Annotated in this window: 77 protein-coding genes and 1 rRNA gene; 68 read left to right on the forward strand and 10 right to left on the reverse strand. The window is 66.6% G+C overall.

What is annotated here, in order from left to right:
- Positions 1–8 precede the first annotated feature (8 nt).
- The 3 genes from rrf to ACQR0Z_RS31560 all read left to right on the forward strand — a co-directional run bounded on the left by rrf (position 9) and on the right by ACQR0Z_RS31560 (position 2075).
- Positions 9–123: ribosomal RNA gene (gene rrf, locus ACQR0Z_RS31550) — 5S ribosomal RNA — on the forward strand.
- 429 nt (positions 124–552) lie between these two features.
- On the forward strand, positions 553–1497 hold the full coding sequence (locus tag ACQR0Z_RS31555) for a right-handed parallel beta-helix repeat-containing protein (RefSeq protein WP_434921244.1): 945 nt from the start codon (positions 553–555) through the stop codon (positions 1495–1497).
- A gap of 353 nt (positions 1498–1850) precedes the next feature.
- Positions 1851–2075 (forward strand): hypothetical protein, encoded by a 225-nt coding sequence (locus ACQR0Z_RS31560; protein WP_434857794.1) that lies wholly within the window; start codon positions 1851–1853, stop codon positions 2073–2075.
- Between the two features lie 188 nt (positions 2076–2263).
- Here ACQR0Z_RS31560 and ACQR0Z_RS31565 read toward each other — a convergent pair whose 3' ends face one another.
- A complete protein-coding gene (locus ACQR0Z_RS31565) occupies positions 2264–2566 on the reverse strand; it encodes a hypothetical protein (RefSeq protein ID WP_434876680.1) in 303 nt (100 codons plus the stop codon).
- Between the two features lie 260 nt (positions 2567–2826).
- Here ACQR0Z_RS31565 and ACQR0Z_RS31570 point away from each other — a divergent pair, with 260 nt between their 5' ends.
- From ACQR0Z_RS31570 to ACQR0Z_RS31795, 46 genes are all read left to right on the forward strand, one after another.
- On the forward strand, positions 2827–3549 hold the full coding sequence (locus tag ACQR0Z_RS31570) for a response regulator (protein ID WP_434921245.1): 723 nt from the start codon (positions 2827–2829) through the stop codon (positions 3547–3549).
- A complete protein-coding gene (locus tag ACQR0Z_RS31575; RefSeq protein WP_434857765.1) occupies positions 3549–4925 on the forward strand; it encodes an ATP-binding protein in 1377 nt (458 codons plus the stop codon). Before ACQR0Z_RS31570 ends, ACQR0Z_RS31575 begins: the two co-directional genes overlap by 1 nt.
- 456 nt (positions 4926–5381) lie before the next feature.
- Positions 5382–5663: a hypothetical protein gene (locus tag ACQR0Z_RS31580; protein ID WP_434857764.1), complete on the forward strand. Its 282-nt coding sequence runs from the start codon at positions 5382–5384 to the stop codon at positions 5661–5663.
- An 88-nt stretch (positions 5664–5751) separates the two neighbouring features.
- The gene (locus tag ACQR0Z_RS31585) at positions 5752–6882 is read left to right on the forward strand and encodes a PepSY-associated TM helix domain-containing protein (RefSeq protein WP_434857763.1); all 1131 of its coding nucleotides are present in this window, start codon (positions 5752–5754) and stop codon (positions 6880–6882) included.
- A complete protein-coding gene (locus tag ACQR0Z_RS31590; RefSeq protein WP_434857762.1) occupies positions 6879–7148 on the forward strand; it encodes a hypothetical protein in 270 nt (89 codons plus the stop codon). Before ACQR0Z_RS31585 ends, ACQR0Z_RS31590 begins: the two co-directional genes overlap by 4 nt.
- A 234-nt stretch (positions 7149–7382) precedes the next feature.
- The gene (locus ACQR0Z_RS31595) at positions 7383–7547 is read left to right on the forward strand and encodes a hypothetical protein (RefSeq protein WP_434876684.1); all 165 of its coding nucleotides are present in this window, start codon (positions 7383–7385) and stop codon (positions 7545–7547) included.
- A gap of 310 nt (positions 7548–7857) precedes the next feature.
- Positions 7858–10197: a TonB-dependent siderophore receptor gene (locus ACQR0Z_RS31600; RefSeq protein ID WP_434857761.1), complete on the forward strand. Its 2340-nt coding sequence runs from the start codon at positions 7858–7860 to the stop codon at positions 10195–10197.
- A 305-nt stretch (positions 10198–10502) separates the two neighbouring features.
- Positions 10503–10733 (forward strand): MbtH family protein, encoded by a 231-nt coding sequence (locus tag ACQR0Z_RS31605; protein ID WP_434921246.1) that lies wholly within the window; start codon positions 10503–10505, stop codon positions 10731–10733.
- 18 nt (positions 10734–10751) lie between these two features.
- Entirely contained in the window at positions 10752–11468 is a 717-nt protein-coding gene (locus ACQR0Z_RS31610; protein ID WP_434857759.1) for a thioesterase II family protein, read from the forward strand.
- Between the two features lie 83 nt (positions 11469–11551).
- Positions 11552–12514: a TauD/TfdA family dioxygenase gene (locus tag ACQR0Z_RS31615; protein ID WP_434921247.1), complete on the forward strand. Its 963-nt coding sequence runs from the start codon at positions 11552–11554 to the stop codon at positions 12512–12514.
- Positions 12515–12553: 39 nt separating this feature from the next.
- Entirely contained in the window at positions 12554–22252 is a 9699-nt protein-coding gene (locus ACQR0Z_RS31620; protein WP_434921334.1) for an amino acid adenylation domain-containing protein, read from the forward strand.
- Complete coding sequence (locus ACQR0Z_RS31625; RefSeq protein WP_434921248.1) at positions 22252–28830, forward strand: amino acid adenylation domain-containing protein; 6579 nt, start codon at positions 22252–22254, stop codon at positions 28828–28830. Before ACQR0Z_RS31620 ends, ACQR0Z_RS31625 begins: the two co-directional genes overlap by 1 nt.
- Positions 28823–45223, forward strand: a complete 16401-nt coding sequence (locus tag ACQR0Z_RS31630; RefSeq protein WP_434921249.1) for a non-ribosomal peptide synthase/polyketide synthase — start codon at positions 28823–28825, stop codon at positions 45221–45223. The genes ACQR0Z_RS31625 and ACQR0Z_RS31630 overlap by 8 nt, the downstream gene beginning before the upstream one ends.
- A gap of 7 nt (positions 45224–45230) precedes the next feature.
- A complete protein-coding gene (locus tag ACQR0Z_RS31635; protein ID WP_434921250.1) occupies positions 45231–46214 on the forward strand; it encodes an alpha/beta hydrolase in 984 nt (327 codons plus the stop codon).
- Complete coding sequence (locus tag ACQR0Z_RS31640) at positions 46211–47956, forward strand: cyclic peptide export ABC transporter (protein WP_434876690.1); 1746 nt, start codon at positions 46211–46213, stop codon at positions 47954–47956. The genes ACQR0Z_RS31635 and ACQR0Z_RS31640 overlap by 4 nt, the downstream gene beginning before the upstream one ends.
- Positions 47957–48073: 117 nt before the next feature.
- Positions 48074–49117 carry a GNAT family N-acetyltransferase gene (locus tag ACQR0Z_RS31645; RefSeq protein ID WP_434921251.1) on the forward strand — a complete coding sequence of 348 codons (1044 nt, stop codon included), beginning with the start codon at positions 48074–48076 and terminating at the stop codon, positions 49115–49117.
- A gap of 27 nt (positions 49118–49144) precedes the next feature.
- A complete protein-coding gene (locus ACQR0Z_RS31650; RefSeq protein WP_434921252.1) occupies positions 49145–50476 on the forward strand; it encodes a lysine N(6)-hydroxylase/L-ornithine N(5)-oxygenase family protein in 1332 nt (443 codons plus the stop codon).
- 173 nt (positions 50477–50649) lie between these two features.
- A complete protein-coding gene (locus tag ACQR0Z_RS31655; protein WP_434857751.1) occupies positions 50650–50988 on the forward strand; it encodes a hypothetical protein in 339 nt (112 codons plus the stop codon).
- Between the two features lie 309 nt (positions 50989–51297).
- Positions 51298–52548, forward strand: coding sequence for an ABC transporter substrate-binding protein (locus ACQR0Z_RS31660; protein WP_434857750.1), 1251 nt, complete (start codon positions 51298–51300; stop codon positions 52546–52548).
- Between the two features lie 125 nt (positions 52549–52673).
- Positions 52674–53498: an AraC family transcriptional regulator gene (locus tag ACQR0Z_RS31665; protein ID WP_434921253.1), complete on the forward strand. Its 825-nt coding sequence runs from the start codon at positions 52674–52676 to the stop codon at positions 53496–53498.
- Positions 53499–53697: 199 nt separating this feature from the next.
- Positions 53698–54708, forward strand: coding sequence for a branched-chain amino acid ABC transporter permease (locus ACQR0Z_RS31670; protein WP_434857748.1), 1011 nt, complete (start codon positions 53698–53700; stop codon positions 54706–54708).
- 1 nt (position 54709) lies between these two features.
- Positions 54710–55792, forward strand: coding sequence for a branched-chain amino acid ABC transporter permease (locus tag ACQR0Z_RS31675; RefSeq protein ID WP_434921254.1), 1083 nt, complete (start codon positions 54710–54712; stop codon positions 55790–55792).
- A complete protein-coding gene (locus ACQR0Z_RS31680; RefSeq protein ID WP_434857746.1) occupies positions 55785–56567 on the forward strand; it encodes an ABC transporter ATP-binding protein in 783 nt (260 codons plus the stop codon). The genes ACQR0Z_RS31675 and ACQR0Z_RS31680 overlap by 8 nt, the downstream gene beginning before the upstream one ends.
- Positions 56560–58779 (forward strand): ABC transporter permease, encoded by a 2220-nt coding sequence (locus tag ACQR0Z_RS31685; RefSeq protein WP_434921255.1) that lies wholly within the window; start codon positions 56560–56562, stop codon positions 58777–58779. Before ACQR0Z_RS31680 ends, ACQR0Z_RS31685 begins: the two co-directional genes overlap by 8 nt.
- 5 nt (positions 58780–58784) lie before the next feature.
- Positions 58785–59630: a phosphoenolpyruvate hydrolase family protein gene (locus tag ACQR0Z_RS31690; RefSeq protein WP_434857744.1), complete on the forward strand. Its 846-nt coding sequence runs from the start codon at positions 58785–58787 to the stop codon at positions 59628–59630.
- A gap of 75 nt (positions 59631–59705) precedes the next feature.
- Positions 59706–62597 carry a flotillin domain-containing protein gene (locus ACQR0Z_RS31695; RefSeq protein WP_434921256.1) on the forward strand — a complete coding sequence of 964 codons (2892 nt, stop codon included), beginning with the start codon at positions 59706–59708 and terminating at the stop codon, positions 62595–62597.
- Positions 62598–62603: 6 nt separating this feature from the next.
- Positions 62604–63041: an SRPBCC family protein gene (locus ACQR0Z_RS31700; protein ID WP_006609919.1), complete on the forward strand. Its 438-nt coding sequence runs from the start codon at positions 62604–62606 to the stop codon at positions 63039–63041.
- A gap of 3 nt (positions 63042–63044) precedes the next feature.
- Positions 63045–63488 (forward strand): SRPBCC family protein, encoded by a 444-nt coding sequence (locus ACQR0Z_RS31705; protein ID WP_434921257.1) that lies wholly within the window; start codon positions 63045–63047, stop codon positions 63486–63488.
- Between the two features lie 15 nt (positions 63489–63503).
- Entirely contained in the window at positions 63504–64325 is an 822-nt protein-coding gene (locus ACQR0Z_RS31710) for an FAD binding domain-containing protein (protein ID WP_434921258.1), read from the forward strand.
- A 3-nt stretch (positions 64326–64328) separates the two neighbouring features.
- Positions 64329–64805: a (2Fe-2S)-binding protein gene (locus ACQR0Z_RS31715; RefSeq protein ID WP_434921259.1), complete on the forward strand. Its 477-nt coding sequence runs from the start codon at positions 64329–64331 to the stop codon at positions 64803–64805.
- Positions 64806–64817: 12 nt separating this feature from the next.
- A complete protein-coding gene (locus ACQR0Z_RS31720; protein ID WP_434921260.1) occupies positions 64818–66392 on the forward strand; it encodes a xanthine dehydrogenase family protein molybdopterin-binding subunit in 1575 nt (524 codons plus the stop codon).
- Between the two features lies 1 nt (position 66393).
- A complete protein-coding gene (locus ACQR0Z_RS31725; RefSeq protein WP_434921261.1) occupies positions 66394–67416 on the forward strand; it encodes a xanthine dehydrogenase family protein molybdopterin-binding subunit in 1023 nt (340 codons plus the stop codon).
- Between the two features lie 6 nt (positions 67417–67422).
- Positions 67423–68304 (forward strand): AAA family ATPase, encoded by an 882-nt coding sequence (locus ACQR0Z_RS31730; RefSeq protein ID WP_434921262.1) that lies wholly within the window; start codon positions 67423–67425, stop codon positions 68302–68304.
- Positions 68301–69419 (forward strand): VWA domain-containing protein, encoded by a 1119-nt coding sequence (locus tag ACQR0Z_RS31735; RefSeq protein WP_434876704.1) that lies wholly within the window; start codon positions 68301–68303, stop codon positions 69417–69419. Before ACQR0Z_RS31730 ends, ACQR0Z_RS31735 begins: the two co-directional genes overlap by 4 nt.
- On the forward strand, positions 69416–70303 hold the full coding sequence (locus ACQR0Z_RS31740; protein ID WP_434921263.1) for an amidohydrolase family protein: 888 nt from the start codon (positions 69416–69418) through the stop codon (positions 70301–70303). Before ACQR0Z_RS31735 ends, ACQR0Z_RS31740 begins: the two co-directional genes overlap by 4 nt.
- 39 nt (positions 70304–70342) lie before the next feature.
- Positions 70343–71191: an MBL fold metallo-hydrolase gene (locus ACQR0Z_RS31745; RefSeq protein ID WP_434921264.1), complete on the forward strand. Its 849-nt coding sequence runs from the start codon at positions 70343–70345 to the stop codon at positions 71189–71191.
- 9 nt (positions 71192–71200) lie between these two features.
- Positions 71201–72787, forward strand: a complete 1587-nt coding sequence (locus ACQR0Z_RS31750; RefSeq protein ID WP_434921265.1) for an isochorismatase family protein — start codon at positions 71201–71203, stop codon at positions 72785–72787.
- A 3-nt stretch (positions 72788–72790) separates the two neighbouring features.
- Positions 72791–73417, forward strand: a complete 627-nt coding sequence (locus ACQR0Z_RS31755) for an FMN-dependent NADH-azoreductase (RefSeq protein WP_434921266.1) — start codon at positions 72791–72793, stop codon at positions 73415–73417.
- Between the two features lie 358 nt (positions 73418–73775).
- The gene (locus ACQR0Z_RS31760) at positions 73776–75122 is read left to right on the forward strand and encodes an ABC transporter substrate-binding protein (protein WP_434876709.1); all 1347 of its coding nucleotides are present in this window, start codon (positions 73776–73778) and stop codon (positions 75120–75122) included.
- 71 nt (positions 75123–75193) lie between these two features.
- Positions 75194–76105 (forward strand): ABC transporter permease, encoded by a 912-nt coding sequence (locus ACQR0Z_RS31765; RefSeq protein WP_434921267.1) that lies wholly within the window; start codon positions 75194–75196, stop codon positions 76103–76105.
- Positions 76102–76992, forward strand: a complete 891-nt coding sequence (locus ACQR0Z_RS31770) for an ABC transporter permease (RefSeq protein WP_434921268.1) — start codon at positions 76102–76104, stop codon at positions 76990–76992. The genes ACQR0Z_RS31765 and ACQR0Z_RS31770 overlap by 4 nt, the downstream gene beginning before the upstream one ends.
- A gap of 9 nt (positions 76993–77001) precedes the next feature.
- Complete coding sequence (locus tag ACQR0Z_RS31775; RefSeq protein WP_434921269.1) at positions 77002–78111, forward strand: ABC transporter ATP-binding protein; 1110 nt, start codon at positions 77002–77004, stop codon at positions 78109–78111.
- A 27-nt stretch (positions 78112–78138) separates the two neighbouring features.
- Positions 78139–78627, forward strand: coding sequence for a (2Fe-2S)-binding protein (locus ACQR0Z_RS31780; protein ID WP_257168756.1), 489 nt, complete (start codon positions 78139–78141; stop codon positions 78625–78627).
- A gap of 2 nt (positions 78628–78629) precedes the next feature.
- Entirely contained in the window at positions 78630–81017 is a 2388-nt protein-coding gene (locus ACQR0Z_RS31785) for a xanthine dehydrogenase family protein molybdopterin-binding subunit (protein ID WP_434921270.1), read from the forward strand.
- A 9-nt stretch (positions 81018–81026) separates the two neighbouring features.
- Positions 81027–81824, forward strand: a complete 798-nt coding sequence (locus ACQR0Z_RS31790) for an FAD binding domain-containing protein (protein ID WP_434921271.1) — start codon at positions 81027–81029, stop codon at positions 81822–81824.
- An 86-nt stretch (positions 81825–81910) separates the two neighbouring features.
- On the forward strand, positions 81911–83368 hold the full coding sequence (locus tag ACQR0Z_RS31795; RefSeq protein WP_434921272.1) for an amidase: 1458 nt from the start codon (positions 81911–81913) through the stop codon (positions 83366–83368).
- 325 nt (positions 83369–83693) lie between these two features.
- Here the strand turns inward: ACQR0Z_RS31795 and ACQR0Z_RS31800 are convergent, their stop codons facing one another.
- Entirely contained in the window at positions 83694–84593 is a 900-nt protein-coding gene (locus ACQR0Z_RS31800; RefSeq protein WP_434921273.1) for a LysR substrate-binding domain-containing protein, read from the reverse strand.
- Positions 84594–84717: 124 nt separating this feature from the next.
- Between ACQR0Z_RS31800 and ACQR0Z_RS31805 the strand changes: the two genes are divergently transcribed.
- Positions 84718–85473 (forward strand): SDR family oxidoreductase, encoded by a 756-nt coding sequence (locus tag ACQR0Z_RS31805; protein WP_434921274.1) that lies wholly within the window; start codon positions 84718–84720, stop codon positions 85471–85473.
- A 27-nt stretch (positions 85474–85500) separates the two neighbouring features.
- Here ACQR0Z_RS31805 and ACQR0Z_RS31810 read toward each other — a convergent pair whose 3' ends face one another.
- The 4 genes from ACQR0Z_RS31810 to ACQR0Z_RS31825 all read right to left on the reverse strand — a co-directional run bounded on the left by ACQR0Z_RS31810 (position 85501) and on the right by ACQR0Z_RS31825 (position 90225).
- Positions 85501–86481, reverse strand: a complete 981-nt coding sequence (locus ACQR0Z_RS31810; protein ID WP_434921275.1) for an ABC transporter permease — start codon at positions 86479–86481, stop codon at positions 85501–85503.
- Positions 86478–87458, reverse strand: coding sequence for an ABC transporter permease (locus ACQR0Z_RS31815; RefSeq protein WP_434857720.1), 981 nt, complete (start codon positions 87456–87458; stop codon positions 86478–86480). The genes ACQR0Z_RS31810 and ACQR0Z_RS31815 overlap by 4 nt, the downstream gene beginning before the upstream one ends.
- Entirely contained in the window at positions 87455–88996 is a 1542-nt protein-coding gene (locus tag ACQR0Z_RS31820; RefSeq protein WP_434857719.1) for a sugar ABC transporter ATP-binding protein, read from the reverse strand. Before ACQR0Z_RS31820 ends, ACQR0Z_RS31815 begins: the two co-directional genes overlap by 4 nt.
- An 89-nt stretch (positions 88997–89085) precedes the next feature.
- Complete coding sequence (locus ACQR0Z_RS31825) at positions 89086–90225, reverse strand: sugar ABC transporter substrate-binding protein (protein ID WP_434857718.1); 1140 nt, start codon at positions 90223–90225, stop codon at positions 89086–89088.
- 210 nt (positions 90226–90435) lie between these two features.
- Here ACQR0Z_RS31825 and ACQR0Z_RS31830 point away from each other — a divergent pair, with 210 nt between their 5' ends.
- Positions 90436–91464, forward strand: coding sequence for a LacI family DNA-binding transcriptional regulator (locus ACQR0Z_RS31830; RefSeq protein ID WP_434921276.1), 1029 nt, complete (start codon positions 90436–90438; stop codon positions 91462–91464).
- Positions 91465–91502: 38 nt separating this feature from the next.
- Here ACQR0Z_RS31830 and ACQR0Z_RS31835 read toward each other — a convergent pair whose 3' ends face one another.
- Positions 91503–92246: a response regulator transcription factor gene (locus ACQR0Z_RS31835; protein ID WP_434921277.1), complete on the reverse strand. Its 744-nt coding sequence runs from the start codon at positions 92244–92246 to the stop codon at positions 91503–91505.
- A 221-nt stretch (positions 92247–92467) separates the two neighbouring features.
- On the reverse strand, positions 92468–93355 hold the full coding sequence (locus ACQR0Z_RS31840) for a helix-turn-helix domain-containing protein (protein WP_434921278.1): 888 nt from the start codon (positions 93353–93355) through the stop codon (positions 92468–92470).
- Between the two features lie 194 nt (positions 93356–93549).
- Here ACQR0Z_RS31840 and ACQR0Z_RS31845 point away from each other — a divergent pair, with 194 nt between their 5' ends.
- Positions 93550–94515, forward strand: a complete 966-nt coding sequence (locus tag ACQR0Z_RS31845; RefSeq protein ID WP_434921279.1) for an MBL fold metallo-hydrolase — start codon at positions 93550–93552, stop codon at positions 94513–94515.
- Between the two features lie 25 nt (positions 94516–94540).
- Here ACQR0Z_RS31845 and ACQR0Z_RS31850 read toward each other — a convergent pair whose 3' ends face one another.
- Positions 94541–95746 (reverse strand): helix-turn-helix domain-containing protein, encoded by a 1206-nt coding sequence (locus ACQR0Z_RS31850; RefSeq protein ID WP_434921280.1) that lies wholly within the window; start codon positions 95744–95746, stop codon positions 94541–94543.
- Here ACQR0Z_RS31850 and ACQR0Z_RS31855 point away from each other — a divergent pair.
- The 15 genes from ACQR0Z_RS31855 to ACQR0Z_RS31925 all read left to right on the forward strand — a co-directional run bounded on the left by ACQR0Z_RS31855 (position 95672) and on the right by ACQR0Z_RS31925 (position 113016).
- Positions 95672–97000, forward strand: coding sequence for a PLP-dependent aminotransferase family protein (locus ACQR0Z_RS31855; RefSeq protein ID WP_434921281.1), 1329 nt, complete (start codon positions 95672–95674; stop codon positions 96998–97000). The genes ACQR0Z_RS31850 and ACQR0Z_RS31855 overlap by 75 nt on opposite strands.
- Positions 97001–97317: 317 nt before the next feature.
- Entirely contained in the window at positions 97318–98541 is a 1224-nt protein-coding gene (gene soxC, locus ACQR0Z_RS31860) for a sulfite dehydrogenase (protein WP_434921282.1), read from the forward strand.
- Positions 98528–99067, forward strand: coding sequence for a c-type cytochrome (locus ACQR0Z_RS31865; RefSeq protein WP_434921283.1), 540 nt, complete (start codon positions 98528–98530; stop codon positions 99065–99067). Before soxC ends, ACQR0Z_RS31865 begins: the two co-directional genes overlap by 14 nt.
- A gap of 44 nt (positions 99068–99111) precedes the next feature.
- Positions 99112–99576 carry a DUF302 domain-containing protein gene (locus ACQR0Z_RS31870; protein ID WP_434921284.1) on the forward strand — a complete coding sequence of 155 codons (465 nt, stop codon included), beginning with the start codon at positions 99112–99114 and terminating at the stop codon, positions 99574–99576.
- Positions 99577–99585: 9 nt separating this feature from the next.
- Positions 99586–99936 carry a hypothetical protein gene (locus ACQR0Z_RS31875; RefSeq protein ID WP_434921285.1) on the forward strand — a complete coding sequence of 117 codons (351 nt, stop codon included), beginning with the start codon at positions 99586–99588 and terminating at the stop codon, positions 99934–99936.
- Between the two features lie 3 nt (positions 99937–99939).
- Positions 99940–100923, forward strand: coding sequence for a dicarboxylate transporter/tellurite-resistance protein TehA (gene tehA, locus ACQR0Z_RS31880; protein ID WP_434921286.1), 984 nt, complete (start codon positions 99940–99942; stop codon positions 100921–100923).
- A 246-nt stretch (positions 100924–101169) separates the two neighbouring features.
- Complete coding sequence (locus ACQR0Z_RS31885; protein WP_434876730.1) at positions 101170–102150, forward strand: ABC transporter permease; 981 nt, start codon at positions 101170–101172, stop codon at positions 102148–102150.
- A 46-nt stretch (positions 102151–102196) separates the two neighbouring features.
- Positions 102197–103222 (forward strand): sugar ABC transporter substrate-binding protein, encoded by a 1026-nt coding sequence (locus ACQR0Z_RS31890; protein WP_434857705.1) that lies wholly within the window; start codon positions 102197–102199, stop codon positions 103220–103222.
- An 86-nt stretch (positions 103223–103308) separates the two neighbouring features.
- Positions 103309–105429, forward strand: coding sequence for an ABC transporter permease (locus ACQR0Z_RS31895; RefSeq protein ID WP_434921287.1), 2121 nt, complete (start codon positions 103309–103311; stop codon positions 105427–105429).
- Complete coding sequence (locus tag ACQR0Z_RS31900; RefSeq protein ID WP_434921288.1) at positions 105426–106523, forward strand: strictosidine synthase; 1098 nt, start codon at positions 105426–105428, stop codon at positions 106521–106523. Before ACQR0Z_RS31895 ends, ACQR0Z_RS31900 begins: the two co-directional genes overlap by 4 nt.
- The gene (locus tag ACQR0Z_RS31905; RefSeq protein ID WP_434921289.1) at positions 106523–108022 is read left to right on the forward strand and encodes a sugar ABC transporter ATP-binding protein; all 1500 of its coding nucleotides are present in this window, start codon (positions 106523–106525) and stop codon (positions 108020–108022) included. The genes ACQR0Z_RS31900 and ACQR0Z_RS31905 overlap by 1 nt, the downstream gene beginning before the upstream one ends.
- 33 nt (positions 108023–108055) lie before the next feature.
- Complete coding sequence (locus ACQR0Z_RS31910) at positions 108056–109183, forward strand: zinc-dependent alcohol dehydrogenase family protein (RefSeq protein ID WP_434921290.1); 1128 nt, start codon at positions 108056–108058, stop codon at positions 109181–109183.
- A gap of 29 nt (positions 109184–109212) precedes the next feature.
- The gene (locus ACQR0Z_RS31915) at positions 109213–110691 is read left to right on the forward strand and encodes an aldehyde dehydrogenase (RefSeq protein WP_434921291.1); all 1479 of its coding nucleotides are present in this window, start codon (positions 109213–109215) and stop codon (positions 110689–110691) included.
- A gap of 29 nt (positions 110692–110720) precedes the next feature.
- Positions 110721–111857, forward strand: a complete 1137-nt coding sequence (locus tag ACQR0Z_RS31920; protein WP_434921292.1) for a CaiB/BaiF CoA transferase family protein — start codon at positions 110721–110723, stop codon at positions 111855–111857.
- A 166-nt stretch (positions 111858–112023) separates the two neighbouring features.
- A complete protein-coding gene (locus ACQR0Z_RS31925; RefSeq protein ID WP_434921293.1) occupies positions 112024–113016 on the forward strand; it encodes a LysR substrate-binding domain-containing protein in 993 nt (330 codons plus the stop codon).
- A gap of 40 nt (positions 113017–113056) precedes the next feature.
- On the opposite strand, the gene dinB is transcribed toward ACQR0Z_RS31925, so the two are convergent.
- Positions 113057–114163: a DNA polymerase IV gene (gene dinB / locus ACQR0Z_RS31930; RefSeq protein WP_434921294.1), complete on the reverse strand. Its 1107-nt coding sequence runs from the start codon at positions 114161–114163 to the stop codon at positions 113057–113059.
- A 177-nt stretch (positions 114164–114340) separates the two neighbouring features.
- On the opposite strand from dinB, the gene ACQR0Z_RS31935 reads away from it, so the two are divergent.
- On the forward strand, positions 114341–115246 hold the full coding sequence (locus ACQR0Z_RS31935) for a ribonuclease Z (RefSeq protein ID WP_434921295.1): 906 nt from the start codon (positions 114341–114343) through the stop codon (positions 115244–115246).
- Positions 115247–115343: the final 97 nt, after the last annotated feature.

Raw genomic sequence — 115343 nt, forward strand, 5'->3', positions numbered from 1 at the left:
TTCGCCGGCCTGGTGGTCTTAGCGAGGAGCCTGAACCCGATCCCATCCCGAACTCGGCCGTTAAACTCCTCAGCGCCGATGGTACTATGGCTCAAGCCCTGGGAGAGTAGGTCGCTGCCAGGCCTGCAAAGGACATCTTTCCTCTTCACATCCCAAAACGACAACGCCGCGCTGATATCCTCAGCGCGGCGTTGGCGTTTGGGCATGTGGTGACCGCGCCTGTTCGCCTCGACATTGCGCATGGCAGCGCGATTCAGCTCTCACCGAAACCTGATCCTCACGCTGCGCGTCCGCGATGAGGTCGAGGCGCGTCATCGAACGGGCCCGGAGATCTCCGGCTGGGGTCTCGCTGCCGAATGAACGCGGATGCGTAGCGCCCAGACCGTCGATGGCTGGCGTGGACGAGGTCACCGGCGAGCTCGCCTCAAGTCGCCGAATTCAGCAACAAAACCTTGAACCGTCCGACGCCCCCTGTGACTAACTCTGTGCGTTTGAGATTTCGTCATTGATATTTATGGTTGTGAGCCCTCGGGCCGATAGGGAGCCGTACACATGAGGAAGCTTGCTCTTCTGGTTTCGCTTGCCGCTGTCTTCGCGGCCTATCTGGGGTCCGCCGTTCCGGTTTGGGCGCAGGCCTCGAGAACCTGGGTCTCCGGCGTCGGAGATGATGCCAATCCGTGCAGCCGAACGGCACCCTGCAAGACCTTCGCGGGGGCGATCTCCAAGACCGCGGCGCTCGGAGAAATCAACTGCATCGATCCCGGTGGTTTCGGCGCCGTGACCATTACGAAATCCATCACGATCGACTGTCATGAGATCTTCGCGTCCGTCCTGAATGCCGGAACGAACGGCATCATCATCAATTTCGATGCGATCACGGATGCGAGGAAGACGGTTCGTCTGCGCAACCTGAATCTGAACGGATTCGACACCGGCCTCAACGGCATCCGCATCATCGGCGCGGCGTCGGCGGGCAGCGCCGTCTTCATTGAGGATTGCTTGATCGACGGCAATTTCGGCGGCACCGGGCGCGGCGTTTCCGACGAACGGTCCGGCGGCGGAAAGCTGTTCGTCTCGCGCTCGACGATTCGTGACAACGGGCAGAAGGGCATTTTCGTCACACCGAGCAGCGGCCAGACGCGGATCGACGTGGTCATCGACGATGTCCGCGTGGAGAACTCCAGTGTCGGGTTTGAGTTCGGCGCAGGGGTGAAGGCCATCATCAACCGCTCGGTCTCCTCCGGCAACAGCCAGGTGGGCGTGAACATCGTCTCGGGCTCCGAAGTCGACGTCGACAACAGCGTGGTCAGCGGAAACGGGACGGCGATCAACAACGTCGGAACGGCGCGCTTCGCCAATACCGACATCAAGTTCAACAGCAACGTCAATAACGGCGGAACGCTCTCCTATGGGAACAACCGAATCGCCGGCAATGCCGCGATCGGAACGCCATTGACCGCGATCGGAGCGGCTTCGACGGAATTCGGACAGCAGTAGCCGAGCATATCTGGGCTCGCGTCTGCGAGGTTTCGGGCCGTCGCGAATGCTTCGGCTCCACCTGATGTCACCGAGGAGGAATCATGCGACAGATCAGCAATCATAGCCCCCGCACCACTTCGAGTTTCAGCCGAACGTTCAATGGCCTTGTTGTCTTCGGAACACTGACGGTTCTCTGCGTGTCTCGTCTCCCGGCCCTGGCCGAGGTGCCATCGATCCCGGTCGACCCCAATCTGAGGACCGTGTCGCTCGTCGCTCAGGATTCATCGGATTGCGCGAACAGCACGGTCCAGGATGATCCCAATCGGATCAGGGGAGGAGAGATCTGGGTCACGAAGGGACCGAATGGCGCGATGAGCGCGAAGATCGCGATGACCGCCAAGCCCAATACGTCCTATCACTTCTTCCTCAAATGCGTCCGCCTGCTGGGTGACATCAAGACCGACGACGACGGAACGGGAATGGCGTCCTTCGACTTCAAGGCGTCCGAAGTCGGCGCGCGATTCGCGTTCGACATGTATCCGGAAGGCGCACCTCCGGGCGAGAAATTCCAGAGCCTGCCGGTCTCGTTTCAGTAGCAACGGGCGACTCGCCCTCGCGCAGCTCCCTGTTCGACAATCCTGACCATGCTGCTGCCGGCGAGCCGGGCAGGGCATCTCCACCGCCATCGATGCGTGGCACGCCTCCGGGAAGACGATTCGGTCCGCTCGCGTCGCAAGCGGACCGGGTCAATTCAGGGGCTTGATGATGCGCTGGAGCCTTCGCTTCAGCGCGTCACCGTGCGGCTATAGCTGTAGGCGTTGCCGCGCGGACCGCTGCCTTGGCCCTGTACGGTGCAACTGCCGCCACTGCAGCTCGCCGAGCCCGACCGCGACCAACTGCGTCCGGCGGGACCCGTGCCGCCGCCTTGCCAGCCGCAGGCGCCGCCGGCACAGCTGCCGGAGCTCCCGAAATTGGTGGTCCCCCGCGGCCCTGTGATCGAGCCGCTGCGAGTCCAGGCATTCGCGTCAGCCGCGGCGGCCGCCGACAGGGCGGCCACCAGCAAGAGAGTGCCAAGGGTTGTCTTCACGTCAGTCTCCCAATGTGTCCCGCCGGCGATCGCGTCGCCTGCGGAGGGAGATTGACCTTGCGATGTCGCGCGCAGATGTACCATCAGTCTTATTTCGTGCTGGTGATTGGCAAAATGTAACGGTAGGTCACCGGACAGCCTGGGCGTGCATGACACCTCGAACTTCATGTGCTTCGGCTGGCCTGCGCCGGGTAACAGTGTGTAACAGCGGCCGCCGGGGCATTGCCAAGGGGCGGGGTTTTTGGGCATCAGTCCTGGTCATGAGCATGCCCGCAGCCACGCTTCTGATGGTGGAGGACGACCCGGAGATCAGCCGGCTCGTCGGTGAATTCATGCGCCGCGAAGGCTTCGAGATCGAGGTCGCGGATACCGCGGCCGCGATGGACGCGGTGTTGCGGCGGAAACGGCCCGATCTGATCATCCTCGACCTGATGCTGCCGGGAGAGGACGGGCTGTCGGTCTGCCGCCGGCTGCGGCAGAGCGACGACATCCCGATCCTGATCCTGTCGGCGAAGAGCGACGAGATCGATCGCGTCGTCGGGCTGGAGCTCGGTGCCGATGACTACATGGTCAAGCCTTTCGGTCCCCGGGAGCTGTTGGCGCGCGTCCGCGCGCTGCTGCGGCGGTCGCAGGCGAGCCCGCCGCGCGAGGCGAGCCGCCGCTTCGGCTTCGATCGCTTCGTCATCGACGTCGACGCCCGGAGCATCGAGATCGCGGACGCCGAGGCTGCGCCGATCCAGCTGACCTCGGCGGAGTTCGACCTGCTCGCCTGTTTCGTGCAGCGGCCCCGCCGGGTGCTGAGCCGCGACCAGATCCTGGACTGGACGCGGGGGCGCTCCGCCGAACCGTTCGATCGCACCGTGGACATGCTGATCTCGCGCCTGCGCCGCAAGCTCGAGGCGGCGAGTCCCGGATCGAACCTGATCACCACGGTGCGCAACGGCGGATATCTGTTCACGGCGATGGTGCGGACGGTGTCGTGATGATGCGGCTGACGCTCGCGATGCGCATCGGCCTCATCGTCCTCATCAGCCTCGTGGCGATCTGGATCGTCACCTTGGCGCGATTCTACCGCGCCCGCACCGCCGAGATCGAAGGCGCGACGCCGCCACCCGCGCGGCTCGCCGCGGTCGCCGAGCTCATGGAGCGGACACCCCGGGCGGCGCGGGGGCAGGTCGTGGACGCAATATCCTCGGACCGTTTCGATGTTCGGCTGGTCGATGCCGGAGCGGCGGCCACGCTGCCGCGAACCGAGCAGGCGTCGCTCAGGCAGGGGCTGCGTGAGGCCTATGCCGATGCGCTGGGGGCTCGCCATCTGGCGATTGCCTCGGTGACCGAGTCCGACGGGCCGTGGTTTCCGCGGTTGTCGCGCGCGCCGCAGAATGCGCTGCAATTCCGCATCGGCCTGAACAATGGCGACGTGCTCGTGGTGGAGTCGCGCGCGCCGCTGATGCTGACGCAGCGGGGACTGCCGGTCGGTCTCGGTGCCGGCCTGTTCGGGACGCTGGTCGCGCTGTTTGCGCTTGTGATCATGCAGCGTGAAACGCGCCCGCTGGCACGCCTCGCCGCAGCGGTGGACCGCGTCGATCTGGCCGGGGCCCCGGTGCCGCTGCCCGATGTCCGTCGCAATGCGCCCGAGGTCCGCGCGGTGGTCACCGCGTTCGGCCGTCTGCAGGACCGGTTGGCGTCGCTGATGCAGGCGCGGATGGTGCTGGTCGGCGGCATCGCCCATGATGTCCGCACCTTTGCCACGCGGCTGCGGCTGCGCGTCGACCAGATTCCCGACGAGGCCGAGCGGCAGCGCGCCGAGGCCGACATTTCCGACATGATCCGTCTGCTCGACGACGCGCTGCTGGCCACGCGCGCCGGCGCCGGCGAGCTGCCGCAGGAGCTGATCGCCTTCGACGAGCTGGTGCGGGCCGAAGTCGACGATCGCCGCGCGCATCGATCGAACGTGCGCTTCGCGCCGGCCGATGATCGCCGTGAGCTGCTGATGCTCGGCGACCGCATCGCGTTGCGCCGGATCATCGCCAACATCATCGACAACGCGATCAAATACGGCCATGCGGCGGATGTCTCGCTGCGCAGCGATGCCGAGCATCTCGTGCTCACGGTCGACGACGACGGGCCAGGCATTCCGGTCGCGCAGCGCAAGGCGATGCTGGAGCCGTTCACACGGCTGGACAGCTCGCGCAATCGCGCGACCGGAGGAGCAGGGCTGGGGCTGGCGGTGGTCCGTACGCTGGTCGAGGCGCATCGCGGCAGCATCGAGATCACCGACGCACCGCGCGGCGCCCGCATCGTCGTGCGGCTGCCGCTGTTCGTGGATGGAACGAGCCGGCATTCGAATCTTGCATGATCGTTCGTCCGTCAAAAGGCGCATGGCCGCGTGATCCCGCGGCGGACGCTCCGTCCGGGGTGATGCAGCGTGAAGCCCTCGGAGATCGTGAGGGCGCAGGGAAGGCCGGACCTCGACTGAGGCCCGTGGCCCGCCTGCGAACAAGAATGCAGGCGGCAGGTACCACAGGTCAGCCGGAAACCCGGCCCTCCCTGCGCGATGGCTTAACGGCTGCTTCGCGTTCTCCCTGGTGCGCCGGGCTTTCTGGCCACCATCCCCATGCGAAGCCAGGCTTCGTCATGAGTTGATATCAGCATCGGGATATCAGGACCGCGCGACTTGACCGTGCATGGAAGATCGTTCGTCGGCGCGAGTACGACCCGCGCTGCAATCCACCATGCCCATCGCTCCCCGCCTCACATATCGTGACGACCGCGCGTACGTCCCTCAGCTCGAGACGGGATGCCATAATCAAACATGTTTTCCGGAAAAGCGAAAGAGGAATCTTTTCGCCGCAGGGACTGGACAGGCCAAATCAGCTTGATCGCGCAGAAAGATTTCGTCTCCGCGCGCATGACTCCGCGGCTCGCACCGTGTCCGCATCGGATGATTCGTCGGGTGTCGAGATTCGATGCGGCGGACTGCGGCAGGCGCGCGGACCGCCGCGCTGGCCGATCGCGGATGATCGAAATTCTCGTTGCCGTTCCGATGCTTGCGGTGGATCTGCGCGCCACTTTAAAGAAATTCCAGCACACTTAGAGCAATTCAGTTTGCTGCAGCCCTTCTCTTGCCGGACGGTCGGTTCATGTGACGGCAACGTCCAATGAAGCAGGGTGGTGCGAGCGCAATGCGTCTGTGGGTTCAGGTTCATACGTGGACGTCGCTGGTCAGCATGGTCTTTCTGCTGATGTTGTGCCTCACCGGACTGCCGCTGATCTTCCATGACGAAATCGAGCATCTGTTCGAGGACGAGATCGCCGCGCCGGCGATGCCGGCGGACACGCCGCGTCTGCCGCTCGATCGTCTGATCGCGGCGGCCAAGCAGCAGCTTCCGGAGCAGCATGCGCTGTTCGTGAGCGTGAAGCAGAACGAGCCGCTGATCGTGGTGGCGATGTCGCCGACCGCCATCCCCGTGCCCGGCCAGTTTCATCGCCTCACGGTGGATGCGCGCACGGCCGCAGTCCTCGGCGAGGAGGTGCCGCATCAGGACGTGATGGACGTGATCCTGCGCATTCACCGGGACATGTTCACCGGCCTGCCCGGAGAATTGTTTCTCGGTCTGATGGGGCTCGTCTTCGCCGCCTCCATCGTGTCCGGCGTCGTCGTCTACTGGCCGTTCATGCGGCGACTGCAGTTCGGCACCGTGCGCGACCGCTCGGCGCGGCTGAAATGGCTCGACCTGCACAATCTCCTGGGCATCGTCACGGTGAGCTGGGCGCTTGCGGTCGGCTTGACCGGCACCATCAATACGCTCGCGGTGCCGCTGTTCGATCTCTGGCGCGCCCAGACCATGCCGGCGCTGCTCGCGCCCTATCAGGGCAAGCCGCTGGCCGAGGCCAAGTCGATCGAGGCCGCTGTCAACGCCGTCCGCACCGCCTTTCCGGACCGGCTGGTGACATCCATCACCATGCCGACCACGACGCGTTTCGGCAGCCCGCAACACCTGATGGTCTGGACCAAGGGGCGGACGCCGTTCACGGCGCGCATGTTCAAGCCCGTGCTGGTGGACGCGGAGGACAGCAGCAAGATGGTGGCGCCGGAACTGGCCTGGTATCTCACCGCCCTGCAGGTGTCGCGGCCGCTGCATTTCGGTGACTATGGCGGGCTGCCGTTGAAGATCATCTGGGCCGTGCTGGACGTCATCACCATCATCGTGCTGTGCAGCGGTCTGTATCTGTGGGTGGCGAAGCGGCGGAGCAGCCGGCGCAAGGTGGCAGGCGTGGTTGCGGCGGCCTCGCCGGTGACGGTGTCGCCATGAGTTCATCCGCAGCATCGTCGCCGCCCTCGGCCCGCGTCGCGCAGCTCTCCGCCTGGCAGGTGTTTCGTGCGCCGCTGATGATCGGCCTCGTCGCCACCGCCGGGCTGGCCTTCGGCCTGTTCGGCGACGGCCTCTGGGATGGCCTGTGCTGGCTCGGGCTGTCGGTGCCGATCCTGCTGTCGCTGATCTATGGCACGCCTTGGAGCCGCGCGGCGAAGACCGCGCCGGATGACGTGCAGGGCGACAGGCGCGATCAGTCGCGCTGAGCGCGATCGCGTTTCCCTTGCGTGGGATTCCTTCGCAAGGTTGATCTCAGCAGCTGTGCCCTGTGACGGGACTGCTGCCGCGCTGTTGCGCGGCTGACCGTGACGCACGGTCGCCTTTCGATCAATCACCCATCTATCATTCGCACATCGCGGCATGCCGTACGACGTGGATGGCCGGGACGAGCCCGGCCATGACGGCGCGGATACAGACGAGCGCAACATCTCCAGCGTCGAATGCGCTGGAGCTGCCTGGAACAGGCCGCGTCGTCGATCCCCGCGCGCGTGTCCCTGCGCGCGAACTCATCCGTTGAAGCCCGTCACTTCACGCCGCTCTGCGGCATCGATGGCCAAGATGCGGCGCAATTGAAAGCAAACGTTGATTTAAAGGTGACGTTGTGATTAGTTGTCAATGAAGGGTTGATCGACGCCCGCGCGATGACGTCGAGACCATCGCCCCCTACCGTCATGCTATTTGTCGCGATCGCCGCAGAAATCTCCACGCGATCCACACGACATGCGCTTCTTTGGAAGGCTTCAAAGAACGCGCGCGAAGAAAATCCAGCCGCAAACACAATTAGTTAGAATCGCGCGCGCGGCAAATCTGTCGCTCGTTAGACGAGTTCTACGTCACGCGACGCCATCCTCGAATACCTGTGTGTTAGGAGCACCGACGGACCAAGCAGGAACTTGGAATGATCGGGGTGTCAGGATGGTTTGTCGTATTCGGGTGAGAGACGTTAGGTTGACGAAATCTTTGGGACTCGTGAGCTCGCTGGCGCTCACCTTGAATATTGGTGGCATTTCGCAAGCCCTGGCTCAGACGCAGCTTCCCGATGTCACCGTCGATGCACCGAAGCCGAGGGCGCGGCAGGTCGCGCCGAGGCCGCAGGCAACCCCGACGCGCACCGCCCAGCAGCGCCGCGTCGCCCCGCGCAACCTTCCGCCGACGGCGCCGGTCGCCTATGTGACGCCTTCCACGGGCACGATCGGTGCGCCGCCGTCGCCCTATGCCGGCGGCCAGGTCGCCAGTGGGGGCGGGCTCGGCCTGCTCGGCAATCGCGGTGTGATGAACACGCCGTTCAACCAGACCAGCTTCACGGCGAAAACGATCCAGGATCAGCAGGCCCGGACGATCCGCGACGTGCTGATCAACGATCCGTCGGTGCGCACGATCCAGGCGGCCGGCGGCGGCGCGGACAGTCTCTACATCCGCGGTTTCTATTACGACAGCGGCGACTATGCGCTGAACGGCCTTGCCGGTATCGCGCCGTACTATTCGACCGGGGCCAATTTCATCGAGCGCGTGGAGCTATTGAAAGGCCCGGCTGCACTGCTCAACGGCATGACCGTCGGCGGCACCGGCGCGTCGAGTGGCGGCGCGGTCGGCGGCAGCGTCAACCTGATCACCAAGCACGCGCTCGACACCGACATCACGCAGTTGACGGCGACTTATGCTTCGAAGACGCAATTCGGCGAGCAGGTCGACATCAGCCGCCGCTACGGCGAGCACAAGGAATGGGGCGTGCGGCTGAGCAGCAAATACTCCAATGGCAACACACCGTGGGACCGGCAGACTGACGAGTTCGGCAACGCCCATCTCGCCGTGGACTATCATGGCGAGAACGTGCGGCTCGACGCTGATATCGGCTATCAGGCGGACAATCTGAACCCGCCGCTGCGGTTCTTCACGATCGGGGCCACCACGACCAGCATTCCCAATCCGCCGGCATCGGGCACCAATTTCCAGATGCCGTGGGCCTATTATGCGCCGACGGACTTCTTCTCGACCGTGAAGGGCGAGGTCGATCTCGGCGAGCACGTGACGGCGTATGCGGGATTCGGCTATCACGACAGCAACATCAACTACCGTTACATTTCGCCGACGATCGCGAACAATGGAAGTCTGAGCGGAACGGCATTGACGGGAAGCGAAACCTACAAGACCTACGCCGGAGAGGCCGGACTGCGGATCACTGCGGACACTGGTCCAGTCAACCATGCCATCAATGTCGGCTACTCCGTCACCGATCGGACATATACCCAGCGCGTGGTGACCGGCACTCCGGATTTCAAGAAGACGCCGTGGAGCCTCTATTCCGATCCGACCAACATCCCGCTGCCCGCATTCTCTTCCACTCTGGCCGCCAATCAGGTCGTCGGCGCCAATCTGTGGAGCATCGGTGTCTCGGACACCATGTCCATCCTCGACAAGAGGATCCAATTGACGGTCGGTGCGCGTCGGCAGACCGCCGGGACCGAGATTGCCAATTTCCTCCCGACCGGGGTCAGTCGCCCGTTCCAGGATACGTCCGTCTGGACGCCGGCCTATGCGCTGGTAATCAAACCAGTCGAGCAGGTCGCGCTCTATGCGAATTATATCGAGGGCCTGCAGACGCCGGCGGTCGTAACCGGCGCCACTTTCAACAATATCGGCACGGTGTTTCCTCCGGGGCAGACCAAGCAGGTCGAGACCGGCATCAAGGTCGACTTCGGCCGAATCACCACGACGCTCAGCGCGTTCGATATTTCGAGGCCCAGCATCATCAGCGTCGCAGTCCCTGGCCAGGCGAAGCCTGACCAGGTCCTCAACGGCCTGCAGCGAAACACTGGCGCGGAGTTCAACGTGTTCGGCGAGGTCACGCCGGCATTCCGGCTGCTCGGCGGCGTAGCCTATACGCACGGTGTGCAGGAAAAAACTCAGGGCGGCGCCACTGATGGCCTGCGCGCTGTTGGTGTTCCTGAGCTGACTGCGAATATTGGAGCCGAATGGGACACGCCGTTCGTGCGGGATCTGACCCTGACGGGACGTGTGGTCTACACGGCGACACAATATGTCGACGCGAAGAACACGATGTCCTTGCCGGATTGGACGCGCGTCGACATCGGCGCCCGCTACACCTTCACTTCGCCCTGGAACGGCAAGCCGATCGTGCTGCGGGCGGCCGTGGAGAACGTCTTCGACAAGGCCTATTGGGCGTCCGCCTATAGCGGCGTGATCACGCTCGGTGCGCCGCGCACCTATCTGGTGTCGACGACGTTCAATTTCTGACGCCAAGGCGTGACGCAAAGAGTGAGGCCGTCGCTCAGATGATGCGCGACGGCCTCGTTAGTTAGTTCATTCATTCGTTGAATTTGCACCAACTGTGGCGATCATCTGGTTTGTTTGTAGCTCGTCTGCCGTCGCGATCGAGGATTGTGATCGTTTTCCGGAGATACATCCTGATGTTGAATCGTCACGCGAGCGTCACCTTGGAGAGATTAAAAACTTGGATCGGCGGTATCACTTTGACTGTCATTCGCAACTACATTACTCGTAGTTCATCGCCGTCGCTGAATAAGTAGGAGTAGTCGGACATGATGGTCTTCGACCGGGATGACGTCACTTTCGCCGTCGTCGTGAATCACGAAGAGCAATACTCGATCTGGCCAACCTTCAAGGAGATCCCGAACGGTTGGACCGCAGTCGGAGTGACCGGCAGCAAGAAGGAATGTCTCGATCACATCGAACAGGTCTGGACCGACATGCGGCCGCTGTCGCTGCGCAAATTCATGCAGGAGAACGCCTCCGTCGCCGCCGAATCCTGATTCCACGGAGTTGTTGCGATGCGACTCTTCTGTTTGCCTCACGCCGGCGGCAGCGCCACGGTCTATGCACGGTGGAAGCGGTCGCTTCCGTCCTGGATCGACGTCGTCCCGCTGGAGCTGCCCGGGCGCGGCGCGCGGATGGACGAGCCATTGCACACTGATCTTTCGGCTCTGGCCGACCAGCTTGCGGCCGAACTGATCGGCGCGAAGCTCGCATCGCCTTACGTGCTGTTCGGGCACAGTCTCGGCGGCCTGATCGGCTTCGAACTCGCACACCGGCTGCTCGCGCTCGGCGCGCCGAGACCGCGGCTGCTGATCGTGTCGGGGACCGAGGCTCCGGCGATGCGCGACGACAGCCGCTGGCGCGAGCCGCTCGGTGACGATGAATTGCGCAGCGAGCTGCTGCGCCTGGACGGCACGCCGCGCGAGGTGTTCGCGAGCAGGGAGATCATGCAGGGCGCCTTGCCGGTGCTGCGCGCCGATTTCCTGATGTGCGGGACCTACGTCTACCAGCGGCGGCATCAGCTGCCATGTCCGATCCACGTGTTCGGTGGCGATCGCGACGAGACGCGCCCGGATGCTCTCGCCGGCTGGCGCGCCGAGACGGAAGCGTCCTTCGCGATGGACATGCTGCCGGGAGGTCATTTCTTCCTGCACGACGAGCCGGCCGATGTCCTGAAGCGCCTCGCCGCGCTGCTGGCGCGCCAGGCCCAGCCGCAGCTCGCGGGCGCCTGAGCCGTCCGCTTCGACCACCTCGACCGGCCAACCGGCCGGTCGACCAGACTTCGATGCCGAGATGACGAAGACGGGGAGAGATCATGTTCGCAAGACAACTTAAGATAGATGAGAATGAGCTTCCCTTCGTTCTGCGCGCGAGCCGCAAGCAGGAGCCGCTGATCGAGGCCATCGCGGATGTCCGCGACATGATCGAACGCCAGCTCACCTCGTCAGGCGGCATTCTGTTTCGCGACTTCCAGCTCGACGGCGCCGAGGGTTTCCGGCGTTTTGCCGCGAGCTTCGGGCATCCTTTGCTGTCCTATGAGTTCGGGTCGACGCCGCGCTCGCAGGTGAGTTCCGGCGTCTATACGTCGACGGAGTACCCGCCGCACCAGCACATACCGCTGCACAACGAGCAGGCCTATACACGCGACTGGCCGATGAAGATCTGGTTCTATTGCGAGCGCGCGGCCGAGCAGGGCGGCGAGACGCCGATTGCCGACAGCCGGCTGATCTACCGCGACATGCCGGCCGCGATCCGCAACCGCTTCGCCGAGCGGGGCGTGATGTATGTCCGCAACTATGGCAGCGGGCTCGATGTCGACTGGCGGCAGGTGTTCGGCACCGAGTCGAAGGCGGAGGTCGAGGCCTATTGCGCCGCGCACGACATCGTCTGCGAATGGAAGGACGGCGACGAGCTGAGGACCCGGCAGGTCTGCCAGGGAACGGCCGTGCATCCCGTCACCGGGGACATGGTCTGGTTCAACCAGGCGCATCTCTTCCATGTCTCCAGCCTCGCGCCGGAGCTGCGTGACAGCCTGCTCGAGGTCGTCGGCGATCCCATAGAGCTGCCGCGCAATGCCTTCTATGGCGACGGATCGCCGATCGAGGACGAGACGCTGACCACGGTGCGCGGCGTGCTCGACCGGCACAAGATCATCTTCCCGTGGAAGACCGGCGACGTCGTCATGCTCGACAACATGCTGACCGCGCATGCGCGCGAGCCGTTCAAGGGGCCGCGCCGGGTGATCGTCGCGATGGCGCAAGCCCATCGCGTCAACTGAGCCCGCGACCGTTCACCGCCGCCACCGGATCTTCTGATGATGCCGACACGAAACCTCGTCGACCGACTCCGCCAGCATGCCGTCCTGCGTGCCGATCATCCGGCGGTCCGCTCCATCGAAGGCGACGAGGTCGTCGACGAGCTGAGCTTCGCCGCGCTGGACCGCCGCATCCGCGCGCTGGCTGCGCATCTGCAGGACCTCGCCGGCACAGGCGAGCGCGCGCTGATCCTGCTGCCCAACGGAGCGGACTATGCGGTTGCGTTCTATGCCTGTCTCTATGCGGGCGTGATCGCGGTGCCGGCCTATCCGCCGGAGACGGGCAAGGCGCGCTACGCCAGCCGGCTCGACGGTATCCTGCACGATTCGGCGCCGCGTCTCATCCTGACCCAGGCGCGGCTGCGCGACGGCATCACGGCGGCGTTCGGAGAGGCGGGAGCTCACATCCTGGCGGTGGACGAGGTCGCGGTCGACGCCGCCGGGTCCTGGCGCGAGACCGAGCTGATGGCGGATGCGATCGCGTTTCTCCAGTACACGTCGGGCTCGACGTCGCAGCCGAAGGGTGTCTGCGTCACGCACGGAAATCTCGTCGCCAACGAGATCGCGATGGAGGCGGTGCTCGAGGGCCATGGCGACGACGTGTTCGTCAGCTGGCTGCCGCTCTATCACGACATGGGGCTGATGGGCGGGCTGCTGAATCCGCTATTCACCGGCTACACCACGGTGCTGATGACGCCGCGCAACTTCCTGGAACAGCCGCGGCGCTGGCTCGAGGCCATTCATCGCCATGGCGGCACCTGCAGCGGCGGCCCGGACTTCGCGTTCGCGCTGTGCGCCGACAGGGTGTCGGATGAAGCCATCGCGCGGCTCGATCTCAGCCGGTGGCGGCTGGCGTTTTCCGGGTCGGAATTCGTGCGCCGCACGACGCTCGAGCGGTTTGCCGCGCGGTTCAAGCCGGCGGGTCTCGATCCGCGCGTGCTGACGCCGTGCTACGGACTGGCCGAGGCGACCTTGCTGGTGACGGCGGCCGATCGCGCGAGCGAGGCGGTGGCCGTCACGCTCGATTCCGCGGCGCTCGCCGCCGGCCGCGCGGCGAACGCGGACGACGGCACCGACCTGATGGCGTGCGGCACCGTGCCCGATGGCCATGCCGTGCGCATCATGCGGACGGACGGCGCGGCCGCGGCCGCGGCCGATGCCGATGAGATCGGCGAGATCTGGGTCGCGGGACCGAGCGTCGCGCAGGGCTATTGGAATAACCCGGAGGCGACGCAGCAGACCTTCGTGGAGCGCGACGGCGCGCGCTGGCTGCGCACCGGCGATCTCGGCTTCATGCGTGACGGCGTGCTCGTCGTCACCGGCCGGCTCAAGGACCTGCTGATCGTGCGCGGCCAGAACATCTATCCGTTCGATATCGAGCAGGCGGTCGAGACCGAGGTCGCGTCGGTCCGCAGGGGACGCGTGGCGGCCTTCCCGGTCGTGATCGACGGCCGCGAAGGCATCGGCATCGCCGCCGAGTTCGGCAGGGCCGTGTCGCGTCGTGCGCCTGTGGACGCGCTGATCAAGGCGATCGGCGATGCGGTCATGGGGCAGGCGCAGGAGTTTCCGGCCGTCGTCGTGCTGCTCAATCCGCAAGCCATGCCGCTGACGACGAGCGGCAAGCTGCAGCGCTCGGCCTGTCGCGCCGGATGGGAGCGGGGCACGCTCGACAGTTTCATGGTGTATGAGCGCGGCCGCGACGCGGCTGTCCGCGTCGACGCCGGGCTCACGACCGAGACCGAGCGCCGCCTCGCCACGATCTGGCAGGATGCGCTGCAGGCGACGACGATCGGCCGCGATGCCGATTTCTTCATGCTCGGCGGCAACTCCATTGCGGCCGCGCAGATCGCGGCGGCGGTGCGCGATGGCTTCGCGGTGGAGCTCGATCTGCGCAGCTTCTTCGAGGCGCCGACGCTCGCGGCGCTCGCAGCCCGCATCGACGCCGCGCAGCAGGGCGGCACGTCGTGGCCGCCGTTGCAGCCGGCGCCCGCCGGGGAGCGCGCGCTGCTGTCGCCGGCCCAGGAGCGGCTGTGGTTCCTGTGGAGCATGGACCCGGCGAGCACCGCCTACACCATCGCCAGCGTCGTCAAGCTCGACGGACCGCTCGATCAGGCGCTGCTGGTGCAGGCGCTGGCCGGGATCGTCGCCCGCCACGAGCCGCTGCGCACGACCTTCGTGGCCAAGGACGGCCGCGCGCGGCAGGTGATCCATCCGACGGCGGACATCGCCGTCGCCATCGAGGATCTGCGGCGCCGTCCGAAGGGCGAGCGCGCGCAGCAGGCGGCGGCGCGCGTGCGCGACGAGCTGGCGCAGCCGTTCGATCTGGTCAACGGCCCCTTGCTGCGCGCCGTGCTGATCCAGCTCGCGGATGATCGCCACGAGCTCCTGCTCACGGCGCATCACATCGTCGCCGACGGCCTGTCGCTCGACGTGCTGCTCGGCGAAATCGCCACGTCCTATCAGCGGCTGCGTGACGGGGCAGGCATGCCGCCGCCGAACGCCATCCAATATGCCGATGTTGCGGCCGGGCAGCGCGCGTGGCTGGCGGGTCCCGAGGCCGAGCAGCAGCTCGCTTACTGGCGCGGACGGCTCGGCGAGACGCATGAGCCGCTCGCGCTGCCGCTCGACCGGCCGCGTCCGGCGGTGCAGAGCTATCGCGGCGAGACGCTTCATGTCGAGATCGACGCGGCGCTCGCCGCAAGGCTGCGCACGATCGCGGGACAACAGCGCGTCAGCATGTTCATGCTGCTGCTCGCGTCCTATCAGTTGCTGCTGTTCCGGTATTCCGGCCAGTCCGACCTGCGCATCGGCGTGCCCGTGGCCGGGCGGCGGCAGGCCGAGCTGGCCTCGCTGATCGGCTGCTTCGTCAACACGCTGGTGCTGCGCGCCGATGTGACCGGCGATATGCGCTTCGCCGACCTGCTGGCGCAAGCGAGGGAAGAGGTCATCTCCGCGCTTGCGCATCAGGACCTGCCGTTCGATCGCCTGGTCGACGCGCTGAGGCCGGCCCGCTCGGGGGCGTACAATCCGCTGTTCCAGATCAAGTTCAACTACATGACCGCGCCGCGCGGCTTCGCGACCACGGACGGTCTGCGCGGCGAGGCCGGGATCGTCGATCTCGCCGGCTCGCATTTCGATCTCGCGCTCGACATCGTCGATGGCGCCGAGGGCATGACCGCGAGCCTCAACTATGCCACGGACCTGTTCGACGCGCCGACCGTCGCGCGCATCGGCCACCAGCTCGTCGATCTCCTGCGGCAGATCGCATCTGGCACCGACACGCCGCTGCGCGACTTCTCGATCGCGCCGGAGAATGTGCAGGCGGTCGCGCAGGAGGAAGCGCGCTTTCCGGCCACGGATATTCTCGACCTGTACGACGCCGCGTTCGCCGGTCGCGGCGACCGGATCGCGCTGCGTCAGAATGCGGTCGCGGTCACGGCCGCCGAGCTCGCGCGCTGGTCGGACCGGATCGCCTCGACATTGGCGCAGGCCGGAGTGGGGCCGGAGACGCCGGTCGCACTGTGGATCGAACGCTCGCCGGCCTTCGTCGCGGCGCTGCTCGGCGTGCTCAAGGCCGGCGGCGCCTATGTGCCGCTCGATACAGCCTGGCCCGGCGAGCGCGTGCAGCGGATCCTGAACGATGGCCGCATTAAAACACTAGTGGCTACAAGCGACCGTCTCGCGGCCGCTGCCGCATTGGATTGCCGCGTGCTCGACGCGGGCAGCAGCGCTGAGTCCGGCGCGACGTTCGTCGCGCGACGGCCGCATCCGGCCCAGACCGCCTACATCATCTACACCTCGGGCTCGACCGGCGCGCCAAAGGGCGTCGCGGTCAGCCACGGCGCGCTCGCGAACTACGTCCAGGCGCTGCTGTCGCGGCTGCCATTGAAGGCAGACGCGTGCATGGCGATGGTCTCGACCGTCGCCGCCGATCTCGGCCACACCGTGCTGTTCGGCGCGCTCGCCAGCGGCGCGACGCTGAACCTGCTCGCCCCCGACGCCGCCTTCGACGCGGACGCCTTCGCCGAGGGCATGCGCGGCGTCGACGTGCTCAAGATCGTGCCGAGCCATCTGCGCGGCCTGCTGCAGGCCCGGGCGTCGGCCGGCATGCTGCCGCGCGAGGTGCTGATCCTCGGCGGCGAAGCCGCTGATCCCGGCCTGATCGCCGACATCCGCCGGCTGCGGCCGCAGTGCCGGATCGTCAACCATTATGGTCCGACCGAAACGACCGTCGGCGTCACGACCCACGCCTGGACCGACGGCGATCTCGGCGGGACCGTCCCGGTCGGGCTGCCGCTCGCCAACCTGCGCGCCGTCATCCTGGATGATGCGTTGAACGTGGTGCCGGCCGGCGTCGCGGGCGAGCTGTTCATCGGTGGTGCGGGACTGGCGCGCGGCTATCGCGCGGCGCCGGGGCAGACGGCGGAGCGCTTCATTCCGGATCCGTTCGGCGCGCCGGGCGAGCGTCTCTATCGCACCGGCGACCGCGTGCGCTGCGATCAGGCGGGCCGCATCGTGTTCCTCGGCCGCCGCGACGACCAGGTGAAGCTGCGCGGCTATCGCGTCGAGCCGGCCGAGATCGCGCGGACGCTGGCGAGACTCGACGGCGTCGCCGACGCCGCGGTGGTCGCACGCGCGATCGACGAAGGGCAGGACCGTCTGGAGCTCGTGGCCTATTGCGTGCCGGCCGCAGCGCCGCTGCAGCCGGAGACGTTGCGGCAGCGGCTTGCGGCGATGCTGCCGGACTACATGGTGCCGTCCCGCATCGTGCTGCTCGATCGCCTGCCGCTCACCGCCAACGGCAAGCTCGACCGGGCGGCGCTGCCTCAGCCCGATGAGACACCGGCCGTCTCCTATGCGGCGCCCATCGGCGAGGTCGAGCAGGCGATCGCCGCGGTCTGGCAGGACGTGCTCGGCCGCGAGAGCATCGGCCGCGACGACAATTTCTTCGAGCTCGGCGGCGACTCCATTCTCAGCCTGCAGATCATCGCGCGGCTGCGCCGGCGCGGGCTGGTGCTGACGCCGAAGCAGATGTTCGCGCAGCAGACGATAGCGGCCCTGGCCGGTGTGGTCGTGACCACCTCCGCACCGTCCAGGACACCGCCGGCAGCAGCCCGCAGCGGGTCGAACGCCCTCTCTGCGGAGCTGCTGCCGATCCAATTGCGGTTCTTCGCCGACGCCATTCCGAATCGCGATCACTTCAATCAGGCCGTGCTGCTGATCCCGCGCGATCGGATCGGATGGGATGTGCTGGAGCGTGCGCTCACGGCCGTCGTCATGCAGCACGAGGCGCTGCGGGTGGCCTATCGCCGCAGCGACGGTGAATGGCGCGCGGCGCCAGCCGAGCAGCCGGCGTCCGATCTGCTCTGGCGTCGCAGCGGCGTTGGTCCCGATGACATCGCAGCGGTCGCTTCGGCCGCTCAGGCCAGCCTTTCGCTTGAGAAGGGCGAACTGCTACGCGCGGTCGGCTTCGATCTCGCCGATGGCAGCCAGCGCCTGCTGATCGCGATCCATCATCTGGCCGTGGATGGCGTGTCATGGCGAATCCTGCTGGACGACATTGCGTCGGCCTGCGCGCAACTGGCCGGCGGCGCCGCTGTCGCCAGCCTGCCGGCCGCGAGTACGTCGCCGCGGCTCTGGGCCGAGCGTTTGCGTGCGCATGCGGCCTCCGACGAGATGGCGGCGGAGCTGCCGTTCTGGCTCGCATCGTCAGGCGGCAGCGATCTGCCGTGCGACGCGGACCATGGCGCCGCCGATCTCGAAGGCGAGGCCGAAGAGGTGGTGCTCAGCATCGATGCCGAGCTGACGACGCGGCTTCTCGATGCAGCGCCGGCGGCCTATCGCACCCAGGTCAACGATCTCTTGCTCGCCGCGCTGGCGCGCGCGATCTGGTCGTGGAGCGGTCGGGACGATGTGACGATCGAGCTCGAAGGTCACGGCCGCGAGGACCTCTTTGCCGATGTCGACCTGACGCGCAGCGTGGGCTGGTTCACGACCGCATTTCCGGTCCGGCTGCGCGGCGGCAGCGCGGAGGCTGGTCCGCTCATCCAAGGCGTCAAGGAGATGTTGCGAGCGGTGCCGGGCCGTGGCCTCGGCTACGGGGTCCTGCGCCAGCTCGGTTCACCCAAGCATCGCGAGGCGCTGGCGCAACTCCCGGCGCCGCGCATCGTCTTCAACTATCTCGGGCGCTTCGAGGGCCTGTCCGGCGAAGGCGCGCCTTACCGGATCGCGCCGGAACATCCCGGACCGATGCGGGCCGCCGATACGCCGCTGCGGGCCTGCCTGACCATCAATGGCGATGTCCGTGACGGGCAGTTGCGGCTTGGCTTCCGCTACGGCCAGCGGCGCTGTCGCCGCGCCAGCGTGCAGCGGCTCGCCGAACTCTACCGGATCGCGCTGGAAAACGTGGTCGATCATTGCCTCAGCGGCGCGGCCGGCCTCACGCCGTCGGACGTCCCGCTGTCGGGGCTCGATCAGGCGACGCTCGACCGGATCTGTACGACGATCGATGCGCGCGAGATCGAGGACATCTATCCGCTCTCCCCGATGCAGCAGGGCATGCTGTTCCATGCGCTCCGCGACGGCAAGGCCGACGTCTATGTCAACCAGCTCGCCGTCGAGCTGCGCGGCGTCACATCGGCGCAACTGCGTGCGGCATGGCAGTCGGCCAGCCTGCGGCATGCGGTGCTGCGAACCGGATTCCTCTGGCAGGACCTGCCGGGACCGGCTCAGCAGGTCGTCTATCGCCAGCTCGACATGCCCGTGGTCGAAGACGATTGGCGCGGCCGCGCGACCGATGCGGACCTCGACGACGCACTCGCCGATGCGGCGCGCGCCGAACGCGGGCGCGGCTTCGACATCGGCCGGCCGCCGCTGCAGCGTCTCAGGTTGATCCGGCTCGGGGACGACCGGGTCTGGTTGGTCTGGACACATCATCACATCGTGCTGGACGGCTGGAGTTCGGCGCGGTTGCTCACCGAGGTGCTGCAGCAGGTCGGCGGAACGGTCGTTGGAACCGTGCAGGGGCGGTACCGTGACTACATCGCCTGGCTGCAATCGCGCGACCCCGCCGCCGCGAGCGAGTTCTGGCGCGACAGCCTGCGCGCTTTTGAACAGCCGACGCTGCTTGCCGACGCGTTGCGCGGCCGCGCCCCGCGTCCGGCCGCAACGGGACCTGGCCGGCTCACCTTGCTGATCGACGGCGATCTCACCGCACATCTGCGGCGGTTCGCGACACGGCAGCGGATCACCATGAATACGCTGCTGCAAGGCGCCTGGGTGCAGCTGCTGCGCCAGTACACCGGACAGGACGCCGTCTGCTTCGGCGTCACCGTCGCCGGGCGTCCGGCCGACCTTGCCGGGGCGGAAGACATCGTCGGTCTCTTCATCAATACGCTGCCGCTGGTCGATCGTGCGCATCCGCAGGCCGCGGTCGGCGACTGGCTGCGCGGCCTGCAGGCGCACAACATCGCGGCACGCGACTACGAATGGATGCCGCTGCACGAAATCCAGCGTCTCGCCGGCCAGAGCGGGCAGCCGCTGTTCGACAGTCTCATGGTGTTCGAGAATTATCCGATCGATCGCGGCTTGGCGGATCGAAAGGATGGCGGGCCATCCATCGGACGGGTCGAGCATGTCACGCCGACCAACTACGCGCTTGCCGTGGCCGTCTTCGAGGGAACGTATGGCCTCCGGCTCGATCTCAACTATGACCGGGCGCAGCTCGACGAGACGGCGGTCCAGCGGATCGGCGCGGCGCTGCAAGACGGCCTCGCGATGCTTTCGGACGATGCGAACCGTCCGACGGGACGTCTTCAGGCGCTCGCCGGCGATCTCCGCGACCGGCTGTTGCGCTGGGGCGGATTGGCCGCCAGTGCGACATCGGAGCCGGAATCGCCGCAGTCCCTCGGCCTCGTCGCGCAGATCGAGGCGCAGGCCAGACGGAGGCCACGAGCGATCGCGATCGTCAGCGGCGCGCGCCGGATCAGCTATCGCGAGCTGAACGCGCGCGCCAATGCACTGGCGCGCCGGCTCAGCGCAAGCATCAGCGGTTCGGATCAGGTGGTCGGCATCGCGCTGGATCGCAACGTCGACATGGTCGTCGCATTGCTGGCGGTGCTGAAGGCGGGCGCCGCCTATCTGCCGCTCGATCCGGACTATCCGTCCGAACGCCTTGCGCACATGATGCGCGACAGCGGCGCCAAGCTGCTGCTGACCGAGGAGAGACTGCGGGACCGCTTCGCGCTGGCGCTGGCCGACAGCGATGCCGAGGCCTGGCTGCTCGACCGCCTCGATGCGGCTGAAGACAGGACCAACCTCGACATCCGCATCCATCCCGAGACCCTTGCTTACGTCATCTACACCTCGGGCTCCACCGGCCTGCCCAAGGGCGTCATGGTCCGGCACGGGGCGGTGACGAACTTCCTGGCGACCATGGCGGAGCAGCCGGGCCTCGCCCAGGATGACCGCGTGCTCGCGCTGACGTCGCTGTCGTTCGACATCGCTGTGCTGGAGCTGTGGCTGCCGCTGACGAAGGGCGCGCGGATCGTGCTCGCCGACCGTGCCGCCGCGCATGATCCGGCGGCGTTGAAGGCGATCGCGGTGAAGCATGGCGTGACACTGATCCAGGCGACGCCATCGAGCTGGCGCATGCTGCTGGACTATGAAGGGAGCGACGCGTGGCTGCCGCAAGGATGCCGCGTGCTCAGCGGCGGCGAGGCGCTTGCGCCTGACCTGGCGCAGCGCCTGCTCGACCTGAGCCATGAGGTCTGGAACCTCTATGGGCCGACCGAGACCACGGTGTGGTCGGCGCGGCATCGGCTGACGGCGAACGATCCCTCGCCAGTGCTGGGCCGTCCGATCGGCCACACGACGCTGCATGTGCTCGACGGCAATCTCAATCTCGCGCCTCCCGGCGTGGCGGGCGAACTCTTCATTGGCGGCGCTGGCCTCGCACGCGGCTATTGGAAGCGCGCGGCGCTCAGCGCGGAACGCTTCATTCCCGATCCGTTCAGCGCGACCGGCGCGCGGCTCTATCGAACCGGCGACCTGGTGCGGTGGCGGGAGGATGGCGTGCTCGATTATGTCGGCCGCGTCGATCATCAGGTGAAGATCCGCGGCCATCGGATCGAGCTCGGCGAGATCGAAGCGCGTCTGCGCGCGGAGCGAGGGGTGCGCGACAGTGTCGTCGTCGCCCGGGACATCGGCGGGAGCCAGCAGCTGCTCGCCTATGTCAGCGGTGACGAGATCCTGGATTGCGCCAGCCTGCGTGCGACGCTTGCCGCGTCATTGCCGGACTACATGGTGCCGTCGCGCGTGATGGTGCTGCCGCAACTGCCTTTGACGCCGAATGGAAAGATCGATCGCAACGCCTTGCCGTCGGCGTCGCACGACGCGGCCGCGCGGCACGACTATGTCGCGCCGCTGGGCGAGATCGAGACCACCCTGGCGCGGATCTGGGCCGAGCTGCTTGGTGTCGACCGGGTCGGGCGCGGCGATCATTTCTTCCAGCTCGGCGGCCACTCGCTGCTGGCGGTGCGGCTGCTCAGCCGCGTGGCTCAGGAGTTCGGAACGTCGATGCAATTGACCGAGCTGTTTGCTCATCCCGAACTGGCGGAGTTCGCGCGGATCCTCTCGATCCATCTGATCGAGACGGAATTCGGCGAGGGCGAGCTCGACGAACTGATGATGGCGGAGCAGTGATGAGCGGACAATCAGGACGGCCCATGCTGCGCGACCTCGACCCGGACGCGCTCCGCGATCTCGCAACGCTGGCGCGGCAACGCCGCCGCAAGGCCGGGGGCCCGACCGCCGATACGATCCCGGTGATCGATCGCGGCGGCAAGCTGCCGCTGTCGTTCGCGCAGCAACAGCTGTGGCTGGTGGCCCAGCTCGACGGCAGCAGCACGAACTACCATCTCGACGCCGTGCTGCGGCTGCGGGGACGGCTCGACGTGGCGGCCTTGCAGCGCAGCTTCCATGCGTTGTTCGCGCGCCATGAGGCGCTGCGGACGGTGTTTGCTGCTGAGGAGGGCGAGCCGCATGTCGTGCTGCTGCCGCCGGACGCTGGTCTGACGCTGCAGATGCATGACCTCGGTGGGCGCACCGATCCCGAGACCCAACTGCGCGACCTCTTGAACGTCTGCGCGCGCGCGCCGTTCGATCTCGCCACGGGACCGCTGATCCGCGGTCATCTCATCCGGATGGCGGACGACGATCACGTCATTCTGCTCAGCCAGCATCACATCATCTCCGACGGATGGTCGATGGGCGTGCTCATGCACGAACTCTCGGCCCTGTATGGAGCCTTCGTGGCCGGGAGAGATGATCCGCTGCCGCCGCTCGTCGTCCAATATCCGGATTACGCGGCCTGGCAGCGCCGATCGCTCTCGGCGCAGCGGCTGCAGCAGGAGATCGCGCATTGGACCGCCGTGCTGGGGGATGCGCCGTCCCTGCTGACCTTGCCGACCGACCGGCCGAGGATCGCGCCGAGGTCGACCGCGGGCGCGGCGGTGCCGATCGTGTTCGATGACGTCGTGTCCGCAGACATCCGGAAATCGAGCCTGACGCTCGGCACAACGCCCTATGTCGTCGTGCTTGCGGCCTGGACGCTCGTGCTGTCGCGGCTCGCTGGTCAAACTGAGGTCGTGATCGGATCGCCCACGGCAAAGCGCGCGCGTCCCGAGATCGAGGGGCTCGCCGGCTTCTTCGTCAACATGCTGGCGCTGCGCGTCGATCTGTCCAATCGGCCGACCGCGGCCGAACTGATCGCGCGCGTCGGCAAGACCGTTCTGGATGCGCAGGCGCATCAGGATCTGCCGTTCGAGCGCCTCGTCGAAGCTCTCCAGCCGATCCGTCATGCGGAGTATAGTCCGGTTTTTCAGGTTGTGTGTGCGTGGCAGAGCGACGCAGCCGGCGCGGTCGCGCTGCCTGGCCTCGTGGTCGAGCGCGTCCCGACCGAGCAGCGCGAAGTCAAGTTCGATCTCGAACTCGATCTCAGCGATGGCGGCGGCCATATCGCAGGAAAGCTGAACTACGCCACGGCGCTGTTCGAGGACGAGACCGTCCGGCGGTACGCCGGATATCTCGTCGCCGCGCTGCGGGCGATGGTCGCCGACATCCAGGCGCCCGTCCATCAGATCGACCTGCTGTCCTCAGAGGAGCGCACGCTACTCCTGGACACCTGGAACCGGACGCCAACCGTCGCCGCATCAGGGCAGTGCATCCAGGAGCTGATCGCGGAGCAGGTTCGACAGCGCCCATCCGCTGTCGCGCTGGTCCACGGCGAGGATCGGCTGACCTATCGCGAACTCGACGTCCGAGCCAATCGTCTCGCGCATCACCTGCAGGCGCTGGGGGCGGGGCCGGATCGCCTGGTCGCGATCTGCCAGCAGCGCGGCATTGCTGCCATCGTCAGCGTGCTCGCGGTGCTCAAGGCGGGCGCGGCCTATCTGCCGCTGGATCCGGCCTATCCGGCACAGCGGCTGCGCGATATCGTCGCCGATGCCGGACCGATGCTGCTGCTCGCCGACGACGACAGCGCCGCAACGCTCGGCGACGTCTCGTGTCCTGTCGTCGACGTGCAACGGGATGCGCCCGCCTGGGCCGAACGGCCCGACAGTGCGCCGGATCTTGCTGCGCTCCGATTGTCACCGCGCCATCTCGCCTACGTCATCTATACGTCGGGTTCCACCGGCCGTCCGAAAGGCGTGATGGTCGAGCACCGCGGCCTGGTCAATCTCGCGCGCGCGCAGATCGCTCTGTTCGATACCGGTCCGGACAGCCGGATCGTCCAGTTTGCCTCCTTCAGCTTCGACGCCAGCGTGTGGGACATCGTCATGGCGCTGTGCGCCGGCGCCGAGCTGCACCTGCTTGGAAGGCGCGAGCATCAGGATGCGTCGGAGCTGATGCGTTATCTGTCCGCGCGCGGGATCACGCACGCGACGCTGCCTCCGGCGATGCTTCAGGGGCGCGCCGATCTTGCGCAGCTCGCAGGTCTCAAGGTGCTCGTTCTCGCCGGCGAGTTGCCGCGCGCCGAGCTGATCCAAGCTCTGCCGGCAGAGATCGCCGTCTACAACGCCTACGGACCGACCGAGGCAACGGTCTGCGCCACCGCCTGGCGCCGGCCGGATGGGTTCGCCGGCAGCGTGGTTCCGATCGGACGTCCGATCGCCAACACACGCATCTACCTGCTGGATCCCGACGGCCTTCCGGTGCCGCGCGGCGCGGTGGGGGAGATCTGGATCGGCGGGGCAGGGGTGGCGCGCGGCTATCTCCACCGCATCGATCTCTCCGAACAGCGCTTTGCGGCCGACCCGTTCGATCCTGCATCTAACGGCCGGATGTACCGGACCGGTGATCTCGGCCGCTATCTGGCGGATGGCAACATCGAGTTCCTCGGCCGCAACGATCACCAGGTCAAGATCCGCGGCTTCCGCATCGAGCTTGGCGAGATCGAATGCCGCCTGAATGCCTTGGCGGGCGTGCGCGATTGCTCCGTGTTGGCGCGGCGCGACGCGCATGACGACCTCAGGCTCGTGGCTTATGTCGTGCCGGCGGAGATCGACAGCGACGGCGCCGCGTGGTCGGCGCAACTGCGGGCACAGCTGCAGTCCTGCCTGCCGGACTACATGGTGCCCGCGGCGATCGTGCGCCTCGAAGCGCTGCCTTTGACGCCGAATGGCAAGGTCGACCGCCAGGCGCTGCCGGCGCCGGACGAGCAGGCGATCGCGCGCGGCGTCTACGATCCTCCGCAGGGGGACACCGAGCGGACGCTTGCGGCGATCTGGAGCGAACTGCTCGGCATCGAACGCGTCGGTCGCGCTGATCATTTCTTCGAGCTCGGCGGCCATTCGCTGCTGGTCGTGCGTCTGCTGGACCGCTTGAAGCGTCACGGGCTGGCGGCGAACGCGCAGAGCGTCTTCGCCAAGCCGGTGCTGCGCGATCTTGCAGCGAGCCTGCGGCAGGTTGAGGAGAGCACAATTCCCGCCAACCTGATCACGGCAGAGACGGCTCTCATCACGCCGGACGTGCTGCCGCTGATCACGCTGAGTCAGCCGGAGATCGACCGGGTCGTCAGCCAGGTGCCGGGCGGAGTCGCCAACATCGAGAACATCTACGCGCTGTCGCCACTGCAGGAAGGAATCCTATTCCATCATCTGCTGGCGACGGAGGGCGATCCCTACGTCCTGGTCGCACAGATGGCGTTTGCCGGGCGCGATCTGCTGGATCGCTATCTCGCCGCTGTCCGCGAGGTGATCGCGCGTCACGACGTGCTGCGGACCGCGATCGTCTGGGATGGCTTGTCCGTGCCGGCGCAGGTGGTCTGGCGCAACGCGCCGCTCGATGTCACCGAGGTTCAGCTCGCGGGCCATGAGCCGGCGCAGCTTGAACTGGCACGGCGCTTCGATCCGCGATCGAACCGGCTGGATGTCTCGAAGGCGCCATTGCTGCAGTTCGTCGTCGCGCGCGATGGAGAGACCGATCGCGTGCTGGTCTTGATCCTGCTGCATCATCTGATCGGCGATCATTCGACCTTGCAGGCGATGCATCAGGAGGTCCAGGCCATCCTGGCCGATCGCCGTCACGACCTGCCGGCACCGGTGCCGTTCCGGAATCTCGTCGCCCGGACGCGGGATCCGGCCGGCCACGATGCGCAGCAACGGTTCTTCCGCGACATGCTGGGCGATATCGACGCGCCCAATGCGCCGTTCGGCCTGACCGAGGCGCGCAGCGACGGACAGGGCGTCAACGAGGCCAAGCTGGCCCTGCCTGCCGCGCTCGACGCACGGCTGCGCGCGCAGGCGCGGCGGCTCGGTGTGAGCCTTGCCAGCCTTTGCCATCTCGCCTGGGGGCAGGTGCTGGCGCGCAGCAGCGGGCGCGAGCAGGTCGTGTTCGGCACCGTGCTGCTCGGCCGCATGCAGGCGGGGCACGATACCGGCCGCAGCCTCGGCCTGTTCATCAACACGCTGCCCTTGCGGCTCGACCTCGACCTCACGCCCGTGGCCGACAGCGTCCGCATCGCCCATGCCCGGCTGGCCGAGCTGATGGCGCACGAGCACGCTTCGCTGGCGATGGCGCAGCGCTGCAGCGGCGTGTCGCCGGCGACGCCGCTGTTCTCGGCGATCCTGAACTATCGGCATAACAATGGACAGGCGCGGCAAGGCGAGGCGGCGGCGCAGGTCCTCGACGGCGTCGAGTGGCTCGGCGCGGAGGAACGCACCAACTACCCGCTGATGCTGGCGGTGGATGATGACGGCGACGGACTGCGCCTCACGGCGCAGGTCGTTGCCGCCATCGCACCAGAGCGGATCTGCGCGATGATGCAGACCTCGCTGGAGCAAATGGTTCGGGCGCTCGAGACCGCACCGCAGACTCCCATGTGCAGGCTGGACGTCGTTCCGCCCGATGATCGCGCGCGACTGCTGAATGACTGGAACGCGACCGCGCTGAGCTGCGCGGATGCGCTCTGCGTACATCGCCAGTTCGAGCGCAATGCCGCGCGCAGGCCTGATGCGATTGCGCTCGTCCGTGGCGAGGAGACGATCAGTTACGGCGAACTGAACGCACGGGCGAACCGGCTGGCGCGGCGGCTCAGGGCGCGCGGCGTCGGCACGGATGCGGTGGTCGGGCTGGCGCTGGAGCGCGGCGTGACGATGATGGTGGCGCTGCTCGCGGTGCTCAAGGCGGGCGCGGCCTATCTGCCGCTCGATCCGGACTATCCCGCCGCGCGGCTCGCCCACATGCTGACCGACAGCGGTGCGACCCTGCTGCTGACGCAGGAGGCGCTGCAGGCCCGGTTCGTGCCCGTGCTGGCCGACAGCGGAGCGGACGCCTGGCTGCTCGATGCGGCCGGCGGCGATGATGCCGGCGATGCGAGCGATCTCGGTGTCGCCGTTCACGCCGAGAGCCTGGCTTACGTCATCTACACCTCCGGCTCGACCGGGCAGCCCAAGGGCGTGATGGTGCGGCATGGCGCGCTGACGAACTTCCTCGCGACCGTGGCCGAGCAGCCCGGGATGACCGCGACAGATCGCGTGCTCGCGCTCACCTCGCTGTCGTTCGACATCGCGGTGCTGGAGCTGTGGCTGCCGCTGGCGACAGGCGCGCGGATCATCCTGTCCGACCGCACGGCTGCGACCGATCCGGCGGTGTTGCAGGCTCTCGTGGCCGCGCAAGGCGTCACCATGATGCAGGCGACGCCGTCGAGCTGGCGCATGCTGCTCGATCACGGTCGGATGGAGACATGGCTGCCCGCGCAATGTCGCATCCTGAGCGGCGGCGAGGCGCTCGCGCCGGATCTCGCGCGCCGGCTGGTGGCGCATGGACATGAGGTCTGGAATCTCTATGGGCCGACCGAGACGACGGTGTGGTCGGCGCGGTATCGGCTGGATGCGAACGCTGCGTTGCCGCTGCTCGGCCGCCCGATCGGCAACACCACGCTTTATGTGCTCGATGGCAATCTCGATCTCGCACCGATCGGGGTTGCGGGCGAGCTCTTCATCGGCGGCGCGGGATTGGCGCGCGGCTATTGGACTCGGGCGGCGCTCAGCGCGGAGCGCTTCATTCCCGATCCCTTCGGCGTCGCGGGCGCGCGACTCTATCGTACCGGAGACCTGGCCCGCTGGCGCGATGACGGCGTGCTCGACTATGTCGGCCGGGCCGATCACCAGGTGAAGATCCGCGGCCACCGGATCGAGCTCGGCGAGATCGAGGCGCGCCTGCGCGCCCAGCCTGGCGTGCGCGACAGTGTCGTCGTGGCGCAGGAACTCGTAGGCGGTCAGCAACTGGTCGGTTATGTCGCGGGCGAGGCCTGTGACGCGGCTGCTTTGCGGGCGGCGCTTTCGGCGGAGCTGCCGGACTACATGGTGCCGTCGCGCGTGATGGTGCTGGCGCAGCTGCCGCTGACGCCGAATGGCAAGATCGATCGCAAGGCGCTGCCGCGCGCCGATGCCGGCCTCGTCGCGCGCGAACGGGTCGCGCCGCGAAATCCGATCGAGGCCGCGCTGGCGTCGATCTGGGCCGAATTGCTGCGCCGGCCCGACGTCGGCATCACCGACAATTTCTTCGAGCTCGGCGGCGACTCGCTGGTCGCGGTCCAACTCGTCAGCCGCATCAGGCGCGACATGGGGCAGGACCTGCCGCTGAAGCGGCTGTTCGAACTGACCACCATCGAGGCCATGGCGGCGGCGCTGACGTCGGCCCCGCCGACGAGCCCGCGCAGCGACGACATCGCCGTCATGTTCGATCTGCTGGAAGAAGTCGAGTTCACCCATGAATGATCAATCCGGATTGCAGGCCCAGCAGCTCAGCGAGATCGCCCGCCGGCTGGCGCGGCTCGATGCCGGCAAGCAGCGCGCCTTCCTGGCGCAACTGGCCGCCAAGGGAATCGATCTGTCGATCCTGCCGATTCCACGCCAGCGTCTCGACCGCGCGCCGCTGTCGTTCGCGCAGGCAAGACTGTGGTTCCTGTGGCGGATGGATCCGGCGAGCCCGGCCTACAACATGCCCGTCGCGCTGCGTCTGCGCGGCAACCTCGATCTCGCCGCGCTCAAGGCTGCGCTCGATGCGCTGGTCGTGCGTCATGCCGCACTGCGTACGGTGTTCCGCCAGGACGGCGCTGCGCCGGAGCAGATCGTGCAGGCAGCGGCGCCGCTGGCGCTGCGCCGGATCGCGGTCGACGGCGATGATCGCGAGCAGCAGGCGCATCGATTGCTGAGAGACGAAGCGGCGAGGCCGTTCGATCTGGAGAACGGGCCGCTGGTGCGGGCCGCGCTGCTGATCCTCGGCGCGCAGGATCACATCCTCACGGTGACGCTGCACCACATCATCGCCGACGGCTGGTCGTTGCAGGTTCTCACCGACGAATTCTGGCAGCTCTATCGCGCGGCTGTCTGTGGCGATGCTACGGCGTTGCCGGCGCCCGAGATCGACTGCGGCGATGTCGCGAGCTGGCAGCGGATGTGGATCGGCGCGAGGGAGGGAGAGCGTCAGCTCGACTACTGGACCGAACGCCTGCGCGACACGGTGATGCTGCAGCTGCCGCTCGACCGGCCCCGCTCGGCGGAGGCGCACCAAGCCGGCGATGCCGTGCGACTCCTGCTCGATGCGGATCTCCGCGATCGCCTGCGCGGTCTGGCACAGCAGCAGCGGACGACGCTGTTCGTGGTTCTGCTCGCCGCGCTAAAGCTGGTGCTGCATCGCTACAGTGGCCAGACGGACATCTGCGTCGGCGTGCCGCTCGCCAACCGGGACCGGCCGGAGACAAGGCGGCTGATCGGCCTGCTCGTGAACACGCAGGTGCTGCGGACCAAGCTCGACAGCCGGCGTACCTTCGCCGACCTCATCACCGCGCTGCACGAAACGTCGATCGAGGCGCAGGCGCATCAGGACCTGCCGTTCGAACGTGTGCTGGAGGTGCTGCAGCCGCAGCGCAGCCTCAGCCAGAACCCGCTGTTCCAGGTGCTCTACAATCACCAGCGCCGGCCGGAGCCGGTCGCAGCGCCGGAAGAGGGCGGCCTGCAGATCGAGACGATCGCGGCCACGGTCAACACGGTGAAGTTCGATCTTGCCGTCGATACCGAGGAACTGGCCTCGGGCGACATCGCGGCGCAATTCTCCTTCGCCACCGCGCTGTTCGACCGCTCGACCATCGCGCGCCTCGCGGCCCACTGGCGCGCGGCGCTCGAAGCGATGGCCGCCGATGCGGCGTGCACGATCGCAAGGCTGGAGCTGTTGTCGGTACAAGAGCGCGACGACGTCAGAAAGTGGAATGCATCTGCCTGGGGACCTGAACCATTCGTACCCGTGCATCGCATGTTCGCGCAGCATGCGAAGGACGCGCCCGAGGCCACGGCATTGGTCTTTGGCGACGAGACGATCAGCTACGAACAGCTCGACCGGCGCGCCAATGCCATCGCCCGGCATCTGATGGCGCACGGCGTGCGTCCGGGCGACCTGGTCGGCATCGCGATGCCGCGCTCGCCGGATCTCATCGCCGCATTTCTCGCGGTGCTGAAATGTGGCGCGGCCTATCTGCCGCTCGATCCCGATCATCCGCCGGCGCGGCGCGCGGCCACGGTCCGTGACGCCGGAGTCGCCGTCGTGATGGTTCGAGGTGATGCGGACATGCCGGCCATGGCCGCGGCCCGCGTCGTCGATCTGGCGCAGCTTCCGGCGGACGCAGGCGGCAGCGATTCCGCGGTCGAGGTTCATCCGCAGAGCGTCGCTTATGTGATCTATACGTCCGGCTCGACCGGGATGCCCAAGGGCGTCGCCGTCGCGCATCAGCCGTTCGCGATGCATTGCCGCGCCACGGCCGAGCTCTACGAGATGGACGCGCGTTCGCGCGAGCTGCACTTTTTGTCCTTCACGTTCGACGGCGCCCATGAGCGGCTGTGGACCGCGCTGAGCTGCGGCGCTGCCCTGGTGATGCGCGACGCCGAGCTGTGGTCGGCGGAGCAGACACTCGATGTGATGCGCGCACGCGGCGTCACCAATGCCGGCTTCCCGCCGGCCTATCTGCAGCAGCTCGCCGACTTCGCGGCCTGGCGCGGCGATCCGCCGCCGGTGTCGCTCTATTCTTTTGGCGGCGAGGCGATGCCGAAATCGGGCTTCGACAAGGTGAGGTCCGCGCTGCGGCCGCGCAAGCTGATCAACGGTTATGGCCCGACGGAGACGGTGGTCACGCCGCTGGTCTGGAAGGTGGAGGCCGATGTCGAGATCGACTGCGCCTATGCGCCGATCGGCCGCCCCGTCGGCCGGCGATCGGCCTATGTCCTCGACGGCGATCTGAACATCGTCCCGGTCGGTGTCACCGGCGAGCTTCATGTCGGTGGCGAGGGACTCGCGAGCGGATATTGGCACAGGCCGGCGCTGACGGCCGAACGCTTCGTGCCGGACCCGTTCGGTGCTCCTGGCGCGCGGCTCTATCGCACCGGCGATCTCGCGCGCTGGCGTGGCGATGGGGTGATCGACTATGTCGGTCGATCCGACCATCAGCTGAAGATCCGCGGCTTCCGCATCGAGCCCGGCGAGATCGAAGCCCGCCTGATGCGCCAGCCCGGTGTGCGCTCAGCGGTGGTGACTGGCCGCGACATCGCCGGACGAATGCAGCTCGTGGGCCATGTCTCCGGTGAGGGAGAGCTGGACGAGACGAGGCTGCGGGCAGCGCTGTCGGAGGAGTTGCCGGACTACATGGTTCCGGCGCGCATCGTCGTGATGAACGATCTGCCGCTGACGGCGCACGGCAAGATCGATCGCGATGCCTTGCCGCTTCCGGCCATCTCATCTGCGGATACGGACTACGTCGCGCCGCAATCGCCGGCCGAGATCGAGTTGGCGGCGGTCTGGGCCGAACTGCTCGGCCGCGAGCGCGTCGGTCTCAACGACAATTTCTTCGAGCTCGGCGGCGACTCCATCATCTCGCTGCAGGTGGTTGGCCGCGCCCGCCAGCGCGGCCTGGTGATCGAGCCGCGCGATCTGTTCCGGCATCAGACGCTGCAGGAGCTGGCGCGGATCGCGCGTCGCGCGCAGGCCAGCGCTGTGGCGGTGGAGCAGGAACTGCAGGACGGCGATTCCGTGCCGCTGCTGCCGATCCAGCGCCGCTTCTTCGCGGAAGAGGCCGGCGAGCGGCAGCATTGGAACCAGGCCGTGCTGCTCGAGCCCTCGACACGGCTCGACTGGCGCGCGATGGCGCGCGCGATCGACGCGGTCGTGGCGCATCACGATGCCCTGCGGCTGCAATTTCATGAGAACGACGGCGTCTGGCAGGCGAGCTATGCGCCTGCGCTGCCGGGCGCCGATCTGCTCTGGACCCGCGACGTCGCGGATGCCGCCGAAATCACGGCGGTTGCGACCGAGGCCCAGACCAGCCTTCGCCTCCATGGGCCGCTGCTGCGCCTGGTCGGGATGAACGTCGCGGATGGCAGCCAGCGGCTCCTCATCGTCGTCCATCATCTCGTGGTCGACGGCGTGTCCTGGCGCATTCTGCTCGAAGACATCGCGAGTGCCTATGAACAGGCCGCGCGCGGGACCGTGGCGATCGCGCTGCCGCCGAAGAGCCTCTCGGTTGCCTCCTGGGGCATGCAGCTCGAAGCCTATGCAGCCAGCACCGATCTGGCCGGCCAGCTCGACTATTGGACGACGCGCACGGTCGAGGCCGACCTGCCATGCGATGACGCGCATGAGGATGTCGATCGCGTCGCCGACGGCGAGGATGTGGCCGTCGTCTTCGATGCCGATCTCACCACCCAGCTTCTTAAAGAGACGCCCGCGGCCTACCGGACCCAGGTCAACGATCTGCTGCTGGCCGCCTTGGCACGTGCGGTCCATCGCTGGAGTGGGCGCGAGGAGTGCCTGGTCGAGCTGGAAGGCCATGGCCGCGAGGATCTTTTCGAAGGCGTCGAGCTGTCGCGAACCGTCGGGTGGTTCACGACCGCGTTTCCCGTGCGGCTGTCGGGCGCGGCGCGCGACGATGCCGCGCTGATCAAGTCGGTCAAGGAGGAGCTGCGCGCGATTCCAGACCGCGGGCTCGGCTACGGCGTGCTACGCTACTTGGGAAGTCCCGACCAGCGCGCGGCGTTGGCGGATGGCGCGGAGCCGCGGATCGTCTTCAATTATCTTGGCCAGTTCGGCGCGAGTCTGGGGGCGGGCCAGGCCTTCGCGCTGGCGACCGAAAGTGCGGGGCCGTCGCGCAGCTCCACCGCGCCGCTCGGCCGCTGGCTCAGCATCAACGGCCAAGTGCTCGATCGCGAGCTGCGGCTGACCTTCAGCTTCGGTCGCAGGCGCTATCGTCGTGTGACGATCGAGCGGCTGGCTGCGTGTTATGATGCAGCGCTGCGTGAGCTTGTCGCGTATTGCCGGAGCGGCGTTCGCGGCCTCACTCCGTCCGATCTGCCGCTCTCGCGCCTCGGCCAGGCCGAGCTGGACACGCTCGGTGCTGCACTCGACTGGCGCGAGATCGAGGACCTCTATCCGCTGTCGCCGATGCAGCAGGGCATGCTGTTCCACGCCGTGCGTGATGGCGACAGCGGCAATTATGTCAGCCAGATCGCGGTCGATCTCAGCGGCGCCGATCCGGCGCGCCTGCGCGCGGCGTGGGAGGCGGTGACCGCCCGGCACGCGGTGCTGCGGACCGCCTTCGTCTGGCGCGAACTATCCGGCGCGCCGCAGCAGGCGGTCTATCGGCACGCGCCCGTTCCCTTCGTCGAGAATGACTGGCGCGACCGGGTCAACGGCATGGATCGGGCGGCGCGCGACGCCGCACTGGCCGAAGCGGCGAAGGCCGATTGGACCGCTGGGGTCGATCTCTCCCGGCCGCCGCTGCAGCGGGTCCGTCTCATCGATCTCGGCGGTGGCGTCCATCGCCTGATCTGGACCCATCACCACATTCTGCTCGACGGCTGGAGCGCGGCCCGGCTGATCGCCGAGATCATGCAGCATCATCGTGGTGCTGCGATGCCGGCACCACGCGGCGTGTATCGCGACTACATCGCATGGCTGCAGCGCCAGGATGCTGCGGCGGCGAGTGCGTTCTGGTCGAAGTTGCTGTCTGGCCTGAATGAGCCGACCTTGCTGGGCGACGCCCTGGGCGGACCGCGCGAACCCGCCACCGGCCATGCCTCCGTGGATCTCGTCCTCGACGCCGCACAGGCCGAGGCGCTTCAGGTCGTGGCGCGCCGCGAGCGCGTGACCTTGAACACGGTGCTACAGGGCGCCTGGGGCCAGTTGCTGCGGCGGCTGACCAACCAGGACATCGTCTGTTTCGGAGCCACGACCTCCGGGCGGCCGGCGGAGATCGCCGGCGTCGAAGCGATGGTCGGTCTGTTCATCAACACCCTGCCGGTGCTCGACGATGCGCACCCGCAGACTCCGGTTGGCGACTGGTTGCGCGGCCTGCAGACGCGCAATGCCGAGCTGCGTGAGCACGGCTGGATGCCGCTGTTCGAGATCCAGAGGCTCGCCGGCCGCGCGGGGCGCGCGCTGTTCGACACCATCTTCGTGTTCGAAAACTATCCGGTCGACGAGGCCTTGCGCGACCAAACAGGCGATGGACTGCGCGCGGATCGCGCCGAGCAGATCTCGATCACCAACTATGCACTGACGGTCGCCGTGTTCGTCACGGAGACCGGCATCCGGCTCGGATTCCGTTACGATCGCAGCCGTTTCGATCAGGTGCAGATCGCGCGGATCCAATCCGCCTTCAAAGTCCTGCTCGCGCAGATCACCTCGCAATGCGATCGGCCGCTCGCCCGGCTGCATGGGCTGGATATGAATGCGGCGCAACGCGTGCTTGGCTGGAGCGCGGGACAGGCCGCATCGATCGCGTCTGCTGACTTCGTCGACGTCGTAGCCCAGATCGAACGGCAGGCGGCGCTTCGTCCCGATACCACCGCCTTGATCTTCGGACACGAGAGCCTGAGCTATGCGGAGTTGAACGCTCGCGCCAATGGATTAGCTCGGCAGCTTCGTCAGTGCGGCGCTGCTACTGATGCGCCCATTGGGCTCGCCTTCGAGCGTAGCATCGATCTGATCGTGGCGGTGCTGGCGGTGTTGAAGGCGGGCTGTGGCTATCTGCCGCTCGATCCCGACTATCCTGCCGAACGGCTCGCTGCGATGCTGCGCGATAGCGGCGCACGGCTCGTCGCCACGCAGACCGAATTGCTCGACCAGCTCGGTCCGGTCGCGAGAGCGTCCGGCATCGATCTGCTTGCGGTCGATGGTTCCGAACGTGATGGCGACGAAGCTCCGAGAGACTGCAGCGATCTCCGGCTTCCTGCGCATGCCGAGAGTCTCGCTTATGTGATCTATACGTCGGGGTCGACCGGCACGCCAAAAGGCGTCGCCTGCACACGCGGCGCGCTGGCGGCGCGGTTGTCGTGGATGCAGCGGGAATATCAGCTCGAGCAGACCGAGACTCTGCTGCAGAAGACGCCGTTCAGCTTCGATGTCGCCGTGTGGGAAATCCTGTGGCCGCTGGCGGTAGGCGCGCGGCTTGCGATCGCGGCTCCCGGGGCGCACCGCGAGCCGAAGCGCCTGATCGACGCGATCACTCGGCATGATGTGACGACGCTGCACTTCGTGCCGCAGATGCTTGCGCAGTTCATCGCGGAGCCGGATGCTTCTCGTTGCGTCACGTTGAAGCGGCTGTTCTCCGGCGGCGAGGCGCTGTCGATCCCGCTGATGCAGCAGGTCCAGGCCCTGTTTCCAGCCGTCCGCTTCGACAACCGCTATGGGCCGACGGAAACGCTCATCAATGCCAGCTTCTGGCGTTGCCGGGGGGAGCCTGGACCGGGTGTGCCGATCGGCTATCCGATCCCGGGCACGGTGCTGCGCATCCTGGATGCCGGCCTCAATCTCGTCGATCAGGGAACGCTGGGCGAGCTGTATATCGGCGGCGAGGGGCTGGCGCGGGGCTATCTCGGTCGCGCGGCGCTGACGGCGGAGCGCTTCATTCCCGATCCCTTCGGGCCTGCGGGCGCGCGGCTCTATCGCAGCGGTGATCTGGCGCGATGGCGCGACGACGGCGCGATCGACTATGTCGGCCGGGCCGACCACCAGGTGAAAGTGCGCGGCTTCCGCATCGAACTCGGTGAGATCGAGGCGCGCCTGTTGCAGCAGCCGTCGGTACGTTCGGCGGCGGTGATCGCACGCGAGATCGGCGCCGGCCGGCAACTCGTCGGATATGTCTGCGGCGAAGGCGTCGGCGAGGAAGCCGAATTGCGCGCTGCGCTCTCGGACGTGTTGCCGGACTACATGGTGCCGGCGCGGATCGTCAGGCTCGATCGTCTGCCGCTGATGCTGAACGGCAAGGTCGATCGCCATGCGCTTCCGGCGCCCGAGGCGCCGGACGCGCGCCTGCGCGTGGCGGCGCGTACGCCGGCCGAAACCGCTCTGGCGTCGATCTGGGCCGAGCTGCTGCATCAGCCCGACGTCGGGATCACCGACAACTTCTTCGAACTCGGCGGCGACTCCATCATTTCGCTGCAGATGGTCAGCCGGGCCCGCCGCGCGGGCCTTCTGATCGAGCCGCGCGACGTGTTCAAGCACCAGACTCTCGAACACCTCGCGCGTGCGGCGCGGCCAGTTGCTGATATCGAGACGACGGCGGAGCAGGGCGCCGTTGCCGGCGAACATCCCTTGCTGCCGATCCAGCTGCGCTTCTTCGAGCAGGAGCTGGAGCAGCCGGATCATTGGAACCAGGCGCTGCTGCTGCGGCCGCGGCAGCGGCTCGACTGGGATGTGATGCGGGATGCGGCCGTGGCCGTGGTCGCGCATCATGATGCGCTTAGGTTGCGCTTCGAACGGATCGGCGGCGCATGGCAGGCTCAGCATGGGCCCGCGCCTGAGGTCTCCGACCTGTTCCAGACCTGCGCGCTGGACAATCCTGCGTTGGTGACCGTCCGCGCCACGCAGGCTCAGGCAAGCCTCTCGCTCAGGCACGGACGGCTGGTGCGCATGGTCGGCATGGATCTCCCTGGGGGTGAGCAGCGCCTGCTGATCGTGATCCATCACCTCGTGATCGACGGCGTATCGTGGCGCGTCCTGCTGGAGGACCTTGCCTCGGCCTATGCGCAGCTCGGCAACGGGACCCAGCCGGCGCTGCCGCCCAAGACGCATGCCTATGCGCAATGGGGCGCTGCGTTCCGGACCTTCGCAGCGTCCAACGAGGTCGCCGCCGAGCTCGATCATTGGTGCGCCATCCAGCAGCACGGCGGCTCCCTGCCATGCGATGATGACCGCGCCGAACCTGCCACGATGGCCGATGCGGAAGAGGTGTCGCTCTCGATCGAGGCGGAGCTGACGTCGCGGCTGCTCGGACCGGTCCACATCGCCTACAGAACTCAGGTCAACGACCTCCTGCTGTCGGCACTGGCGCGCGCGCTGTGGCAGTGGTCCGGCGTCGAGACCGTGGCCATCGAGCTCGAAGGTCATGGCCGCGAGGAGCTCGGCCGCGGGCTCGACCTGTCGCGCACGATTGGCTGGTTCACGACGGCGTTTCCGGTGGCGTTGCCCGTTGGATCGCAAGACCCGGCGTCGCTGATCAAGACCACCAAGGAGATGCTGCGGTCGATTCCGAGGCATGGCCTCGGCTATGGCGTGCTGCGCTATCTCGGCTCCGAGGCGCAACGCGGTCTGCTGGCAGCAGGCCCGCCGCCGCGGATTGGGTTCAACTATCTCGGCCAGCTCGACGACGCGGCGCGCGAGGCCGGGCTGTTCACGATGGCGATCGAGAATGCGGGCCCGTCGCGGGCGGCTTCGAGCTTGTTGCGACATGATATCGCCATCAACGCGGCGGTGCGCGACGCTTGTCTGCAGCTCTCGTTCGGCTTCAGCAGAACGCGGTATCGCCGCGCGACCATTGACCGCCTGGCCGGCTGTTTCGAGGCCGCGCTTCGCGAGTTGGTCGATCACTGCATAGGTGACGCTCGCGGGCTGACGCCCTCGGATGTTCCGCTGTCGCGGCTGGGGCAGGCCGAGCTCGACGGGCTCGCGCTGGATTGGCGCGAGGTCGAAGACATTTATCCGCTGTCGCCGATGCAGCAGGGCATGCTGTTCCACGCGTCGCATGACGATGGGACGGGCGTCTACGTCAACCAGGTCACCGCCGAGGTCACCGGTCTCGACTCGGGCAGGTTGCGGCAGGCGTGGCAGGCGGTCAGTGATCGTCATGACGTTCTGCGCAGCGGTTTCGTGTGGCTCGAACTCTCAGGGCCGCCGCAGCAGGTCGTCTATCGGAGCGCTGACGTCGCGTTCATCGAAGAGGATTGGCGGGCCCGCGCCGCAGTGCTCGCCCCCTCGGTGCTCGATGATGCGCTGAATGCCGCGGCCGAGCGCGAACGTGCGGAGGGATTCGATCTCGCGCGGCCGCCCTTGCAGCGCGTCAGGCTCATCCGGATCGGCGACGGGCGGCATTGGCTGATCTGGACGCACCATCACATCCTGATGGACGGCTGGAGCTCGGCCCGCTTCATCGCCGAGGTGATGCGGCATCACGGCAGCGGATCGCTGCCGGCCCGGCCGCCACGCTACCGCGAGTACATCGCATGGCTGCAGGCGCAGGACCACGCCGTGTCGGCGGCATTCTGGCGCGCGGCCTTGGCCGCGCTCGAGGAGCCGAGCCTGCTGGCGCCGTCGGCCGCGAAGCCGCGCACCGGACACGGCTCGCTCGCGATGACCGTCGATGCCGGGCTCAGCCAGCGGCTGCAGCGGTTTGCGACGCGCGAGCGGGTGACGCTCAACACCGTGGTGCAGGCCGCCTGGGCGCAACTGCTCCGCCGTTACACCGGCCAGGCCACGATCTGCTTCGGCGTGACGGTGTCCGACCGGCCGGCCGGACTGGCCGGTGCCGAGGAGATGGTCGGGCTCTTCATCAACACCTTGCCGATCGTCGATCACGCCAAGCCGGAGCAGCCCGTCGGCGCCTGGCTCCGCGACCTGCAGGATCGCAATCTCGCGCTTCGGGATCACGGCTGGATGCCGCTCGCCGACATCCAGCGCATCGCCGGCCGCGCTGGCCGCCCGCTGTTCGACAGCATCGTGGTGTTCGAGAACTATCCGGTCGACGACGCGTTGAAGACGAATGGCGGAACGGTGAGCGCCAGCCGCACCCGCATTCTCGAGTCCAGCAACTATCCGCTGTTCCTCAGCGTCGCCCTCGATGGCGGGCTACGTCTCGTCGTCAATTATCAGCATCGCCATTTCGACGAGGTGGAGATCGGCCGGCTGCAGAGCGCCTTCGTGCGGTTGCTCGCAGCGATCAGCCGTGACACGGCGCAGGCCGTGGGATGTCTCGCTGCGGCCGATCCCGCCGATGCCGCGTTGCTGGCGCGGGTCAACGAGACGTCTACTCCGCTCGACGCGGTCGGCTTCTTGGCACAGATCGAGCGCCAGGCGGCACGCGTCCCCGCGGCGGTCGCGCTCGCGCAGGGCGAGGTCGCAATCAGCTACGCTGAACTCAATGCACGCGCGAACCGGCTGGCCCGGCGCCTCGTGGTGCACGGTGTCGGCCCGGATGTGGTGGTCGGCGTCGCGCTTGACCGGAGCGCGACGATGCTGGTGGCGCTGCTCGCGATCCTCAAATCGGGCGCCGCCTATCTGCCGCTCGATCCGGATTATCCTGCGGATCGCTTGTCTCACATGTTGCGTGATAGCGGCGCCAGGCTGCTGCTGACGGAAGCTCGATTGAACGACCGCTTCGCTGCCGTGCTGGTTGATGGTGGCACCGAGGCGTGGCTGCTCGACGAGACCGGAGGCGGAGAAGCGGGTGATTCAGGCAATCTGGATATCGTCATTCACCCCGAGAGCCTCGCTTACGTCATCTACACGTCCGGCTCGACCGGATTGCCGAAGGGCGTGATGGTGCGCCATGGCGCGGTCACGAACTTCCTGGCGACGATGGCCGAGCAGCCCGGCGTGACCAGCGAAGATCGCGTGCTGGGGCTGACGTCGCTGTCGTTCGACATCGCCGTGCTCGAGCTGTGGCTGCCGCTGACTCACGGCGCACAGATCGTGCTGGCCGATCGGGACGCGGCGCATGATCCGGCCAGGCTGAAGTCGATCGTGTCCCGCCATGGCGTGAGCATGATGCAGGCCACGCCATCGACCTGGCGGATGCTGCTCGATCATGACCAGGCATCCGATTGGCTGCCGCACGGCTGCAGGCTGTTGAGCGGCGGCGAGGCGCTCGCACCTGATCTGGCGCTTCGGCTGGTCGCGCTGGCCGGAGAGGTCTGGAATCTGTTTGGACCGACCGAGACCACGGTGTGGTCGGCGCGCCATCGGCTCGATGCCGTCGATCCCCTGCCTGTGCTCGGTGGCCCGATCGGCAACACGACGCTGCATGTGCTCGATGGCGATCTCAACCACGCTCCGGTCGGCGTGGCCGGCGAGCTCTTCATCGGCGGCGAAGGTCTGGCGCGCGGCTATTGGAATCGCGCGGCGCTGAGCGCGGAGCGCTTCATTGCCGATCCGTTCGGTGCTCCCGGTGCACGGCTGTACCGGACTGGCGATCTCGCGCGCTGGCGTGCCGATGGCGTGCTCGACTATGTCGGCCGCGCCGATCATCAGGTGAAGATTCGCGGCCACCGGATCGAGCTTGGCGAAATCGAAACGCGACTGCGGGCGCTGCCCGGCGTGCGCGACAGCGTGGTGGTGGCCCAGGCGCTCGGGGGCGGCCGCCAGCTGATCGGCTATGTCAGCAGCGAAGACGCGCTCGACGGCGCGGAGCTGCGTGCGGCCTTGGTCGCCATGCTGCCCGACTACATGGTGCCCGCTCGCGTGATGGTGCTGCCGCGACTGCCGGTGACGCCGAACGGCAAGATCGATCGCAAGGCGTTGCCGCAGCCGGATGCGCGGCCCGCCGATGGGCAGCGGGTTGCGCCACGTAACCGCACCGAGGCCGCGCTTGCGGCAGTCTGGTCCGAGCTGCTGCAACAGCCCGACATTGGCGTCACCGACAATTTCTTCGAGCTCGGCGGTGACTCGATCATTTCGCTGCAGATGGTCAGCCGCGCGCGCCGTGCCGGTCTCGCGCTGGAGCCCAGAGATGTGTTCCGGCTGCAGACGATCGAACTGCTCGCACCGGTCTGCCGCGACCAAAGCGACGCGCAGAAGGCAGCCGCGCCGACGCGTGCAGCGCTGTCGGGGCTGACGCCGGCGCAGCTCGCGCGCCATGGCCTCGACGGCGACGGAGTCGAGGACGTCTATCCGCTGTCGCCGATGCAGCAGGGCATGCTGTTCCACAGCCTGCGCGACGTCGGCAGTGGCGTCTATGTCAACCAGATCAGCGTCGAGATCGGCGGGCTCGATGGCGAACGGCTTCGCGAGGCATGGCAGGTGGTGTCCGCACGGCATCCGATGCTGCGCACCGGTTTCCTCTGGCGCGAACTGGCGGGCGCGCCGCTGCAGGTCGTCTATCGCGAGCTGCTGGTGCCGTTCGTCATCGAGGACCGGCGGGGTGAGGTTGTCGACGAGGCCCGTCTGTCCGCGGCATTGGCGGCGGAACGTGACGCGGAATTCGACCTGGCCGTGCCGCCGCTGCAGCGTGTCCGGCTGTTGCGACTGGACGGTGATCGTCATCGCCTGATCTGGACCTACCACCACATCCTGATGGACGGCTGGAGTTCGGCGCGCTTCATCGGCGAGATCCTGCAGTGCTACGCAGGGCAGCCGCTTCCATCGCGCGCGACACCCTACCGCGACTACATCGGCTGGCTCGTGGCTCAGGATGCCGCCGCCGCGGAGCGCTTCTGGCGCGGACAATTGGCTGGGTTCGATCAGCCGACGCAATTGGCTGGCGCATTCGGCGCCCGCCAGCGCGAGGCCGGTGGTCACCAGCGCTGCTACACGCGGCTCGACGAGCGCGCCACCGCGGCATTGAAGGCGTTCGCCCGTCGCGAGCGCATCACTGTCAACACGGTCATCCAGGGCGTCTGGGCGCTGCTGCTGCAGCGCTACACCGGCCAGCAGACGGTGACCTTCGGCGTCACGGTCTCCGGCCGTCCCGCCGCGCTCGACGGCGCCGAGCAGATGATCGGCCTGTTCATCAACACCTTGCCCGTGATCGAGACGCCGCCCGCGGCCACCGCGGCCGGCGATTGGCTGCGGGCGATCCAGAGCCGCAACGCGGCGATCCGCGACTTCGAACAGACGCCGCTCTACGACATTCAGAGCTGGGCCGGACGTGCCGGCGAGACGATGTTCGACAGCATCATCGTGTTCGAGAACTATCCGGTCGAGCGCGGCCTGCTGCAGGGCGACCACGGGCTGCAGTTCGGCGGCCTGCGCCATGTCGACGTCACCAACTATCCGATGGACCTGTCGGTCGTGGTCGAGGACACGCTGCAGGTCGAGTTCACCTATATGCCGAGCCACTTCGCGGCTGACGAGGCGGAGCAGATCCGGGCTCAGTTCGAGCATCTTCTGGCCGTGCTGGTCCAGCAGCCGGAGCGGCCGCTGGGCGCGATCGGCACGGCGACGGCTTGGGACGTGGAGCGCGCCCGTGTCTGCAACGATCAGGCGGTGGCTGCAGAATCATCCCCCTTCGTTCACGAGGCCATCGCCGCCCAGGCGCGGCGAAGCCCCGCACGGGTCGCGCTGACGATCGGCGGCTCGGACGTCAGTTTCGGCGAGTTCGATCGCCGCGCCAACCGGCTCGCTCATCATCTCCTGGCCGCGGGCCTCGCGCCCGACCAGCGCGTCGGTGTGCTCGTCGAGCGCCGGGCCTCGACGATGGTGGCGCTGCTGGCCGTCCTGAAGGCGGGTGGGGCTTATGTTCCGCTCGATCCCGAGCTTCCACCGGATCGTCTCGCCTATGTGATGCAGGATTCCGGCATGCGTATGCTGCTGGCAGGCTCGGGGATCGCCGACGTCGATGGCGTCCGCCGCATCGATCCGGAAGGAGTCGATGTCGATACCGGACCGGACGATGCGCCTCGCATATCTCTGCATGCGGAGAATCTCGCCTACCTGATCTACACGTCGGGATCGACCGGACGTCCGAAGGGTGTCGCGGTGGCGCATGGCCCGCTCGCGATGCATTGCCGCGCGACGGCCGCGCTCTACGAGATCGACGACAGTTGCAGCGAACTGCATTTCCTGTCGCTGGCGTTCGACGGCGCGCATGAACGCTGGCTCACGGTGCTGTCGCACGGCGCGCGGCTGGTCATGCGCGATGCGGAGCTCTGGACGCCCGAGCGGACCGTCGGCGTGCTGCACGCCGAGCGCGTCACCCATATCGGCCTGCCGCCGGCCTATCTGCAGCAGGTCGCGGAATGGGTGGAGCAGGGCGGCCATCCGCCGCCGGTGAAGTTGTATTCGTTCGGCGGCGAGGCGATGCCGAAGGCTGGCTTCGACAAGGTGAAGCGCGCGCTGAAGCCGCAGATCCTGATCAACGGCTATGGGCCGACCGAAACGGTCGTGACGCCACTGGTCTGGAAGGTCGACGGCGAGACGGAGTGCACGAAAGCCTATGCGCCGATCGGCGTTCCCGTCGGCCGCCGCACGGCCTACATCCTCGACGGCTCGCTCAACCTCGTTCCGGCTGGCGCCGCCGGCGAGCTCTATATCGGCGGCCTCGGACTCGCGCGTGGCTACCACGGCAAGCCCGGCATGACGGCCGAGCGTTTCGTCCCCGATCCATTCTCTTCTGATGACGGCGCAAGGCTGTATCGCACTGGCGATCTGGCGCGCTGGGATGAGAGCGGCACGATCGAGTATCTCGGACGCAGCGACGATCAGGTGAAGATCAGCGGCTTCAGGATCGAGCTCGGCGAAATCCAGTCGGCGCTGCTGCGCGAGCCGACCGTCGCACAGGCGGCGGTGATTGCGGTCCCCGGCGCTGCAGGAAGCCAGCTCGTGGCCTATGTGTCGCCGCGTGACATGCGCGATGCCGCGGCACCCGAGCGGCTGGCCACGGCGCTGGTCGACGCGCTGCGCCGGACGTTGCCGGCCTACATGGTGCCGGCCAGGATCATCGTGCTCGAGCGCCTGCCGACGCTGTCGAGCGGCAAGGTGGACCGGCGCGCGCTGCCTGCGCCGGATGCCGCGCCGGCCAGCGCCTTCGTCGCGCCGGAGACTGCCGCGGAAATCGCGATGGCGAAGCTCTGGGCCGAAGTCCTCGGTGTCGCGCGCGTCGGCGTCACCGACAATTTCTTCGAGCTCGGCGGCAATTCGATGCTCAGCCTGAAGGTCATTGCCCGGGTGCGCCGTGACCCCGTGCTTGGTGGCGAGATCAAGCTGCGCGATCTGCTGCAGAAGCCGACCATCCGCGCGCTGCTCGGCCAGCAGCCCGCAGCCGCGGCGACGCCGTCGGCCCTTCTGCCGCTGAACGGGGCGGTGGCCGGCGTGTCGCCGCTGTTCTGCCTGCACGGCGGCTTCGGGACCGTGTTCGACTATGCGCCGCTGGCGCGCCGCCTCGAGGGCCGGCGGCAACTGATCGGGCTGCAGTGCCGCACGCTGATCGCGCCGGACTTCGCCGATCGCTCGCTCCAGGCCATGGCGGTCGACTATGTCGACGAGATCGTGCGGACGCAGGCGGCAGGGCCGTATCACCTGATCGGCTGGTCGCTCGGCGGCCTGATCGCCTGCCTGGTCGCGGCCGAACTCGAGCGGCGGGGCGCGACTGTCGCATGCCTCGGACTCGTCGACAGCTTCGTCGCGCGGCCAGGCCGGCAGCGGACGTCGGAGCCACATTGGACCGATGATCTGCTCGGACTGCTGTCCGTTGCCGCGCCGAGCCTGCAGCCGTCGATGATCGAGGGCGAGACCGCGCAGATGCGCCTGGTCGGCACGCCCGAAACCGACGAGGCGATCAGGCGCCTGGTCAGCGGCGCGATCGGCGGGGCGTCGTCACGGGTTCGCGATCGGCTTCCGGGCGTGGACGACATCGTCGGCGCATTCCGTGCGGGACGACACCTGAAACAATTGGCGCAGGACGCGGACTGGCCGGAACGCCTCGTCGCCGTTCCAAGCTGCTGGTGGACCTCGCATCGGACCGCGCAACGCGAGTGGCTGACGGCACGCTTCCCTCACGCGGCGGATCTCGGCGTGGCCGGTGACGACCATTTCGCGATCCTTCGACATGAAACCCTGCTGTCCGCGATGTGCTCCTGGCTCGACACGCGCGATCCGGCGCGGACGTCGCCCGCGCTGCAGTCAGAACCAGCCGAATGAGGTGATCATGAGCCTTCATCCCGATATCGCGGCGTTGCTCGAGATGATCCAGCTGGGGACGGAGTCCGGCGTCCGCGTCCCGTTTCCGCAACTGACCCCGGCGCAGGCGCGAGCTGATTTCGATGCCTCGTCGCCGCTGCTGGATGACGATCCACCGCCGCTCGCGCATGAGCGCAAGCTCCGACTGTCGACGCGCGACGGTGCGGCGATCGACGCGAGGCTTTATGCGCCCCGGCGCCCCGACGTGGCCGATCCGATGCCGGTGCTGCTCTACATGCATGGCGGCGGCTTCGTCGTCGGCAGCCTCGACTCCCATCAGCCGCTGTGCCGCGGCCTGGCGCAGGATAGCGGAGTGGCCGTGCTGTCGATCGCCTATCGGCTCGCGCCCGAGCATCGGTTTCCGACGGCGTTCGAGGATTGCGTCGATGCACTCGGCTGGATCGGACGCGAAGGGCCCGCGCTCGGCCTCGACCCGCGCCGCGTCGCCATCGGCGGCGACAGCGCGGGCGGCACACTGGCGGCGGCGCTCGCGATTGCTGCCCGGGACGATCGCGGTCTGCCGCAGCCGGTGCTGCAGGTGCTGGCCTATCCCGGGCTTAGCCCGCAGCAGGTGTCGGAGTCCTATGAGAGGTACGGTGCGGGTTATCTGCTCGAGCGCGAGACGGTGGACTGGTTCTTCAACCACTATCTCCGCGGTGATGCCGACCGGCATGATTGGCGCTTCGCGCCGCTCGCCGCCACCAATCTTGCGGGCGTCGCGCCGGCGATGCTGCTGCTGCCCGAGTTCGATCCACTGGCGGACGAGGGGCACGACTATGCCACACGGCTGCGCGCGGACGGTGTGGCCGTCGATCTCAAGGTCTATCCGGGCATGATCCACGAGTTCCTGCGCATGGGCAATGTCGTGCCCGATGCGCTGCAGGCCCGCGCCGATATCGGCGCCAGCCTCAGGACCGCATTCGCCGCCAAGTCGGGAGCCGGCCAGCCATGACGACCTCAGCCAATCCCGGAGTGACTCATGTCGGCGTCCTGTTGCGGCCGTATTGGATGCTGCTCGTCGTGGCCATCCTTCTCGGGCTGCTCGGCGGCGCCAGCGTCGCGGGCCTGCTCGCGGTGGTCAATCGCGGTCTCTATGCCGGGGCAGGGGATGTCGGCGGACTGGTTGCGTCTTTTGCGGGTCTCTGCGTCCTCGTCGTGATCGGCTCGGTCGGTTCGGACATCAGCGCCAATCTGGTCGGGCAGCGGATCATCGCCTCGCTGCGCAAGTCGCTCGCCGCCAAGATCCTCATGGCGCCGATCGATCAGCTCGAATCCTATCGGTCGCATCGGCTGATTCCGGTGCTGACCAAGGACGTCGACGCGATCAGTGACTTCGCCTTCTTCTTTCCGGCCTTCTTCGTCTCGGGCGTGATCGTCGCCGGCTGCCTCGTCTACCTGGCGGTGCTGTCCTGGCCGCTGTTCCTCGTCACGTCCGCCCTGATCGCGCTGGGATCGTTCGTGCATTTCCTCGCCCGCAGGCGGGGCATGACGGGGTTCAATCTCGCGCGTCAATATGAGGACGATCTGCAGAAACACTACCGCGCGATTGCCGAAGGCGCCAAGGAGTTGCGTCTTCACCGCCCGCGCCGCCGCCATGTCCATGTCGATCTGATCGAGCGGACGGTCGACCGGATCAGCGACGTCCAGATCAAGGCCATCAATCTGCTCGTCACCGCGCGTGCGCTCGGGACCGTGCTTCTGTTCCTGGTGATCGGGACGGCGCTGGTGCTGCGCCCGCTACTGTGGCCGGACAGTCCGGCCTCGGTCTCCAGCGGCTTCGTGCTGGTGCTGCTGTTCATGCGCGGGCCGATCGACCAGCTGATCGGCATGCTGCCCTCGCTCGGTCGTGCGCAGGTGGCGATGCGGCGCATCGCCGACATGTCTGACAAGTTCGCGACGGCCGAGGCCGATCTGCTCGCGGACCCCGCCCCACGGCCGGCGGAGCAGATCGAGTCCATCGAGCTGCGCGGCGTCTCCTACGCGTTCGAGACGCCTTCGGCCGGACAGCCCTTCACGATCGGACCGCTCGATCTGCGCATCCGGCGCGGCGAGATCGTCTTCATCGTCGGCGAGAACGGCAGCGGCAAGACGACGCTGATCAAGCTTCTGCTCGGGCTTTACGTCCCCGATCGCGGCGTGGTGCTGCGCGACGGCAAGCCCGTGGTCAGCGACACCCGCGATGACTACCGGCAGCTCTTCACCACGGTGTTCTCGGACTACTATCTGTTCGACACGCTTGTCCAGCAGCAGGGCAATCCCCGCGCCGACCTTGCGCAGCACTATCTCGATCGTCTGGACCTTGCCCACAAGGTCTCGATCGACGGCGGTGCATTCTCGACCACGGATCTGTCGACCGGCCAACGCAAGCGCCTCGCCCTGATCAATGCCTGGATCGAGGGACGGCCGGTGCTGGTCTTCGACGAATGGGCCGCCGACCAGGATCCGGCATTTCGTCATGTCTTCTATACGGAGTTGCTGGCCGATCTGAAGCGCCTCGGCAAGACGATTGTCGTGATCTCGCATGACGACCGTTATTTCCACTGCGCGGACCGGATCGTGCGCCTGCGCAACGGGCTGATCGACGTCGAGCCGATAGAGGAGCGCAACGATGCCGCAAGGCGGACAGGACCGCGCGCGGTGTCTCTGCACAGCGCGGCGATGTCGCACGCACCGGCGAACGCAGGTGATTTGTAACTAATCTAAACGCAGCGCTGCGGACATTCTTGTTTTGGCTGTCCGGAACAATCTACATCCTGAGCGGGAGTAAACTGTGGTGAACGCCCGCGCAGCTCGATCAAGGGGAGGGTGCTGATGAATGCAAGGGCGAGCCTCGCGGGAACAGCTCAGACGTTTCCGGCAACGGCCGGCATGACGGTCGTACGCGACGACGACGGGCTGCGGGTGATGGCGGACGGGGCGGCACTGCTGTCGCTTCGGCCCCATGGCGAAAGCATGCAACTCGTTGTCCGCGACGGCCTCGATCACGGCCGGCTGTCGAGCGCGGTGGCTGCGATGGCCGAGGCGGCGTTCGCCTGGAGTCCATCGCTCGACTGTCTCGCGGTCGCGCTGGATGACTCGGCGGCGGCCGCTGCCGTTCTTCGGGACGGGCTTGCGGTTGCACGACATGGCAGGCTGGAACTGATGCCGGACATGGTGATGCAGCGACGTGCGGGATGGCTGACGGATGCATCGCGGCCGGCATTTCCGTTGTCGTATGTGATGACGGACGGCAAACGTCATCCGCTGCGGCCGCCGAAGCCGCAAGGGTGCGTCTATTCTCGCTTCATCCCCTGGCTGTCCGAGACCGTCAATTTCCGGGTCGTGGATATCGAGCGGGATCTGCCCTGGGTGCACAAATGGCTCAACGATCCGCGGGTGGACGCGTTCTGGAGCGAAGCGGGCGATCTGGACAAGCATCGTCACTATCTCACGCGTCTGTTGGCTGATGCGCACATGCTGCCGCTGATCGGCTGCTTTGGCGACCGGCCCTTCGGCTATTTCGAGCTCTATTGGGCCAAGGAAAACCGGATCGCTCCGTTCTACGATGCGGGCGACTACGACCGCGGCTGGCACGTGATCGTCGGCGAGGACGCCTTCCGTGGGCGCCGCTTCATCACCGCCTGGCTCCCCTCGCTCATGCACTACATGTTCCTGGACGATGCCCGGACCGAGCGCATCGTCGGCGAGCCTGCGGCCGCGCACGTCCAGCAGTTGCGCAACCTCGACCGAGCCGGATTTGCCCGGATCAAGAACTTCGATTTCCCGCACAAGCGAGCAACCCTGGTCATGTTGCTTCGTGAACGCTTCTTCGGCGACAGGCTCTGGCAGCCGGCGGCCGACGAAGTGCAACGCTGAAGACCCAACGCGGACGGAGCATCACCCATGTCATATCATCCCGCCCCCGATTATGATGTCGTCGGCGTCGGCTTCGGGCCGTCAAACATCGCGCTTGCGATCGCGCTCGACGATTGTTCGCGGCGCCATCACCTGAAGTGCCGCTCGCTGTTCATCGAGAGGCAGCCGGCGTTCAAGTGGCACGGCGGAATGCTGCTGCCTGGCAGCACCATGCAGATCTCATTTCTGAAGGACCTCGTCTCGCTGCGTGATCCGACCAGCCCGTTCACCTTCATCAACTATCTGCACAAGTCGGGACGGCTGCTGGACTTCACCAATTGCAAGACGTTCTACCCGAGCCGTGTCGAGTTCAACGACTACCTGCGCTGGGCGGCCGGCCAGTTCGACCGCTCAGTCGCCTATGGCGAGACCGTCATCGCCGTCGAGCCGGTGCATGCCGGGCAATCAGTGGTCGCGCTCCGCGTCTTATCGCGGACACCGGACGGGCAGGAGCGGTCGCGAAGCGCCGGCAACCTCGTGGTGGCGGTGGGCGGGCATGCTCATATCCCGCCGATCTTTCGGCCTTGTGCGGGTGATCCGCGGATGGTGCACACCAGCGCGTATCTCGACTCCGCTCTTGCCAATGAAATCGGCGGGCAGGCGCCGCGGGTCGCGATCATCGGCGGCGGCCAGAGTGCGGCCGAAGTGACGCTGGACCTGTGCGACCGCAGACCGGATGTCCGGATCGACCTCGTGTTTCGTGGACATGCGCTCAAGCCGTCCGACAGCAGCCCGTTCGTCAATGAAATCTTCAACCCGGAGTTCACGGACTATTTCTACGCGCAGCCCGATGGTCGTCGCAGCGACATCGTCCGGAATTTTCGCAACAGCAATTACGCCGTCGTCGATCCCGAACTTCTCGACCAGCTCTATCGGACGACCTACCAGCAGCGCGTCAACGGCGAGCGCCGGCTTGCCCTTCATCCGTGCAGCGAGATCGTTGCCGTCGAGGCGCGCGCAGAAGGGATCGAGCTCGAACTGCTGAACAAGGATGAGGATGTCCGACGCCGGGAGACCTACGATGCCGTCGTGCTGGCGACCGGATACGAGCGTCCGCTCCTCCCCGAGTTTCTCGCGCCGATCCGTCGCTTCATCGAGCCCGGATCCCTCGACCGCGATTATCGCGTTCGGACGAGTCCCGCGTTCCTGCCGCAAGTGCATCTGCAGGGGTGCTCCGAGATGTCTCATGGTCTGAGCGATACCCTGCTGTCGGTTCTTCCGATGCGTGCGCAGGAGATCACCAGCGCGCTGGTGTCGGCCGCAGGAGGGGATCTGGCAACACGGCTCGAGCCGGATTTGGCCGAGGACGTCTATTCCTAGGAGCGTCGCGACCTCGGATCTGACGACCGCTGTACGACGCAGGTCCGAGGTCGCCAAGCATTTCGACGAGCGGACCGGACTGGGCGCGCTCGTCAGATCGTCTGTTGTCGCCGTGACGGCACGGTTGAGGGACGACGTCCTTCAAGCGGCACGGCGGATTTTGGGAATGAGAAATGGCTGAGCCGCATTTGCCTGAGCGGGTGGTAACCGTGTTGGTAACGAGTGACTATGCGCGGCTCGTGGGCCGAACGATGTCCGAGCGTCTCGACTACATCGTCGATATCGCCTCGCTGCATACGCGGGACGAATTGCTGCGGCGTCTGGATCTCGGCCGCGTGCTCGCTCGACAGGTTGAAAAGTGGCTCGGCTTTCATGGTCGGCGTCTGCGGCGTCCGAATGAGACGATCGACAGTGCGATGTGCAGCCTCGAATTTCGCAAGCGGCGGATACGGCGGTCGCGCGTCGTGGCACGACGCCGCGCTCCCAGCTCGAAGACGCCGACGGGCGAATAGCCCGGCGCTTCGCGAGGCGCCCCAGGTATGCCAAACGCTTCAGAAGGCGCGGCCGCGTCTGTCGCCTGCGATGCCGGTGGCCGCAGTGCAATCGTTCTCGCATCGCATCATACAAAATGAGACTCGACGTCAAGGTGCGGACGGGATGACGTGCGCCCGTCGGCACCTCATCCGCTAGCCTTTCCCGCCGATGGGGGCTCACGGCTCAACAAGACGACGGATGCCCGTGACGCCCGCCGCCACCGGGCCAGCAACGACTGGCCGGCACATTCGTGTGCTCCAGCAAGGGGCGACAAGGGAGGGAGTTCGATGCACATGCGACGCGTGGGGTTCGCCGTGGTCACGGCGCTTTTGCTGTCAGGCACGGCGTACGCGCAGGAGAAGATCAAGGTCGGCGTGACGGCGACCCTTGAAGGCACTTATACGGTGCTCGGCGAGGACGGTATGCGCGGGCATGTCACCGCGCTCAACGTGCTCGGCAAGAAGGTCGGCGACAAGGAACTGGAATTCATCGTCGCCTCGACCGACGCCACGCCGGATTCGGCTGTTCGCGCCGTCCGCAAGCTGATCGAGCAGGACAAGGTGCAGATCCTGTTGTCGCCGCTGTCGGGCGACGAAGGGATCGCCGTCAAGAACTTCGCCAAGACCCGCCCCGAGCTGACCTTCGTCAACGCCGCGTCCGGTGCGCAGGAGACGACCTATGTCGATCCGGCGCCGAATTTCTTCCGGTTCAACATGGACGGCGCGCAGTGGCAGGTCGGCCTCGGCAAGTACGCCTATGAGACCAAGGGCTACCGCAAAATCGCGACAGTCGGTGAGGATTACTCCTTCATCTACACCCAGGTATTCGGTCTGGCGCTCGAATTCTGCGGCCTCGGCGGCAAGATTTCCAGCCGGCAATGGGTACCGCTCGGCACCAAGGACTTCGCCTCGGTCATCGCGGCGCTGCCTGACGACGTCGATGCGATCTACCTCGGCCTCGGCGGCGCCGACGCCGTGAACTTCCTCAACCAGTATCAGCAGGCGGGCGGCAAGGCGCACCTGATGGGCGGCTCGATCATGATCGACCAGACCATCCTGTCGTCCAAGGGCAATGCCAAGAACGCGCTGATCGGAACCATCGCCGCGTCCGGCCAGGCGGACACCTGGGAAGACCCGCGCTGGCAGAAGTTCGTGAAGGCCTATCAGGACTCGTTCCCGCCGGAGAAGCGCTTCCCCAGCCCGTCGCTGCTCGCCACCAACTATTATGGCTCGACCATGGCGCTGATCCTGGCGCTGCGCGAGGTCAATGGCGATCTGTCGGACAACCAGTCAAAGCTGAAGGCGGCGCTGGCGAAGATCGAGATCGATGCGCCCAACGGCAAGATCAAGCTCGACTCCAACCGTCAGGCGATCGGCACCAACTTCGTGACCGAGGTCGTCGATGACGGCAAGGGTGCGCTGTTCAGCAAGGTCGTGAAGGTGATTCCGGACGTCAACCAGACGCTCGGCTACGATGCCGCCACCTTCGCCAAGATCGGGCTGCCGAGCCGGACGGTACCTGAATGTAAGAAGTACTGACCAATTGTGCTCTGCAACTCAACGCGGCCGGAGACTGCTCCGGCCGCGTCGTCGCGTCGCTTGCTTTCTGTGCAGCAATCATCGACGCTGACGCATAATCAAAAAGCCATTTCGGTGAGGAAGTGATGAGTAGGGCGCTCGCCGTCTTTCATGCTCGCTTCGGCCGCGCGACGGTTTATCAGCTCAATCGGCCATTCAACGTGCATGCCCATCGTGAGGGGCATCTGATCTTTCATGTCGGCGGAACTCCAGCTCATATCGACGTCGGCGATCAGCGTCACATTCTCGGTGAGCAGGGGATCGTTGCAGTCAATCCCTGGGAACCGCACAATTTCCTGCCCAACGACGTCGACAATGGCGCGATCTTCTTCGTGCTATACGTCAACGCGGAATGGTTTGCCCCATCGGCTGCTCGCGAGCAGGGTCTTCGGTTCGGCCGGACCTGGTTTCGTCGGACACCGGCGCTCGATCGCTGCATCCGCCGCACCGCAGCACTGGTTTGCGGCGCTCCGTCCCTCGGCTGCCTGGACGGCGAACTACGACAGCTCATCGACAGCTGCTACGAACAGAGCTGGTGCATCCCGGAGCGGATGCGCGAGCGTACGTGTGCCGAGGTGACCGATTTTCGTGTTCGCAAATGCATCAAGCTGATGTCGGACAGCCCTTGTGCCGAGATCGAACTCGATGACATCGCCCGCGAGTCCGGCCTGTCCCGTCCGCATTTCTATCGCTTGTTCCGCAGCCAGACAGGCGTGACGCCGAACCTCTATCTGAACACGCTGCTGATGGAGCGGGCTCTGGACGCGGTGGTGGCGACGGAGTCGCCGATCGCGGATATCGGCTTCGATCTCGGCTTCTCGTCGCAAAGCGGCTTCACGCGCTTCTTCGCTGCGAATGTCGGGATGGCGCCGACCGACTATCGCCGCGCTGCAAAAGTGCTGCGCGCCTGACGTGCTGCTACGCACCGCGCGAAAAGAGACTGTCGATCAAACCCATCCACGCATCGCTCGCTACACTTCGCTCAACGTGATCCGAAAACGGATCCGATGAGGGAGGATGCGCGATGGCCGGCAGACCCGGCGACCTCTGGCTGGATGTGCGTTGCGGCCGCAATGACGGAGCCATGCTCCTGATTGCGGGGGAGGATCGATGAGTCGCTTCATCGAGCGCCATCCGATCTGGTCTCTCATTGTCCTGCTGGCTGTGGCAGTGCTGGTCTGGCTGATAGTTGCCGTCTGGCCACCGGCTCTGGAAGAGGCGGTCGGGCGCAAGAAGGTGTTCCTTAGCGCCGTCTTCAACGGCATCACGCTCGGCGGGCTCTATTTCCTCGTCGCAAGCGGCTTCACCCTGATCTTCGGCCTGATGCGCAATGTGAACCTCGCGCACGGCTCGCTCTATCTGTTCGGCGGCTATGTCGGCTACGGCATTTCGTCCGCGACCGGCTCGTGGATTCTGGCCTTCATTGCCGCGTTCATTGTCGTCGCGATTGTCGGCGTCCTGCTGCAGTTCTTCGTGTTTCGTCGCATGGAGGGCCAGGACCTGCGGCAGACGATGGTGACGATCGGCCTGTCGATCGTGTTCGCCGATCTCATGCTGTGGGCGTTCGGCGGCGATTTCTATCAGATCCAGACGCCGGCCTGGCTGATCGGACCGGTGCAGCTGCCGCTGATGACGGCGATGAAATCATCCGGCGAGGCGGTGTTCCTGCAATATCCGCTGGTGCGTCTGGTGATCTTCTGCGGCTCGGTCGTGATCGGCATCCTGATGTGGCTGGCGCTCAACCGCACCCGGGTCGGGATGATCGTGCGCGCCGGCGTCGATGACCGCGAGATCCTCGCCGCGACCGGCGTGCAGATCCAGCTCGTCTTTGTGTTAGTGTTTGCCTTCGGCGCCGGTCTTGCGGGTATTGCCGGCGTTGTCGGCGGAACCTTCCAATCGCTGTCGCCCGGCGAGGATACGAGGTTCCTGCTGGCCTCGCTGGTCGTCGTCATCGTCGGCGGCATGGGATCGATCCCGGGAGCTGCGCTCGGCGCGCTCATTATCGGGCTCGCCGAGCAGCTCGGCTCGGTCTACATCCCGACCTATGCGATCGTCGTGACCTTCCTGATCATGGTCCTGGTGCTGGCGTTGCGGCCCCAGGGCCTGCTGGCGAGGCGGTGAGATGTCGCTGATCCAGGAGGCGCGAACGAGGGACGGCGTGTTGGCGCGGGGCACGACCGCGAAGCCGGCCAGTTGGTCCGTCACGGAGCAGCCCTGGGGCTGGGCGCTGGCGGCGCTGCTGCTGATCATGCCGCTCATCGCCAACGGCTTCTTCCTGATCGAGATCTTCGGCACGACCCTGATCCTCGGAACGATCGCGCTGAGCCTGATGTTCCTCGCCGGCTATGGCGGCATGGTCAGCCTGATGCAGCTGACCATCGCGGGCTTTGCCGGCTACATGGTCGCGGTGTTCGGCGTCAGCGGCAACGCCAATATCAGCCTGGGCTGGCCATGGTGGCTGGCGACGCCGATGGCGCTGGTGCTCGCGGTGGCGTTCGGCACGCTCGGCGGCGCGCTGGCGGTACGCACCGAAGGTATCTACACGATCATGATCACGCTCGCGATCGGCGCGGCGTTCTACTATTTCACCAACCAGAACTGGGCGATCTTCAACGGCCATACCGGCATCAACACGGTCGCGACGCCGCATGTCCTCGGCATCAACTGGCGTAGCGACATTGCGTTCTATTACCTGATCCTCGCAGTCGCTGGCCTGTGTTATTCCGCCGTGCTTTATCTGTCGCGCGCGCCGTTCGGGCTGGCGTTGCAGGGCGTTCGCGACAATCCCAGGCGCATGGCCGCGCTCGGTTTCAACGTCAATGCCCATCGCATCGCGGCCTATGCCTTTGCCGCGCTCATCGCCGGGCTTGGCGGCGTGCTGCAGGTCTGGAACTACCGCCAGATCTCGCCGGGCTCGGTCGCGGTCGAACGCTGCATCGACATTCTGATCGTCGCTGTGGTCGGCGGCGTCACCCGGCCGGTCGGCGCCTATATCGGCGCCTTCATCTTCGTCCTCCTGCGCACCTTTGCGCTGGATTTCCTGGTCAAGGTCGGTCTCGACGGCAACCGCTTCCGGCTGCTGATCGGGCTCGGCTTCCTCGCCATCGTGTTCTTCTCATCCGACGGCGTCATCGGCCTGTATGAACGCTGGCGCAAGCGCAGGCAGACCACCGAGGCGCGTCCGGGAGGGCACGGCCATGGATAGGGTGGCTGACCGGCTCTCCGCTCTCGGCTCCACGGCTGCGCTGGAGTTGCGTGGCGTCACGCGCATGTTCGGCGCGCTGGCGGCGCTGACGGACATCACCATCACGGTGCGCCCCGGCGAGCGACGCGCGGTGCTGGGCTCGAACGGGGCTGGCAAGACGACGCTGTTCAACTGCGTCACCGGTGACTTCCTGCCGACGTCAGGCACGATCCGGTTCTTCGGCGAGGATGTCACCGCGTTCCCGCCCTACGAGCGCATCCGGCGCGGGCTGCGCCGGACCTATCAGATCTCCGCGCTGTTCCTTGGCCTGACCGTGCGCGACAACGTCTATCTCGCCTGCCGAGGCGTCTCGCGCGCGCGCTTCTCGATGCTGCGGCCGCGCGCCAACGACGCGCTGATGCAGGCGGCCGAACGCCTGATCGAGGCGGTGCATCTGACATCGGTGCGCGATCAGCTGGTGTCGGAGCTCGCCCATGGCCAGCAACGCCAGCTCGAGATCGCGCTGGCGCTGGCGGGCGCGCCGCGCTTCATCCTGTTCGACGAGCCGGCGGCGGGCCTGTCGCCGACGGAGCGGCGCGAGTTGGTCCAGATCCTGACATCGCTGCCGCCGCATATCGGCTACATCATCATCGAACACGACATGGATGTGGCGCTGCGCGTCGTCGAGAGCGTGACGATGATGCACAACGGCCGCATCTTCAAGGAGGGCGCGCCGCACGAGATCGAATCCGATCCGGAGGTGCAGGAGCTGTATCTCGGAGGCGGCCATGAATGATCGCGGCCGCTCCGTGCCCGCGCTCGATGTCCGCGGCCTCGATGTCTATTATGGCCATTCGCATGCGCTGCAGGGCGTCGACCTCCGGCTCGAGTCCGGCGTGTTCTCGCTGGTCGGCCGCAACGGCATGGGCAAGACCACGCTGTGCAAGGCGATCATGGGCCTGCTGCGGCCGTCCGGCGGCGCGGTGCGGCTGCGTGGCGAGGATATCACCGGGCTCAATCCGGCGCGGATCGCGCGGTTCGGCGTCGGCTATGTCCCGCAGGGGCGGCGTCTGTGGCGCTCGCTGAGTGTCGACGAGCATCTGCGGCTCGCGGCCGGGCTGCGCCGCGGAGCCTGGACGGTGGATCGCGTCTACGAGACGTTTCCGCGGCTTGCCGAGCGCCGCAACAATGGCGGCGGGCAGCTCTCCGGCGGCGAGCAGCAGATGCTCGCGATCGCGCGCGCACTGCTGACCAATCCGCAGCTCCTGATCATGGACGAGCCGACCGAGGGGCTTGCGCCGGTCATTGTCGCCCAGGTCGAGGAGATGCTGATCCGGCTCGGCCAGGATGGCGACATCGCGGTGCTGGTGATCGAGCAGAACATTGGCGTCGCCACCGCGATCTCGCCGCGCGTCGCGATCATGGTCAATGGCCGCATCAACCGCATCATCGACTCCGCGCGGCTGGCCGCCGACCGCGAGCTGCAGCAGCGGCTGCTGGGCGTCGGCCAGCATGCGGGAGACGAGACCGATCTCGGCACGGAGCAGGCGAGGGAGGAGCCTGTCGCCCGCGCAGCGACGTTGGCGTCGCCGAAGGCCGCGCCGGTCAGGGTCTACGTCTCCAATCCAGTGCTGCCGACGCGCTGGTCGCAGCCGGTGCCGGTCGCGCAGATCGAGGCCAAGGCGCGAACGGTCTCGACCAGCGTGACCCGTCTCGACGAGGCGGCGCGCGTCGGACGCGAGCGCACAGCACCGGTCTCGTCCGGTCCGCCGGCGGTGATCGTGGCCGGCACGCTCGACACAAAGGGCGAGGAGCTGCGCTTCATCCGCGACATCATTGCCGGCCATGGCCTGCGCACACGGCTTGTCGATGTCTCCACCAGTGGCAAGCATGCGAGTTGCGACGTCTCGGCTCAGGAGATCGCGCTCAATCATCCGCGTGGCGGCTCGGCCGTGTTCGGCTCCGACCGTGGGCAATCCGTGACCGCAATGGCCGACGCCTTTGCGCGCTGGCTGCGGCGGCAGGACAATGTCGCCGGAATCATCTCGGCCGGCGGCTCGGGCGGCACGTCGCTCGTGGCCCCTGGCATGCGCGAATTGCCGATCGGCGTGCCCAAGCTGATCGTCTCGACTGTCGCCTCGGGAGACGTCGGCGCCTATGTCGGGCCTGCCGACATCGCCATGATGTATTCAGTCACCGACGTCCAAGGCCTGAATTCGATATCCCGCGCGGTGCTCAGCAACGGCGCGCATGCGCTGGCCGGCATGGTGACGGCGCGGCAGCAGCAACAAACCATCGTTGGAGGCGCCAAGCCGCAGCGTCCCGCGCTCGGCATCACCATGTTCGGCGTGACCACGCCGGCGGTGCAGAAGATCACGGCCGAGCTGCGCGACGACTACGAATGCCTCGTCTTCCATGCCACCGGCGTCGGCGGCCGCTCGATGGAGAAGCTGGTCGACTCCGGGATGCTCGCCGGAATCATCGACCTCACCACCACCGAGGTCTGCGATCTACTGATGGGTGGCGTGTTTCCGGCGACCGAGGACCGCTTCGGCGCCATCATTCGCTCGCGCGTGCCCTATGTCGGCTCGGTCGGCGCGCTCGACATGGTCAATTTCGGTGCGCCCGAGACCATTCCGGAGCGCTATCGCGGCCGCAAGTTTCATGTCCACAATCCGCAGGTCACCTTGATGCGCACGACACCCGCCGAAAACACGGAGATGGGGCGCTGGATCGGCGAGCGGCTCAATCGCATGGATGGCCCGGTCAGGTTCTTCCTGCCCGAGAAGGGAGTGTCGGCGCTCGATGCGCAGGGCCAGCCGTTCTTCGATCGCGAGGCGGACGAGGCGCTGTTCCGCAGCCTCGAACAGACCGTGCGGCAAACCTCGACGCGGCGGATCATCCGCGTGCCGCATCATATCAACGACAACGAGTTCGTTGCCACGATCGTGGCCGCCATCAGGCCGATGCTCGGGCGGCTGCCGGCGCGGCGCAGACAGGCGAGGTGATGGTCATGCCGAGATATGAGCGCGCACCGTTGCTGAAGAAGTTTCGCGACATGGTCCGTCGCGGCGTGCCAATCATCGGCGGCGGCGCCGGCACCGGGCTGTCGGCGAAATGCGAGGAGGCCGGCGGCATCGATCTGATCGTTATCTATAATTCCGGCCGCTATCGCATGGCCGGCCGTGGTTCGCTGGCCGGGCTGATGGCCTATGGCGACGCCAACGCGATCGTGGTCGAGATGGCCGCCGAGGTGCTGCCTGTCGTCAAGAGCACGCCGGTGCTTGCGGGCGTGAACGGCACCGACCCGTTCCGCGACATGGATGTCTTTCTCGACGAGCTGAAGGCGCTCGGTTTCTCCGGCGTGCAGAACTTTCCGACTGTCGGCCTGATCGACGGCACCTTCCGCGCCAATCTCGAGGAGACCGGCATCTCCTATGCGCTGGAGATCGACATGATCGGCCGCGCCCATGACAAGGACCTGCTGACAACGCCTTACGTGTTCAACGAGGCGCAGGCGACGGGTATGGCGATAGCGGGGGCCGACATCATCGTCTGCCATCTCGGCCTCACCACCGGTGGCTCGATCGGCGCGCAGACCGCGCCGAAGCTGGAGGACTGTCCCGGCCTGATCGACAGCTGGGCATCGGCTGCGTTGAGCGTGAATCCCGAAATCCTGGTGCTGGCGCATGGCGGTCCGATCGCCGAGCCCGCCGATGCCGACTACATCATGAAGCATACGAAGAACTGCCATGGCTTCTACGGCGCCTCCTCGATGGAGCGGCTGCCGGTGGAGCGGGCACTGACCGAGCAGGTCCGGCATTTCAAGGCGATCAGCTCGCGGCCGCGCCGCGTCTGAGGTGACGACACGAGATCCGGAAGCGATGGCGCCTGGCGCCGCGCCCGCCGGACAGGAGATTGAGGGAGGCATGCAATGTCCGGGGCTTTGATCGGTGAGCTGATCCTGTGGCTGATCGTTGCGATCATCGTCATCGTGGTCGCCGTCTATATCGTCAACTGGCTCTACCACCGCTCCTCGAAAGAGGTCTCCTTCGTCCGCACCGGCTTCATGGGCGAGCGCGTCGTCATCAATGGCGGCGCCTTCGTGATGCCGTTCATCCACGACTATACGCCGGTCAACATGAACGTGCTGCCGATGGGAATTACGCGCGCAAAGCAGGACGCGGTGATCACCCGCGACCGCATGCGCGTCGACGTCGAGGCCGACTTCTACGTGCGGGTGCAGCCGACCCGCGAGGCGGTCTCGATCGCGGCGGCGACGCTCGGCCGGCGCACCCTCGAACCGGAAAAGCTGCACGCGCTGCTCTCCGGCAAGTTCATCTCCGCGCTGCGCTCGGTCGCAGCGGAGATGACGATGGAGCAGATGCATGAGCAGCGCGGCGACTACGTCTCGCGCGTGAAGGCAGCCGCCTCCGAGGCACTCGCACAGAACGGGCTCGAGCTCGAATCCGTCGCGATCACCGATCTCGACCAGACCGATCTGGAGTTCTTCAACCCGTCGAACCGGTTCGACGCCGAAGGCTTGACCCGGCTGATGGAGGACATCGAGAGCAAGCGCAAGCTGCGCAACGACATCGAGCAGGACTCGATGATCAAGATCCGTACCCGCAACCTCGAAGCCGAGCGTGAGGCGCTGGAGATCGAGCGCGAGAGCGAGACGGCGCGGCTGGAACAGGAGCGCGACATCGAGATGCGCCGCGCCCTGCAGCGGACGGAAGTCGCACGCGAGCGGGCGCTGCGCGAGACCGAGGCCGAGCAGGCGCAGATTTCCGCGCGCGAGGCGATCGAGAAGGCACGCATCGCCAACGAGCTCACCATCGCCGAGGCGCGGATCGCGGCCGAGCGCGACACGCGGCAGCGCGAGATCGAGCGGACCCGCGCGGTCGAGGAGCGCGAGCTGCTCGCGCGCGAGGACATCGAGAAGGCCCGGATTGCCAACCAGCGCGCGATCGATGCCGCCCGCATCGAATCCGAGCGCGAGGTGCGCCAGCGCGACATCGAGCGGACCCGAACCATCGAGGAGGCGGAAATCGCGGCGCGCGAGGCGGTGGAGAAGGCGCGGATCCAGCAGGATCGCGTCGTCTCCGATGCGCGCATTGCCAATGACGAGGAGACGCGGCGCCGCGAGATCGAGCGCACCCGCGCCATCGAGCAGGCCGAGATCGCCGCGCGCGAGGCGACGGAGAAGGCGCGGATCGCGCAGACCATGATCGTCAATCTGGAGCGCATCAGCTCCGACGAGCGCACCCGCGCCACCGAGATCGCGCAGGTCCGCGCCATCCAGGAGGCGGAGATCGAGGCGCAGAAGGCGGTCGAGGCCGCGCGGATCGCGCGCGAGCAGGCGCTGTCGGCGGAACGCATCGCGGCCGAGCACGCCACGCGCAAGCTGGAGATCGAGCGCAATCAGGGCATCGAGATCGCCGGCATTGCCGCGCGGGAAGCCACGGAAGCAAGCCGTATCGCCCAGGAGGAGCGGGTGCGCGCCTTGGAGATCGCCCGCGTCAGGACCATCGAGGAGGCCGACATCGCATCGCGCGAAGCCATCGAGGCGGCGCGGATTGCGCAGGAGCAGGCGGTCGCCGCCAAGCGCATCCTCTCCGAGCAGGAAACGCGCAGCCTGGAGATTTCGCGGACCGAGGCCGTCGAGGCGGCCGATCTCAAGCGGCGCGAGGCCGTGGAGCGGCGGCGCATCGAGGTCGAGCTAGCGCTGGAGGCCGAGCGCATTGCGTCGTCGCGGACGCGGGAGGTGCTCAACATCGATCAGAAGAAGGCGATCGAGCTTGCGGACGAGACGCGGGTCATCGAGCTCGCCGCCAAGCGGGCCGAGCGCATCGATGCCGATCGTCAGGTCAAGGAGGCCGAGATCGTCGCGCGCAAGCAGGTCGAGACCGCCGACGTGTCGCGCGAGCAGGCGCTGGAGGCGGTCCGGCTGGAGCGTCGCCGCGCCATCGAGCAGCTCGAAGTCGCGCGCGTTCAGTCGCTGCAGGAAGCGGAGATCGCCGCCCGCGAGGAGGTCGAGCGCGCGCGCATCGCCTCCGACCGCGGCCTCGACGAGGCTCGCATCGGTCGCGAGCGTGAACTGCGCAAGCTCGAGGTGAATCGCGAGAAGGACGTCGAGACCGCACTGATGGAGAAGGCCATCGCGCTGTATCAGAAGTCGCTGGAGGAATCCGCGGCCAAGGTCACGGCGGAGGAAGCGCGCACGCGCGCCACCGAGGCGGCGGAGAAGGTCATCACCGCGCGCGAGAGCGAGATCGCCCGCCGCCGCAAGACCGTCGAGGTCCTGCTCGCCGAGAAGCAGGCGGAGGAGACGCGCATCGCCGCCGAGGCCGAGCGCGTGCGCGCGGCGGTGGAAGCCGAAGCGCAGCGGCTGCTCAACGAGGCCGAGAACGTGCTGACCGACCAGGCGCGCTACTCGCTGTTCCGCCGCAAGCTGCTCGACCGCATCGAAGGCATCGTGCGCGAGAGCGTCAAGCCGATGGAGAAGATCGAAGGCATTCGCATCCTCCAGGTCGACGGCCTCAATGGCAATGGCGGCAACGGCAATGGCGGCCGCAGCGCGACCGACGAGGTGATCGACTCCGCGCTGCGCTATCGCGTGCAGGCGCCCCTGATCGACTCCATCCTCTCCGATATCGGCGTCGAGGGCGGCAGCCTCGCCAAGATGCCGGGCCTGATCCGCGAAGCCCGGGACATGCAAGGCATCCGCAAGGACACCGCGGTGCGCAAGGAAACTGGAGGAGGAGGCGGTGATGCCAGCTCGTCCGAGCCGCCCGCCGATCGCGGTCCGCGCAAGAAGGGTTGATGCGCCATGGCGAGGGTCTACGTCTCCACTGTCGTCAACGCCCGCAACGATCGCGTCTGGGCACGCGTCCGCGACTTCAACGGCCTGCCGAACTGGCATCCGGCGATTGCCGAGAGCCGCATCGAGGGCGGCGAGCCCGCCGACAAGATCGGCTGCGTCCGGGATTTCCGGCTGCGCAATGGCGACCGTATCCGCGAGAAGCTGCTCGGCCTGTCCGACTACGACATGTTCTGTACTTATTCGATTTTGGAATCGCCAATGGGCGTGTCGAACTATGTCGCGACCTTGCGGCTGACGCCGGTGACGGACGGCGACAAGACCTTTCTGGAATGGACCGCCGAGTTCGACTGCGCGCCGGAGCGCGAGGCCGATCTCGTCGGCTCGATCGGCGGCGGCGTGTTCCAGGGCGGCTTCGATGCGCTCAAGCGCGCGTTCGGAGGCTAGTCCGTGCCGCATGTCGTCAAGAGCACCATCATCGACGCGCCGACCGACCGGGTCTGGGAGGTACTGCGAGATTTCAACGGCCATGACCGCTGGCATCCGGCGGTCGCGACCTCGGCGATCGAGCGCTCGCAGACCTCCGACAAGATCGGCTGTGTCAGGCGCTTCCGGCTCCAGGACGGCTCCGAGCTGCGCGAGCAATTGCTCGCGCTGTCGGACCTCGAACAGAGCTTCAGCTACTGCCTGCTCGATACGCCGGTCGCCTTGTTCAACTACGTCGCCCATGTCCGGCTGCTCCCCGTCACCGATGGCGATCGCACGTTCTGGCATTGGGAGAGCCGGTTCACGACGCGGCTGGAGCAGGCCGAGGCGCTGACGCGCATGGTGGCGGAAGACATCTACCAGGCCGGCTTCGAGGCGATCCGCTCGCATCTGAAGCAGGCGGCATGAGCGAGAGGTGAACCGATGCCGGTGACGGTGAAGACATTCCAGGCGCTGGGCGAGGCGGCCTCCGCGCTGTCGTCGGACCGCGCCGCGCGCTATCTCGGCGGCGGCACCTTGGTGATGCGCGATCTCAACGAGGGCGACGTCTCGATTGCGACCGTGGTGCGTGCCACCGACCGCGCCTTGCAGAGCATCGAGGCCGCCGGCGCGCGTGTGCGCATCGGGGCCGGCGTCACCTTCGCGCGCGTGCTGGCCGAGCGCGAGCTCGCGTTCCTGCATCCGGCCGCGCGGTCGATCGGCGGCCCGGCGGTGCGCAACATGGGCACCGTCGGCGGCAATCTGTTCGCGCCGGCGCCGTTCGGTGATTTCACCGTGGCGCTGCTGGCGCTCGACGGCATGGTGTCGCTGCAGGGCGGCTTCGGTCTGCGCGACATGCCGCTCGAAGAATTTCTGCAATCGCGCGACCGGCAGGCCGGCGCGCTGGTGGTCGCTGTCTCCTGTATCCGGCCGGCATCGGCCGATGCGTTCCGCTACCGCAAGATCGCGCGCATCAAGCCGAAGGGCGGCTCGGTCATCACGCTCGCCGTACATCTCCCGCAGAGCGGTGGCCGCGTCACCGGCGCGCGCATCGCGCTGGGGTCGATGGCGCCGACCGCGATCCGCGCCAAGGGAGCCGAGCGCGCGCTCGAAGGCCGGCCGCTCGATGCCAGCGCGATCAGTGCGGCCGCGGCCGCCGCAGGCGAGGGGACGGCGCCGACCGATAATTCGCTGGCGAGCGCGTGGTACCGACGCGAGGTGGTCGGCGTACATCTGCGGCGGCTGTTGTCGGGACAGGAGAGCTAGAGCATGGCCAAGACTCCACTTCAGTTCCGCCACAACGGCCGCGACGTCGCGCTGTTCGTCGATGGCGGCACCAGCTTGCTGGTGGTGCTGCGCGAGATGCTCGGCGACGTCACGCCGAAGTTCGGATGCGGGCAGGGCGGCTGCGGGGCCTGCACAGTGCTGATCGACGGCGAAGCCCATCTCTCCTGTTTGACGCTTGCAGAAGCCGTGGAGGGCCGCGCTATCGAGACGCTCGACGGCATCAAGACGGGTCCGAACCTGCATCCGCTGCAGCGCGCCTTCGCCGAAGGGTTTGCCGCGCAATGCGGCTTTTGCACGCCGGGCATGCTGATGGCCGCCAAGGCGCTGCTCGACCGCAACCCGCAGCCGAGCCGTGAGCAGGTCGTCGAAGCGATCTCCGGCAACATCTGCCGCTGCACCGGCTACGAGCCGATCATCAATGCGGTGCTGGCGGCGTCGTCGCCGCGCGCAAGCGCGTAAGGGAATATCGTCATGCTGGAATTGCGCAAGGACATCTTCGCCGACGAGCGCGACGACAATCTCAACGAGGTCGGCAAGGGTACCCAGCGCCAGGACATGCTGGGCCACGTCACGGGCACCTCGATCTATTTCAACGATCACAAGCTGCAGGGCATGCTGCATTTGCGGGTCGTGAGGTCCACGCAGCCGCATGCGAGGCTGCGCCGCGTCGACACCAGCGAGGCCGAGCGAAGCGAGGGCGTCCGGCGGATCATCAAGGGCTCCGATGTGCCGCGCAATCTCAATACACTGCTCAGCCTGATCAATTTCGGCAAGGATGACGAGCCAACGCTCGCCGTTGACAAGGTGCGCTATCGGGGCGAGCCGATCGTGGCCGTGGTTGCCGAGACCCCGCGCGCTGCGGCCGAAGCGGCGGCCAAGGTTCGCGTGGACTACGAGACCTTGCCGGCGGTGTTCGACGTCGAGGAGGCGCTGAAGCCGGGCGCGCCGACGGTCAATGAGACCTATCCGAAGAACACCTTCACCTATCACGACCGCTACGACCATCAGAAGCTGCGCTTCGGCGACGTCGAGCGCGGCTTTGCCGGCGCCGATCATGTGCTCGAGCAGCGCTACCAGATGTCGCCGATCGAGCACGCCCCAGTGGAGACCAACGGCTCGATCGCGGCGCCCGACACCAATGGCCGCTATGTCGTCTATACCTCGACCCAGGCCTTGTTCTTCTCGCTCGACACCTGCGCCAAGATCCTCGATCTTCCGTCGAACACCTTCCACTTCATCGGCGGCACCGTCGGGGGCGGCTTCGGCGGCAAGGTCGACACCTTGACGGAGCCGCTCGCGATCCTCGCGGCGATGCTGACCGGGCGGCCGGTGCGCTACGTGTTCGGGCGCGAGGAGGAGATGCAGTTCGGGCCGCCGCGCGGCGCCGAGCGGATCTACATCAAGGACGGCGTGATGCGTGACGGCCGTATCGTCGCGCGACAGATCCGCGGCTATTTCGACTCCGGCGCCTACACCCGGCTGTCGAGCTATGCGGTGGTGAAATGCGCGGCGCATCTGCCTGGGCCTTATACTATCCCCAACGTTCACGGCGACATCTACTGTGTCTTCACCAACCGCACCCCGGCGACCGCGATGCGCGGCTTCGGCATCACCGGCATGGATTTCGCGCTCGAATGCCAGATGGACAAGCTTGCGCATCTCATCGGCATGGACCCCATGGAGTTCCGCATCCTGAATGCGTATCGCGACGGCGACATGAAGGCGCATCGCCGTGAGGCCAAGAACACCGCGCTGATCGAATGCGTGCAGGTTGCGGCTGAGAAGGCCAAATGGCCGATCCGCGAGGAATTCCGCCGGATGTCGTCGCGCAAGGACGGAGGCGGGGCGCGGGCGGCGGTGCCGTCGACGCCACGCGAGTCCGTGCCGCCGCGGTCTGCGCCGGCGCAGCAGCGAACCAGCTACGACCGCGGGCTCCCGATTTCTCCGCCGCCCGAACCGCCACCACCTCCGCCGCCTTCCGCGCCATCGCCGGCGGGACATGGCGCTACCCGGTTCTCATCCGTGTTCGGCACGAGGAGGCGCTGAGATGGCGAGGCACCGCGGCCGCGGCATGGCGGCGATCAACTATCCCATCGGCATGAATCTCGGCGGCGATCCGAGCCAGGCGCTGGTGCACTCCAATCCCAGCGGCAAGTTCACGGTGGCGCTGTCGTCGATCGATCTGGGGCAGGGCATGAAGTCGGTGACGCGGCAGATCTGCGCCGAGACGCTCGGCGTTCCGGTCGAGGACGTCTATGTCGACACCGCGGACTCCGACACCGGACCGCATTGCATGGGCTCGTTCGCTTCGCGCGGCACCCATCGCGTCGGCAATGCGGTGATGGCGGCGGCGAAGGAGGCGCGCGGCGTCATGATGGAGGCGGCGGCCGAGGAACTCGAAGTGAACGCCAGCGACCTTGAGACCGACGGCCGCGGCAACATTCACGTCAAGGGCGCGCCGCATCGTTCGATCTCGGTCAAGGACGTCGCCATCGCCGCACAGTTCCGGCAGGGCAAGACCATCTCCGGCCGCGGTATCTTCCTGGTGCCGTTGTCGGACGTCGATCCCGAGACCGGCGAGATGTCGCCCGCGACCTGCTACGCGCATGCCTGTCTGGTGGCCGAGGTCGACGTCGATGACGAGACCGGCGAGGTCGGCGTGGTCAGGATGGACTCGGCCTATGAGCTGGGTCGCGCACTCAATCCGCGTCTCGTCGAGCAGCAGCTGGTCGGCGGCGCCTGGATGGGCATGAGTCACGCGCTGTATGAGACGACTGAGCCTTGTTATCCTGATCCCAGGCAGGGCCCGCGCGACTTCGTCGAGTATTTGATGCCGGGGCCGGGCGACATCTGTCCGCACGACATCGCCGTGTTGGAGCGGCCCGCGCCTGACGGTCCGTTCGGCGGCAAGGGACCGGGCGAGATGTGCGCCAACCCGGTGCTGCCGGCGATCGCGAATGCGATCTTCAATGCGGTCGGCGTGCGCATCGACGAACTGCCGATCACGCCGGAAAAAGTGCTGCGCGCGATCAAGGCTCAGGGCGGCGCGCGGCCGCAGACGCGGCGGTGACGGCGCATGGTGGTCCGCAGCAACATCGTCGGCATCGACTCGCCGCAAGCGCTGGAGAAGGCGCTGCGCGCGGCCTATTACCTCGCCGATGACGGGCTCTCCACCGCGGCCTATCTCGCGCTCGCGCTCGGCAAGCCGCTGCTGCTGGAGGGCGCGCCGGGTGTCGGCAAGACCGAGGCCGCGAAGGCGATCGCCGCCGTGCTCGGCCGTAAGCTGATCCGGTTGCAATGCTATGAGGGCATCGACGCGGCGGCTGCGCTCTACGAGTGGAACTATCCGCGCCAGATGCTCGCGATCCGCCAGGCCGGCGAGGAGAGCATCGACATCTACGGCGAGACCTTCCTGATCGAGCGGCCGATGCTGGCCTGCCTGCGCGCGCCGGACTCCACTGTTCTGCTGATCGACGAGATCGATCGCGCCGACCAGGAGTTCGAGGCCTTCCTGCTCGAATTCCTGTCCGACTTCCAGATCTCGATTCCCGAGCGCGGCACGGTGCGTGCGGCCGAGCGGCCGGTCGTGGTGCTGACCTCGAACCGCACCCGTGACCTGCATGAAGCGCTCCGCCGCCGGTGCGTGTATCATTGGATCGACTACCCCGATGCGGAGCGCGAAGCGCGGATTGTCATGATGCGCGCGTCGAGCGTCGCTGAGGCGACTGCGCGCGCGGTGGTCGCAGCCGTCGCAAAGCTCAGGCGTGAGCCGCTGAGCAAGGCTCCGGGGATTGCCGAAGCCGTCGACTGGGCGGAGGCCGCGACCTTGCTGAACCGCACCGGCGCGCGCTGGCCGGATGCGTTCAAGCGCTCGATCGGTGTCGCGCTGAAGGATGAGGAGGATCTGTCTTTCATCGCCCCGCGGCTGGACGCGCTGCTGGCGGAGGCGACGACATGAGCGATCTCCGCCTGCCACGAGCCACCGAGGTTTTCGTGACCTTTGCCGCGCTGCTGCGGCGGAACGGCTTTGCCATCGCGCCCGAGCAGACCACGACCTTTCTCGCGGCGATCGAACTGCTCGGGCCAACCAGTCTCGACGACATCAGGCGTGCGGGAGCCGCGACCTTGGCGCCGCCGCCGGAACGGCTTTCGACCTACAATCTGCTGTTCGACATCCATTTCGGCGTGACCGAGGCGACGGCCCTCAGCGAGACCGACCAGCAGGACGACGTCGTCCGTCTTCAGGAGGAGGGCGACGACGGCGTCGATCCCGACAGCGCCCAGGAGCAGAACGAGTCCGGTCTCGCGGCCACGCAAGCCGAGGCATTGGTCGCACGCCGCCTCGCGGCGACCAGCGGCGGTAATGCCTTGCAGCGCCTCGCGCGGCAGGCGCGCGCAAGATTGCCAAAGCGGCGCGGCCATCGGCGGATGCGTGCGCGGCGCGGCAGCTTCGTCGATTTGCGCCGCACCTTGCGGGAGAGCGTGCGCCGCGACGGCGAGGTGCTGTCGTTGCGGCGGCTGAAGCGGCGGCCGCGGCTGCGCCGTCTGCTGCTGCTCATTGACGTCTCCGGCTCGATGAAGGCGCGCACCGAGGACAATATGCGGCTGGCGCATGTGCTGGTGCAGGCGGTGCCGCAGGCCGAGGTGTTCACTTTGGGCACGCGGCTGACGCGGGTCACGCGGCCACTGCGGCTGAAGCGGCGCGAGCAGGCGCTACTGGCCGCCTCGCATCTCGTCAGCGACTGGGACGGCGGCACGCGCATCGGCGAGGCGTTGCAGGCCTTCCTCGCGGTGCCGCGCTTCTCGACCTATGCGCGTGGCGCGTCGGTGCTGGTGATCTCCGACGGGCTGGAGCGCGGTGATCATACGGCGCTCCGCGATGCCGTCTGGAAGCTGTCGCTGCGCGCCTGGCGGCTGAGCTGGCTAACGCCGCTCGCCACAAGTGCCGGCTTCAAGCCGCAGACCGAAGCGCTGCAGGCGATCGCGCCGTTCGTCGACGACATCGTTCCCGGCGGTTCCGACGAGGCCATCGTCGCGCACGTGCTGTCGCTGGCGCAGAGGAGGGCGGCATGACCGGCTATGTCGACGCGCATCATCACATCTGGCGCCAGGCCGATCTGCCCTGGCTGGTCGGGCCGATGCAGCCGCGCATCTTCGGCCCGTATGAGCCGATCCGCCGCGACTACCCCATCGAAGAGTATCTGCAAGACCTCGCAGGGAGCGGCGTGGCTCAATCGGTCTATGTCCAGACCAATTGGGCCAAGGACGGTTTCGAGGACGAGGCCGCATGGGTGCAGCGAACCGCCGACCAGCACGGCTTTCCGCATGCGATCGTCGCCTACGCTGACCTCGCCGTCGATGACGCGCGGCCGCAATTCGACCGGCTCGCGCACTATCCGCTGCTGCGTGGCGTCCGGATGCAGCTGCACTGGCATGACAATCCGCTGTATCGCTTCGCTGCGTTTCCCGATCTCTGCAGCGACCCGAATATCCGCGCCAACATCGCACGACTGGCCGACTATGGCTGGTCGTTCGACCTGCAGGTCTTCGCCGGCCAGATGGCGAGTGCTGCGGCGCTGGCCGAGAGCTGTCTGTCCGTCACCTTCATCCTGCAGCACGCCGGCATGCTGGAGGATCTTTCGCCTGAAGGACGCGAGCAATGGCGAGCGGGCATGCAGCGGCTCGCCGCCTGCCGCAACGTCGTCAGTAAGCTCTCCGGCCTCGGCACCTTCATTCGCCGCAACGATCCGGCGCATGTCGCCGATGTCGTGCGCGAGACGATCGGGATGTTCGGCCCTGACCGCTGCCTGTTCGGATCGAACTTCCCGATTGAAAAACTCTGGACGAACTATCGCGCGCTGGTCGCTGGCTACGAGGCTGCCATCAAAGACTTCGACGAGCGAGCGCGAAAGCAAGTGATGGGAGAGACCGCGCGGCGGGTCTACCGGCTCACGTGATGCTGCGCGCAACGACAACAAAAGCAACAGGGAACGCTCATGGCGCTGGAAATCAAGGTTCTCGACTATGGTGATATCGAGCTGGAATCGAGCTTCCTCGTGCTCGGCCGCGACTGCGGCCGCACCCGCCGGGTGCTGACGCTCGGCTTCCTGATCCTCGGCGGGCCGTATCCGGTCGTGGTCGACACCGGCTATCGCTCCAACCAGATCATGGAAACGCTCGGCATGCGCGGGCTGCAGTACCATGAGAACATGATCGAGAACCAGCTGGCGCGGCACGGCGTGCGCATGGGCGACGTGCGCTATGTCTGCCATACCCATCTGCACATCGATCACGCCGGCAAGGACGACCTGTTTCCGATGAACACGACGGTGGTGCTGAACCGCCGGGAGCTGGAATATTCCGTGTCCGGCCTGATGCACCCGCAATATCCGGCGCCCGACATCAAGCACCTGATCGACCGGCTGCACACCAAGAGCGCGTTGCGCTTCCTTGATCTCGAGCTCACAGGCGCGGTCGAGCTGATGCCCGGCGTCTATTGCGAGGCAGCCAATGCTCACACCGAAGGCTCGATGAACATCCATGTCCACACCGCCGACGGCATCGCCACGATCTGCGGCGACGTCATCTACGATTTCAACGACCAGATCGTGACGCCGTTCAATGAAATCCAGGACGCCGAGCCGCGCACGACCGGCAATCACGGCACCAGCAAGCGCGCCGAGAAGGCGGCCATCAAGAAGCTGCTGTCGAGCTCGCGCTATCTGCTGCCCATCCACGATCGCCCCGCCAAGATCGAGGGCGGCATGGTCACCGGGCGGCTGCACGACCAGGTGCCTGGCCCGCTGGTGCAGTCGCTGCCGCAGCGGCACTGGTTTCCGATGTGAGTAGGCGCCATGACCCACGTCACCTTACGCCCTGAGTTCGAGAGCCTGATCGACCCCTATGCGCCGGTGGCGCAGGTCGCGACCGGCTTCGACTTCACCGAGGGGCCGATCTGGCATCCGGCCGAGCAGTTCTTGCTGTTCTCCGACATGCCGGCCGATGTCCGCCGCCGCTGGGACGCCAAGCGCGGCTTGGTCGAGATGCGGCGGCCGTCCAATAAGTGCAACGGCATGACCTATGATGCCGAGCTCAACCTGATCGTCTGCGAGCATGCGACGTCGTCGCTGGTGCGCGAGCGGCCGGACGGGCGGCGGGAGATCCTGGCGTCGCATTTTCAGAACCAGGAGCTGAACAGTCCGAACGACGTCTGCGTCCACTCCAGCGGCGCGATCTATTTCTCCGATCCCTGGTACGGCCGCATGCCGGTCTTTGGCGTCGAGCGCCCGCGGCAGCTCGGCTTCCAGGGGGTCTACCGGGTGCCGCCGGGCGGCGGCGCGCCGCTTCTGCTGGTCGACCGTTACATGTTTGATCAGCCGAACGGGCTGTGCCTCTCGCCGGATGAGACGCTGCTGTATGTCAACGACACGGTGCAGGCGCTGATCCGCGTGTTCGACGTCGGCAGTGACGGCAGCCTGTCGAACGGCCGTGTCTTCGCCAGCGGCATCCGCTCCGAGCTCGAGCCCGGCGTGCCCGACGGCATGAAGTGCGATCAGCGTGGCAATGTCTGGGTCACCGCGCCCGGCGGCGTCTGGGTCTATGCGCCCACGGGCGAACTGCTCGGCAAGGTGCGCGTGCCGGAACTGGTCGCCAATCTCGCCTGGGGAGGGGCTGACTTCCGCACGCTCTATCTCACCGCCACGCATTCGGTCTACGCCATCGCGACCAAGGTCGGCCCGCGGCATGAGCCCTATATGAGCGCGCGGCGTGCGGCCGTACCGACATCGGCTGCGTCGTCGTCGACGCCACCGGCGGCGCCGCAACTCGCGTCCGGCGACATGCAGCTCGACCCGCGGCGCTGCGCGATGATCATCCAGGACTTGCAGAACGACGTCATCATGGACGGCGGTGCCTTTGCCGACTCCGGCGCGCCCGGCCACGCCAAGCAGCAGCGCGTGGTCGACAACGTGCGCCGGCTGGCCGAGGTCGCCCGCGCGCGCGGCGTCGTCATCATCTTCGTCTGGTTCGTGGTCGAACCTGGCGCGCCCGGCGTGACCTTGAACGCGCCGCTGTTCGAAGGCCTGGTCGACAGCAGGGCAATGGTGCGCGGCAGTTGGGGTGTCGCACCCGTGGCCGGGCTGGAGCCGCGCGGCGGCGACTTCGTCATCGAGAAGATGCGGATGAGCGCGTGGGAGGGCACGAAGCTCGAGACCATCCTGAAGGCGACGGGGCGCGACGTCATCATCAATACGGGGGCGTGGACCAACATGTCGGTCGAGCACACCGCGCGCACCGGCGCCGACAAGGGCTACTTCATGGTCGTGCCCGAGGACTGTTGCTCGACGATGAATGCCGACTGGCACAATGCCGCAATCAACTTCGCCCTGCAGAACGTCTCCGTCGTCACCAACGCCGATGCGGTCATCAAGGCGCTGGGGTAGGGGATGCCCAAGCTGTTTCATCTCGTTGCCTCGCCGCGGGCGGACTCGGAGTCCAGCGCCGGCGCGCGCGTTTTCCTCGATCGTTTCATGCAGGCGCGGCCCGGGTTCGACATCGACGAGATGAACCTGTGGCGCGAGAATCTGCCCGAGTTCGACGGCGAGATCCTGCAGGCGAAATACGCGCGCATGGGCGGGCGCGACTTCACCGAGGGCCAGCGCGCGGCGTTCGCGGTGGCCGAGCGCATGGCGGTGCGGCTCGATCTCGCCGAGCGCGTGGTGATCTCGACGCCGATGTGGAATTTCGGCATCCCCTACAAGCTCAAGCACTGGCTCGACATCATCAACCAGCCCGGGCTTACCTTTCGCTTCGATCTCGCCAGAGGCTATCTCCCGCTGCTGAAGGATCGCCCGACGCTCGTGATCCTGGCGAGCGGCGGTGACTTCACCACCGGCATGAGCCGCGGCCGCATCGATCTCGCCACGCCGTACTTGCGCGAGGCGCTGCGCTTCATGGGCCTGCAGGACGTCCGCTTCGTCGCGATCGGGCCGACCAGCGGTCCTGCCGATCACACCGGCGCGGCGCGGGAGCGGGCGCACAAGCGGCTGATCGAGCTGGCGGTCCAATTCTGACAGGATGCATCGAAAGGCCATCAGCCAACTTGTTAGTTGGTCGCGCGGCCAGCAGATCATGACGGTGCGGCTCTGATCGGATCCCGCTTCTCCTCGCCTGACAATACGGCGAATTGAAGCACCTACGCAGGCGCGCGCAACGTTGCTCAATCGCTTCTCAGACGAGTGACGCCGTTCTGGGCGATTGCTGCGCGTTGAAGCAGCAGCGTCCCGACATTAGCGGCGCTTATATCCGCAATTTTTGCTTCCAATTTTACTTCGCAGAATCCCGTCGATAGCCTCGCGTCAAGATCGAAACGCAAGCGGGCCGACAGCCAACGAGGGATGTCGCGCCGCCTTGTAACCAGCGGGGGTTGCTATGCGCGACAATGAGAAACGCACGTCCAAGGGTGAGATGGTGAAGCAGAAGGCGCCGAAAGATCAAAAACTGAGCCGGCGCTCCCTGCTCAAAGGCGCGGCCGCGCTCGCGGGTGCCGCGGTCGGCTCGGAGATCGTGGGCGCGCCGACGATCTGGGCGCAGGAGATCAAGGACATCGAGCTGCGCCATGTCGGCGTGTCCTACTCGGTGGTGAAGGCGATCGGTGACCAGGCGGCCAAGGATCTCGGCTTCAAGGTCACGATGCAGAACCTCGACACGTCGGCCGCGATCAACCGCTTCATCAGCCAGCCGAACAGCGTCGACATCGCGGATCTCGAGGGCTGGCAGGCCAAGCTCGCCGCCAAGCGCGGTGTCATCCAGGGCATCGAGGTCAAGAAGATCAAGGAGTTCGACAACATCCTCCCGATCTTCACCAAGGGCGAGATCAACGGCCACAAGATTCCGCGCCAGGGCATCTCGCCTTACGAGGCGATGTACATTTCCAAGCCCGACTCCACCGATCTGCATGACGGCGTCACCGAATGGGCGACCTTCCTGCCGCAGGTCTACAACGCCGACTCGATCGGCTACCGCCCCGACCTCGTCGGCCACGAAGTGACCGAGTGGAAGGACCTGATCGACCCGAAGTTCAAGGGCAAGGCCGCCATCCTCGACGTGCCCGCGATCGGCATCATGGATGCCGCGCTGTGCTTCGAGAGCGCCGGGCTGATCAAGTACGGCAACAAGGGCAACATGACCAAGGAGGAGATCGACTTCACCTGCAACAAGCTGATCGAGCTGAAGAAGCAGGGGCAGTTCCGCGCCACCTGGACCACCTTCGATCAGTCGGTGCAGCTGATGGCCGCGGGCGAGGTGGTGATCCAGTCGATGTGGTCGCCGGCCGTGGCCGCGGTGCGCGTAAAGGAGATCCCGTGCGTCTACGCGCCGGTCAATATCAAGAACGGCAAGGAAGGCTATCGCGGCTGGTGCAACGGCATGGGCCTCATGAAGCACCTCACCGGCAAGAAGCTCGACGCCGCCTATGAGTATCTGAACTGGTACCTGTCCGGCTGGCAGGGCGGCTTCGTCGCGCGCTACGGCTATTACAGCCCGGTGCCGTCGACGGCGAAGAAATTCCTCACTCCCGCGGAATGGGACTTCTGGTACGAGGGCAAGCCCGCGCCGGAGGTCGTCAACGACCCCTACGGCGTGCCGATGGAGAAGGCCGGCACCAAGCGCGACGGCGGCTCCTTCCTCGACCGCGTCACCAACATCTCCTGCTGGAATACGCTGATGGACGAGGCCGCCTACATGAACAAGCGCTGGAACGACTTCAAGGTGGCCTGAATCCTGCCTCTCTCAACGGACGCCGGCACGATGTTCGTGCCGGCGCAGGCGACAGCGAAGTAGCTCACAAGATGATGCCGAGTCCTTCTTCAACCTCACGTGCAAGAACCTCACGTGCAAGAACTCCACGTGCAAGCTTGGCCGGCTGGCTCTACGTCTCGCCGCTGGTCGCCGTGCTCGTGCCGTTCTTCCTGGCGCCGATCCTGGTGGTGCTGGCGGCGAGCTTCTTCGGCTCGGACGGCTTCGGCGGGCTCACGCCCGACTTCGCGCTCGCGAATTATGTCGAGGTGCTGCACTCGGCGCTGACCCTGAAGCTCTATATCGCGACGATCAAGTTCACGGTGCTGACCTGGATCTTCACGCTGCTGATCGGCTTCTTCGTCGCGTATTTCCTGGTCTTCCACGTCCGCAACCAGCTGCTGGCGATCGGGCTGTTCCTGCTGTGCACAGTGCCGTTCTGGACCTCCAACATCATCCGCATGATCTCGTGGATTCCGCTGCTCGGCAAGGAAGGGCTGATCAATGCGGCGCTGCTGTCGACCGGCGTGATCCGCCAGCCGCTCGAGGTGCTGCTGTTCTCCGACCTCGCTGTCGTCATCGCCTATGTGCACCAGCTGACGATCTTCATGATCGTGCCGATCTTCAACGCCATGGCACGAATCGACAAGCGGTTGATCGAGGCGGCGGTGGACGCCGGCGCCAGCCGCTTCGATATTCTCAGGCTCATCGTCGTGCCGATGGCCAAGAGCGGCATCGCGCTCGGTTCGATTTTCGTGGTCTCGATCGTGATGGGCGACTTCTTCGTGGTCAAGGTGATGTCCGGCGGCGGCTCGGCCTCGGTGGTCAGCGCCTTCTATGAGGATGTCGGCGTGCTGCAATATCCGACGGCGGCGGCCAGCGCCGTGCTGCTGACCCTGGTGCTGCTCGCCATGGTCACCTTGATCCTGCGCACGGTCGACATCCGCCGGGAGATCGCCCGATGAGCGCCATGGTCGTCGACACGCCTGAGAAGGACACGGTCTCGCGCAAGGCGATCGCGCCGAGCCGTGGCCGGCGGCCCTGGACGTTCTATGTCCTGGCTTCGCTGTTCACAGCCTATGTGATCGCGCTGTATGGCCCGATGTTCTGCATCTATGTCCTGTCGTTCCAGGACATTCGCGGCGGCCTGGTGTTTCCGATGAAGGGACGCTCGCTGCACTGGTTCGTCGACCTGTTCACCCAGGTGCGCACCGGCGACGTCAAGGGCTCCTTCGACCGCTCGATCAAGCTCGCGATCATGGTCACGATCATCACGGTGGTGATCTCGTTCCTGGCCGGCCTCGGCTTCCGCCGCCGCTTCAAGGGCGACAGCATCGTGTTCTACATGATGATCGGCAGCCTCGTGGCGCCCGGCCTCGTGCTCGGGCTGGGCACGGGTCTCTTGTTCCAGGCGCTGGGACTGAGCCCAGCCTGGTACTCCTCCGCGCTTGGGGCGCAGCTGTCCTGGACCCTGCCGTTCGGCGTGCTGGTGATGTTCGCGGTGATGTCGCGCTTCAACAATGCCTGGGACGAGGCGGCGCGCGATCTCGGCGCCAGCCGCTGGCAGGCGATCCGGCTGGTGATGATCCCGGTGCTGGCGCCCGGTCTCGTGGCTGTCGCGCTGTTCGGCTTCACGCTGTCCTATGACGAATTCGCCCGCACCCTGCAGACGGCGGGCTCGCTCAACACGCTGCCGCTGGAGATCTGGAGCATGACACTGAACGTCACTTCGCCCTCGCTCTATGCGCTCGGCACGGTGACCACGATCGTCTCTTTCATCGTGATCGGCGTCAGCCTGGGAAGCATCGTGCTGATCCAGAAGCGGCGCGGCGCGCAGAAGATCAAGGGATAAGGCTCAGCGATGCGGATCGAACGAGGCGATATCGAGCTTGCGGGTGTCTGCAAGAGCTATGACGGCGTCGTCAATGCCGTCGACGGCGTCAACCTGCGGATTTCCGACGGCGCCTATTGCTGCTTCATCGGCCCGTCCGGCTGCGGCAAGACGACCATCCTGCGCATGATCGCGGGGCATGAGGACCCGACCGCGGGCGAAATCGTGATCGGCGGCCACAACGTCGTCGGCCTGCCGCCGGTGCAGCGGCGCACGGCGATGATGTTCCAGTCCTACGCGCTGTTTCCGCATCTGACCGTGCGCGAGAATATTGCCTTCGCGCTGCAGGTGCGCGGACAGTCCAAGGCCGAGCGGCTGCGCGCCGCGGATGCGATGATCGAGAAGGTGCGGCTGACGCAGTTCGCCGACCGGCTGCCGGCGCAGCTCTCCGGCGGCCAGCAGCAGCGCGTGGCGCTGGCCCGCGCCGCGATCACCGAGCCGCGCGTGCTGCTGCTCGACGAGCCCTTGTCGGCGCTCGACGAGCAGCTGCGCGTACAGATGCGCCAGGAACTGCGACGGATGCAACGCGAGCTCGGCATCACCTTCATCCACGTCACCCACACGCAGCTCGAGGCGATCGCGCTCGCTGACCTCGTGGTGGTGATGGAGCAGGGCAAGATCAAGCAGGCCGGACCCGCGCGCGAGGTCTATGCCAATCCGCGCGACCGCTATGTCGCCGAGTTCATGGGCGGCCAGAACGTGCTGTCCGGCCGGGTCGAGAAGGTCAATGGCGAGAGCCTCGTGCTCAAGCAGAGCACGCAGCAGGCGATCGAGCTGCCGCTGCTGCCGCAGCGCGCGACTATCGGCGTCGGCGACACCATCGATATCGCCGTGCGACGTGACGACGTGGCGCTGGTCCGCCCCGGTGCGACTCTGCCGCCCGGCTGCGGCACCGCGCTGCCGAGCCGCGTCACCGCGATCGAGTACCAGGGCTATTTCGTCAAGGTCATGCTCGACACCGTGCCCGACGACGAATTCGTCGCCTATGTGCCCGAGAAGACCTACTTCGCAGATCCCTTCAATGTCGGCGACGTCGTCCTGGCCACCTGGGTGGCCGACCGCGCCCGCCCGCTCGCCTGATTTCATTTCGACAACGGAGAGTAGACCGTGCAGATCTCCTTCACCCTCAATGGCCGTGCGACCACGGTCGACGTGGATCCGGCAACGCTCGTCAGCGATCTCTTGCGCGAGCAGCTGAACCTGACCGGCACGCATGTCGGCTGCGACACCAGCCAATGCGGCGCCTGCGTGGTGCATCTCGACGGCGTCCCGGTGAAGAGCTGCACCTTGCTCGCGCCGGCGCTGGATGGCGCCACCTTGCTGACCATCGAGGGGCTCGGCGCCACCGCGGGCTCGAACGGGCTGCATCCGATGCAGGAGGCGTTCCGCGAGCATCATGGCCTGCAATGCGGCTTCTGTACGCCGGGCATGGTGATGACCGCGACCGCGCTTGCCGCCGCCAATCCGACGCCCACCGAGGCCGAGGTGCGCCACGGGCTCGAAGGCAACATCTGCCGGTGCACCGGCTATCAGAACATCGTCATCGCGGTCATGGCTGGTGCAGCCGCCATGCACGCCACGTCAGCGGGAGAGTGACCATGGGGCAGGTGATCGGAATCGGCGCGGCACCGAAGCGCAAGGAAGACCAGCGCTTCCTCACCGGACGCGGCAACTACGTGTCCGACATCAAGCGGCCGGGCATGACCTTTGGCGTGTTCGTGCGCTCGCCGCATGCGCATGCCGTGCTGCGCGGTATCCACAAGGCTGCGGCGCTGGCCGCGCCCGGCGTGGTCGCGGTGCTGACTGGCGAGGATGTCGCCGCTGATGGCTTGGGCTCGCTGCCCTGCGGCTGGGGCATCTCGGACGCCAAGGGCGTGCCAATGAAGGAGCCGCCATTCCCGATGCTGGCGCAGGGCAAGGTGCGCTTCGTCGGCGACATGGTGGCATTCGTCATCGCCGAGACCTTGGAGCAGGCGAAGTCGGCCGCCGAGCTTCTCAGCGTCGACTACGAGGTGCTGCCGTCCGTCGTCGGCGTGCTCGACGCGGTCAGGCCGGATGCGCCGCAATTGTTCGATGACGTGCCGAACAATGTCTGCTGCGACTGGGAGCTCGGCGACAAGGCGGCAGTGGAGTCCGCGTTCCGCAAGGCGGCGCATGTCGCCAAACTGAGCCTGGTCAACAACCGCCTGATCGGCAATCCAATGGAGCCGCGCGCCGCGATCGCCGAATATGATCCCGGCAAGGGCCATCACACGCTGTGGACCACGAGCCAGTTTCCGCATGTCGTGCGCTTCCTCATGAGCGCGCTGGTGCTCAAGCTGCCGGAGCACAAGGTGCGCGTGGTCGCGCCCGACGTCGGCGGCGGCTTCGGCGTCAAGCAGTTCCACTATGGCGAGGAGGCCGTCATCACCTGGGCGGCCAAGCGCGTGCTGCGCCCGGTGAAATGGGTGGCCGACCGCTCCGAGGGCTATCTGTCCGACCGGCACGGACGCGACCACGTTACCGAGGCCGAGCTTGCGCTCGACGAGAACGGCAAGTTCCTGGCGCTGCGGGTCAAGACGCTTGCCAACATGGGCGGCTATCTCTCGACCTTCGGCCCGAACATCCCGACCAACCTCTACGGGCCACTGCTCGGCGGCGTCTACACGACGCCCGCGATCTACTGCAACGTCAAGGTCGTGTTCACCAACACCGTGCCGGTGGATGCGTATCGCGGCGCTGGCCGTCCCGAGGCGACCTTCGTGGTCGAGCGCATCGTCGATGTCGCCGCGGCCGAGATGGGCATCGACCGCGTCGAGCTGCGCCGTCGCAACATGATCCCGAAGGAGGCCTATCCGTATCAGACGCCGGTGCTGGTGCAGTACGACTCGGGCGATCCGATCGGCTGCCTCGACGCCGCGCTGGTCGCCGCCGACGTCAAGAATTTCGGCGTGCGCAAAGCGGAATCAGCGCGCAACGGCAAGTTCCGCGGGCTCGGCTTCTCGACCTATGTCGAGGCCTGCGGCCTTGCGCCATCGCGCTTCGCCGGCCGGCTCGGCGCGCGCGGCGGCCTCTATGAGAGCGCCACGGTGCGCGTGCATCCGGCCGGGCAAGTGACGGTGCTGATCGGCACGCACAACCACGGCCAGGGCCACGAGACGACGTTCGCGCAGATCGTGTCCGACAAGCTCGGCGTGCCCTTCGAGAACGTCGACATCGTGTTCGGCGACACCGACCGCGTCCAGTTCGGCATGGGCACCTATGGCTCGCGTTCCCTGGTGGTCGGCGGCGCCGCGTTGTCGAAGGCGGCCGACAAGGTGATCGTCAAGGGCAAGAAGATCGCCGCGCATCTGCTCGAAGCCAGCGAGCAGGACATTCATTACGAGGCCGGCAAGTTCTCGGTCGCGGGCACCGACCGCGTCAAGACCATCGAGGAGATCGCGGGCGCGGCCTACGTGCCGCACAATTATCCGCTCGAGATCCTCGAGCCGGGTCTCGAAGAGCAGGCCTATTACGATCCGGTCAACTTCACCTATCCCGGCGGCTGCCACATCGCCGAGGTCGAGATCGATCCGGAGACCGGCATCGTCACCTTGGTCAACTACACGGGCGTGGACGATGTCGGCACGGTCATCAATCCGATGATCGTCGAGGGCCAGTTGCATGGCGGCATCGTGCAGGGCATCGGCCAGGCGCTGTACGAGAACGCGGTCTATGACGAGAGCTCCGGGCAACTCGTCTCGGGCTCGCTGATGGATTATTGCGTGCCGCGCGCCGATCATCTGCCGATGATGAAGGTCGCGACGCACTCCACGCTGTGCACGCATACGCCGATGGGCGTGAAGGGCTGCGGCGAGGTCGGCACCATCGGCTCGCCGGCAGCCGTCATCAACGCGGTGGTCGATGCGCTGTCGCATCTCGGAGTCACCCATGTCGACATGCCGGCGACGCCGAACCGGATCTGGCGACTGCTGCAGAACGCCTCGCTGCCGGTGGCGGCGGAGTAGGAGGGACACATGAGAGCATTTGCCTATCATCAGCCGAGCGAGATCTCGGACGCCGTGAAGCTCCTGACCTCGGTCGAGGACAGCAAGGTGCTCGGCGGCGGCATGACCCTGATCCCGACCATCAAGCAGCGCTTGGCGGCGCCTGCCGCGGTGGTCGATCTCGCCAAGATGCCTGCGCTGAAGGGGATCAGCGACGACGGCGAGACCGTGACGATCGGGGCGATGACGCCGCATGCGGTGGTCGCGTCCTCGCCGATCGTGCAGGTGCGCATCCCCGCGCTGGCGCATCTCGCCTCCGAGATCGGCGATCCCGCGGTCCGCAACCGCGGCACGCTCGGCGGCTCCGTCGCCAACAACGATCCTTCGGCGGACTATCCGGCCGCCGTGCTCGGCTTAGGTGCCACCATCATCACCAGCGCGCGCGAGATCGCGGCGGATCAGTTCTTCCTCGGCCTGTTCGAGACCGCGCTGCAGCCGGGCGAGATCATCACCGCGATCCGGTTTCCGGTGCCGCTTGCCGCGGGCTACGCCAAGTTCAAGGCGCCGGCGTCGCGCTATGCGCTGGTCGGTGTGTTCGTCGCGAAATTCGCCAGCGGCGTGCGCGTCGCCGTGACCGGCGCGGGGCCCGGCGTGTTCCGCGTCGCGGCGATGGAGCAGGCGCTGAGCGAGAGCTTCGAGCCGACCAGCATCGCCTCGATCAAGATCGACGCCGCCGGCTTGGCCTCCGATATCCATGCCGAGGCCGACTACAGGGCGCATCTCGTCACGGTGATGGCCAAGCGCGCCGTCGCGGCCGCCTCGGGCTAGCGCGAGCGGCGAGGAGACCAGCGGTTTTTCGAACTGATGATGCGATGGCGTGCCATCGCATCGGATCCAGCCTTCAGGACTTAATCATGACAGCCTTGTCTGCCCACGCGGCCGCCGCCGACGCGCCGTCCGATCTCGCTCGCCTGTCCGCCGTCGAATTGCTGGCCGGATACCGGCGCAAGCGCTTCACGCCGGTCGACGTGGTCGAGGACGTCATCGCGGCCCTGGACGCCACGAACGCTCGCTGCAACGTCGTGGTGACCGGAATGTATGAGCAGGCAAGGGCGGACGCCAAGCGCATCACCGCCGCGATGCAAGCCGGCGAGCCATGCGGTCCGCTGGCCGGCGTGCCCGTGACCATCAAGGACCTCGTGTTCGTCGCAGGCGTGCCGGCCCATGCCGGCTCGCCGATGAACAAGGGCTTCGTGCCGGAGGCGGACGGGGCGGTGGTTTCGGCGCTGAAGAGCGCTGGCGCGATCATCACCTGCAAGACCACCACCTGCGAGTCCGGCTACAAGCTGACCGCCGACAGTCCGGTGACGGGATTGACGCGCAATCCGTGGAATCCGGCGCATACCAGTGGCGGGTCGAGCGGCGGCGCGGCGGCCGCGGTCGCGGCCGGATGCGGCCCGATCGCGATCGGCACCGATGGCGTCGGCTCGATCCGGGTGCCGTCGTCGTTCTGCGGCGTGTTCGGGCTGAAGCCGACCTTCGGCCTGGTGCCGCGTTCGCCGGGCTTCGCGCCGCCGTCCTGGGCATCGCTGGCGCATACCGGCCCGATCACGCGCACCGTGGCGGATGCCGCGCTGGCGCTGGAGACGATCGCGATGCACGACCTGCGCGATGCGGCGAGCCTCGCGGTGGCGCAGCGCCGCTTCGATGCGAGCCCGCGGCCGCTGACGGGCCTGCGCATCGCCGCCAGCGTCGATTTCGGCTATGCCGCCGTCAGCCCCGATGTCCGCGCCTCCTTCTCGAAGGCGCTCGCGGTGCTGGAAAGCTGCGGGGCGCGGATCGCCGCCGATCAGATCGCGCTTGATCGCGAGATCCTGGAACGCACGTTGAAGCCGATCGCCTTTGTCGAGCAGGCCGCCGCCGTCGCGCACAAGACCGGCGATGAGCTGTCGAGCTCCGAGGCCGACTACCGCGACGTGGTCGCGGCCGGCCGGCGGTACAGCGGCGTCGATTACATCGAGGCCGGCTATCGCCGCACCCAGGCCCGAGCCGCTTTCGTCAATTTGTTCGAGCGTTTCGATGCGCTGGTCACGCCGACCGTCGCGGTCACCGCCTTCGGTGCCGGCCAGCTCGGCGTGGCCATGGTCGACGGCCGCCCGGTCGACCCGCATCTCGGCTGGTCGCCGTTCTCCTGGCCGATGAATCTCGCCGGCCTGCCGGCGGCGACCGTGCCCTGCGGCTTCGACAGCCAGGGGCTGCCGATCGGCCTGCAGATCGTCGCGCCCTGGCTCGACGAGCCCACGATCTTCAAGATCGCCGCAGCGTTCGAGGAAGCGCAGCCATGGGCGGGGATTTGGCCGGAGGCGAAGTAGCCGCAGGGTCGGCAAAGGCGAGGCCGCGCGATCTCCACAAGTGAGATCACGGTGGCGCCTTGCCCACCATCTTTCTGATGAGTTCGCCGCGCGAAGGTGGGCACGCTGCCGCCTTCGGCGTCTGCTTTGCCTACCCTACGGCACCGCGCCGTGGCGAGGGAGCGTTCAGTCCTGGGTGAAATCCCGGCTGTTTCCGCTTGCTCCGTCATTGCGAGCGCAGCGAAGCAATCCAGGATGGCGGGCGGGACTCTGGATTGCTTCGCTGCGCTCGCAATGACGTGTGGCGAGAGGAGGGGATCCAACAAGCAGTGCGGGTTGCGTAGGTTCACGCCATCTCGATCGGCACGCCGGTCTCGCCGTGCTGGTCGCCGAGGCGCAAATAGTGGGCGAGATAGTCGTGCAGCGCGGTCGCCGCCTTCGACGTCGCGCCGCTGGATTTGTACAGCAGCAGCTCGACCTGGGGCAGCGGCGGCAGGCCGTCGGCGGAGCCAAGCTCGCGCATGCCCGCCACCAGCGCGCTGCGGCCGAGCACGGTGACCGCCATGCCTGCGAAGGCCGCCGCCTGCAGGCCGCCGACGCTTTCGCTTTGGCAGGCGATGCGCCAGCGCAGGTTCGCGGCCTCCAGCGCCGCGATCGCATGGTCGCGATAGATGTTGCCCTGGGGCAAGAGCGCCAGCGGAATGGGATGCTCCTGATGCGCCGCCGACTGCTCGCCGGTCATCCACACCAGCTGCTCGCGGCGCACGACCTGGCCGCCGGTGAAATCGTTCATGCGCGTGACCAGCGCGATGTCGACCTCGCTGCGCTTCACCAGCCCGACCAGCGGCGTCGACAGCGCGCAGTTCAGCTCGACCTGGATGCGCGGGAAGGATTTTCTGAACACGCTGAGGATCGAGGGCAGCATGAAGGCGGCATAGAGATCGGGTGTGCCGAGCACGACCTGACCCTCGATCTCCTGCGATGCCAGCTGCGAGATCAGCTCGTCGTGCAGCCGAAGGATCGAGCGCGCATAGGTCAGCACGATGCCGCCATCTTCGGTGAGCGCCAGCCGGCGGCCGCCATGGAGAAAGAGCTGCTTGCCGGTGAGCTCTTCCAGCCGTTGCAGTTGCAGGGTGATCGCCGGCTGGGTGCGTCCCAGCCGCCGGGCGGTTTCGGTGATGCTGCCGGTCTCGACCACCGAGATCAACGACCGGAGCATGCGGATGTCGAGGCTGATGAGGTTCATTCGTGATCCGTACTGGGGGCCTCGATGCAAGTTTCGTGCAAGTATCAGGGCGCCATGGCGTTGACACGGGTCGCCCTCGACCACATAACCGATCGCAAATGACGTGAATTGAGGGAGAGGAACAGTGGCGGTCGGCTTGTTCGATCTGACGGGACGCCGCGCCCTGGTGACCGGGTCGTCGCAAGGCATCGGTCTGGCACTGGCGCGTGGGCTGGCCGAGGCTGGCGCCGAAATCGTGCTCAACGGCCGCGATGAGGCGAAGCTCGCCACGGCGGCAAGCGAAATCAAGGGCGCGCGCGTGCTGGCCTTCGACGTCACGGACCACGCAGCGGTCCGCGCCGCGGTCGACCGGTTCGAGGCCGAGATCGGGCCCATCGACATCCTCGTCAACAATGCCGGCATGCAGCATCGCGCGCCGCTGGAGGACTTTCCGGACGACGCGTTTCAACGGCTGCTGCAGACCAACATCGCCTCCGTGTTCAACGTCGGCCAGGCCTGCGGGCGTCACATGATCGGACGCCGCGCCGGCAAGATCATCAACATCGCCTCGGTGCAGACCTCGCTTGCGCGCCCCTCGATCGCGCCCTACACGGCGACCAAGGGCGCGGTTGGAAATCTCACCAAGGGCATGGCCACGGACTGGGCGAAGCACGGCCTGCAGGTCAATGCCATCGCGCCGGGCTATTTCGACACGCCGCTGAACGCCGCGCTGGTCGCGGATCCCGCATTCTCGACGTGGCTGGAGAAGCGCACGCCGGCGGGGCGCTGGGGCAGGGTCGAGGAGCTGGTCGGGGCGTGCATCTTTCTCGCCTCGGCCGCGTCGTCCTTCGTCAACGGCCACGTGCTCTATGTCGACGGCGGCATCACGGCTTCGCTGTGAAACCGCAGCCCGGATGTCGCCAGGTGGTCACGCCTTCTGGCGGCTGTAGATCAGCAGCATCAGGATGATCACGGCGCCATAGATCAACTGCCGTCCGGCTTCGCTGATCTGCATCACCGAGAGAATGGACTGTAGCAAGGTGATCAGCACCACGCCGGCGACCGTGCCGAGATAGCTGCCGCGGCCGCCGAGAATGTGGGTGCCGCCGAGCACGACGGCGGCGATCGACGGCAGCAGATAGGCGTCGCCCATCGACTGCGCCGCCTTCGAGGCATAGCCCGCCAGCAGCACGCCGCCGAAGGCGGAGAGCGCGCCTGACAGCGCGAAGGCCAGCATCGTGATGCGGCGGGTGTCGATCCCCGACAGATAGGCGGCACGCTCGCGATTGCCGATCGCGTAGATGGCGCGGCCGAAGGTCGTGCGCGACAGCAGCCAGACCGCGGCGGCACCGATCACGATCCATACCAGCACCGCATTGGGAAGCCCCGGAACGATCGTGCCGGTCGCGAGATAGCGCATCGCCTTGGAGGCGGAATCCTGCGGCGCGAAGCCGCCGGTGTAGGCGACCATCAGGCCCTGCGCGACCGCGTTGGTGGCGAGCGTGATGATCATCGAGGGGATGCGCAGATAGGCGACGCCGATGCCGTTGAGAAGGCCGATCGCGGCGCCGCAGAGAATTCCGAACGGGATTGCCAGCACGCCCCCGGGGGTGCCATGCGCGGCGGCCGCGCAGGCCATCATCGCGCCCGATGTCACCACCCAGGGCACGGAGAGATCGATCTGGCCGAGCAGGATCACGAGCATCATGCCGGTGGCGATCACGCCGAGGAAGCTCGCCACCTTCAACTGCTGCAGCAGATAGTCCGGCGACAGGAAGCTGCGCGAGTAGAGACTGCCGACGAGGAGCAGGAGCAAAATGCAACCGAACGAGGCCGCCACCGCCGGATCGATCCGGCGCAGCAGGGCAGCTCCGCGATGAGCCGATGGGGATGCCGCGGCGTCACTCATGCGAACCACTCCAGGCGATTGCGCACGCGCACCAGGCCGAACGCGCCGATCGAGACCGCGAGCATCAGAACGATGCCCTGGAACAGCGGCTGCCACAGCGGATCGAAATCGAACACGAACAGGAGATCGCCGATGGTGCGGAACGCCAAGGCGCCGAAGATGGCGCCGATCGCGCTGCCGCGGCCGCCCATCAGCGAGACGCCGCCGAGCACCACGGCCGCGATCGAGAACAGCGTATAGGCGTTGCCGCTCGCATAGGCCGCCTCGCCGGTGTAGGAGAAGAAGGTCAGAAACAGGCCGCCGACGGCCGACAACAGCCCGGCCAGCGCGTAGGCGGCGAATTTAGCTGCGCGGATCGGCGCGCCCGACATGTAGGCCGCGACCTCCGAGGAGCCGGTCGCGAATGCGGCGCGGCCGACCACCGAGCGGCTGTAGGGCACCCAGATCACCAGCGCGGTGACGGCCAGCGCCACGAGACTGGTCGGCAGCACGCCGAACAACCGCCCCGTCATCGCATCGGCCAAGGTCTCGTTGACGGAGCCGCCGGGATTGGGCCGCAGCATCAAGGCGATGCCGTAGTACATCGCGCCGGTGGCGATCGTCGTCACGATCGGCTGCAGCCGGCCGAAGATCACGATCGCGCCGTTGATCATGCCGCAGAGAAGGCCGGTGCCGAGCACGCCCGCGACGCCCAGCGCGGTCTCGGTGGCGGTGCCGACGACGATCCAGGACGCCAGGCAATTGGTGAGCGTCAGGATCATGCCGACGGAGAGATCGATGCCGGCGGTGATCACCACGATCGCCTGCGCCATCGCGACGAAGGCGAGCAGGGTGGCCTTGTTGGACGCGGTCTGCACCATGTTGGCGCTGAAGCCGGCCGGATGGTTGGTGGCATAGATCAGGAACATTGCGATGAAGATGCCGATCGCGAGCAAGGTGCCGCGCTGCTCGGCGAGCCAGTATCGCCACTCGGTCATGTCAGACTCGCTTCCGCCCGCTCGCTGTCGTCGACGTTGAGGGCGCTGCTGACCAGCGCGCGCTCGGTGATGTCGGCGCCAGCAAGCTCGCGCCGGATGGCGCCATCATACATCACCAGCACGCGGTCGCAGCAGCCGATCAGTTCGTCGTAATCGGTGGAATATAGCAGGATGGCTGCGCCGTCGTCGGCGAGCCGGCGCAGCAGACGGTAGATCTCCTGCTTTGTGCCGACGTCGATGCCGCGCGTGGGATCGTTGAGCAGGATGATGCGCGGCTTGTTCATCAGCCATTTCGCGATCACGACCTTCTGCTGATTGCCGCCGGACAGCGCGCTGACGGGGAGATCGGGGGAAGCGGTCTTGATCTCTATCAGGCGGATCATCTCGTCGATCAGCGCCGATTGCTGCTGGCGGTCGATGACGCCGAACCGCGCGAAACGGTCGAAGGCGGCGGCCGAAAGGTTGTCGCGCACCGACATCGGCAGCATCAGCCCCTCGGTCTTGCGGTCCTCGGGAATCAGCGCAAGCCCGATCCGCTCGGATTTCGCCGTCACGGGACTGTCGATCGTCACCTTGTCGCCGTCGATCAGGATGTCGCCGCTGGTGTCGCTGAGGACGCCGAAAAGCGCCAGCAGCAATTCGCGCTGGCCCTGGCCGTCGAGCCCGCCGAGGCCGATGATCTCGCCAGCGCTCAGCGAGAAGGAGATGTTCTTGAGGCGATCCCCCCAACCGAGGTTCCGGCACTGCAGGGCCGCAGGCCGATCGTTCGCCTTGGGTGCGGGCTTGTCGGGAAAGGCATGCTTGTACTCGCGCCCGATCATCAGCTCGATCACCTCGGCATCGGTCTTGGTGCCAGCGGCGAAGGTCGAGATGCGACGGCCGTTGCGGAACACGCTGCAGTCGTCGGCGAGTTCGGCGATCTCGTGCATGCGGTGGGAGATGTAGAGCAAAGCGAGACCTTCGCTGCGCAGCCGCTTCAGCACCGCGAACACCTTGGTGACGTCGGATGCCGTCAGCGCCGACGTGGCCTCGTCGAGGATCAGGATCTTCGGCCGCCGCGATAGCGCTTTGGCGATCTCGACCATCTGCCGGCGCGACAGCGGCAGGTCCTTGACCAGCGCCCGCGGATGGATGTCGCCGGCGCCGGCGCGGTGCAGCGCCTCCTCGGCGATCCGCCGTTGTGCACGCCGGTCGATCATGCCGAACCGCGTCGGCGGATGCGAGATCATGATGTTGTCGGCGACCGACAGATCCGGGATCAGCGACAGCTCCTGGAAGATGCAGACGACGCCAGCATCGGTGGCGGCGGCCGGACGCGCGAAGGCGACCTCGCGCCCTTCGAGCGTCATGCGGCCTTCGTCGGGCGCGACCACGCCGACCATCAGCTTGATGAGCGTCGATTTGCCGGCGCCGTTCTCGCCGAGAATGGCGTGGATGCGGCCGGGGTGGACCTCGAGATCCGCCCGGTCCAGTGCGATCACGCCGCCATAGCGCTTGGACAAACCTTCGGCGCGAAACAGCGGCTCGGCCGCGATCATGCTTGCTTCCTCGCTTGCGCGACAGTCATATCGGATCTGCCGCGCCATCCCTCGGAGATCGCGCGGCAGACCGGGGGCGTGCGGGCCGCCTACTGGTTTTCCTTCGACTGGCCCATGATCTCCTGCGCAGTGAAGTTGATGCCGCAGGTCGGGAAGGAGTTGCCGACGAAGAAATTGTCGGACTGCGACGGGAAGTAGTCGACGTCCTTCTTGAAGTTCGGATCCTCGACCACCGCGAGCGGCAGCTTGACCGATTGCGGCACGACCTTGCCTTCGAGGGCTGCGAGCGCGACCTTGATCGCGACCGCGACCTGCGCCGGACCAGTGCCGGCCGAGGAGCACTTCAGGCCTTCCGACGCCTTGGCGGCGCAGAATTTGCGGAAGCCGTTCTCGGTCTCGCCGCCGAACGGCACCATCTTGTGCTTGGCGTCGAGCATCGCCTGCACGATGCCGGTGTCGCCGCCCTGGCCGGAGATCGCATCGAACGGACCGTTGGTCGCGATCGCATCCGCTGTCGCTTTCTGAGCGACGCCGTCGTCCCACTTGCCGACGACCTCGGTGACCTGCCACTTCTTGCCGGAGCCGTTGAGGACGGAGTGAAAGCCGTTGTGCCGGTCGGTATCGACGGACGTGCCGGCAACGCCGCGCACCTCGAGCACCTTGCCGCCATCGGGCACGTTCTTCACCAGCCATCGCGCCCAGAGTTCGCCGAGGCCCTTCTGGTCGACATTGACGTTGATCGCGTCCTCGGTCGCGAGGATGTTGTCGAAGGCGACCAGGATCACGCCGGCCTGCTTGGCGCGCTTGATCACCGGGCCGAAGGCGGTCGGGTTCTGCGCGTTGACGACGATGGCGTCATACCCGGAATCGATGAAATTATTGATCGCCGAGATCTGCGCCGGCACGTCCTCGCCGGTCGAGACGACCTTGAACTCCTTCAGCTTGGCCTTGACCTCCGGCTGCGCCGCATAGGCCTTGGCCGTCTGGATCATCTGGATGCGCCAAGTGTTGGCGATGTAGCCGTTCGCAAGCGCGATACGGTAGGGGCCTTTCTTGGCGGGAAACTTGAAAAACTTGGTGTCCGCGGTCCACGGCACCATGCATTCGGGCTCGGCCGCGGGACCCTTCACCATTTCGGGCTCCGCCAGCGCCTTGCTGGCAAACGCCGAGAGCAGCACCAGCGATGCGCAGGTGGCAAGGCATCGCGCCCTCATCGACTTGGACGACATTCGTGACCTCCCCTGTTGTTGTCACGTCAATCATTGACGCATGTGCGAGACGCCTCACTTGTGTCCGGAGGTTCGTCGTCTCAACGCGCCTAGGGTTACTGAGCAATGACAGCGCTGTCAATTACCGCTGCTCGGCTTTTGCCAAGCGAACGGTCTCGTGCAAATAATGGCGTCCTGACGAAGCCTTTGCCCAGCAGCGCATGAAAGCTCATGTCTCAGAAGCGTCGCACAACGTTGGAGGACGTCGCGCGGATCGCCAATGTCAGCGCTATCACGGTGTCGCGGGCGCTGCGGCGGCCCGACATGGTCTCGGTGGAGCTGCGACGCCGCATTGAGGCGGCGGTGGAGCGACTGGCCTATGTGCCGAACTTTGCCGCCAGCCGGCTCGCCTCGGCGCGCACGCATGCGGTCGGCGTGGTCGTCTCCTCACTCTCCAACGGCATCTTCGCGGACTATCTGCAGGCGATCTATAACAGCCTGCTGCCGCTCGGCTTTCGCCCGGTGGTCGTGAGCAGCCGCTACTCGGCCGAGGAGGAGGAGGGCGCGATCAAGGCGCTGCTCGGCCAGAACATCGAGGCGCTGATCCTGGTCGGGGTCAACCAGACGCGTGCGGCGCGGCGGGTGCTCGAACGCTCGCGCATTCCGGTGGTGCAGACATTCGAGCTCACAGACGATCCGATCGATCTCAATGTCGGCCTGTCGCAGCGCAAGGGCGGCTATGCCGCCACGCATTTTCTGCTGGAGCTCGGCCACCGCCGCATCGCCTATCTCTCGGGACAGCGCGACGATCGCGCCATGGCGCGGCTGGAAGGCTATCGCGCGGCGCTCGACGAGGCCGGGCTCGACTGCGCCTCGCTGGTCGCCTCGCGGCCGGCGCAGGCGACGATTTCGCTCGGGCGCAAGCTGACCTCGGACCTGCTCGCCACGGAGGTGCCCGACGCGATCTTCTGCTGCGACGACAACATCGCGCTCGGCGCGTTGTTCGCCTGCCAGCAGGCGGGACTGGATGTGCCGGGGCGGATTTCGCTGATCGGATTCAACGATCTCGAATTCGCCGCGGCGTCCAACCCGCCGCTGTCCACGGTGCTGACGCCGCGCGCCGACATGGGGCGCGTGGCGTCCGAAATGGTGCTGCAGGTGATCGCGACCGGCAAACGCTCGGGCAAACGACAGGTCGATCTCGGCTTCGAGATCGTCGCGCGCGGCAGCACCGGCCCGCGGTCGCCGCAGCGTAATTGATCTTCGCGCGCTGTTGCGCGGCGCGGAGCCTCGATCGTTCAGGACCGTCCCAGTTCGAGGTCACGCACCTTCTGCACCATGTCGGTGACCGATCTCGCCCCGAGCTTCTTGAAGGCATTGCTCCGGTGCATCTTGACCGTGATCAGGGAGATGCCGAGCTCGGTGGCGATCTGCTTGTTGACCAGTCCGCGGTCGAGCGCCATCAGGACCTCGGTCTCGCGCGGCGTCAGCCGGCTGGCCAGCTCGCGCAGGCCATCCGTCGCGCGCTCCTCGGCCTGCCGCACCGTCTCGATCTCGACTGCTTCCTGGATCGCGACCAGCATCTCCAGCGGGCTACAGGACTTTACGACGAAATTGAGCGCGCCGGAGCGCATCGCGCGCACGGCGGTCGCGACGTCGGGGGCCGTTGACGTCACGATGATCGGCGCGCGGATATTGCGTGCCCGCAGCGACGAGACAAGCTCCCGGCCATCGTCACCACGCATCCCCGCATCGATGACGAGGCAACCGACGTCGCGCGCGACGCCGGCCGCGAGCAGCCGCGCCGAAGAGGCGAACCACCGGGCCTCGAGACCGACGGACAACAGTGCCGCTTCGAGCCGGTACCTCGACGCCGTGTCGTCGTCGGCGATGGCGACGACGTTCGGGCGAGTGATCTCCGCTTCGTCGCGTCTCGGCGCGTGCCCCTCGCCGCAGCCACGGGCGGGCCATCCGTCTTGAAGAGGGCGAGCCTGCGGAGCCGGTTGCACCGCTGCATGTTGTCGTAGGAGCTGCACCGTCATGGTCAATCCAGAGTCCGTGGCGCGTCCGAATGCGACGTCGTGACGTCTCGAAAGCAATCCTGGGCGGCGGCGCCAACTAAGATGTGAGCTGGCGGGGAACGCGAGGCCAAGCCCATCGTCGAGTCCGTAAGCGAGGCCGGTGCATGTCGTCTTCCGGGATCGATCTGACGCCTGAACATTTGCACGGTCGTCGTTCGCACCGCGATTCCTCCTGTTCGATGTCAGGACGCCTGTCGCCGCCACAGCGCAGGCGAGGTTCCCGTGATTTTGTGAAACGCCGCGCTGAAGTGAGCCTGGCTGCTGAAGCCAAGCGCGAGTGCGACGGAGACGACCGGTTGCTGGGTCTGGCGAAGCAGGTCCTGGGCACGGCGAATGCGTCGGTCGAGGATGTAGGCATAAGGCGGTCGCCCCGTCGCGGCCTTGAACTTTGCCGCCAAACGGACGCGTGGCAGGCCGGTGACGTCGCTGAGCTGCGACAGGTAGATCGCCTCTCCGAGATGCGCCTCGATGTAGTCGATGGCGCGATGAACCGCATTGTCGGCCGTCGATGTGTTGTCGTGAACCTTGGCCATGCCGCCCTCGTGAAGCGCGATCAGGCGCGAGCCGAATGCCAGCGCGATTCCCTCCACGAAGGACGGTCCCGCCATGCCGTCGTAGATGTCGGCAGCCTTGAAGGCCAGGGCCAGTTGGCGGAGACCTTCGTCCTCGACCTCAGCGGTTTCGAACAGGCAGATGCTGCCGGGCTGCTGACGTCTGCCGGAACTCGCGATGCAGTCGCGGAGCAAATTCTGGGGCAGAAAGATCCTCAGATTGTCGAACCGGCCGCCGATCATGCCGCGCCAGCCGCCCTGGCGCGGACCGGTGATCAACATCGCGTCGGGATCTTCGCCGCCCGCCCAGACGCGGCGGCCCCCGATCAGCAATTCCTGCCGCACACGCCGCTGCACCAAGGTCAGCACATGCGAGTCGTCATCGTCGTCGGCGCGGACTTCGACCGGTCCGTCGCACGAGCCGCGCCAGCGCGACAGCGAGACCTGGAGATCGCGGCCGTTCGAGAGCGTGACGGTGGCAGGCCTTGCGCGCCATTGCGTTTCATCATGAACCAACATGACAAGTCCTCACGATCAGCATCTGATTAGTCACTCGCGTGCATCTGCAACAGGGGTGGCCGCGGCGTGGGCTGTGGTTTGTCGTGCAAATTGGAAGGTGGGACACGCTTGCTGGAAGAACTGGCGGGCTTCTGCGCTAGGCTGCGGCACGAAGGCAGTGGCTGCCATCGAACCAGGCAATGGGAGATCGCAGGATGATCGAGGCTCGGCACCTTTCGCGACGGGGATTCTGCATCTGCTGTCTCGCTGCAGCCGGCACGGTGGCCGCCGGCGGCTGGCTGACACCCTCGCAAGCGTTTGCCGAAGCCCGCAACATCGTCGACCTGATCCGCGATTCCGCCGCTCATGAGCCGGTCAAGACGCATCGGCTGCGGGGCGGCGTGAGCGTGCTCGAGGGCTCCGGTGGCAATATCGCCGTGCTCGCCGGCAAGGAGGGAAAACTGCTTGTCGACGCCGGCATCACGGCCTCGCGGCGCAAGCTGCTGCAGAGTCTCAATGACATCGGCCGCGCGCCCATCACCCACCTGATCAATTCGCACTGGCATTTCGATCACACCGACGGGAATGCGTGGCTGAACGGCGAGGGCGCGGCGATCATCGCGCACGCGAACACACGCAAGCATCTGCTGTCGGCGCAGCGCGTGGAGGACTGGGACTACAATTTCCCGACCTCGCCGCTCGCGGCGGTTCCCAGCGAGATCGTCAGCGCCGAGACGACGATGAAGCACAGTGGCGCGACGATCGCCCTCAGGCCCTACGGGCCTGCGCATACCGACTCCGATCTGTCGATCATCTTCACCGAAGCCGACATCCTGCATTGCGGCGATACCTATTGGAACGGGATCTATCCCTTCATCGACTATTCGACCGGCGGCAGCATCGACGGCATGATCAAGGCGGCCGATGCCAATCTCGCCGCGGCCGGCGACAAGACCATCGTCATTCCCGGACATGGCGCGCCCGCGAGCAACAAGAAGGAGCTCGCAGCCTATCGCGAGATGCTCGTGACGATTCGCGACAACGTCGCGAAGCTCAAGCAGCAGGGGCGCTCGGTGGATGACGCCATTGCCGCCAAGCCGACGGCCGCCTTCGACAGCCGTTTCGGGCAATTCCTGATCACGCCGGCCTTCTTCACCCGGCTGGTGTATCAAGGCGTTTGAGCGGGCCGTCATCTCGTCAGCCGTGTCACAGAATGGATCGGCGCCAGCGTCCAGGCGCCTCGCCGACCAGACGCCGGAACACGTTGATGAAATGGGTCTCGCTCTTGAAGCCGACAGCGAGCGCGACATCGCGAACAGAGCGCTCCGGATCCAGCAGCAGCCGTTTCGAGGCATGGACGCGGCACTGGAGCAGGTACATGTGGGGCGACAGGCCGGTCGCGGCCTTGAACTGGGCTGCGAAATGCATGCGGCTCAGGCCGGCGGCCGCACTCAGATCCGCAAGCGCGATGGGCTGGTCGAGATGAGCATCGACGAACGCCTTCGCGCGGTTCAGCCGCCACGGCGTCAACGGCGACAGCTTCCGCTTCGGAACGATCGGCTGTTTCAGGTGGTAGCGTCCGATCAGGTGGGCGGCGAAGGAAATGCTGAGGCTGTCGAGAAACAATTGGCTCGGAGCGGCGTCTTCGGTGAAGGCGCGAATGAGCGACGACACGAGATGACGCAGCACGCGGTCATCGGTCTGGTGCGGGTCGAACAGTTCGAGCGCGTCGGCGGCAGGCCGGCCGTTGATCTCCTCGAAGCAGTCCGCCACGGCGCGTTGCGACACGAACACGCGGACAATCGCGTAATCGGCGCGATAGGTTGCGCGCGCATTCGGCAGGGCGGGCCCCGTCAGGACCGTGGTGCCCGGGACGATGTCGCCATCGATCAGCAGCCGGCCACCGACGGTGAGCGACATGGTCGTTGGCCGCATCGCGTAGGAGACGGCGTAAGGCGCATCGACAAGGTCCGTCTGTACGTCGAGCGCACCATTGCTGACGGATCCGCTCCACATCGAGATCGACAGGCGCGGCGGGCTGCCGTTCGCCAGCAAGGGTGACGGCGGCGGCTCGCGCCAACGGCGTTCGGCGGGGATGCGGGCCAAGCCGAATGCGGGAGCCGGGCGATCCGCGGGCGACTCCCCGAGCTCGCTCGACGGTCGCTTTGTCAGGTCCGCCGGCCTGGCTTGGCTGACAAGGTTGCCCATGCGCGCCTCCGTTGGTGACAGAGAGGATTGATCCATACAATTCATCAATGTAAGCATGCAATCAAAGACAATCTGGAGAATTGCATGGATTGGCTCCCTACACTTTCCGAATGGCAGGGTCCGCTGTTCATGCGCATCGTCGATGCCCTCGAAGCCGACATCGCCAGCGGACGGTTGATCCGCGGCCAGCGGTTGCCGACGCATCGCAGCCTCGCGTCGGGACTTCGCATCGATCTCACCACCGTCACGCGCGCCTATAGCGAGGCGCGGCGGCGCGGGCTGATCGAAGCGCGAGTGGGGCAGGGAACGTTCGTCTCCGAGACGACGGCGCGCGCCGCGCATGATGGGCCGGCGGCGGCCACGATCGATCTGTCGATGAACCTGCCGCCGCAACCTGTCGAGGCGCAGCTCGATCGGCGGATCGAACAGGGGCTGGCGGCTATTCGCAGCGATGCCGGCCTGAGCGCGTTTTTGAGTTATGCGCCGCCCGGCGGCAGCGTGGAGCAGCGCGAGGCCGCTGCGGCCTGGCTGCGTGCGCGCGTCGCCCACGCGGCGGCCGAGCGGATCGTGATCTATCCGGGATCGCAGGCCATCATCTTCAACGCCCTGGTGTCTCTGACCAGGCCGGGAGATGTCGTGGTCACGGAAGCGCTGACCTTTCCAGGGCTCAAGGCTGCTGCCCCGCGGCTCGGCGTGCATCTCGCCGGTGTCGCCATGGATGCCGAGGGGGCGCGGCCCGAGGCGCTCGACGATGCCTTGCGCAAGCACAAGTCGAAGCTCGTCTATCTCGTGCCGAGCCAGCAGAACCCGACCACGGCGACCATGAGCGCCGCGCGCAGGGCGGCAATCGCCGGTGTCATCCGCAAGCGCGGCGCCGTCCTGATCGAGGATGACGTGTATGGCCCGCTGGAGCCGCGGCTGTCGCCGATCGCCACGCTGATCCCGGATCGGACATACTATGCGGCAAGCATCGCGAAATGCATCGCGCCGGCCTTGCGTGTCGCTTATCTTTTGGCGCCGGACGAGTCCGCCGAGCAGATGATGCGGGGGTGCCTGCAGGCGACGATGCAGATGCCGGCCTGGCCGATGGTCGCGCTGGCGACGCACTGGTTGAGATCCGGTATCGCCGACGACATCATCCGCGCCATCCGTAACGAGGCGGCCGCGCGCCAGCAGCTCGCCGCGCGCGCCTTGAAAGGCGTGACCTATGCCGCGCGGCCCACGAGCCATCATCTCTGGCTGCCGCAACCGGCCCGGTTCGATGCCGCCGAGCTGCTGTCGCATCTGATGCGCAATGGCCTGGCAGTGGTCGGAGAGGCTGCGTTCGCGGCGAGCGCGTCGGCGCCGCGCGGATTGCGCATCTCGCTCGGCGCTGCCCGCAACCGGGCCGAGCTTGGGCAAGCCCTCCAGGTGGTGTCGCGCGCCCTCACCAGTCCGAGCATCAGGCAGATCGTGTAGTCCGGCCATGCTCGTGGCGACGGCCGTTCCACGCGCCCGCCGATCCGCTGGTGTCGGATGATGATCCGCGCATATAAGCGCAATGGCGGGAAGGGATCGCATGCTCGTTGATGCCGGCGTTCAGATCGCGCGGCATAGATCGGGCACGGCGGCGGATTCGATCAATCCATACGACGGCACGTCGCGTCCCATTCCTCGGTATGATGGAGACGCGCGCCAATAGCGGATAGCTCTCTGCGACCTTCATCGTCCTGAGGGCGCGCATGAGCACCGACAAGCCAAATCCAATTTTGCATCGATCAGGCGGTGACGCGCGTATGTCGCGTCGGCGCTTCGTCACGGCGTCGGCAGCGGCCGCCGGTGCTGTCATCGGCGGCGAAGCGCTCGCCGACGATCTGGCCGATGTGCCGGCGCGCGAACCGGGGGGTGTGCTGTCCGCGTTCAGCGCACGCTCGCCCTATGTCCACATCGGACGCATTCCGGAAGCGACGCCGGGCAAACGGAACATCGATCCCGCCGATGCCATCAACTCGAAGACGCCGCTCGATAGGCTAGTCGGAAGCATCACGCCGACCGATCTGCACTATGAGCGCAGCCATGCGGGCGTTCCCAATATCGATCCCGCCAAGCATCGGCTGCTGATCCACGGCATGACCCGCAAGCAGCTCGTGCTGACGCCGGATGACATCATGCGCATGCCGTCGATCTCGCGAATCGTCTTCATCGAGTGCACGGGCAATGGCTGGGAGAACTGGAAGAAGGCCGACCCGAACCTGACGGTGCAGAACACACATGGCCTCGTAAGCAGCAATGAGTGGACCGGTGTCCCGCTGCGTTATCTGATCGATCTCGTCGGCAAGGAGGCGCGCTCGGCGTGGATGCTGGCCGAGGGCGGTGATGCGGCTGCGGTGGCCCGCAGCATTCCGCTCACCGAGGAGATCATGGACGAGGCGTTCGTGGCCTATGGCCAGAACGGCGAGCCGCTGCGGCCGGCACATGGATTTCCGCTGCGCCTCATCATGCCGGGCTTCGAGGGCAATCTGAACATCAAATGGCTGCGCCGGCTGAAGTTCGGCGACGAACCCTGGATGACCCGCTGGGAAACCGCGCGCTACACCCAGTTGCTTGCCAACGGCAAGGCCGTGCAGTTCCAGCTGAGGATGGAGACCAACTCGGTCATCACCTCGCCCTCGGGTACGATGACCATCCGGCCCGGCTACAACAGCATCACGGGGCTGGCCTGGAGCGGCCATGGCCGGATCGCGAAGGTCGAGGTCAGCACCGACGAGGGGCGGAGCTGGCAGCGGGCCCGCATGAACCATCCCGTGCTGCCGAAGGCGCAGACGCGCTTCGAGCTGGACTGGCAGTGGAACGGCAAGCCGACCAAGATCGTCAGCCGCGCGACCGACGAGAAGGGCAACGTACAGCCCGATCGCAAGTCCTTCATCGCGAAGACCGGCACCAACGCGCTGTTCCATTACAACGCGCAGCAGACATGGAGCATCGACGGCGATGGGAAGGTCAGCAATGTTCTCGCCTGAATCTTGGCTCACGGCGGCGCTGGCCGCAGCGCTGCTGGTCGCTCCCGCTTATGCCGTGGATTTCGGGCGTCCGGCGACGCCGCAGGAGATCAAGCTGTGGGACATCGATGTGCGTCCTGACGGCAAGGGCCTGCCGCAAGGCAGCGGCACCGCTGCGCGCGGCAAGGAGCTGTTCGCGGAGAACTGCGCCGCCTGCCATGGCGAAGGCGGCCAGGGCGGGATCAAGGATCGGCTGGTCGGCGGCCAGGGCACGCTCGCGACCGACACTCCGGTGAAGACCGTCGGCAGCTTCTGGCCGTATGCGACGACCCTGTTCGACTACATCCATCGTGCCATGCCGTATCAGGCGCCGGGTTCGCTCAGCGTCGACGACTACTACGCGCTGTCCGCCTACATCCTGAGTTTGAATGGCATCGTGCCGCCGGACGGCCGTCTCGATCAGACCTCGCTGCCCAAGGTGAAGATGCCGAACCGCGACGGGTTTCTGCCCGTGCCGGAGTTCAGCAACGTCCGGGCGCCGAAATGATCGGGCACGGCGCTCGGCCCGGCGTCGGACGTGTGCGCAGGCGCATGCAGACGTTCGCCCTGCTGGTCTTCCTGACACTATCGACAACGATCGGAGCAAACGCCATGGACCCGCAGGGGCTGATCACGCTGCCAAGCCAGAACGATCCAGGCACGACGATGCGGAAGCTACAGGACGCCGTCAAGGCGAAAGGCATGACGATCTTCGCCCACATCGATCATGCGGCCGGCGCCGCCGATGTCGGGATGACGCTGCGCCCGACGGATCTGCTGATCTTCGGCAGTCCCAAAGGGGGAACGCCGCTGATGCAGGCGGCGCAGAGCATCGGCATCGATCTGCCGTTGAAGGTCCTGGTCTGGCAGGATGCCGAGGGACGGACCTGGCTGTCCTACAACGATCCTTCCTGGCTGGCGCAGCGCCATGGCGGGGCGGCGGGTGCGGAGGGCGCGATGCAGGCCATGACCGGCGCGCTCAAGGCGATCGCCGGCACCGCGACGTCAGCAGAGTAGAACCGCCCCATGCCGGTCATTCCCTGGAAGTCGTTGTGGCAAGAGATGGTGTCGGATGCGCGCACGATGGGCGCCGGCGCCTATGTGCTCGTGGCCGCACTGGTGTTGATGCTGGTGGCGGTGATCGTCGTCGCCGTTCTCGGATGGTCGTCGGCGGAAGGAACCGACGTGCCGTCGTCGGGCTATGCCGCTTTGGCCATCGGCGTGGTGTTCTCCATGATCTGCGGCGTAGGGCTGATGGCGCTGGTGTTCTACAGCAGCCGCGCCGGCTATGACGAGCCGCCGAAGCTCGTTGCGGACGTGACGGATAGTGAGCCTGGATCGGAGCGCGACGAGCTTTCGCGCCGACCTCCGGAGTGATCGATGACCGCGCGTAGGGTCAAGCTTCCGCTGGTTCCGGCCTCCTTCTTCGGCATCGTGCTCGGCATCATCGGGCTCGGCAACAGCTGGCGCGCGGCGCATCAGCTGTGGGGATTGCCGGCCGACATCGGCGAGGTCCTGATGGCGGCGGGCGTTGTCGTCTGGGCCGTCATTGTCTTGTTCTATGTGGCCAAGTGGATCCTCTCCGCCGATGCGGCTCTGTCCGAGGCGCTGCATCCGATCCAATGCTGCTTCATTGGACTTGCCGGCGTCTCGACCATGCTGGTCGCGATCGCAGCACAGCCCTATCATCGGATCGCGGCGCTCATCATTTACGCCATCGGTCTCGTCTTCACGCTCGGCTTCGCGCTGTGGCGCACCGGTCAATTGTGGCGCGGCGGTCGCGATCCCGCGGCCTCGACGCCGGTGCTGTACCTGCCGACGGTGGCTGGATCCTTCGTCACCGCCATCGGGGCAGGTGCGCTCGGCTTTCCTGAGTGGGGTCGTCTCGCCTTCGGCGCCGGACTGTTTTCCTGGCTGGCGGTGGAGTCGGTCCTGCTGCACCGGCTCTACACGGCCGACGCGTTGCCGGCCACGATCCGTCCGACCCTCGGCATTCAGCTGGCGCCGCCGACGGTGGGCGCGCTTGCCTATCTCAGCGTGACAGAGGGACCCCCTGACATGGTCGTCAGCGCGCTGATCGGTTATGGCATGCTGCAATTGCTGCTGCTCGTCCGGCTGCTGCCTTGGATTCTCGAACATCGGCTCTCGGCGTCCTATTGGGGATTCACGTTCGGCCTGACCGCCCTTGCCAGCTCGTTATTGAAGATGGTGATCCGCGGCGATCACGGACCTGCCGCGACGATGGCGCCGATCGTGTTCGTCGTCGTCAACCTCGTCATGGGGGCGCTGGTGCTACGCACGATCTGGCTGCTCGTGTCAGGCCGCATTCTCGCACCGGCTGTCGCTGCTCCGCAGCAGGCTTGAACCGTTCGAGCCGTGAGCTCGCGCCATCTCGCTATTGCGTCGCAACAAGCGGATAACCGGATGCTATAGCCGCTAGCTCAAATCCGTATTTCCGCTCACGGCAGGCCCTCACTTAGCTTCAAGCTCCAAAATTCGCTCGAACGCGGCATGGGGGCCTTGGCTCCGACGTGCCGGACAGAAGGCGCGCAGATCCAATCTGCCGCCGCGATCGAGCCGGGGTGAAGCGACAAGGGCTTAAGGCAGCGGATGCGCGCGTGGTCTCATTATTTCAACCAGGAGCGCATCGTCTTCGCGCTCACGGTGCTGCTGCTGATCGTCTTCGCTCTGACGTTGCCGAAATTCCTGGCGCCGAGCAATCTGCTATCGCTCGTTCGTAGCGTCGCCGTGCTCGGCATTCTCGGGCTTGGCATGCTCATCGTCGTGCTCGGTCGCGGGATCGACCTGTCGCTGGTGGCGACGATGGCGATCTCGGTGGCGTGGAGCCTGCAGCTTGCGGCCAGCGGCATGTCGATGGCGGGCGCGATGGGCATCGGCCTGTTGCTCGCGCTCGGCATGAGCCTCGTCACCGGCATCCTGATTGCCTATGCGGAAATCCCGTCGCTGTTCGCGACCTTGGCGATGGCCACCTTCGTCTACGGCTTCGGCCGTGCCCATCTGATCACCGGCACCGACGTCGTCTATCTGCCGCCGAACATCGGCGCGGTCGCGAGCCTGGGGCAGGGCGCGCTATTCGGCATTCCCATGCCGATCGTCGTCGCCGCCGTCGTGGCGCTGATCGCCTATCTGTTCCTGCGCTACACCAAGCCCGGGCGCTTCATCTATGCGATCGGCGACAATCTCGCGAGCGCCCGCATCGGCGGCGTGCCGGTGCGTCCCATTCTGGTCGCGCAATATGTCATTGCCGGCGGCATCGCCTTCGTCGCCGGTCTCGTGACCGCGACCTCCGCGGAGGCCATGAACACCCGGGTCGTCAACTCCAACATGATCTACGACGTCATTCTCGTCGTCGTGCTCGGCGGCGTAGGCTTGTCCGGCGGCCGCGGCAATGTCCGCAACGTCATAGTCGGCGCGCTTCTCATCGGCGTGCTGATGAACGGCATGACGATCATGGACGTGCAGTACACGATCCAGAACGTCGTCAAGAGCCTGATCCTGCTGCTCGCCATCGTCGTCGACAGCATCGTCAATCCCCGCGACGAGCAGACGGGACAGCAGGGCGACATCTGACGTCCCCACCAACGCGCCTCAATCAACAAAATCGGAGGAGACCATCTTGAAGAACCTGCACCGCCTGGCCCTTGCGGCCACCGCATTCGCGAGCATCGCCGCGGCCGCATTCGGCGCCCGCGCCGACGACATGAACGATCCCTATCGCCAGCCGGCGCTCGACGCGCTCAAGGGCAAGTCGATCGTCTATCTGCCGATCTCGATCGGCTTCGACCTCGCCCAGGCCTGGGGCGGCGTCGTCAAGACCGAAGCCGAGCGCTACGGCATGAAGTTCAAGTCGCAGGATCCGAACTGGAACACCGGCGCAATGGCCCAGGGCCTGACCTCGCTGATCGCCGAGAAGCCCGACGTGATCGTGACGCAGAACCCCGACCTGCAGTCGCTGGCGCGGCTGCTGAAGCAGGCGAATGCGGCCGGCATCGTCGTCATCCAGATGAATATGCAGGGCGCGGTGCAGACCGACGCCTTCGTCGGTCCCGACTTCATTTCGATGGGCGAGCAGGCCGCCAAGATGGTGGTTGCCAAGTGCGGCAAGGGCACCGAGACCTCGCACAAGGTGTCGATCGTGCAGGGCGTGCTCACCGGCGGCGTCAGCTACTACCAGGTGCAGGGCATCAAGAAGGTGTTCGACGCCAATCCGGAGATCAAGGTGGTGTCGAGCCAGGCGGCCGACTGGGACGCCTCGAAGGCGCGCGCCATCACCGAGACGGTGCTGCAGCAGAACCCCGATCTCTGCGGCGTCATCGACGTCTGGGATGGCCAGGGCGTCGGCACCGGTGCTGCGATCAAGCAGGCCGGCAAGCAGGATCAGGTCTACTTCGTGACCTCCGGCGGCGGCGCGCAGAGCATGTGCGATCGTCTGGCCGACGGCACCTTCTCGGCCGCGATCAACTATGACGCGCCGGGCATGGGCCGCGACGCCTTCACCGCGATCTCCGCGGTGCTGCAGGGCAAGCAGAAGGCCGGCACGATGAAGTTCCAGCTGTATTCGCCGACCCGCGTGATGACCAAGGCCGACGTCAAGGCCGGCACCTGCTGGGATCCCGAGCAGTACGCCAAGCTGTTGCGCTGATCTGTTGATCCATGCGTGGCCGCCGAAAGCGGCGGCCACGCACTCTCTTTGATTTTGACCTTAAGCGACTGCACTCAGAGGCTCCTTTGGCGTCGACCAGTACTTTGACGAAGCTGAGATACCGCTTCATTCCGGACCACGTCATCGGCGAGCTGCTCTCGAAGAAGTGGATCGACAACGCGATCCCGTTCCTGGTGCTGCTGTGCGTGATCGCGGTCTTCGGGTCGCTGATCCCCAACTTCTTCACCGGCGCCAATCTCGCGATCAGCGCCCGCGAGCTCGGCGAGTTCGGCCTCGTCTGCATGGCGATGATGATCGTCATCGTCGTCGGCGGCATCGACCTCAGCGTCGGCTCCAATTTCGCGCTCGGCAATTTCATGACGCTCGCGCTGCTCAACCTCGGCGGCTGGCCGGTGGGGCTCGCGATCCCTGCGGTGGTGCTGGTCTGCGGCAGCGTCGGGCTGCTCAACGGCTACCTCATCGGCTTCCTCCGGCTGCGCGCCTTCCTCACCACGCTGGTCACCCTGATCATCGTGCGCGCCATCGTCGACATGCTGCTTCTGAAGTATGCGCAGGCGATGTCGGTCAGCTTCTACCAGTCCGACGTCTGGGACGTGATCGGGCTCGGCGGCTTCGCCGAGGTGCCGTCGAGCTTCATCATCCTGGTCGTCGTCGCGCTGATCGGCCATGTGCTGCTGACGCGCAGCCGTCCCGGCTGGCGCATGATGGCGATCGGCGGCTCGCGCCGCTCGGCGCACAACATCGGTCTCTCCGTGCGCGGCATGGTCTGCGCCGCCTATACAATCTCAGGCATGCTGTGCGGCCTCGCCGGCGTGCTCTACGCCGCGCGGCTCAGCGGCGCCGGCACCGATACCGGCATGGGCCTGGAGATCTCGGCGCTGACGGCGGCCGTGCTCGGCGGCAACAGCCTCGGCGGCGGCCGCGGCTCGGTGGCGAAGGCGCTGATCGGCGCGGTCATCGTGCTGGTCATGACCAACGGCGTGCTGCGCATCGGCCTGAACAGCGGTTCGGGGCCGATGGTGCTCGGCCTTACCTTGCTGCTTGCCGTGTTCATCGACGTGCGCTGGCTCAAGAACCGCGACAAGCTGCTGTCCAAGGTCTACGTGTCGCCGACCTATGTCGAGCTGCCGGCGCCGCGCTCGACGTCCGCCGAGACCGGCGGGGCGTTCGCGCTGAACGACCGGCTTGGCGCCGTCGAGATCATCGGCCTCGGCGAGGTGGAGTCACCGGAGGACGTCATCCTCGATGACGAGGATTACCTCTATTGCGGCACGCGTCACGGCGACATCGTCCGCTTCGCGCCGCCGGACTACAAGACCTGGGAAGTCTACGCCCATATCGGCGGCTCGCCGCTCGGCATGGCGTTCGACCGCACGGGCGACTTGCATGTCTGTGTCGGCGGCATGGGCCTCTACAAGATCGACCACGCGCGCAATGTCAGCAAGGTCACCGACGAGACCAACCGCTCGACCTTCTCTATCGTCGACGATTCCCGGCTGCGGCTCGCCGACGATTTGGACATCGCGCCAGATGGCCGGATCTATTTCAGCGAGGCCACGATCCGCTACGAGATGCACGACTGGCCGGTCGATGCGCTGGAGAGCCGCGGCAACGGCCGCATCATCTGCTACGACCCGAACACCGGCAAGACGCACACGGCGCTGCGCAACCTGATCTTCCCGAACGGTGTCTGTCTCGCCCATGACGGCCAGTCGGTGTTGTTCGCCGAAAGCTGGGCCTGCCGCGTCAGCCGTCTGTGGATCTCGGGGCCGAAGGCAGGGCAGGTCGAGCGTGTGCTCGACGCGTTGCCCGGCTATCCCGACAACATCAACCGCGCCTCGGATGGTTCCTATTGGTGCGCGATCATGGGCATGCGCTCGCCGGCGCTCGACCTTGCGCTGCGCATGCCCGGCTTCCGCCGCCGGATGGCGCGCCGCATCGCGCCTGACCAGTGGCTCTATCCCAACCTCAACATCGGCTGCGTGATCCGCTTCAACGACAAGGGCGAGGTGCTGGAGTCGCTGTGGGATCAGGGCGCCAAGAACCATCCGATGATCACCTCGATGCGCGAGCACCGCGGCTATCTCTATCTCGGCGGCATCACCAACAACCGGATCGGACGCATTAAGCTCGATTATGCCGATCCGAACTGGAGCGCCATGCGCAGCTATTGGGGGCGGGCATGAGCGCCTTGGTCGGAAGCTGGCTGGAGCGCTTCCTCGGACGCGGCCGCGCCGCCGTCACCGTGCCGCCGCTGGACGGCGCGCTGAAGCCGAACAATCGTCTGGAAGATGCGCCGCGCGGCATCGCAAGCGCCGCGCCGGACAATCTGGTCGCGTGCGATGGCGCGGTGTTCTGGTCGAGCGGCGTCAGGCTGTTTCGCGCAGCCGCTGGTGCCGAGCCCGAAGCGGTCGCGACGCTCGATGGCGTGATCTCGGCGCTCGCGGTGTCGCCGCGCGGACAGATCGCTGTGGCCTGCGAGGGCAAGGGCGTCTCGATCCTGGCGCGTGACGGCACCGTCACCAATGCCGGCCGGCGCAGCGGCTGGCCCACGGCCTGCATCACCGCAATGACCTTCGTCGACGAGGCGAGCCTCGTCGTCTGCGTCGGCTCGGTCGAGACCGGGCTGGAGGCGTGGCAGCGCGACCTGATGGAGCATCGCCGCGCCGGCGAGGTATGGAAGCTCGATCTGGTGAAGCGCGAGGCAAAGCGGCTCGCTGCCGGGCTCGGCTATCCCAATGGCGTCGTGGTCGCGGCCGATCGGTCGCTGATCGTCAGCGAGGCCTGGGATGTCCGGCTGGTGCGCCGCGCTGCCGATGGCCGCGAGCTCGCGGTCGTGCTCGACGATCTGCCCGGTTATCCCGGCCGCGTCGCGCCGTCGGCGCGCGGCGGCTATTGGCTCACGGTATTCGCGCCGCGCAGCCCGCTGATCGAGTTCGTGCTGCGCGAGGACGCTTACCGCCGCGCCATGCTGGCCGAGGTGCCGCCGGCCTATTGGATCGCGCCGGCGCTGCGCAGCGGCGTCTCGTTCCACGAGCCGATGCAGGGCGGCGCGCTGAAGCAGATGGGCATTCTCAAGCCGTGGGCTCCGACCTTGTCCTACGGGCTCGTCATCGAGCTCGACGCCAATTTCGTGCCGCTGCAAAGCCTGCACAGCCGTGCCGGCGGCAAACGTCACGGCATCACGTCGGCGGTGGAGTTGGATGGACGTCTCTGGCTGACCGCGAAGGGCGGCGACGAGATCGTCGCGATTGATCGCATGGGCCGGGAGGTGAAGTGATGCAGCCGGTCGTCGAACTGAAGAACGTCACCAAGGAATTCCACGGCATTCCGGCGCTGCGCAACATCTCGTTCGATCTGCGGCCGGGCGAGGTCCATGCGCTGCTCGGCGAGAACGGCGCCGGCAAGTCGACGCTGACCAAGATCATGGCCGGCGTCTACGAGGTCACCAGCGGCGAGCTGATCGTCAACGGTGCGAAGGTCTCGTTCAAGACGCCGGCGGAGGCGCTGCGCAGCGGCATCGCGATGGTGTTCCAGGAGACCAGCCTGGTGCCGTCGCTCACGGTGGCGCAGAACATCTATCTCGGCAATGAGAAGTTCCTCAACCGGCTGCGCGGCATCTACATCGCCGCCCAGCAGTTCCTGCAATCGCTGAATTTCGGCGTCGATCCGACGATGTATGTGTCGCAGCTCGGCGCGGCGCAGAAGCAGATGGTCGAGATCGCGCGGGCCGTGCACCACAAGGCCCGCGTCATCATCTTCGACGAGCCCACGGCCACGCTGACGCCGGAGGAGAAGCACCATTTCTTCGCGCTGGTGAAGCGGCTGAAGCGCGACGGCGTCTCGATCATCTTCATCTCGCACGCGCTGGAGGAGGCGCTGTCGATCTCCGACCGCATCACCATCATGCGCGACGGCCAGCATGTCGTGACGGACGATGCCAGGAATTTCGACCGCGACAAGATCATCACCGCGATGGTCGGCCGCACGCTGTCCGACGAGCTCTACGGCAAGGCGGGTGACGATCACGCCACGCGGCCGTATGGCCGCAAGATGCTGAGCGTGCAGAACCTGTCGATGGGCCGCATGGTCCGCAACAACTCGTTCTCGGTCTATGCCGGCCAGATCACCGGGATCTTCGGCCTGATCGGTTCGGGGCGCACCGAGACCGCCAAGATCATCTCCGGCGTGGTCAAGCGCGACTTCTTCCATGGCGGCGAGGTCAAGCTGGACGGGCGCTCGGTCCGCTACCGGGTGCCGCGCCAGGCGGTGCGCGACGGCATCGTCTACGTCACCGAGGACCGCAAGATCGAGGGATTCTTCGAGACCAAGTCGATCGCCGAGAACATCTATCTCAATCTGCTGGCCGCCGATCTCAACAAGAGCGTCGTGATCTCCTACGCCGAGATGATGGAGCTGGCGGCGACCTGGACCAAGCGGCTCAACGTGCGCGCCATCAGCAACGCCGCGCGTGTCGTAGAGCTGTCCGGCGGCAACCAACAGAAGGTCGTGATCGCACGCTCGCTGGTGCAGGAGCCAAAACTCGTCATCTTCGACGAGCCGACGCGCGGCGTCGATGTCGGCGCCATCGCCGAGCTGCATCACGTCATCAACGAGCTGGCGGATGCCGGGCTCGCGGTGGTCGTGATCTCGTCCTACCTGCCGGAAATCCTCAACCTCGCCGACCGCATCCTGGTGTCGCGCCAGGGCCGCGTCGTCGAGGAGTTCTCGGCCGACGAGGCGACCGAGGAGAAGATCATGTACGCGGCCGTCCACTGAGCGACGCGCCTGAGTTGTCAGGGGAATGAAGTCATGAAGATCAGGGCCGCCGTTCTCGAGGACATGGGCCTCGCCGGACCCTATGCCGCCTCGCGTCCCCTCCGGATTCAGGAGGTCGAGCTCGACGGTCCCGGTCCCGGCGAGGTGCTGGTCCGCATCGTTGCCGCCGGCCTGTGCCACTCGGATCTCTCAGTGATCAATGGCGATCGGCCGCGTCCGCTGCCGATGGTGCTTGGTCACGAGGCCTCGGGCGTGGTCGAGGAGGTCGGCGCCGGCGTCGATGATCTCGTGCGCGGCGATCACGTCGTCTGCGTGTTCGTGCCGAGCTGCGGCCATTGCGCGCCATGTGCGCAAGGGCGGCCGGCGCTGTGCGAGCCGGGCGCCGAGCACAACGGCAAGGGCGATCTGCTCAGCGGCGGCTTCCGGCTGCATCGCGCCGAGGAGAGAGTGCATCATCATTGCGGCGTGTCGTGCTTCGCCGAATACGCCACGATGTCGCGCCGCTCGCTGGTGAAGGTGCAGAAGGAGGTGCCGCTGCACATCGCGGCGCTGATGGGCTGCGCGGTGCTGACCGGCACCGGCGCGGTCTTCAACGGCGGCGATGTCGGCCCTGGCGGCAAGGCGGCGATCATCGGGCTCGGCGGCGTCGGGCTCGCCGCTGTGATGGGTGCAGTCGCGATCGGCGCAGAGAGCGTGATCGCGATCGACATGTTCGAGCCGAAGCTCGCGCTGGCGCGCGAGCTCGGTGCGACCCACACCTTCCATGGCGCCGATCCCGATCTGATCGCGAAAGTCAAGGAGGCGACCAAGGGTGGCGTCGACGCGGCGCTGGAATTTGCCGGCTCCGTGAAGGCGCTGGAGATGAGCTACGCCATCACCCGTCGCGGCGGCACCACGGTGACCGCCGGCCTGCCGAACCTCAAGGCGGTGCTGTCGTTGCCGGCGGTGTCCTTGGTCGCGGAGGAGCGCACCTTGAAGGGCAGCTATCTTGGCTCCGGCGTGCCGTCGCGCGACATCCCGCGCTTCCTCGGCCTCTATCATCGCGGCCGCCTGCCGGTCGACAAATTGCTGACCCATCGCATCAAGCTCGACGACATCAACGCCGGCTTCGATCGCCTCGCCGACGGCAGGGCGATCCGCCAGGTCGTGGAATTCAACTGAGAGATTTTCACATGAGCAGGATTGAGCCCATGCGGCGCTATCAATGTTTCATCGACGGCCAATGGCATCAGCCGGCGTCCGGCGACTATTTCGAGAGCTTCGATCCGTATCTGGCCCAGCCGTGGGCCCTGATCCCCAAATGCGACGCGCGCGATGTCGATCTGGCCGTCGCCGCGGCGCGCCGCGCGCTGGAGCAGGGCGAGTGGGCCACCATGCATCCGTCGCAACGCGGCCAGCTGCTGCGCCGGTTCGGCGACCTGATCGCGCGCGACGCCGATCAGCTTGCGGCCGTCGAAGTGCAGGACAACGGCAAGCTCTATGCGGAGATGCGCGGCCAGGTCGGCTATATCCCGCAATGGTTTCATTACTTCGGCGGGCTCGCCGACAAGGTCGAGGGCGCGGTCGTGCCGATCGACAAGCCCGACATGTTCACCTACACGCGGCATGAGCCGGTCGGCGTGGTCGCGGCGATCACGCCGTGGAATTCGCCGCTGCTGCTGGCGACCTGGAAGCTCGCGCCGGCGCTCGCGGCCGGCTGCACCATCGTCATCAAGCCGTCGGAGTTCACCTCCGCCTCGACGCTCGAGCTGATGCGGCTGGTGGAGGAGGCGGGCTTTCCGCAGGGCGTGCTCAACGTCGTCACCGGATTCGGCGCCGACGTCGGCGAGCCGCTGACCAGCCACAAGGGCGTCGACAAGATCGCCTTCACCGGCGGCGAGAATTCCGGCCGCCACGTGCTGCGCAACGCGGCGCAGACCTTCAAGCGCACCACCCTGGAGCTCGGCGGCAAGTCGGCGCAGCTCGTCTTCCCCGATGCCGATCTCGACAATGCGGTGAAGGGCGTGGTGTCCGGAATCTTCGCCGCCACCGGCCAGACCTGCATCGCCGGCTCGCGCCTCCTCGTGCATGAGAGCATCCACGACGCGTTCCTGGAGAAGTTCGTCGCACTCGCGCAGACCGCGCGCATGGGTGACCCGATGAACATGGATACGCAGGTCGGGCCGGTGACCACGCAGCCGCAATATCAGCGCGTGTTGTCCTGCATCGCTATGGCGCGCGAGGAGGGCGCCGAATGCGTCATGGGCGGCAAGCCGGCCAGCCGTCCGGAATGCGGCCAGGGCTGGTTCGTCGAGCCGACGGTGTTCGCGGGCGTCCACAATACGATGCGGATCGCGCAGGAGGAGGTGTTCGGGCCGGTGCTCTCGGTGATCAAGTTCCGCGAGGACGACGAGGCTTTTGCGATCGCAAACGACACGGCCTACGGCCTCGCCGCGGGTGTCTGGACCAATGATCAGCGCCGCGCGTTTACCGCGGCCAAGCGGCTGCGCGCCGGCACGGTCTGGACCAACACCTATCGCGCCGTCAGCTACATGGCGCCGTTTGGCGGCTTCAAGGCCTCCGGCATCGGCCGGGAGAGCGGACAGGAGGCGATCATGGAATATCTGGAAACGAAATGTGTCTGGATGTCTTATGGCAAGGATGTGCCGAACCCGTTCGTGATGCGTTAGCGCGCCGCAACCGGAAGCGATGAGGGACGATGGCTGCCGACTTCGAGGGACTGCTGGTTGTTTCGATCGAGCAGGCGGTGGCGGCAGCCTACGCCTCCTGCAAGCTGGCCGACGCCGGCGCCCGCGTCATCAAGATCGAGCGTCCCGAGGGAGATTTCTCCCGGGAGTACGATCATTTCGTCCATGGCGAGAGCGCCTATTTCGTCTGGCTCAATCGCGGCAAGGAGTCGATTGCGCTGAACCTCGCGGATGACGGCGACAAGGCGGTGCTGGCAGCGATGCTGGCTCAGGCCGACGTCTTCATCCAGAACCTGGCGCCCGGCGCGATCGACCGGCTCGGCTTCTCGATGCAGGGCCTGCGAGCCAGGCATGAGCGGCTGATCACCTGCGCCATTTCCGGCTATGGCGACGAAGGGCCGCTGCGTGACGCCAAGGCCTATGACCTGCTGGTGCAGGGCGAGAGCGGGCTCGCCAACATCACCGGCAACGAGTATGGCGCGGCGCGCGTCGGCGTCTCCGTCTGCGACATCAATGCCGGCATGACGGCGACGCAGGCGATCTTCCAGGCGCTGTATGCGCGCGGGCGCACCGGCCGCGGCCGCCACATCACGGTGTCGCTGTTTCACGCGATGGCCGACTGGATGAACGTGCCGTATCTGCAATATGCCTATGGCGGCGTGCCGATCGGCCGCGTCGGGCTGCATCATCCGACGATCGCGCCCTATGGCAGCTATGCCTGCGGCGGCGGCCGCTCGATCCTGATCGCGATCCAGAACGAGCGGGAATGGGTGATCCTGTGCCGCGACGTGCTCAAGCGGCCAAGCCTCGCCACCGATCCGCGCTTCCTGAACAATGGTGAGCGCGTGAAGAACCGCGCGGCGCTCGATGCCGAGATCGGGCCGATTCTGCTGAGCATGGATCTCGATCGCGCAATCAAATTACTCAACGATGCCCGGCTCGCGTTCGGACGAGTTTCCACTTTGGCCGACTTCGCCGAGCATCCGCAGAACCGCTATATCGAGATCGATACGCCGACAGGGCCCGTGGTGCTGATGGCTCCCGGCGCCGTCGCGGACGGGCAGGTGCCCGCGTTCGGACCAATCCCGGCGCTCGACGCGCATGGCGAACGTTTGCGCCGCGAATTCGCGCCCAAGCCGCAGGACTAGAGCAACGCCGCCTCTGCGAGCGAGCCCACGCGTGGCTTGCAATCCGGCTGCGCGACGGGCTCGCTTGACAGCCTCCTGATGCCGCTGATCTATAGCGTTCCTTGATCGTGTGTATGCTGGACATAGCGAAAAGTTATGGCAGACATACAGGAATGTTGGGACGGAAATGGACCTGCGGCAGCTTCGCTATTTCATTGCGATCGTCGAGCAGGGCTCCTTTTCCAAGGCGGCCGAGACCCTGAACGTCGCGCAGCCGGCGCTCAGCCTGCATGTCCGCAACATGGAGGCGGAGCTCGGCTCGGCGCTGCTGTTTCGCAGCCCGCAGGGCGTGGTCGCCACCGAGGCCGGCGAGATCCTGATCCGCCACGCGCGCATCGTGATCGATCAGCTCTCGATCGCGCGGCATGAGATCAAGGGCCAGGAGGCGGAGCCGTCCGGCGAGGTGCGGCTCGGGCTGCCCGGCACGATCAGCCAGATCCTGTCGGTGCCGCTGATCATCGAGGTGCGCAAGCGCTTTCCCAAGATCAAGCTGTGCGTCGCCGAGGCGATGAGCGGCTTCGTCACTGAGTGGATCCGCGAGGGCCGCATCGATCTCGCCGTGCTCTATCAGCCGGTCAGCGACAGCGCGCTGAACTCGTCGGAGGTGATCACCGAGGAGCTCTGGCTGCTCGGTCCGATGAAGCCGCCGTCAGGCGTCAAGCCGCCGGCCTCGGGCGCCGTGGCCTATGCCGATGTGACGCAGCTGCCGCTGATCCTGCCGAGCGCGGACCACGGCCTGCGCATGCTGCTGGAGCGCGAGGCGTCCGCGCGCGGCCTGTCGCTTGATCCGGTGATCGAGGTCGACTCCTATGCGAACATCAAGGGCCTCGTGGAGGAGGGCATCGGCTATTCGGTGCTGCCCTATAATTCGATTGCCCGCGACGTGCAGAGCGAACGCCTGCTGGCGTGGCCGATCACGCAGCCCGAGATCAAGCGCTCGGTGCATCTGGCGCATCCCGTCGACCGGCCGCTCAGCCACGCCGTCTCCAGCGTGCATGCGCTCTGCCGCACGGTGCTGCTCAACCTCGTCGCGAAGGGCAAGTGGAACGGCGCGCGCGCCTTGCAGACCGGGTCGGAGCCGGATGCGGCGATGTCTCGGCAGAGCGGCAGAAAGCGTTGAGCCTGGCGTAGGCAACGCGGGACGGGTCTCGTCACCCGGATCAGATCGGCATCGCCAGCTGCGTCTCGACGCTGTCGCTGGTCTCCTGCAGCGATGACAAGGAGATTCCGAGGAGCCGAACCGGCTTAGGCAGGGGCATCTCGCCTTGCAGCAGCGCCAGGGACAAACGTTCGAGTTCGCAGCGACTGGAGACCGCCGTGATGGCCGACCTGCTGCGCGTGATGATCTCGAAGTCGGCGAACTTGATCTTCAGCGTGACCGTGCGGCCTCTGTTGCCGGTCGCTTCGCAGTAGCGCCAGACCTTGTCGATCAGCGGCTGCAGTTCAGCGGCCATCGGTTCGAACTCGGTCAGGTCGACGGCAAAGGTGTTTTCGGCGCCGACCGATTTGCGGATTCGATTGGCTCTCACCGGGCGATGATCGACCCCGCGCGAGATCCAATAGTAATAGGCGCCGGCCTTGCCGAAATGCTGCTGCAGGAAGGGCAGGGTCTGGTTGCGGATGTCGAGGCCGGTATGGATGCCGAGCCCGTTGAACTTCGCCGCGGTGGCTGGGCCGATGCCGTGAAACTTACCGACCGGCAAGTCCGCCACGAAAGCTGCCCCCATCTCCGGGGAGATCACGTACTGCCCATTGGGCTTGCGATGGTCGGACGCGAGCTTCGCCAGGAACTTGTTGTAGGAGATGCCGGCCGAGGCATTGAGGTCCGTCTCCGCCTTGATCCTCGCTCGGATCTGCAGCGCGATGTCGCGCGCCAGCGGAATGCCGTGCAGATTTTCGGTGACGTCGAGATAGGCCTCGTCGAGCGACAGCGGCTCGATCACCGGCGTGTGCTCGGCGAAGATGGCGCGGATCTGCTGGCTGATCGCCTTGTAGATCTCGAAGCGCGGCTTGACGAAGATCAGGTCCGGGCACAGGCGCTTTGCGGTCACTGAGGGCATCGCCGAGCGCACGCCGAACTTGCGCGCCTCATAGCTCGCGGCCGCCACCACGCCACGCTCGCGCGACCCGCCGACGGCAACGGGCTTGCCGCGCAGCTCGGGATTGTCGCGCTGCTCGACCGACGCATAGAATGCATCCATGTCGATGTGGATGATTTTGCGGATGACCGTCGGCGCGGCATCCGGGTCCGGACCGGAGCTTGGCATGATCGTCATTTATCAGAGCTTGGCGACAAAGTCTGCCGATCAGGGGACATCGTAAACAATGCCTGTTTGACACGGGCGCGGTTCGGCAGCGACAACGCGCGCGAGACCGAGGAGGACCGGGTGATTGACACGAGAACGCTGGCTGACGTGCTGCATCCTGATCAGGCCTGACACCGCATGTTCGAGCTGACATTCCTTGGAACCTCAGCCAGCGTCCCTTCTGAGGACCGCAACCATCCGGGTCTCCTGATTCAGGCCGGCGGGCAGCGCCTGCTCGTCGATTGCGGCGAGGGGACTCAACGCCAGCTGCTGCGCAGCGGCGCAGGTTTCCGGCGGCTGGACCGCATCCTGCTCACGCACGGTCATTTCGACCACATCCTCGGCCTTCCCGGGCTGTTCTCCACCCTGCGGCTGCGCAGGAGTGACGACATCATGCATGTTCATGCGAGCGCCGGTACGCTCGACGTCGTGATCCGGATGCTCGCCGGATTTTGGGGCGAGGGCCGTGCGCCGATTTCGCTGCAGTTCGTTCCGCTCGCGCACGGAGAGGTTCTCGACACGGGCGAGTTCACGATCGACTGCTTCCCGGTCCGGCATCGCGACACCGACAGTTTCGGATTTGCGTTCACGAGACCGCCGCGCCGCCATTTGCGGTCCGACCGTCTGACCGCCCTTGCCGTTCCTGACGGGCCGATCCGAAAGAATTTGGCGGAGGGACAGACGGTCACACTGGATGACGGCCGCACGATCCAGCCCGAGGATGTCCTTGGGCCGCCGGCCGGCGGCAAGAAGCTCGTGATCGTCGGCGATACCGAAACGACCGATGGACTAGATGAGCACGTCCGCGACGCGGACTTGCTGGTGATCGAGGCGACCTTCCTCGCGCGCGACACCGCCACGGCGCGCGACTATGGCCATCTCACGGCGGCCGAGGCCGCCATGCTTGCCGCGCGCGCCAATGTCGGCCAGCTCGTGCTGAACCACATTTCCGGCCGCTATGGCGACGAAGAGATTCTCGGCGAAGCCAAGGCGATCTTTCCAGCCAGCCGTATCGCCAGCGACCTCGATCGCATCATCGTTTAGCCGTGGCGCGCCGGCGACCCGGCCGATTCGCCGCGGGAGTCCGCGAGCAGGGCCGTGGAGGAGCGCTGGGATCGGCAGCCCGATCCCGATGGTGTCC

This window comes from Bradyrhizobium sp. HKCCYLS3077, from assembly GCF_051167555.1.
Classification (GTDB): Bacteria; Pseudomonadota; Alphaproteobacteria; order Rhizobiales; family Xanthobacteraceae; genus Bradyrhizobium.

Excerpts from the sequence above, each read along its gene's own strand:
- ACQR0Z_RS31715 (WP_434921259.1), top strand. The coding sequence starts at position 64,329 with ATGGCCAAGACTCCACTTCAGTTCCGCCACAACGGCCGCGACGTCGCG.
- ACQR0Z_RS31735 (WP_434876704.1), top strand. The coding sequence starts at position 68,301 with ATGAGCGATCTCCGCCTGCCACGAGCCACCGAGGTTTTCGTGACCTTT.
- ACQR0Z_RS31835 (WP_434921277.1), bottom strand. The coding sequence starts at position 92,246 with ATGACGGTGCAGCTCCTACGACAACATGCAGCGGTGCAACCGGCTCCG.
- ACQR0Z_RS31855 (WP_434921281.1), top strand. The coding sequence starts at position 95,672 with ATGCGCATCGTCGATGCCCTCGAAGCCGACATCGCCAGCGGACGGTTG.
- ACQR0Z_RS31910 (WP_434921290.1), top strand. The coding sequence starts at position 108,056 with ATGAAGATCAGGGCCGCCGTTCTCGAGGACATGGGCCTCGCCGGACCC.
- ACQR0Z_RS31770 (WP_434921268.1), top strand. The coding sequence starts at position 76,102 with ATGAGCGCCATGGTCGTCGACACGCCTGAGAAGGACACGGTCTCGCGC.
- ACQR0Z_RS31700 (WP_006609919.1), top strand. The coding sequence starts at position 62,604 with ATGGCGAGGGTCTACGTCTCCACTGTCGTCAACGCCCGCAACGATCGC.
- ACQR0Z_RS31815 (WP_434857720.1), bottom strand. The coding sequence starts at position 87,458 with ATGACCGAGTGGCGATACTGGCTCGCCGAGCAGCGCGGCACCTTGCTC.
- ACQR0Z_RS31920 (WP_434921292.1), top strand. The coding sequence starts at position 110,721 with ATGGCTGCCGACTTCGAGGGACTGCTGGTTGTTTCGATCGAGCAGGCG.
- ACQR0Z_RS31585 (WP_434857763.1), top strand. The coding sequence starts at position 5,752 with ATGCGTCTGTGGGTTCAGGTTCATACGTGGACGTCGCTGGTCAGCATG.
- ACQR0Z_RS31775 (WP_434921269.1), top strand. The coding sequence starts at position 77,002 with ATGCGGATCGAACGAGGCGATATCGAGCTTGCGGGTGTCTGCAAGAGC.
- ACQR0Z_RS31765 (WP_434921267.1), top strand. The coding sequence starts at position 75,194 with ATGATGCCGAGTCCTTCTTCAACCTCACGTGCAAGAACCTCACGTGCA.
- ACQR0Z_RS31825 (WP_434857718.1), bottom strand. The coding sequence starts at position 90,225 with ATGTCGTCCAAGTCGATGAGGGCGCGATGCCTTGCCACCTGCGCATCG.
- ACQR0Z_RS31790 (WP_434921271.1), top strand. The coding sequence starts at position 81,027 with ATGAGAGCATTTGCCTATCATCAGCCGAGCGAGATCTCGGACGCCGTG.
- ACQR0Z_RS31730 (WP_434921262.1), top strand. The coding sequence starts at position 67,423 with ATGGTGGTCCGCAGCAACATCGTCGGCATCGACTCGCCGCAAGCGCTG.
- ACQR0Z_RS31885 (WP_434876730.1), top strand. The coding sequence starts at position 101,170 with ATGCGCGCGTGGTCTCATTATTTCAACCAGGAGCGCATCGTCTTCGCG.
- ACQR0Z_RS31710 (WP_434921258.1), top strand. The coding sequence starts at position 63,504 with ATGCCGGTGACGGTGAAGACATTCCAGGCGCTGGGCGAGGCGGCCTCC.
- ACQR0Z_RS31720 (WP_434921260.1), top strand. The coding sequence starts at position 64,818 with ATGCTGGAATTGCGCAAGGACATCTTCGCCGACGAGCGCGACGACAAT.
- ACQR0Z_RS31820 (WP_434857719.1), bottom strand. The coding sequence starts at position 88,996 with ATGATCGCGGCCGAGCCGCTGTTTCGCGCCGAAGGTTTGTCCAAGCGC.
- ACQR0Z_RS31600 (WP_434857761.1), top strand. The coding sequence starts at position 7,858 with ATGGTTTGTCGTATTCGGGTGAGAGACGTTAGGTTGACGAAATCTTTG.
- ACQR0Z_RS31810 (WP_434921275.1), bottom strand. The coding sequence starts at position 86,481 with ATGAGTGACGCCGCGGCATCCCCATCGGCTCATCGCGGAGCTGCCCTG.
- ACQR0Z_RS31640 (WP_434876690.1), top strand. The coding sequence starts at position 46,211 with ATGACGACCTCAGCCAATCCCGGAGTGACTCATGTCGGCGTCCTGTTG.
- ACQR0Z_RS31830 (WP_434921276.1), top strand. The coding sequence starts at position 90,436 with ATGTCTCAGAAGCGTCGCACAACGTTGGAGGACGTCGCGCGGATCGCC.
- ACQR0Z_RS31800 (WP_434921273.1), bottom strand. The coding sequence starts at position 84,593 with ATGAACCTCATCAGCCTCGACATCCGCATGCTCCGGTCGTTGATCTCG.
- ACQR0Z_RS31660 (WP_434857750.1), top strand. The coding sequence starts at position 51,298 with ATGCACATGCGACGCGTGGGGTTCGCCGTGGTCACGGCGCTTTTGCTG.
- ACQR0Z_RS31560 (WP_434857794.1), top strand. The coding sequence starts at position 1,851 with ATGAGCGCGAAGATCGCGATGACCGCCAAGCCCAATACGTCCTATCAC.
- dinB (WP_434921294.1), bottom strand. The coding sequence starts at position 114,163 with ATGCCAAGCTCCGGTCCGGACCCGGATGCCGCGCCGACGGTCATCCGC.
- ACQR0Z_RS31675 (WP_434921254.1), top strand. The coding sequence starts at position 54,710 with ATGTCGCTGATCCAGGAGGCGCGAACGAGGGACGGCGTGTTGGCGCGG.
- ACQR0Z_RS31620 (WP_434921334.1), top strand. The coding sequence starts at position 12,554 with ATGCCGACACGAAACCTCGTCGACCGACTCCGCCAGCATGCCGTCCTG.
- ACQR0Z_RS31690 (WP_434857744.1), top strand. The coding sequence starts at position 58,785 with ATGCCGAGATATGAGCGCGCACCGTTGCTGAAGAAGTTTCGCGACATG.
- ACQR0Z_RS31725 (WP_434921261.1), top strand. The coding sequence starts at position 66,394 with ATGGCGAGGCACCGCGGCCGCGGCATGGCGGCGATCAACTATCCCATC.
- ACQR0Z_RS31740 (WP_434921263.1), top strand. The coding sequence starts at position 69,416 with ATGACCGGCTATGTCGACGCGCATCATCACATCTGGCGCCAGGCCGAT.
- ACQR0Z_RS31905 (WP_434921289.1), top strand. The coding sequence starts at position 106,523 with ATGCAGCCGGTCGTCGAACTGAAGAACGTCACCAAGGAATTCCACGGC.
- ACQR0Z_RS31840 (WP_434921278.1), bottom strand. The coding sequence starts at position 93,355 with ATGTTGGTTCATGATGAAACGCAATGGCGCGCAAGGCCTGCCACCGTC.
- ACQR0Z_RS31595 (WP_434876684.1), top strand. The coding sequence starts at position 7,383 with ATGCGCTGGAGCTGCCTGGAACAGGCCGCGTCGTCGATCCCCGCGCGC.
- ACQR0Z_RS31615 (WP_434921247.1), top strand. The coding sequence starts at position 11,552 with ATGTTCGCAAGACAACTTAAGATAGATGAGAATGAGCTTCCCTTCGTT.
- ACQR0Z_RS31900 (WP_434921288.1), top strand. The coding sequence starts at position 105,426 with ATGAGCGCCTTGGTCGGAAGCTGGCTGGAGCGCTTCCTCGGACGCGGC.
- ACQR0Z_RS31645 (WP_434921251.1), top strand. The coding sequence starts at position 48,074 with ATGAATGCAAGGGCGAGCCTCGCGGGAACAGCTCAGACGTTTCCGGCA.
- tehA (WP_434921286.1), top strand. The coding sequence starts at position 99,940 with ATGACCGCGCGTAGGGTCAAGCTTCCGCTGGTTCCGGCCTCCTTCTTC.
- ACQR0Z_RS31605 (WP_434921246.1), top strand. The coding sequence starts at position 10,503 with ATGATGGTCTTCGACCGGGATGACGTCACTTTCGCCGTCGTCGTGAAT.
- ACQR0Z_RS31745 (WP_434921264.1), top strand. The coding sequence starts at position 70,343 with ATGGCGCTGGAAATCAAGGTTCTCGACTATGGTGATATCGAGCTGGAA.
- ACQR0Z_RS31670 (WP_434857748.1), top strand. The coding sequence starts at position 53,698 with ATGAGTCGCTTCATCGAGCGCCATCCGATCTGGTCTCTCATTGTCCTG.
- ACQR0Z_RS31785 (WP_434921270.1), top strand. The coding sequence starts at position 78,630 with ATGGGGCAGGTGATCGGAATCGGCGCGGCACCGAAGCGCAAGGAAGAC.
- ACQR0Z_RS31870 (WP_434921284.1), top strand. The coding sequence starts at position 99,112 with ATGCAGACGTTCGCCCTGCTGGTCTTCCTGACACTATCGACAACGATC.
- ACQR0Z_RS31845 (WP_434921279.1), top strand. The coding sequence starts at position 93,550 with ATGATCGAGGCTCGGCACCTTTCGCGACGGGGATTCTGCATCTGCTGT.
- ACQR0Z_RS31695 (WP_434921256.1), top strand. The coding sequence starts at position 59,706 with ATGTCCGGGGCTTTGATCGGTGAGCTGATCCTGTGGCTGATCGTTGCG.
- ACQR0Z_RS31650 (WP_434921252.1), top strand. The coding sequence starts at position 49,145 with ATGTCATATCATCCCGCCCCCGATTATGATGTCGTCGGCGTCGGCTTC.
- ACQR0Z_RS31795 (WP_434921272.1), top strand. The coding sequence starts at position 81,911 with ATGACAGCCTTGTCTGCCCACGCGGCCGCCGCCGACGCGCCGTCCGAT.
- ACQR0Z_RS31680 (WP_434857746.1), top strand. The coding sequence starts at position 55,785 with ATGGATAGGGTGGCTGACCGGCTCTCCGCTCTCGGCTCCACGGCTGCG.
- ACQR0Z_RS31865 (WP_434921283.1), top strand. The coding sequence starts at position 98,528 with ATGTTCTCGCCTGAATCTTGGCTCACGGCGGCGCTGGCCGCAGCGCTG.
- ACQR0Z_RS31760 (WP_434876709.1), top strand. The coding sequence starts at position 73,776 with ATGCGCGACAATGAGAAACGCACGTCCAAGGGTGAGATGGTGAAGCAG.
- ACQR0Z_RS31625 (WP_434921248.1), top strand. The coding sequence starts at position 22,252 with ATGAGCGGACAATCAGGACGGCCCATGCTGCGCGACCTCGACCCGGAC.
- ACQR0Z_RS31580 (WP_434857764.1), top strand. The coding sequence starts at position 5,382 with ATGTTTTCCGGAAAAGCGAAAGAGGAATCTTTTCGCCGCAGGGACTGG.
- ACQR0Z_RS31915 (WP_434921291.1), top strand. The coding sequence starts at position 109,213 with ATGCGGCGCTATCAATGTTTCATCGACGGCCAATGGCATCAGCCGGCG.
- ACQR0Z_RS31635 (WP_434921250.1), top strand. The coding sequence starts at position 45,231 with ATGAGCCTTCATCCCGATATCGCGGCGTTGCTCGAGATGATCCAGCTG.
- ACQR0Z_RS31925 (WP_434921293.1), top strand. The coding sequence starts at position 112,024 with ATGGACCTGCGGCAGCTTCGCTATTTCATTGCGATCGTCGAGCAGGGC.
- soxC (WP_434921282.1), top strand. The coding sequence starts at position 97,318 with ATGTCGCGTCGGCGCTTCGTCACGGCGTCGGCAGCGGCCGCCGGTGCT.
- ACQR0Z_RS31630 (WP_434921249.1), top strand. The coding sequence starts at position 28,823 with ATGAATGATCAATCCGGATTGCAGGCCCAGCAGCTCAGCGAGATCGCC.
- ACQR0Z_RS31555 (WP_434921244.1), top strand. The coding sequence starts at position 553 with ATGAGGAAGCTTGCTCTTCTGGTTTCGCTTGCCGCTGTCTTCGCGGCC.
- ACQR0Z_RS31875 (WP_434921285.1), top strand. The coding sequence starts at position 99,586 with ATGCCGGTCATTCCCTGGAAGTCGTTGTGGCAAGAGATGGTGTCGGAT.
- ACQR0Z_RS31655 (WP_434857751.1), top strand. The coding sequence starts at position 50,650 with ATGGCTGAGCCGCATTTGCCTGAGCGGGTGGTAACCGTGTTGGTAACG.
- ACQR0Z_RS31750 (WP_434921265.1), top strand. The coding sequence starts at position 71,201 with ATGACCCACGTCACCTTACGCCCTGAGTTCGAGAGCCTGATCGACCCC.
- ACQR0Z_RS31685 (WP_434921255.1), top strand. The coding sequence starts at position 56,560 with ATGAATGATCGCGGCCGCTCCGTGCCCGCGCTCGATGTCCGCGGCCTC.
- ACQR0Z_RS31570 (WP_434921245.1), top strand. The coding sequence starts at position 2,827 with ATGAGCATGCCCGCAGCCACGCTTCTGATGGTGGAGGACGACCCGGAG.
- ACQR0Z_RS31610 (WP_434857759.1), top strand. The coding sequence starts at position 10,752 with ATGCGACTCTTCTGTTTGCCTCACGCCGGCGGCAGCGCCACGGTCTAT.
- ACQR0Z_RS31850 (WP_434921280.1), bottom strand. The coding sequence starts at position 95,746 with ATGCGTCGGCAACCGCTGGCCGCGGATCAACCGTCCGCTGGCGATGTC.
- ACQR0Z_RS31590 (WP_434857762.1), top strand. The coding sequence starts at position 6,879 with ATGAGTTCATCCGCAGCATCGTCGCCGCCCTCGGCCCGCGTCGCGCAG.
- ACQR0Z_RS31575 (WP_434857765.1), top strand. The coding sequence starts at position 3,549 with ATGATGCGGCTGACGCTCGCGATGCGCATCGGCCTCATCGTCCTCATC.
- ACQR0Z_RS31665 (WP_434921253.1), top strand. The coding sequence starts at position 52,674 with ATGAGTAGGGCGCTCGCCGTCTTTCATGCTCGCTTCGGCCGCGCGACG.
- ACQR0Z_RS31935 (WP_434921295.1), top strand. The coding sequence starts at position 114,341 with ATGTTCGAGCTGACATTCCTTGGAACCTCAGCCAGCGTCCCTTCTGAG.
- ACQR0Z_RS31755 (WP_434921266.1), top strand. The coding sequence starts at position 72,791 with ATGCCCAAGCTGTTTCATCTCGTTGCCTCGCCGCGGGCGGACTCGGAG.